This is a genomic window from Lachnoclostridium sp. An14 (assembly GCF_002160755.1).
GTDB lineage: Bacteria > Bacillota > Clostridia > Lachnospirales > Lachnospiraceae > Lachnoclostridium_A.
Map to the genome: position 1 here is coordinate 1 of NZ_NFLE01000007.1, position 115,343 is coordinate 115,343.

98 protein-coding genes, 1 tRNA gene, 1 other RNA gene and 1 other annotated feature (1 of these 101 running past the window's edge) are annotated in these 115,343 nt (G+C 56.5%); of the genes, 84 read left to right on the forward strand and 16 right to left on the reverse strand.

Annotated elements, in window-relative coordinates:
* Positions 1-308: hypothetical protein (locus B5E84_RS05535; protein ID WP_143469183.1), on the reverse strand; the 308-nt coding region annotated here is incomplete at its 3' end.
* Between the two features lie 238 nt (positions 309-546).
* Positions 547-1,329 carry a nucleoside phosphorylase gene (locus tag B5E84_RS05540; protein ID WP_087220703.1) on the reverse strand — a complete coding sequence of 261 codons (783 nt, stop codon included), beginning with the start codon at positions 1,327-1,329 and terminating at the stop codon, positions 547-549.
* Positions 1,330-1,536: 207 nt separating this feature from the next.
* Here B5E84_RS05540 and B5E84_RS05545 point away from each other — a divergent pair, with 207 nt between their 5' ends.
* The 9 genes from B5E84_RS05545 (at position 1,537) to B5E84_RS05585 (ending at position 8,841) form a co-directional block, all read left to right on the forward strand.
* Positions 1,537-2,058, forward strand: a complete 522-nt coding sequence (locus B5E84_RS05545) for a methyltransferase family protein (RefSeq protein ID WP_087220430.1) — start codon at positions 1,537-1,539, stop codon at positions 2,056-2,058.
* 166 nt (positions 2,059-2,224) lie between these two features.
* Positions 2,225-3,457 (forward strand): AfsR/SARP family transcriptional regulator, encoded by a 1,233-nt coding sequence (locus B5E84_RS05550; RefSeq protein WP_087220433.1) that lies wholly within the window; start codon positions 2,225-2,227, stop codon positions 3,455-3,457.
* Positions 3,458-3,569: 112 nt separating this feature from the next.
* A complete protein-coding gene (locus B5E84_RS05555) occupies positions 3,570-4,385 on the forward strand; it encodes an HAD family hydrolase (protein ID WP_162612813.1) in 816 nt (271 codons plus the stop codon).
* Between the two features lie 20 nt (positions 4,386-4,405).
* Positions 4,406-4,879, forward strand: a complete 474-nt coding sequence (ybaK, locus tag B5E84_RS05560) for a Cys-tRNA(Pro) deacylase (protein ID WP_087220706.1) — start codon at positions 4,406-4,408, stop codon at positions 4,877-4,879.
* A 271-nt stretch (positions 4,880-5,150) separates the two neighbouring features.
* Complete coding sequence (locus B5E84_RS05565) at positions 5,151-5,921, forward strand: cell wall hydrolase (protein WP_242963309.1); 771 nt, start codon at positions 5,151-5,153, stop codon at positions 5,919-5,921.
* Positions 5,922-6,075: 154 nt separating this feature from the next.
* Positions 6,076-6,729: an HAD-IA family hydrolase gene (locus B5E84_RS05570; protein ID WP_087220442.1), complete on the forward strand. Its 654-nt coding sequence runs from the start codon at positions 6,076-6,078 to the stop codon at positions 6,727-6,729.
* Between the two features lie 12 nt (positions 6,730-6,741).
* Positions 6,742-7,518 carry a class I SAM-dependent DNA methyltransferase gene (locus tag B5E84_RS05575; protein ID WP_087220445.1) on the forward strand — a complete coding sequence of 259 codons (777 nt, stop codon included), beginning with the start codon at positions 6,742-6,744 and terminating at the stop codon, positions 7,516-7,518.
* Complete coding sequence (hslO, locus tag B5E84_RS05580; RefSeq protein WP_087220448.1) at positions 7,515-8,393, forward strand: Hsp33 family molecular chaperone HslO; 879 nt, start codon at positions 7,515-7,517, stop codon at positions 8,391-8,393. The genes B5E84_RS05575 and hslO overlap by 4 nt, the downstream gene beginning before the upstream one ends.
* 13 nt (positions 8,394-8,406) lie before the next feature.
* Positions 8,407-8,841, forward strand: coding sequence for an acyl-CoA thioesterase (locus tag B5E84_RS05585; RefSeq protein ID WP_087220451.1), 435 nt, complete (start codon positions 8,407-8,409; stop codon positions 8,839-8,841).
* A 331-nt stretch (positions 8,842-9,172) separates the two neighbouring features.
* Here B5E84_RS05585 and B5E84_RS05590 read toward each other — a convergent pair whose 3' ends face one another.
* A complete protein-coding gene (locus B5E84_RS05590) occupies positions 9,173-9,370 on the reverse strand; it encodes a cold shock domain-containing protein (RefSeq protein ID WP_087220454.1) in 198 nt (65 codons plus the stop codon).
* A gap of 84 nt (positions 9,371-9,454) precedes the next feature.
* The gene (locus B5E84_RS05595; RefSeq protein WP_204248547.1) at positions 9,455-10,018 is read right to left on the reverse strand and encodes an AAA family ATPase; all 564 of its coding nucleotides are present in this window, start codon (positions 10,016-10,018) and stop codon (positions 9,455-9,457) included.
* Positions 10,019-10,258: 240 nt separating this feature from the next.
* Between B5E84_RS05595 and B5E84_RS05600 the strand changes: the two genes are divergently transcribed.
* The gene (locus B5E84_RS05600) at positions 10,259-10,807 is read left to right on the forward strand and encodes a DUF5662 family protein (protein ID WP_087220711.1); all 549 of its coding nucleotides are present in this window, start codon (positions 10,259-10,261) and stop codon (positions 10,805-10,807) included.
* Between the two features lie 89 nt (positions 10,808-10,896).
* Here the strand turns inward: B5E84_RS05600 and B5E84_RS05605 are convergent, their stop codons facing one another.
* Positions 10,897-12,006, reverse strand: coding sequence for a ribonuclease H-like domain-containing protein (locus B5E84_RS05605; RefSeq protein ID WP_087220458.1), 1,110 nt, complete (start codon positions 12,004-12,006; stop codon positions 10,897-10,899).
* A 156-nt stretch (positions 12,007-12,162) separates the two neighbouring features.
* On the opposite strand from B5E84_RS05605, the gene ruvA reads away from it, so the two are divergent.
* The 13 genes from ruvA (at position 12,163) to nagE (ending at position 27,311) form a co-directional block, all read left to right on the forward strand.
* On the forward strand, positions 12,163-12,777 hold the full coding sequence (gene ruvA, locus B5E84_RS05610) for a Holliday junction branch migration protein RuvA (protein WP_087220461.1): 615 nt from the start codon (positions 12,163-12,165) through the stop codon (positions 12,775-12,777).
* Positions 12,778-12,807: 30 nt separating this feature from the next.
* Positions 12,808-13,803: a Holliday junction branch migration DNA helicase RuvB gene (gene ruvB / locus B5E84_RS05615; RefSeq protein ID WP_087220463.1), complete on the forward strand. Its 996-nt coding sequence runs from the start codon at positions 12,808-12,810 to the stop codon at positions 13,801-13,803.
* A gap of 280 nt (positions 13,804-14,083) precedes the next feature.
* Positions 14,084-14,431, forward strand: a complete 348-nt coding sequence (locus B5E84_RS05620; RefSeq protein WP_087220466.1) for a cell division protein ZapA — start codon at positions 14,084-14,086, stop codon at positions 14,429-14,431.
* A 312-nt stretch (positions 14,432-14,743) separates the two neighbouring features.
* On the forward strand, positions 14,744-16,957 hold the full coding sequence (locus B5E84_RS05625; protein ID WP_204248548.1) for a peptidase U32 family protein: 2,214 nt from the start codon (positions 14,744-14,746) through the stop codon (positions 16,955-16,957).
* A gap of 36 nt (positions 16,958-16,993) precedes the next feature.
* Positions 16,994-18,313 (forward strand): FtsW/RodA/SpoVE family cell cycle protein, encoded by a 1,320-nt coding sequence (locus B5E84_RS05630; protein WP_204248549.1) that lies wholly within the window; start codon positions 16,994-16,996, stop codon positions 18,311-18,313.
* A complete protein-coding gene (locus B5E84_RS05635) occupies positions 18,300-19,730 on the forward strand; it encodes a peptidoglycan D,D-transpeptidase FtsI family protein (protein ID WP_087220472.1) in 1,431 nt (476 codons plus the stop codon). The genes B5E84_RS05630 and B5E84_RS05635 overlap by 14 nt, the downstream gene beginning before the upstream one ends.
* A 32-nt stretch (positions 19,731-19,762) precedes the next feature.
* Positions 19,763-20,536: an FAD binding domain-containing protein gene (locus B5E84_RS05640; protein WP_087220477.1), complete on the forward strand. Its 774-nt coding sequence runs from the start codon at positions 19,763-19,765 to the stop codon at positions 20,534-20,536.
* A 1-nt stretch (position 20,537) separates the two neighbouring features.
* Entirely contained in the window at positions 20,538-21,014 is a 477-nt protein-coding gene (locus B5E84_RS05645; protein ID WP_087220480.1) for a (2Fe-2S)-binding protein, read from the forward strand.
* Positions 20,998-23,286 carry a xanthine dehydrogenase family protein molybdopterin-binding subunit gene (locus B5E84_RS05650; RefSeq protein ID WP_087220483.1) on the forward strand — a complete coding sequence of 763 codons (2,289 nt, stop codon included), beginning with the start codon at positions 20,998-21,000 and terminating at the stop codon, positions 23,284-23,286. Before B5E84_RS05645 ends, B5E84_RS05650 begins: the two co-directional genes overlap by 17 nt.
* Before the next feature lie 139 nt (positions 23,287-23,425).
* Entirely contained in the window at positions 23,426-23,878 is a 453-nt protein-coding gene (locus B5E84_RS05655; RefSeq protein WP_087220486.1) for an NUDIX hydrolase, read from the forward strand.
* Between the two features lie 525 nt (positions 23,879-24,403).
* A complete protein-coding gene (gene licT, locus B5E84_RS05660; RefSeq protein WP_087220489.1) occupies positions 24,404-25,243 on the forward strand; it encodes a BglG family transcription antiterminator LicT in 840 nt (279 codons plus the stop codon).
* A gap of 26 nt (positions 25,244-25,269) precedes the next feature.
* Positions 25,270-25,755 carry a PTS sugar transporter subunit IIA gene (locus B5E84_RS05665; RefSeq protein WP_087220492.1) on the forward strand — a complete coding sequence of 162 codons (486 nt, stop codon included), beginning with the start codon at positions 25,270-25,272 and terminating at the stop codon, positions 25,753-25,755.
* Between the two features lie 89 nt (positions 25,756-25,844).
* Positions 25,845-27,311: an N-acetylglucosamine-specific PTS transporter subunit IIBC gene (gene nagE / locus B5E84_RS05670; protein ID WP_087220495.1), complete on the forward strand. Its 1,467-nt coding sequence runs from the start codon at positions 25,845-25,847 to the stop codon at positions 27,309-27,311.
* A 188-nt stretch (positions 27,312-27,499) separates the two neighbouring features.
* On the opposite strand, the gene B5E84_RS05675 is transcribed toward nagE, so the two are convergent.
* Positions 27,500-29,422: a sigma 54-interacting transcriptional regulator gene (locus B5E84_RS05675; RefSeq protein ID WP_087220498.1), complete on the reverse strand. Its 1,923-nt coding sequence runs from the start codon at positions 29,420-29,422 to the stop codon at positions 27,500-27,502.
* Between the two features lie 233 nt (positions 29,423-29,655).
* Here B5E84_RS05675 and B5E84_RS05680 point away from each other — a divergent pair, with 233 nt between their 5' ends.
* The 9 genes from B5E84_RS05680 to B5E84_RS05725 all read left to right on the forward strand — a co-directional run bounded on the left by B5E84_RS05680 (position 29,656) and on the right by B5E84_RS05725 (position 40,285).
* Positions 29,656-31,284 (forward strand): ABC transporter substrate-binding protein, encoded by a 1,629-nt coding sequence (locus B5E84_RS05680; protein WP_242963310.1) that lies wholly within the window; start codon positions 29,656-29,658, stop codon positions 31,282-31,284.
* 203 nt (positions 31,285-31,487) lie between these two features.
* The gene (locus B5E84_RS05685) at positions 31,488-32,453 is read left to right on the forward strand and encodes an ABC transporter permease (protein WP_087220501.1); all 966 of its coding nucleotides are present in this window, start codon (positions 31,488-31,490) and stop codon (positions 32,451-32,453) included.
* 52 nt (positions 32,454-32,505) lie between these two features.
* Complete coding sequence (locus B5E84_RS05690; RefSeq protein WP_242963311.1) at positions 32,506-33,366, forward strand: ABC transporter permease; 861 nt, start codon at positions 32,506-32,508, stop codon at positions 33,364-33,366.
* Positions 33,367-33,376: 10 nt separating this feature from the next.
* Positions 33,377-34,378 carry an ABC transporter ATP-binding protein gene (locus tag B5E84_RS05695; protein WP_087220508.1) on the forward strand — a complete coding sequence of 334 codons (1,002 nt, stop codon included), beginning with the start codon at positions 33,377-33,379 and terminating at the stop codon, positions 34,376-34,378.
* Positions 34,378-35,379 carry an ABC transporter ATP-binding protein gene (locus tag B5E84_RS05700; RefSeq protein ID WP_087220511.1) on the forward strand — a complete coding sequence of 334 codons (1,002 nt, stop codon included), beginning with the start codon at positions 34,378-34,380 and terminating at the stop codon, positions 35,377-35,379. The genes B5E84_RS05695 and B5E84_RS05700 overlap by 1 nt, the downstream gene beginning before the upstream one ends.
* 60 nt (positions 35,380-35,439) lie before the next feature.
* Entirely contained in the window at positions 35,440-36,663 is a 1,224-nt protein-coding gene (locus tag B5E84_RS05705) for a M20 family metallopeptidase (protein WP_087220720.1), read from the forward strand.
* Positions 36,664-36,805: 142 nt separating this feature from the next.
* On the forward strand, positions 36,806-37,891 hold the full coding sequence (locus B5E84_RS05710; RefSeq protein ID WP_087220722.1) for a M42 family metallopeptidase: 1,086 nt from the start codon (positions 36,806-36,808) through the stop codon (positions 37,889-37,891).
* A 283-nt stretch (positions 37,892-38,174) separates the two neighbouring features.
* Complete coding sequence (locus B5E84_RS05715; protein WP_087220514.1) at positions 38,175-38,489, forward strand: PTS sugar transporter subunit IIB; 315 nt, start codon at positions 38,175-38,177, stop codon at positions 38,487-38,489.
* A 305-nt stretch (positions 38,490-38,794) separates the two neighbouring features.
* Positions 38,795-40,285, forward strand: a complete 1,491-nt coding sequence (locus tag B5E84_RS05725) for a carboxypeptidase M32 (protein ID WP_087220520.1) — start codon at positions 38,795-38,797, stop codon at positions 40,283-40,285.
* 95 nt (positions 40,286-40,380) lie between these two features.
* Here B5E84_RS05725 and B5E84_RS05730 read toward each other — a convergent pair whose 3' ends face one another.
* Entirely contained in the window at positions 40,381-41,208 is an 828-nt protein-coding gene (locus tag B5E84_RS05730) for a YihY/virulence factor BrkB family protein (RefSeq protein ID WP_087220524.1), read from the reverse strand.
* A 239-nt stretch (positions 41,209-41,447) separates the two neighbouring features.
* On the opposite strand from B5E84_RS05730, the gene B5E84_RS05735 reads away from it, so the two are divergent.
* The 3 genes from B5E84_RS05735 to B5E84_RS05745 are packed head-to-tail and all read left to right on the forward strand — an operon-like array spanning position 41,448 to position 46,387.
* Positions 41,448-43,205 carry an ABC transporter ATP-binding protein gene (locus B5E84_RS05735; protein ID WP_087220527.1) on the forward strand — a complete coding sequence of 586 codons (1,758 nt, stop codon included), beginning with the start codon at positions 41,448-41,450 and terminating at the stop codon, positions 43,203-43,205.
* Position 43,206: 1 nt separating this feature from the next.
* Positions 43,207-44,952 carry an ABC transporter ATP-binding protein gene (locus B5E84_RS05740; RefSeq protein ID WP_087220530.1) on the forward strand — a complete coding sequence of 582 codons (1,746 nt, stop codon included), beginning with the start codon at positions 43,207-43,209 and terminating at the stop codon, positions 44,950-44,952.
* A gap of 46 nt (positions 44,953-44,998) precedes the next feature.
* Positions 44,999-46,387, forward strand: coding sequence for a sodium-dependent transporter (locus tag B5E84_RS05745; RefSeq protein ID WP_087220533.1), 1,389 nt, complete (start codon positions 44,999-45,001; stop codon positions 46,385-46,387).
* A gap of 208 nt (positions 46,388-46,595) precedes the next feature.
* Here B5E84_RS05745 and B5E84_RS05750 read toward each other — a convergent pair whose 3' ends face one another.
* Positions 46,596-47,846, reverse strand: coding sequence for a tRNA(Met) cytidine acetate ligase (locus B5E84_RS05750; protein WP_087220536.1), 1,251 nt, complete (start codon positions 47,844-47,846; stop codon positions 46,596-46,598).
* Positions 47,847-48,003: 157 nt separating this feature from the next.
* On the opposite strand from B5E84_RS05750, the gene B5E84_RS05755 reads away from it, so the two are divergent.
* The 8 genes from B5E84_RS05755 to B5E84_RS05790 all read left to right on the forward strand — a co-directional run bounded on the left by B5E84_RS05755 (position 48,004) and on the right by B5E84_RS05790 (position 56,795).
* Positions 48,004-48,336 carry a cyclic-di-AMP receptor gene (locus B5E84_RS05755; RefSeq protein WP_087220539.1) on the forward strand — a complete coding sequence of 111 codons (333 nt, stop codon included), beginning with the start codon at positions 48,004-48,006 and terminating at the stop codon, positions 48,334-48,336.
* Between the two features lie 131 nt (positions 48,337-48,467).
* Entirely contained in the window at positions 48,468-49,466 is a 999-nt protein-coding gene (pta, locus tag B5E84_RS05760) for a phosphate acetyltransferase (RefSeq protein WP_087220542.1), read from the forward strand.
* 113 nt (positions 49,467-49,579) lie between these two features.
* Positions 49,580-50,773: an acetate/propionate family kinase gene (locus tag B5E84_RS05765; RefSeq protein ID WP_087220545.1), complete on the forward strand. Its 1,194-nt coding sequence runs from the start codon at positions 49,580-49,582 to the stop codon at positions 50,771-50,773.
* Positions 50,774-50,844: 71 nt separating this feature from the next.
* Entirely contained in the window at positions 50,845-51,372 is a 528-nt protein-coding gene (locus B5E84_RS05770; protein WP_087220548.1) for a YceD family protein, read from the forward strand.
* Between the two features lie 3 nt (positions 51,373-51,375).
* Positions 51,376-51,558 carry a 50S ribosomal protein L32 gene (rpmF, locus tag B5E84_RS05775; RefSeq protein WP_087220551.1) on the forward strand — a complete coding sequence of 61 codons (183 nt, stop codon included), beginning with the start codon at positions 51,376-51,378 and terminating at the stop codon, positions 51,556-51,558.
* Between the two features lie 302 nt (positions 51,559-51,860).
* Complete coding sequence (locus tag B5E84_RS20335) at positions 51,861-52,046, forward strand: hypothetical protein (RefSeq protein WP_143469184.1); 186 nt, start codon at positions 51,861-51,863, stop codon at positions 52,044-52,046.
* Positions 52,047-52,062: 16 nt separating this feature from the next.
* Positions 52,063-54,717 carry a cytosine permease gene (locus B5E84_RS05785; RefSeq protein ID WP_087220556.1) on the forward strand — a complete coding sequence of 885 codons (2,655 nt, stop codon included), beginning with the start codon at positions 52,063-52,065 and terminating at the stop codon, positions 54,715-54,717.
* Between the two features lie 269 nt (positions 54,718-54,986).
* A complete protein-coding gene (locus tag B5E84_RS05790; RefSeq protein ID WP_087220559.1) occupies positions 54,987-56,795 on the forward strand; it encodes a sulfatase-like hydrolase/transferase in 1,809 nt (602 codons plus the stop codon).
* A 91-nt stretch (positions 56,796-56,886) separates the two neighbouring features.
* On the opposite strand, the gene proC is transcribed toward B5E84_RS05790, so the two are convergent.
* The gene (gene proC, locus B5E84_RS05795; protein WP_087220562.1) at positions 56,887-57,684 is read right to left on the reverse strand and encodes a pyrroline-5-carboxylate reductase; all 798 of its coding nucleotides are present in this window, start codon (positions 57,682-57,684) and stop codon (positions 56,887-56,889) included.
* Between the two features lie 15 nt (positions 57,685-57,699).
* A complete protein-coding gene (locus tag B5E84_RS05800) occupies positions 57,700-58,173 on the reverse strand; it encodes a YbaK/EbsC family protein (RefSeq protein WP_087220725.1) in 474 nt (157 codons plus the stop codon).
* Between the two features lie 435 nt (positions 58,174-58,608).
* Here B5E84_RS05800 and B5E84_RS21020 point away from each other — a divergent pair, with 435 nt between their 5' ends.
* The 4 genes from B5E84_RS21020 (at position 58,609) to hydF (ending at position 63,937) form a co-directional block, all read left to right on the forward strand.
* The gene (locus B5E84_RS21020; RefSeq protein ID WP_242963312.1) at positions 58,609-60,780 is read left to right on the forward strand and encodes a DNA topoisomerase; all 2,172 of its coding nucleotides are present in this window, start codon (positions 58,609-58,611) and stop codon (positions 60,778-60,780) included.
* Between the two features lie 51 nt (positions 60,781-60,831).
* Positions 60,832-61,503 carry an LbetaH domain-containing protein gene (locus tag B5E84_RS05810; RefSeq protein ID WP_087220565.1) on the forward strand — a complete coding sequence of 224 codons (672 nt, stop codon included), beginning with the start codon at positions 60,832-60,834 and terminating at the stop codon, positions 61,501-61,503.
* 132 nt (positions 61,504-61,635) lie between these two features.
* The gene (hydE, locus tag B5E84_RS05815) at positions 61,636-62,685 is read left to right on the forward strand and encodes a [FeFe] hydrogenase H-cluster radical SAM maturase HydE (protein ID WP_087220568.1); all 1,050 of its coding nucleotides are present in this window, start codon (positions 61,636-61,638) and stop codon (positions 62,683-62,685) included.
* A gap of 19 nt (positions 62,686-62,704) precedes the next feature.
* Entirely contained in the window at positions 62,705-63,937 is a 1,233-nt protein-coding gene (gene hydF / locus B5E84_RS05820) for a [FeFe] hydrogenase H-cluster maturation GTPase HydF (protein WP_087220571.1), read from the forward strand.
* Between the two features lie 452 nt (positions 63,938-64,389).
* Here the strand turns inward: hydF and upp are convergent, their stop codons facing one another.
* Positions 64,390-65,019: a uracil phosphoribosyltransferase gene (gene upp / locus B5E84_RS05825; RefSeq protein ID WP_087220573.1), complete on the reverse strand. Its 630-nt coding sequence runs from the start codon at positions 65,017-65,019 to the stop codon at positions 64,390-64,392.
* A 21-nt stretch (positions 65,020-65,040) separates the two neighbouring features.
* Entirely contained in the window at positions 65,041-65,838 is a 798-nt protein-coding gene (locus tag B5E84_RS05830; protein WP_087220575.1) for a polysaccharide deacetylase family protein, read from the reverse strand.
* A 380-nt stretch (positions 65,839-66,218) separates the two neighbouring features.
* Between B5E84_RS05830 and B5E84_RS05835 the strand changes: the two genes are divergently transcribed.
* From B5E84_RS05835 to feoB, 20 genes are all read left to right on the forward strand, one after another.
* Positions 66,219-67,265, forward strand: coding sequence for a tetratricopeptide repeat protein (locus tag B5E84_RS05835; protein WP_087220577.1), 1,047 nt, complete (start codon positions 66,219-66,221; stop codon positions 67,263-67,265).
* 296 nt (positions 67,266-67,561) lie between these two features.
* Positions 67,562-67,644 (forward strand) — tRNA-Leu (locus B5E84_RS05840).
* Between the two features lie 597 nt (positions 67,645-68,241).
* Positions 68,242-69,786, forward strand: coding sequence for an AbgT family transporter (locus B5E84_RS05850; RefSeq protein WP_087220584.1), 1,545 nt, complete (start codon positions 68,242-68,244; stop codon positions 69,784-69,786).
* 119 nt (positions 69,787-69,905) lie between these two features.
* Positions 69,906-71,099: a M20 metallopeptidase family protein gene (locus B5E84_RS05855; protein ID WP_087220587.1), complete on the forward strand. Its 1,194-nt coding sequence runs from the start codon at positions 69,906-69,908 to the stop codon at positions 71,097-71,099.
* Complete coding sequence (locus tag B5E84_RS05860; RefSeq protein ID WP_087220590.1) at positions 71,096-72,265, forward strand: M20 metallopeptidase family protein; 1,170 nt, start codon at positions 71,096-71,098, stop codon at positions 72,263-72,265. The genes B5E84_RS05855 and B5E84_RS05860 overlap by 4 nt, the downstream gene beginning before the upstream one ends.
* 287 nt (positions 72,266-72,552) lie before the next feature.
* The gene (locus B5E84_RS05865; protein WP_087220593.1) at positions 72,553-72,903 is read left to right on the forward strand and encodes an anti-sigma factor family protein; all 351 of its coding nucleotides are present in this window, start codon (positions 72,553-72,555) and stop codon (positions 72,901-72,903) included.
* A 221-nt stretch (positions 72,904-73,124) separates the two neighbouring features.
* Positions 73,125-75,839, forward strand: coding sequence for a DNA polymerase I (gene polA / locus B5E84_RS05870; protein ID WP_087220596.1), 2,715 nt, complete (start codon positions 73,125-73,127; stop codon positions 75,837-75,839).
* Positions 75,840-75,881: 42 nt separating this feature from the next.
* Complete coding sequence (gene coaE / locus B5E84_RS05875; protein WP_087220599.1) at positions 75,882-76,493, forward strand: dephospho-CoA kinase; 612 nt, start codon at positions 75,882-75,884, stop codon at positions 76,491-76,493.
* Positions 76,490-77,287, forward strand: coding sequence for an MBL fold metallo-hydrolase (locus tag B5E84_RS05880; RefSeq protein WP_087220602.1), 798 nt, complete (start codon positions 76,490-76,492; stop codon positions 77,285-77,287). Before coaE ends, B5E84_RS05880 begins: the two co-directional genes overlap by 4 nt.
* A gap of 30 nt (positions 77,288-77,317) precedes the next feature.
* Positions 77,318-77,590 carry an ACT domain-containing protein gene (locus tag B5E84_RS05885; RefSeq protein ID WP_087220605.1) on the forward strand — a complete coding sequence of 91 codons (273 nt, stop codon included), beginning with the start codon at positions 77,318-77,320 and terminating at the stop codon, positions 77,588-77,590.
* A 24-nt stretch (positions 77,591-77,614) separates the two neighbouring features.
* On the forward strand, positions 77,615-78,979 hold the full coding sequence (locus B5E84_RS05890; RefSeq protein ID WP_087220608.1) for a PFL family protein: 1,365 nt from the start codon (positions 77,615-77,617) through the stop codon (positions 78,977-78,979).
* A 214-nt stretch (positions 78,980-79,193) separates the two neighbouring features.
* Entirely contained in the window at positions 79,194-79,820 is a 627-nt protein-coding gene (locus tag B5E84_RS05895; RefSeq protein WP_087220611.1) for a histidine phosphatase family protein, read from the forward strand.
* 10 nt (positions 79,821-79,830) lie between these two features.
* On the forward strand, positions 79,831-81,060 hold the full coding sequence (locus B5E84_RS05900) for a class I SAM-dependent methyltransferase (RefSeq protein ID WP_087220613.1): 1,230 nt from the start codon (positions 79,831-79,833) through the stop codon (positions 81,058-81,060).
* A gap of 4 nt (positions 81,061-81,064) precedes the next feature.
* A complete protein-coding gene (locus B5E84_RS05905; protein ID WP_087220616.1) occupies positions 81,065-81,961 on the forward strand; it encodes an acetamidase/formamidase family protein in 897 nt (298 codons plus the stop codon).
* A 154-nt stretch (positions 81,962-82,115) separates the two neighbouring features.
* Positions 82,116-82,334: a hypothetical protein gene (locus tag B5E84_RS05910; RefSeq protein ID WP_087220619.1), complete on the forward strand. Its 219-nt coding sequence runs from the start codon at positions 82,116-82,118 to the stop codon at positions 82,332-82,334.
* Between the two features lie 311 nt (positions 82,335-82,645).
* Positions 82,646-82,873: a binding site (T-box leader), on the forward strand.
* Between the two features lie 189 nt (positions 82,874-83,062).
* Complete coding sequence (gene pheS / locus B5E84_RS05915) at positions 83,063-84,082, forward strand: phenylalanine--tRNA ligase subunit alpha (RefSeq protein ID WP_087220622.1); 1,020 nt, start codon at positions 83,063-83,065, stop codon at positions 84,080-84,082.
* A gap of 24 nt (positions 84,083-84,106) precedes the next feature.
* The gene (gene pheT / locus B5E84_RS05920; RefSeq protein WP_087220625.1) at positions 84,107-86,530 is read left to right on the forward strand and encodes a phenylalanine--tRNA ligase subunit beta; all 2,424 of its coding nucleotides are present in this window, start codon (positions 84,107-84,109) and stop codon (positions 86,528-86,530) included.
* A gap of 233 nt (positions 86,531-86,763) precedes the next feature.
* Positions 86,764-86,976 (forward strand): FeoA family protein, encoded by a 213-nt coding sequence (locus B5E84_RS05925; RefSeq protein ID WP_087220628.1) that lies wholly within the window; start codon positions 86,764-86,766, stop codon positions 86,974-86,976.
* A 45-nt stretch (positions 86,977-87,021) separates the two neighbouring features.
* Positions 87,022-87,252, forward strand: coding sequence for a FeoA family protein (locus B5E84_RS05930; RefSeq protein WP_087220631.1), 231 nt, complete (start codon positions 87,022-87,024; stop codon positions 87,250-87,252).
* 30 nt (positions 87,253-87,282) lie between these two features.
* On the forward strand, positions 87,283-89,478 hold the full coding sequence (gene feoB / locus B5E84_RS05935; protein WP_087220632.1) for a ferrous iron transport protein B: 2,196 nt from the start codon (positions 87,283-87,285) through the stop codon (positions 89,476-89,478).
* Positions 89,479-89,655: 177 nt separating this feature from the next.
* On the opposite strand, the gene B5E84_RS05940 is transcribed toward feoB, so the two are convergent.
* Genes B5E84_RS05940 through B5E84_RS05950 form a run of 3 tightly spaced genes read right to left on the reverse strand, consistent with a single transcriptional unit; the run spans position 89,656 to position 93,099 of the window.
* The gene (locus tag B5E84_RS05940) at positions 89,656-90,255 is read right to left on the reverse strand and encodes a metallophosphoesterase family protein (protein ID WP_087220635.1); all 600 of its coding nucleotides are present in this window, start codon (positions 90,253-90,255) and stop codon (positions 89,656-89,658) included.
* Positions 90,252-92,180, reverse strand: coding sequence for a BMP family ABC transporter substrate-binding protein (locus B5E84_RS05945; RefSeq protein WP_087220639.1), 1,929 nt, complete (start codon positions 92,178-92,180; stop codon positions 90,252-90,254). Before B5E84_RS05945 ends, B5E84_RS05940 begins: the two co-directional genes overlap by 4 nt.
* Position 92,181: 1 nt before the next feature.
* The gene (locus B5E84_RS05950; RefSeq protein ID WP_087220642.1) at positions 92,182-93,099 is read right to left on the reverse strand and encodes an AraC family transcriptional regulator; all 918 of its coding nucleotides are present in this window, start codon (positions 93,097-93,099) and stop codon (positions 92,182-92,184) included.
* 172 nt (positions 93,100-93,271) lie between these two features.
* Between B5E84_RS05950 and B5E84_RS05955 the strand changes: the two genes are divergently transcribed.
* The 15 genes from B5E84_RS05955 to ssrA all read left to right on the forward strand — a co-directional run bounded on the left by B5E84_RS05955 (position 93,272) and on the right by ssrA (position 111,064).
* On the forward strand, positions 93,272-94,564 hold the full coding sequence (locus B5E84_RS05955) for an ABC transporter substrate-binding protein (RefSeq protein WP_242963313.1): 1,293 nt from the start codon (positions 93,272-93,274) through the stop codon (positions 94,562-94,564).
* Positions 94,565-94,575: 11 nt separating this feature from the next.
* Positions 94,576-95,472 carry a carbohydrate ABC transporter permease gene (locus tag B5E84_RS05960; protein ID WP_330374183.1) on the forward strand — a complete coding sequence of 299 codons (897 nt, stop codon included), beginning with the start codon at positions 94,576-94,578 and terminating at the stop codon, positions 95,470-95,472.
* 13 nt (positions 95,473-95,485) lie between these two features.
* Positions 95,486-96,322 (forward strand): carbohydrate ABC transporter permease, encoded by an 837-nt coding sequence (locus B5E84_RS05965; protein WP_087220645.1) that lies wholly within the window; start codon positions 95,486-95,488, stop codon positions 96,320-96,322.
* A 24-nt stretch (positions 96,323-96,346) separates the two neighbouring features.
* Positions 96,347-98,542, forward strand: coding sequence for an alpha-galactosidase (locus B5E84_RS05970; protein ID WP_087220648.1), 2,196 nt, complete (start codon positions 96,347-96,349; stop codon positions 98,540-98,542).
* Positions 98,543-98,556: 14 nt separating this feature from the next.
* A complete protein-coding gene (locus B5E84_RS05975; protein WP_087220651.1) occupies positions 98,557-99,024 on the forward strand; it encodes a DUF6106 family protein in 468 nt (155 codons plus the stop codon).
* 1 nt (position 99,025) lies between these two features.
* Positions 99,026-100,858 (forward strand): amylosucrase, encoded by a 1,833-nt coding sequence (locus B5E84_RS05980; RefSeq protein ID WP_087220654.1) that lies wholly within the window; start codon positions 99,026-99,028, stop codon positions 100,856-100,858.
* 56 nt (positions 100,859-100,914) lie between these two features.
* Positions 100,915-102,027 carry an ABC transporter ATP-binding protein gene (locus B5E84_RS05985; protein WP_087220657.1) on the forward strand — a complete coding sequence of 371 codons (1,113 nt, stop codon included), beginning with the start codon at positions 100,915-100,917 and terminating at the stop codon, positions 102,025-102,027.
* An 828-nt stretch (positions 102,028-102,855) separates the two neighbouring features.
* Complete coding sequence (eno, locus tag B5E84_RS05990) at positions 102,856-104,124, forward strand: phosphopyruvate hydratase (RefSeq protein ID WP_087220660.1); 1,269 nt, start codon at positions 102,856-102,858, stop codon at positions 104,122-104,124.
* A gap of 67 nt (positions 104,125-104,191) precedes the next feature.
* The gene (secG, locus tag B5E84_RS05995; protein ID WP_087220663.1) at positions 104,192-104,419 is read left to right on the forward strand and encodes a preprotein translocase subunit SecG; all 228 of its coding nucleotides are present in this window, start codon (positions 104,192-104,194) and stop codon (positions 104,417-104,419) included.
* Between the two features lie 118 nt (positions 104,420-104,537).
* Positions 104,538-106,700 (forward strand): ribonuclease R, encoded by a 2,163-nt coding sequence (gene rnr / locus B5E84_RS06000; protein ID WP_087220732.1) that lies wholly within the window; start codon positions 104,538-104,540, stop codon positions 106,698-106,700.
* 3 nt (positions 106,701-106,703) lie between these two features.
* Entirely contained in the window at positions 106,704-107,168 is a 465-nt protein-coding gene (gene smpB / locus B5E84_RS06005) for an SsrA-binding protein SmpB (protein ID WP_087220666.1), read from the forward strand.
* A 266-nt stretch (positions 107,169-107,434) separates the two neighbouring features.
* On the forward strand, positions 107,435-108,070 hold the full coding sequence (locus B5E84_RS06010) for a hypothetical protein (RefSeq protein ID WP_087220669.1): 636 nt from the start codon (positions 107,435-107,437) through the stop codon (positions 108,068-108,070).
* Between the two features lie 352 nt (positions 108,071-108,422).
* Positions 108,423-110,030 (forward strand): serpin family protein, encoded by a 1,608-nt coding sequence (locus B5E84_RS06015; protein WP_442911393.1) that lies wholly within the window; start codon positions 108,423-108,425, stop codon positions 110,028-110,030.
* Between the two features lie 11 nt (positions 110,031-110,041).
* Positions 110,042-110,653 carry a hypothetical protein gene (locus B5E84_RS06020; protein WP_087220675.1) on the forward strand — a complete coding sequence of 204 codons (612 nt, stop codon included), beginning with the start codon at positions 110,042-110,044 and terminating at the stop codon, positions 110,651-110,653.
* Positions 110,654-110,724: 71 nt separating this feature from the next.
* Positions 110,725-111,064: a transfer-messenger RNA gene (gene ssrA / locus B5E84_RS06025) on the forward strand.
* 692 nt (positions 111,065-111,756) lie between these two features.
* Here the strand turns inward: ssrA and B5E84_RS06035 are convergent.
* Entirely contained in the window at positions 111,757-112,167 is a 411-nt protein-coding gene (locus B5E84_RS06035; protein WP_330374185.1) for a hypothetical protein, read from the reverse strand.
* 134 nt (positions 112,168-112,301) lie between these two features.
* Between B5E84_RS06035 and B5E84_RS06040 the strand changes: the two genes are divergently transcribed.
* Both B5E84_RS06040 and B5E84_RS06045 read left to right on the forward strand, forming a co-directional pair.
* Positions 112,302-114,128, forward strand: a complete 1,827-nt coding sequence (locus B5E84_RS06040) for an LTA synthase family protein (protein WP_242963314.1) — start codon at positions 112,302-112,304, stop codon at positions 114,126-114,128.
* 294 nt (positions 114,129-114,422) lie between these two features.
* Positions 114,423-115,343, forward strand: partial view of an MATE family efflux transporter gene (locus tag B5E84_RS06045; RefSeq protein WP_087220681.1) — the 5' portion only. The gene runs 456 nt beyond the window's last position; 921 of the gene's 1,377 nt are visible here — the first part of the coding sequence; its start codon is at positions 114,423-114,425; its stop codon lies beyond the right edge, outside the window.

The window sequence follows — 115,343 nt, forward strand, 5'->3', positions numbered from 1 at the left end:
ACCCCCACCCCATGACACCCCGCCAAAAACAGCGGCCCAAAGGTGCGCAGCCGGCTTTTCAGCGATATGCCGATCAGGGCATCCGCCAGCTGCAACATCATCATCGCCGCCGTCACCGTCAGCAAAAGGCCGGGGGCGGCGGCGCGGAGGGGGATGGCGGCGAGAAAGGTGAGGGCCAGCCCTCTGGCCAGCAGGTAGAGAGCGTTGGCCCGGCTGTTTCCCCGTTCGCGGAAAACAGCGGCCAGGGCGAACCCGACGCCCAGAAGGGCGCTGATAAAAGTGGTATAGGCAGTAAACCAGTATTCCATAACTCCTCCTTCCGGCAGAATGATCCGCCAAAATACTTTTTCAAAATCATCCGCCTAAATCAAAACATCGGCCAAAATCATCGCATCGGCCAAATCATCGGCCAAAACCGTCTGCCAGAACGGTTTCGCCCGTCGGCCGCCTCAAATAGCCTGCGCCCCCATTTCCACAGAATTTCTCAATCCACCATCCATCATACATTCAGTTCAGATGCGCAATCGCTATCTTTCACTCATTTACTCATTCGTTCCACGCCTCCCGCAGCGCCAGTCCGCATTCAAACCCCAGGGCCATATACTTCTCCGTCTCGGAAACCCCGTACTGGGCCAGATCCCGGATGTCCCAGGTCTGGGTACTCAAATCGTCTGCCCCGTACAGAAACTGGAGAAAGGGAATGCCACGGTAGCGGGCGGCGGCAATCATGGAGGCGCACTCCATCTCCACCGCCAGACAGCCGTCCTCCCGCCGTTCCCGGATGACCGGCACCGTTTCCCGGTAAATCCCGTCGGAGGTCCACGTCTTTCCCTTCACGTAAGGACAGCCGCAGGCGGAAAGCACCCGCTCCAGGACCTGGATCGAGCGGGGATCCATTTCGATTTCCGGGGACGGAGGGGCATAGTGATAGCTGGTGCCCTCGTCCCGGATAGCAGAGACGGGGATGATAATGCGGCCCTTCACCGCCTCATCGTCCAGCACCCCGCAGGAGCCGAACAGCACGAAGGTTTCCGCCCCCATGGCCACCACCTCCTCAAACCCGGAAACGCAGGCGGGAGCCCCCACCCTGGACAGGTAAAAGGCGATGTCTGTCCCGCGATAGCGGAGGCGGTAGACGGGAAGGACGCCGTTGGCGGTGTAAAGCTCTGCGATCTGCCTTGTGCCCTCAAGGGAGGCAAAGGCCTGGATCATGGCCTCCGAAAACGTGGAGACACACAGCTTTGGAAAGCCGTCCACCGGTTTGGTGGTGTCAGAGGGGGAAAATAAAGCCGGTTCAGAAAGCTCTGTCCGTTGAAAAATGGTGCGAATGGTTCGGTTTTGTGCCATTTGTCGTCCTCCTTTCTCATCTGTGTCCCATAATACCACAAAACAGGTGAGAAGTCACGAATCCTCGCGAACGCCGTTCTCCTGCCTAGTTTTCCTGTCCCGCCGGAAACAACGCTGGAAAAAGACGGAAAATTCTGATAAAATGGAGACAAATGAACCGTCAAACGGAAAAAGGGAGGAAAAAAAACCATGAATGGAGGCGTTCTGCTGATTCCGTTTCTGGCTGTGCGGTTTCTGCTGCCGTCGGCCTTTGACTCCGCGGCTTTGAGACGAGCCGCCTATTTTGCGCCCATGCAGGGGTCAGAGAGGCTCGCCTACGGCGTTTATCAAATATCCAATACCGGCATATTCCTATACCTGTTCTTTTTAAAGATTTCTGCTGCCCTGTCTTGGCCCTTTTGCGCGGGGGCAGCCTGCTATGGGATAGGGCTTTGCCTCTTAAGTGCCTCTCTGGTGACCTTTTCCCGTCCGGACCGCGGGAAAATGAAGGAAACCGGGCTTTACCGCCTTTCCCGCAACCCCATGTACGTGGCGTATTTCATCTGCTTTTTGGGGATGGCTCTACTGACCCGGTCAGTTCTGTTTCTTGGGCTGGTGGCTGTGTTTCAGATTTCGGCCCACTGGGTGATTCTGGCGGAGGAGAGATGGTGCCTGGAACAGTTCGGAGAGCGTTACCGGCGGTATATGGGAAAGGTGAGACGCTATATTTGACACGATTGGATGAAAATCACAAGGCATTTCCCTCTAGCTGGTAGAAATTAGGGAAAATATGTAGTATAATGAATAAATCTTGAGAAACTGCAGCGGGGACCGGCCGCCGGCGTAAAGGCGTGCTGCCGGGTGCCCGTTTTTCGGGCGGCTTTCAGGACAGTGGGTGATGAGGAGAGTGGAGACTTTGGCTGTGCTGCGTATCCGGATGCTGGGCAATCTGTCAATGGAATATAATGGAAAAGAAGTGGAGCGGGATTTTTCTGGAAATGGGAAAATTCTCCAGCTCTTTCTGATCTTGGCGTGGGCCGGGGAAAAGGGGATCAGCCGCGGGAAACTGCAGGACTACCTCTACGACGTGCGCACGGCCAATTCCGGAAACGCCCTGCGGGTGACGCTTTCCAGACTGCGGCGTCAGCTGGCGGACAACGGCGTGACGGGGCCGGATGCCATCCAGTACCGCGGCGGGGTCTACGTGTTAAATGACGACGCCCTGGAGCTGGAAGTGGATGCTGTCCTTTTGGAGCGGGCCTGCTCCCGCGCCTTTCAGGACCGGGATCCGGAGAGCCGGCTGGCCCTTTTGGAGCAGGCGGCCGGATATTACAAGGGAGAGTTCCTGCCTGCCATGTCCGGGGATTCCTGGGTGGAGGCCATGCGGGGAAAATACCAGGGCCTTTATGAAAACTGTATTCGGGAGGCCTGCGCGCTCCTGAAAAGCCGGAATGACCAGGAAAAAGTGGCGGCCCTGTGCGCCCAGGCGCTGCAGGTCTGCCCTATGGACGAGTGGAGTGAGTGGCTGATTGAGAGCCTGCTGGCACTGGGGAAATACCGGGAGGCGAAAAAGGCCTACGACGAGGCTGCCAGCCTGTTTTTCGGCCATGAGGGCCAGGAACCGTCCAGAAACCGTATGGAAAAATTCCGGAAGATGGGCAGCAAAATCCAGATGATGGAGCGAAGCAGCCAGGACGTGAAGGACGGCCTTAAGGAGGAAGGGGACATTTCCGGCGCCTACCGGTGCAGCTATCCAGGCTTTCTGGACTGTTTCCATATGTGTGTGCGGATGGCGGAGCGGAAGGATTCCGGCAGCTATCTGATGATCTGCACCGTGGTCAGCCGCAATGGCAGGGAGGTCCAGAGCGAGAGCCGCATGGGCTATTATTCGGAACTGCTCTGTCAGGTGGCAGGGAGCCAGCTGCGGCGGGGAGATGTGTATACCGTATACCGTCCCGGCCAGGTGCTGATTTTGCTCAACTTCCTGAGGAAAAAGAACCTGGAGTCCGTAAAGGAGCGGCTGCGTTCCGGTTTTCGGGAAAAGAGCGCCAGAAAGGCTACCCTGCGGTTTGAGACCATGGACGTGTTTTACTGGCAGAATCAGGAGGAACGGGCGCGGGATCAGGGATGATAGAGGCCGTCCCGGGGATTTGTGAACAATATAACGAAACTTGTCAAAATCTCCCGGATCGGATATGCTGAAAGCAGATATGATCGAAGGCATAAAAAACAGGAGAGACATTATGGGACAGAAGAAATTTTTAGTTTGCATTGATTCAGACGGCTGCGCCATCGACACTATGGACGCGAAACACAAGCTCTGTTTTGCCCCTCTGATGGTGGAAAAATGGCATATGGAGGCGCACCGGGCGGAGGCGGAGGAGATCTGGAATCACATCAGCCTCTATTCCATGGACCGGGGGATCAACCGGTTTAAGGGCCTGGAGATGACCTTGAAGGAGTGTGTGAAACGCGGATTCCTGCAGGAGGATCTGACGGATTTCTCCAGCTGGCTGCGGGAGACGGACGTATTTTCCAACGGCAGTCTGGAAAAGCGGGCGGGGAGGGAAAAAAGCCCCATTCTGGAAAAGGTTCTGGACTGGTCCATCACCAGCAACCAGGCCATTGCCGCCCTGCCGCTCAGCCAGGCCTTCGACGGAGTGAAGGAAACCTTAGCTTTCATGAGCGGACAGGCGGAGCTGGCGGTGGTGTCCTCTGCCAACCGGGAGGCGGTGGAGGCGGAGTGGAACCGCCACGGCCTTCTCCCCTTTGTGAAGGAGGTTATGGCCCAGGATTCCGGCTCCAAGGCAGCCTGCATCGCCAGGCTGATGAAGGAAGGCGGATTTGACGGAGACCACGTCCTCATGATCGGCGACGCGCCGGGGGATCAAAAGGCGGCGGAAAGGAACGGGGCCTTATTTTTCCCGTCCATCATCCGCCGGGAGACAGAGAGCTGGAAACGGCTCCGGGAGGAAGGCTTTGACCGGTTTGTGGCGGGAACCTACCGGGGAGCGTACGCCGATGGGCTGGCGGAGGAGTTTCTGGAGGCCCTTCGATGAGCGCCGGGGAAAAATCCGCTGTGGAAAAGACGAATGTGATGCGCCTTTTGGAGCAGGCGGGCATTTCCTATGAGGCCAGGGAGTACGAGGTGGACGAGAAGGATCTCTCCGGCTCCCACGCCGCGGATGTCATGGGGGAAGACCACGACAGCGTGTTCAAAACCCTGGTGCTGAAGGGGGAGCGGACGGGGTATCTGGTCTGCTGCATTCCCGTGGACGAGGAGCTGGATCTGAAAAAGGCGGCCAAGGCTGCCGGGGATAAAAAGGTGGAGATGCTCCCCATGAAGGATCTCCTTGGCGTTACCGGCTACATCCGGGGCGGCTGTTCCCCTGTGGGGATGAAAAAGAAATTCCCTACTTATATAGAAGAAACGGCGATTTTATTTGACCGGATCGCGGTGAGCGCAGGGATGCGGGGCAAGCAGATTCTGGTGTCTCCGGAGGCGCTGGCCGGATATGTGGACGGGACATTTGTCTCCCTTACAAAGGAATAATCAGTTGACATAAGGCAGAGGAGTCAAAATCTCCCCTGCCTTAAATGTTAAATTATTTAACAAAAATGTAATAATTACAGAAACGGGCTATTCGCAGACTGCATAAAAAAGCCTGTATTATCCGGCTATAATTTAGGAACATGAACCATAAGAACAAAAATGAAATGAAAATTTAAAGAAGATTATGACAAAATTGTGAAATAACGATTGACTTTTGTAACAATCCTCCAATATAATTTTGGGCGTCACCCCGGAACAAGGAGGAATGTGTATGCTGACTTTAACGTGTCATCGTTTTGCGGCAGCCGCGGCAACGGTAGCCGTAACGGCTGTGGTGGCCTTAACCACCGGCAGCATTGAAACTGGCGGCCCCTTAAACGCCATGGCGGAGACCGTATCGGCTCCAGCAGCGGCAGAGACCACTGCCACCAGAACGATATACAGTACAAAAGAAGGCCAAACAGGTCCTGGCCATGTGATCGACGCGAAATTGAATGTGAACATTGCCGACGCAGAGGCCTTAAGGGATGGAAGAATGCTTGCGGGCGGTCTGATTCAGAAGACCGTGCAGGAGCAGCTGGAAAAAGAGGAGCTCCTGAAACAGCAGGCAGAGGAGAATATCAGGCTGCTGGAGGAGCAGGAAAAGCAGGCCGCGCGGGCGGCGATCAACTGCTCCGCCGAAGATTACAATACGCTTTTGCGGATCGTGCAGGCCGAGGCCGGCGTCTGCGATGAGAAAGGAAAGATCCTGGTGGCCAACGTGATCATCAACCGGGTCAAAAGTCCCCGGTTCCCCAACACGGTCACCGGCGTCGTATATCAGAAAAACCAGTTTTCCCCGGTTTCCAACGGCAGTATCAACCGGGTCCGGATCACCCAGGAGACCATCGACTGTGTGGACCGGGCGCTGGCGGGAGAGGACTACTCCCAGGGCGCGCTGTTTTTCATGAACCGGAGCCGTTCCCGGAGAGGGGCGGTGGGCTGGTTTGACAGAAGTTTAACATATTTATTTGCCCACGACGGGCATGAATTTTTCAGATAGGCCGTTTGCGGGAGCGGCCTGGAAGGGTTGACGAATAGAGAGAAATCCTGTAAGATTAGGCATAGCCTGATGGATGAGAGAGGACTGGTCATCATGTGGCCGGTCCTTTTTGTTGTCGTAGGAAACGGTGTTTCCCGCGAATGGGAGAAAGAGGATGAAGGACTATTTACTGTTTGATCTGGATGGAACACTGACGGACCCGGAGGAGGGGATCACCAAGGCCGTGCAGCTGGCGCTGGCCCACTTTGGAATCCAGGTGGAGGACCGGACGCGGCTGCGTCCGTTTATCGGGCCGCCCCTCTGGGATCAGTTCACCGAGTGGGGGCTGACGGGAGAGCAGGCGAATGAGGCCGTGTCCGTGTTCCGGGAATACTATCTGGAAAAGGGCGTTTACGAAAATAAGGAGTACGCCGGCATCCGGGAGATGCTGGGGGCGCTGAAGGGCGCCGGCTACCGCCTGTACGTGGCCACCTCCAAGCCGGAGGGAACGGCAAAGATCGTCACGGACTACTTCGGGCTCACAGAGTTGTTTGACCGGGTGGCCGGAGCCAGCACCGATCAGGAACGGGTGCGGAAGGCGGATGTGATCCGCTACCTGCTGGAGGCGGAGGGCATCACCGACCTGTCCGCGGCGGTGATGATCGGAGACCGGAAACACGACGTGCTGGGAGCAAAAGAGGTGGGGATGGATTCCATCGGCGTGCTCTACGGCTACGGAGACCGGGACGAGCTGGAGACGGCGGGAGCCGGGTATATCGCGGCCACAGTGGAGGAGCTGGAGGAGTATCTTCTGGCCCAGGCGGACTAAAGGGAGGAAAACATGGAGGCTTATTCCGGATTTGCGCAGGTTTACGACCTGTTTATGGACAATGTCCCATACGACGATTGGTGCCGGTATCTCACCGGCCTTTTAAAAGACTGGGGCGTAGAAGACGGACTGGTGCTGGATTTGGGCTGCGGCACAGGAGCCATGACGGAGCGGCTGGCAGCAGCCGGCTACGATATGATCGGGGTGGACAATTCCGAGGAAATGCTGGAAATCGCCATGGAAAAGCGGACGGCCTCCGGGCGGGACATCCTGTATCTGCTCCAGGATATGAGGGAGTTTGAGCTCTACGGCACCGTGAGGGCAGTGGTGTCCGTCTGCGACTCCATGAACTACATTTTGGACCTGGAGGATTTGACCCAGGTGTTCCGCCTGGTGAACAATTATCTGGATCCCGGCGGCATTTTTGTGTTTGATCTGAACACGGAGTACAAGTACCGGCAGATGGGGGATGAGACCATCGCCGAAAACCGGGAGGACGGCAGCTTTATCTGGGACAACTACTATGACGAAGAAGAACGGCTCAACGAGTATGAGCTGGCCGTTTTCGTAAAAGAGGGAGACCAGGGGCTGTACCGGAAATATGAGGAAACCCACTACCAGCGGGCCTACTCCCTGGAGGAGATACGGGCAGCGGGGGAGAGGGCCGGGATGGAATTTCTGGCGGCCTATGACGCCTTCACCAGGGAGGCGCCGAAGGCGGATTCCGAGCGGATTTACCTGGTGTTTCGGGAAAGAGGAAAAGACAGAGAGAGGATGAAGGAACAATGACAGATTATATTGTGAGAGCGACGGCGGCGGAGGGACAGATCCGTGCCTTCGCGTCAACGACGAGGGAGCTGGTGGAGACCGCCAGGGCGGCCCACAACACCAGCCCGGTGGCCACGGCGGCCTTAGGACGGCTGCTGACGGCGGCAGGGATGATGGGCGTGATGATGAAGGGGGAGAAGGACCTGCTCACCATCAAGATCCAGGGCGACGGCCCCATCGGCGGCCTGACGGTGACGGCGGACGCCAAAGGGGACGTAAAGGGCTATGTCTTTAACCCTGGGGTCATGCTCCCGCCAAACGCCAAGGGAAAGCTGGACGTGGGCGGCGCCCTGGGAGTGGGCGTCCTCAGCGTGATCCGGGATGTGGGCTTAAAGGAGCCCTACGTGGGACAGACCATTCTGGTAACCGGTGAGATCGCAGAGGATCTGACCTATTACTACGCTACCTCGGAGCAGACTCCGTCCTCCGTGGCCCTGGGCGTTCTGATGAATACGGACAACACCGTGCGCCAGGCCGGCGGCTTTATGATTCAGCTTATGCCGGGGGCCTCCGACGAGATCGTGACGAAACTGGAGCGGACCCTGGGGGAGATCACCTCCATCACCAGCCTGCTGGATGCTGGGAACAGCCCGGAGATGATCCTGGAGCACATTTTGGGAGAGTTCGGCCTGGAGATCTTGGACCGTCTTCCCACCCGCTTTGTCTGCAACTGCACCAAGGACCGGGTGGAGAAAGCCATCGTCAGCATCGGAAAAAAAGAGATCCAGGAGATGATCGACGACGGAAAGAGCATTGAGGTGAACTGCCATTTCTGCAACAAGCACTACGAGTTTACGGTAGAGGAGCTGCGGGAACTTTTGGAGCAGGCGAAATAGGAGGGGCGGCGCCATGAAGATGGAACCCTATGTGCGGGTGACCCAGTACCATGAGACGGATCAGATGGGTATTATCAACCACATCAACTACATCAAGTGGCTGGAGGAGGCCCGCGTGGATTTTCTGGAAAAGCTGGGCTACGGCTATGAGAAAAGCGTGGAGCAGGGCATTGACTTCGCAGTGCTGGGGATCAGCTGCCGGTATCTGAAAATGACCAGGTTCCGGGAAACGGTGAAGATTTACGTGACAGGCAAGGTGTTAAAGCCCATGCGGATGACTCTGGCCTACCAGGTGGTGGGAGAGGACGGTAGCCTCCGTTTCACCGCGGAGAGCGAACACTGCTACTACTCGTCGGCAAAGGGCCTCCCTGTGGCTTTAAATAAGGAGCTGCCGGAGCTTTACGCCCTGATGGAGAGCTGCATGGAGGCGGAGGACGGGAATTCATAACCGGATGCTCCTTCCATGGCCGGGGAATTTTTCCTGCCATGGGAAACGGCGGTTCCTATGATGGCTGGCTGCGGCACAAAGGCCACCGCCACCGGCGGATGTGCGTTTCCTGTCAAGGAAAATGGCTGCTGCCGCCGCCGCGCTCCGGCGCGAGTGTGCGCTACTGCGATACTTTTTAAAGAAAATAAGACAAAAATGGGAAAGCGCCCATGCCTCCGGAACACCGGCGGCGGGGCGCTTTCCCGCAATCACGTTTCAATCCATAGAACTTCTTTCAAAAAAATAAGATTTATTTAATGAAAAAGGTACATTGGTTGGCCCATTATAAAAATTATAACTTCGTAACGTTGGTTGCCTGAGGTCCTTTCGTGCCGTTTACTACGTCGAACTCAACGGCTGCGCCCTCGTCTAAGGACTTGAAACCTTCCATGTTCAGTCCGGTGTAGTGTACGAATACGTCATTTCCCTGCTCGTCGCAGATGAAACCGTATCCCTTCTGGTTGTTAAACCACTTAACTGTACCCTTCATATGATACCTCCAAAAATAAAATGAAAATGGTGTAGGCCGCGTTTGCCGCGGCTACGTACAGAATAGCATAGTTTCCTGGGAGTGTCAAACGATTTCAGAAGGATTTCCGCGCTTCTCCCGCGGGGAGCCGGGGGCGGAAAAATCCTCGTTTTCCGGCAGGGCGATGATCTCCTCCCCGATCTGTTCCACCGTTTTTCCGGCGGTGTCCACTTTCCAGGTGTTCAGGGCCTCATAGAGGGGAAGGCGGGAGAGGCTTCGCTCCACCACGTCCTCCGTCCGGATTCCGGCGGCCACGTCCCTCATGAGCCGCTCCGTCAGCTCCCGTTCCCCGCACACCAGGGAAATGGCTTTTACGGCACAGTCCGGCCGGCGGACGGAGGAGAGGATGGCATCCAGGATGTCCTGCTGGTGCAGCACCCAGCAGAAGATGACGGTTTCGTAGGCGGAACAGCGGAGAAACTGGTTCAGGAGAAAGCAGATATTTGTAAGGACCATGGCCTTCGTCTCCTCCGTCACCTGAAAGGGATGGGAGTCCCAGCACCAGTCTCCGTCTAAAAATACGCTGCCAGGGAGCCGCCGTTTCAGATGCTGGCACAGGGTGGTTTTTCCCACGCCCATGGGGCCGCCGATAAGATATAGGGTTTTCAAGGGGATTCCTCCTTTTTGGCAAATGATTTCTGAAATCTATTTTACTACATCTGTTTGGGGTGGGAAAGAGGAGAACTCGGGAAATCCCATGAATGGGAATGGACTTTCCCGCCCTGCCATGCTATACTAGGCGGCAGAATGAAAGAAAAAACGGATCCGGATAGGAAACCGCCACAGGAGCGCGGCCGCGGGCACGCTCCTGTTTTCCGGCGTCCGCCCGCGGGAAATGAGGCGCAGACTATGAAACTGAACCATATATGGGGACATTTTAAGACTATCACCACCCACAAATGGCTGGTGATGAAAAATTGCTTTCGCATCGGACTGTACCGCCAGGGCTTGCTCCACGATTTGTCCAAATACGGCTGGACGGAGTTTTCCACTGGGGTGCGGTACTACCAGGGAAACCGCAGCCCCAACGCGGCGGAGCGGGAGGAAAAAGGCTACTCGGCGGCCTGGCTCCACCACAAGGGCAGAAACCGCCATCATCTGGAATACTGGATGGATGTGTCTCCGAAAGGGAAAGAGGCGGGGATGGTGGGAGTGAAAATGCCATTAAACTACGTGATGGAGATGATGATGGACCGGATCGCCGCCTCCAAGGTGTACCGGGGAAAGGACTACACCGACGGCTCCTCCTGGGAATACTTCTGCCGCTCCAAGGAATATCTCCTCATGCACCCGGAGACAAGGGCCTTGGTGGAACGGCTGCTGCTGATGCTGCGGGACGAGGGGGAGGAGAAAACCTTTGCCGAGATCCGGGCGCTGTTGAAGAAAGGGAGTTATTAGAACGGCGGCAGGGAAGGGCCCGGGCGGCTGCGTCTGACCCGGGACGGCGTGCTCCGGCGAGGGCCAGACGCAGCCGCCCGGTTTTCGTGTTACGATTTGACCGGCAGACTGGAGGCCACCAGGCTTTTTACGTAACTGGAGAGACAGGGACAGGCCATGGGATCCTCCGGCAGCTCTCCGTAGGAGCATTTGGAGCGCAGCTCCTTTCGGAAGGCAGGGGTGAGAACCGGCTCCGTCTGGGGAAGAAACAGCCCCCTTCTGCGGGTGTAGCAGGTGGCGGCAGTGGCCTTTTTCCTGGCCGCCTTGTCCACAAATTCTCCTACGCTCTTGTGAATGGCCGTATCCTCATAAATCAGATAGTAATAGTCCTTGTAATCCGGGTAAAAATACTTTAATTCCCCGTCAAAGAGGGGGATGGTAAGCTCCAGCCGGTCGTCCTCCGCAGAAAAATGGACCCCGTCCAGGGCGGGATGGTCCCAGGCCACCGGCGTGGGGAGGGAGAGGGCGCCGCGGCAGGACAGCTGGAGAAAGAATTCCTTCGTTCCAAAGAGATCCTCCTCCGTCCGGATCGCCCCTTCTTCTGGCAGAAAATCCCCCGCCAGGAAGTCGGGATAGGATAAAATTGGCAGGATCCGGGGCATTCCCATGAGATCCTCCTCGTTGTGCAGCATCAGCATCCGGTAGAGGGCGTCCTCTCCGGTGGTGAGATAGTCCTGGTATACCTGGATGAGCTGTCCTCCGGTGTAGGGATCCTCCCGGTAAATGCCCAGAAACCGTTCCACAGCCTTTAATTTCAGGCTGTCCAGGCCCAAAAGCTTTTTGAAGGGCCTTATTTTTTTGTAAATATCCCAGCTCTCAAAGGCGGAGAGAGGGCAGAGGATCCCCAGGCTCTGGCATCGCTTTTCCAGGTAGGGAAGATCAAAGGTATCCCCGTTAAAGTGCACCAGGGTGGAGAAGGGGGTCAGAAAGTCAAAAAAGGCCCGCAGCACCTCCTCCTCCGCTCCCGGCCGGTCTACAAACCACTGGATCAGGTTCCACACGCCGTCTTTGACATAGACGGCGCCGATCAGGTACAGGCTGGACGTGGCCCCGGAAAAGCCGGTGGTCTCAATATCAAAAAATAAAAGCTCCTCCGGCCGCCCGATCCGCTCCAAAGGATAGGAATCGCCGGGGGAGAATGTCTTTTCTACAACAATCATAGGAGTTCCTCCCGAAAAAACCGTTCTGATTCCCTCATTATAGCCGCAAAAAAAGCGGCCGTCAATGCGAAACAGAATATTTGTTCGATTTCCGGTTGCATTGGGGGGCGTGATATGTTATGATGTAGGGACAACGAATGAAGGAGAGAGGACAGATTGATTTCCTATATAAGAGGCATTTTAAGCGAGGCATCTGAGGATGGGATTGTGGTGGAGACCGGAGGGATCGGCTATGAGATCCGGGTGCCGGTGACGGTTTTAGAGCGGCTTCCGGCCCTGGGGAGTGAGATCAAGGTGCACACCTATCTGCAGGTGCGGGAGGACGGCATTGGCCTGTTCGGTTTTCTGGGAAAAGGAGAACTGGCCGTATTCCGCCAGCTTCTGGGGGTGGGCGGCATCGGCCCCAAGGGAGCGCTCGGAGTGCTGTCCGCTCTGCGGCCGGACGATCTGCGTCTGGCGGTTATTTCCGGAGATGCCAAGGCCATCGCCAAGGCGCCGGGAATCGGTATCAAGACGGCTCAGAGAATCATTCTGGATTTGAAGGATAAGGTATCTATGGACGACATTCTGCCGGCGGAGGCCTTTGGAGACGGAGAGAAGGCAGCCGCGGCCGCGCCGGGAGTCAGCCAGGCGGGGCGGGAGGCCATCGAAGCCCTCACGGCTCTGGGCTATTCTCCCATGGAGGCGGCGAAGGCTGTGGGCCGGGTGGAGATTTCCGGGGACATGACGGCGGAGGACGTGTTAAAGCAGTCCTTAAAGTTCCTGATCTGACAGTAGAGAGACGGAAAGCAGGTTGAGACTATGGAGCGGAGAATCATCACGACGGATGTCGTGACGGAGGAAGAAAAAAAGATCGAGGGGACGCTGCGCCCCCAGTATCTCAATGAATATATCGGGCAGAGCCGGACGAAATCCATCTTAAAGGTGTTCATCGACGCGGCCAAATCCAGGGGGGAGTCTCTGGATCACGTGCTCTTTTACGGCCCGCCCGGCCTGGGAAAGACCACTCTCTGCGGCATCATTGCCAATGAGATGGGGGTAAATATGAAGGTGACCAGCGGCCCGGCCATTGAAAAGCCGGGAGAGATGGCAGCCATTTTAAATAACCTCCAGGAGGGGGACGTGCTGTTTGTGGATGAGATCCACCGGTTAAACCGGCAGGTGGAGGAGGTGCTCTACCCGGCCATGGAGGATTTTGCCATCGACATCATGCTGGGAAAGGAGTCCTCCGCCCGTTCCATCCGGCTGGAGCTGCCCCGCTTTACCCTGGTGGGAGCTACCACCAGAGCGGGCCTTCTGACGGCCCCCCTGCGGGACCGGTTCGGCGTGGTGCAGAAACTGGATTTCTACACTCCGGAGGAGCTGGAGGAGATCATTGTCCGCTCAGCCAAGGTGCTGAACGTGGAGATTGACCGGGACGGAGCCGGTGAGATCGCCAAGCGTTCCAGGGGAACGCCCCGTCTGGCAAACCGTCTGCTCAAACGGGTGCGGGACTTCGCCCAGGTGAAGTACGACGGGGTGATCACCAAGGAGGTGGCGGATTTTGCCCTGGACATCCTGGAAGTGGACCGCCTGGGCCTGGACAATAACGACAGGAGCATTCTGCTCACCATCATTCAGAAGTTTTCCGGAGGCCCGGTGGGCCTGGATACTTTGGCGGCGGCCCTGGGAGAGGACGCGGGGACGCTGGAGGACGTGTACGAGCCGTATCTGATCATGAATGGCCTGTTAAACCGCACGCCCAGAGGGCGGATGGCCACGGAGCTGGCCTACCATCATCTGGGGCTTGCCCGGTAAACATCCGTACCATACAGGAACGCTGCCGGGCCGTCAGCCGTTTCCACTGTGAGAAACGCGATCCGCCAGAGGCCTTTGCGCCGCAGGAAATCCGCGGGGAGTGCAGGTTGCGGTTCATGGGTTGCTTTGTCAAGAAAGCCCTAATGAGTGCAGGCTCCTGAGACACAAGATATTGAAAAATCACTGGAATAATAGAACATGATATGGTATACTTTCACTAGCCCCGCAGAGCGCGGGAGAGGAACGGTGCATAAAAACCGCCACGATAGGAGATAAAGGGATGGAATCCAAGAATTACGCAGAAGTGCTGATAGACGGTGAAATTTACACCTTAGAGGGGGAGGAGGAGGAAGGATACCTCCAGCGGGTAGCCAGCTATATCAATGAAAAGATCTCCCTCATGAAGAAACAGAAGGGCTACACGAAACAGAGCCGGGATTACCAGGTCACCATGGTGGAGTTGAACATCGCCGACGACTATTTTAAGAGCCAGGAGCGAGTGCGGCAGCTGGAGGAGCAGAATCACAGCCTGGAGAAGGAGGCTTACAGCCTGAAACACGAGCTTGTGACCACGCAGATGAAACTGGAAAAAGCGCTGCGGGATCTGGATGAGGCGAAGAAGAAATGATGACTGGATGGGGGTGCCGCTGGGCTGCATCTCCATTTTCGTGTTTAAATAGGAGACGCAGGGGCTGCATAGCAGAAATCCCCGTCAGAGAAATGTTTCCTGTAAAAACGTATGGGCAGTAGCGCTCACTCGCGCCGGAGCGCGGCTGCGGGCTATCCCCTGTTTGAAGGAAAGGCTGCGCTCTGTGAAAACGGGGACTGAATCCCCTAGGGGCGTGGCCGGGAGAAGAAAGGCTGGGTTTAAAGGTAAAGGTTCGGCGGGACACTGAATGCCCGCGGAATCAGACATGAGAGAGAAGAAGGAGGAACTGGATTGGATAAGAGACAGGTGGAGCTTTTGGCGCCGGCCGGCTCCTATGAGAGTATGACCGCCGCTGTCTGCGCCGGAGCGGACGCGGTGTACATCGGCGGTTCCCGTTTCGGGGCCAGGGCTTATGCCAATAATCTGGACGAGGAGGCCATGCTGCGGGCCATCGACTACGTGCATCTGCACGGACGCCGTCTGTACATGACGGTGAATACCCTGATGAAGGAGCGGGAGTTAGAAGGCCTGTTTGACTATTTAAATCCTTACTATATGCAGGGGCTGGACGCGGCCATCGTCCAGGATCTGGGAGTGTTTTCCTACTTAAAGGAGCATTTTCCGGGGCTGCACCTCCACGCCAGTACCCAGATGACCATCACCGGCGCCTACGGCGCCAGGCTCTTAAAGGAGCTGGGAGCCAGCCGGGTGGTGACCGCTAGGGAGCTGTCCTTAGAGGAGATCCGGGAGATCAAAGAGCAGGCGGACGTGGAGATTGAAAGCTTTGTCCACGGGGCCCTCTGCTACTGTTATTCCGGCCAATGCCTGATGAGCAGCCTGATCGGCGGACGCAGCGGCAACCGGGGCCGGTGCGCCCAGACCTGCCGCCTGCCCTATGAAGTAAAACAGGGCGGAAAGACGTTAAATAAGAAGGACGAGAAATACGTACTGAGCTTAAAAGACCTCTGCACCCTGGATCTGATTCCCGATATGCTGGAGGCGGGGATCTATTCCTTAAAGATCGAGGGTCGGATGAAAAGCCCCAGATACACCGCCGGAGTGGTGAGCGTTTACCGCAAATACGTGGACCGCTACCTGGAGTACGGCCGGGAGGGCTACCGGGTGGAGGAGGCGGACAAGCGCCTGCTTTTGGACCTGTTCGACCGGGGCGGTTTCTCCGACGGATATTATCAAAACCACAATGGCCGCCATATGGTGGCGTTAAAAGAAAAGCCGGCGTTCCGGGAAGGAAACCAGAGTTTATTTGACTACCTGGACAAAACCTATGTGGAAGGGGAGCGCCAGGAGCCTGTAAAGGGGCTGGTGTCCCTGCGGGAGGGAGAGCCGGCGGCCCTTTCCCTGGCAGTTTCCGGCCTGGGAAAAGAGGAGCCGGAGCGGGAAATCCGCGTCGCCGTGACGGGACAAGAGGCTCAGACCGCTTTAAATCAGCCCATTACAAAGGAAAAGCTCCTTAAGCAGATGGGAAAGACCGGAGGAACCCCCTTCGTATTTGAAACCCTGGAGGCGGAGATGAGCGGAAGTCCCTTCCTGCCGGTTCAGGCCCTCAATGAGCTGCGCCGTCAGGGGCTTAAGGCCTTGGAGGACGCGGTGCTGGGACAGTACCGCCGGGAGAGTGGGACGGCAGAGCCGGAAAAGATCGGTTCCGAAAAACGGCAACGGGAAACCGGGCAGCCCTGCCGCCTCACCGCCCAGACAGAGCGGGAGGACGTGGCGCGGGAGCTTTTGACCATTCCGGAGATTTCCCGGATCTATCTAGATTCCTGCGGAATCGGGGCGGAGCGGTGGGAGGAGTTGGCGGCCGCCTGCAAAGCGGTGGGGAAAGAGTGCTATCTCAGCCTGCCCCAGATCTTCCGGAAAGAGGCGCGGGAGTATTTTCGCCGGGAGAGGGAGTCCTTCCTGGCGGCCGGCTTTGACGGCTGCCTGATCCGCTCGGCGGAGGAGCTGCTGTTTTTGCGGGAGGAGTATTCCTGGAATGGAAAGCTGATCTTTGACAGCAGCCTCTATACCTTCAACCGGAAGGCGCAGGAGACCATGATCCGCCTGGGAGCGGACGAGCTGACCTATCCTCTGGAGCTTAACAGCGGAGAGCTGGGCGCCCTGGACGGCCTGGGAGAGGAGCTGGTGGTCTACGGAAATCTCCCGGTAATGGTGTCTGCCCAGTGCATCCGCCGCACCGTGTCCGGCTGCGATCACCGGCCGGAGGTGGTGCGGTTAAAGGACCGGCTGGGGAAAGAATTTCCCGTGAGAAACTGCTGCCGGTTCTGCTGTAATATCATTTACAACACCAGCCCGCTGTCCCTTCTGGGGCAGGAGCGGCAGGTGGAGCGCCTGGGGCCCGCCGGGCTGCGCCTTCAGTTTACCCTGGAGGAGCCGCGGGAGGCGGGACAGATCGCCAGGGCCTTTGCGGACAGTTTCCTCCACGGCCGGGCCGTTTCCCTGCCCGGATCCTTTACCAGGGGCCATTTCAAGCGTGGCGTGGAGTAAGGACAATGGGAAAATAAGGTTAAAAAAGGTGACAGTTTGACGACACTGATATTAGAAGGTTCCAAATACCTGATGACGTTCCTGATGATTTTTTACGCCTACCTGAATTTCCGGTTTTTCGGAGAGCGGTACGACATCAGGAAATTAAAGCTGTGCAGAAGGCAGAATGTGGTGATGTTTCTGATCCACTTTCTGGGCTACCTCTCCCTGTATATCAGCCGGGGGGAGGACCGGATCCTGGTGTTTTACGGGGCGCAGGTGCTGTTTTTCGGCCTGTATCTGGTCTTGTCCAGGGTGTTTTACCGGAATATTTCCCGCCTTCTGCTCAACAATATGTGCCTGCTGCTAAGCGTGGGCTTTCTCATGCTCTCCAGGCTGAATATGGAGCGGGCGGTGCGCCAGTTTGCCATTGTGGCGGTGGCGGCGGTGCTCACCTGGATCATTCCCTTCATCATAGACCGGGTGTGGCAGCTTTCCAGGATCCCCTGGGTCTACGGCGGGATCGGCCTCATCCTCCTTGTGGCGGTGTGCGTGGCGGGAACGACCAGCTACGGGGCGAAAATGTCCCTGGAATTTCAGGGGATCAGCCTGCAGCCGGCAGAATTTGTGAAGATCAGCTACGTGTTTTTTGTGGCTACCATGTTTTACCGGGCTACGAATTTTAAGGCGGTGGCGGCCACTACGGCCATGGCGGCGGCCCACGTGCTGGTGCTGGTGTTTTCCAAAGACCTGGGAAATGCCCTGATCTTTTTCCTGACCTACCTGTTCATGCTGTTTGTGGCTACGAACAACTGGTTTTACCTGTCTGCCGGCCTGGCAGCCGGCTGCGGCGCGGCGGCTATGGCCTATCAGCTGTTTCCCCACGTGCAGAACCGGGTGGCGGCCTGGCTGGATCCCTGGTCGGACGTGGCGGACAAGGGCTATCAGATCGCCCAGTCCCTCTTTGCCATCGGCACCGGCGGCTGGATGGGCATGGGGCTGGACCGGGGCCTTCCGGGAAAGATTCCCGTGGTGGAAAAGGACTTTATCATTTCCGCCATCGCCGAGGAGCTGGGAGGGCTTTTTGCCATCTGCCTGATCCTCATCTGCCTGGGCTGCTTTTTACAGTTTATGATGATCGCCACCAGGATGCAGGCCATGTTTTACAAGCTCATCGCCTTCGGGCTGGGCTGCGAATACATCGTGCAGGTATTTCTGACGGTGGGCGGGGCTTTTAAGTTCATCCCTCTCACCGGTATGACCCTGCCGTTAGTGAGCTACGGAGGCAGCTCCGTGGTGGGGACGTTTATCGTGTTTGCCGTCATTCAGGGCCTCTATATCTTAAAGAGAAATGAGGAAGAAGATGAAAAAGAGTAATCCGAATCCAAACGCGAACCGGAATATTCTCCGTCTGGCGTACGTGGTCGCCGGGGTGTTTGTGTGTATGCTGCTGTATCTGGGGTATTTCCTCCAGTTTGAGAGCGGCTCCGTGATCAACAACGCCTACAACCCCAGGGTGGACCTTTTAGCGGAGCGGGTGGTGCGGGGCGAGCTGCTAAGCTCCGACGGCCAGGTTCTTGCCAGGACGGTGACGGCGGAGGACGGCTCGGAGCGGCGGGAGTACCCCTTCGGCTCCCTCTTTGCCCACGTGGTGGGCTACACAGGAAATGGGAAAACGGGGATCGAGTCCCTGACGAATTTTTACCTGCTTACCTCCCACGTGAACCTGGTGGAGCAGGTGTTCAATGAGTTTTCCGGTGTGAAAAACCTGGGGGATAACGTGGTAACCACCCTGGATGTCCGCCTGCAGCAGACAGCCTACGACCTGCTGGGGGACCGGCGGGGGGCGGTGGTGGTGATGGAGCCGGACACGGGAAAGATCCTGGCCATGGTCTCCAAACCAGACTACGACCCCAATGCCATCGCCGAAAACTGGGAGGCCCTGACGGCGGACGAGGCCGGGGAGGCCAGGCTGTTAAACCGGGCGGCGCAGGGGCTTTACGCCCCCGGATCCACCTTTAAGATCCTGACCCTTCTGGAATATTTGCGGGAGCACCCGGAGGACTACGGGGAGTTCCGGTTTGACTGCGACGGGACGTATGAGAACGGGGAGTACACCATCCGCTGCTATCACGGAGAGGCCCACGGCAGCCAGGATCTCACCCAGGCCTTTGCCAATTCCTGCAACGGGGCCTTCGCCCAGATCGGCCTTGGCCTGGATAAAGCGGGCTTTGGGGAGCTGGCGGAGCAGCTTTTGTACAACAGGCAGCTGCCCCTGTCCCTGCCCTACAGCGAGAGCTCCTTTGCCATGACGGCGGAGGCGGACACCTGGGAGACGCTCCAGACCGCCATCGGCCAGGGAAGGACCCAGGTCACCCCCGTTCATCAGACCATGATCACCGCGGCCATCGCCAACGGCGGCACGCTGATGAAACCGTATCTCATCGACCGCGTTGAGAGTGCCGGCGGCCAGGAGGGAAAGAAATTTATGCCCTCCGCCTGGGGCGAGCTGATGACGGCGAAGGAGGCGGCGGACCTCACGGAGTTTATGAGAAATGTGGTGGCTACAGGCACCGGTTCCGCCCTGCGCACCGACGCCTATACGGTGGCGGGAAAGACCGGCTCCGCCGAGTTTGAGACGGGGCGGGAGACCCATGCCTGGTTTACCGGCTTTGCCCCGGCGGAGTCGCCCAAGATCGCGGTGACGGTGATTGTGGAGGAGGGCGGCTCTGGAGGAAGGGCCGCGGCTCCCATTGCGAGAGGGATTTTCGACGCCTATTTTTCCGGAAATTAGGCGGCGTGACAGATACAAGAGGAGGTTAGGAAATGTTCAGTGCGAGAGAGTATGTGAAGGCGAAAAGCCTGGAGGAGGCCTGGGAGCTGAATCAAAAGCGGTCCAGCGTGATTGTGGGCGGCATGATGTGGCTGAAAATGGGAAACAGCCAGAAGGGGACGGTCATAGATCTGTCCGGCCTGGGCCTGAACACCATTGAGGACAGGGGAGAGGAAATTTCCATCGGGGCCATGTGCACCCTGCGGCAGCTGGAGACGGACGAAGGGCTGGAGCGGGCCTTTAACGGCGTGTTCCGGGAATGTGTGCGCCACATCGTAGGCGTCCAGTTTAGGAACGGGGCCACCGTAGGCGGCAGCGTGTACGGGAGATACGGATTTTCTGACGTACTCACCTGCCTGCTGGCCCTGGACAGCTATGTGGAGCTGTACCGCGGCGGCGTGGTTTCCCTGGAGGAGTTCGCGAAGATGCCCTATGACCGCGACGTGCTGGTGCGGATCATCGTAAAAAAGGACGGCCGGAAGGCGGCTTACGTCACTCAGCGAAACACGAAAACGGATTTTCCTGTCATCGCCTGCGCCGTTTCCAGGAAAGGGGACGACTGGTGGGTGTCTGTGGGCGCCCGGCCGAAGAAAGCGGAGCGAATCCAGATAAGCGGGGCCGGAAAGACGGCGGCCCAGCTGGCCGGCGAGGCCGCGGGACAGTTTTCCTACGGCAGCAACCTGAGGGGAAGTGCAGAGTACCGGGCCCACCTGGCGGAGGTCTATGTAAAACGTCTGATGGAGACATTGGAAAAGGAGGAGGCGTAGAATGGAGATCACAGTCACATTAAACGGAAAGCGGCTGAAAGCGGAAATTGATCCGGGAGAGTTGCTGTTGGATTTTGTGCGGAGACAGGGCTGCTACAGCGTAAAACGGGGGTGTGAGACCTCCAACTGCGGCCTGTGCACCGTCTGGCTGGACGGTACTCCCGTTTTGAGCTGCTCCACCCTGGCGGCGAGGGCGGACGGCAGAGAGGTGACGACCCTGGAAGGGGTGGAAAAGGAGGCTGCGGCCTTCGGCCGGTATCTGGCGGGAGAGGGCGCTGAGCAGTGCGGATTCTGCAGCCCCGGCCTGATCATGAATGTGCTGGCCATGGAGCGGGAGCTGTCCCGGCCCACGGAGGAAGAAATCAAGGAATATCTGGCGGGAAATCTGTGCCGCTGTACGGGATACATGGGCCAGCTGCGGGCCATTGAACGGTATTTAAACGAAAGAGGGGGAGAGACGGATGGAGAGAACGGCTAAAGTAGTAGGCAGCCCGGTGATGAAAAAGGACGCCATGGCCCTGGTTACGGGAAAACCGGTGTACACCGACGACATCGCGCCGAAGGACTGCCTGGTGGTAAAGGTGTTGCGCAGCCCTCACGCCCACGCCCTCATTGAGGAGATCCGGACGGAGGGAGCGAAGAAGGTGCCGGGAATCGTCACGGTTCTCACCTGGGAGGATGTGCCGGACAAGCGGTTTACCATGGCCGGACAGAGCTACCCGGAGCCAAGCCCCTATGACCGGCTGATCTTAGACAAGCGGGTGCGTTTCGTGGGAGACGCGGTGGCCATTGTAGCCGGGGAGACAGAGGCGGCAGTGGATCGCGCGCTAAAATTAATTAAGGTGAAATACCAGGTGCTGGAGCCGGTGTTAGACTTCCGCACGGCGAAGGACAACCCCATTTTAGTCCATCCGGAGGAGAACTGGCGCAGCCTCTGTCCGGTAGGGGCGGACAATCAGAGGAATTTATGCGCCTCCGGCTGTGAGAAGGACGGAGACGTGGAGGAGGTGCTGAAACGGTGTGACTACGTGATCGAGCGCACCTACCACACCAAGGCCAACCAGCAGGCCATGATGGAGACCTTCCGGGCCTTCACCACCATGGACACCTACGGCAGGCTGGTGGTCACCGCCTCCACCCAGGTGCCCTTCCACGTGCGCCGCATCATCGCCCACGCCCTGGACATCCCCAAGGCAAAGGTGCGGGTGTTAAAGCCCAGGATCGGCGGCGGGTTCGGGGCCAAGCAGACGGTGGTGGCGGAGGTGTATCCCGCCATTGTCACCTGGCTTACGGGACGGCCGGCGAAGATCGTCTACAGCCGGTACGAGTCTCAGATTGCCTCCTCTCCCCGCCATGAAATGGAGATGAAGGTGCGCCTGGGAGCGGACAAGGACGGAATCGTAAAGGCCATTGACCTTTACACCCTGTCCAACACCGGCGCCTTCGGCGAGCACGGGCCTACCACCGTAGGCCTGTCCGGCCACAAGTCCATTCCCCTTTACGCGAAGGCGGAGGCCTTCCGGTTTACCTACGATGTAGTGTATACCAATCGGATGTCCGCCGGGGCATACCGCGGCTACGGCGCCACCCAGGGACTGTTTGCGGTGGAGTCGGCGGTGAATGAGCTGGCGGACCTCCTTCACATGGACCCGGTGGCTCTCCGGGAGAAAAACATGGTGAAGGAAGGCGACTATATGCCCGCCTACTACGGGGAGACGGCGGCCAGCTGCGCTCTGGACCGCTGTATGGCCCGTGTGAAGGAGATGTTTGGCTGGGAGGAAAAATACCCGGTGAGAGATATGGGGAATGGAAAGGTGCGGGCCGCCGGCGTGGCCATGTCCATGCAGGGTTCTGCCATTTCCGGCCTGGACGTGGGCTCCGTCACCATCAAGCTCAACGACGATGGTTTCTACAGCCTGATGATCGGCGCCGCTGACATGGGAACGGGCTGTGACACTACCCTGGCCCAGGTGGCCGCCGACTGCCTCTGCTGCGACCTGGACAACATCATCGTCCACGGAGTGGACACGGACATTTCCCCCTATGATTCCGGTTCCTACGCCTCCAGCACCGCCTACCTCACCGGCGGAGCGGTGGTAAAGACCTGTGACACCCTGATCGGGCGGATCCTGGAGAAGGGAGCGGAGTACCTGGGCGTTTCCGCGGATCAGGTGGAGTTTGACGGAAAGCGGGTGTACCGTCTGGACGGCTCCGGGGAGATCAGCTTGAAAGACATCGGAAACAGGGCCATGTGCAGCAACGGGTATGCCCTGGAGGCCACCGAGTCCAACACCTCCCCTGTGTCTCCGCCTCCCTTTATGGTAGGCATGGCCGAGGTGGAAGTGGATCTGGAGACCGGGGCGGTGGAGCTTTTGGACTACGCCGCCGTGGTGGACTGCGGCACCCCCTTAAACCCCAATCTCACCAGGATCCAGACAGAAGGTGGCCTGGCCCAGGGAATCGGCATGGCTCTCTACGAGGACGTGACCTATTCTCCCAAGGGACAGGTGTACGAAAACTCCCTGATGCAGTATAAAATCCCCACCAGACAGGACGTGGGCACCATCCGGGTGGAGTTTGAGAGCAGCTATGAGAAAACAGGCCCCTTCGGGGCAAAATCCATCGGCGAGGTGGTGATCAACACCCCGTCCCCGGCCATCGCCAGCGCCGTGGCCCACGCCACCGGCGTTTACGTCAGGGAGCTTCCCATCACGGCGGAGAAAATCTACCGCGGCATGACCTCCCGCTGATTGGCGGAGAGCTTTGGAGCCCTTCGGAGAAGGGGGACGGACCGTCCTGCCATTCCGCGCACACTTTTCCATCTTGAAACCTGACGGCAAATGCGGTATACTAAAACCAGTTTGAATACACCCATCAGGAGGATTGCATATGATTGAAGCAACGAGCTGTGGCGGTGTGGTGATTTTTCGAGGTAAGATTCTGGTTTTGTATAAGAATTATAAAAACAAATATGAAGGATGGGTTTTGCCGAAGGGAACTGTAGAGGAGGGTGAGGATTTTAAGGAGACGGCCCTGAGAGAGGTAAAAGAGGAGACGGGAGTTTCCGCGTCCATCATCAAGTACATCGGCAAGAGCCAGTACTCATTTGCCACTCCCCACGATATGGTGGAGAAGGATGTGCACTGGTATCTGATGATGGCTGACAGCTACTACAGCAAACCACAGCGGGAAGAATATTTCGTGGACTCCGGCTATTACAAATTTTACGAGGCCTACCATCTGCTGAAGTTTTCCAACGAAAAGCAGATCCTGGAGAAGGCCTACAGCGAATATCTGGATTTGAAAAAAAGCAATCTGTGGGGGTCCAAGAAGTATTTTTGACAGAAGAAAAGGGCATCCCGGCGGCGGCCGGGGTGCCTTTCCATTGATGCGCGGACGAAATTCCGCGCAGGCGAGGAGGCCAGCCGTAAACATCGAAACGGAAATGAGAAAGAAAGGCCAACAAGTTTTCATCCTCTCTGAACCCTGCCGTTTCCCGCAATTTCTAAAAATAAAATAAACAATATAAACAAAAAATTAAAAATCTCATGAAAAACTATTGACGAATCCATCAGATTCTGATATGATGACATCATCAATTAAATCCATTTGGGTTGTTACTGTAAGGCAGGCAAAACCAGATTTATAAGAGAGCGAGGTGTTCCTTTGCGCAGTTCTTATAAATGCTGGTTTTTTTGTTTTCTTTAACAGGAAACAGCGTTTCCTGTTAAGGAAGAATGCTCCGCAGGGAGGCACACTCCGCGGGGAGGAATATGGCTGCAGACGCAGCCGCGTTCCGGCGGGAGAGTGCGCCAAGCGCACACTTTTTTCAGAAAAAAGATAAGGCCAGGGGAGGCTTTTCCGGAAATGATAATTGATAAGGTGATTAACAACAACATCATATCTGCCTACGACAGCGAAGGCCGGGAGGTGGTGGTCATGGGCCGGGGACTGGGCTTTGGGGCCAAACCCGGCAAACGGGTGGCGGAGGCCAAGGTGGAAAAGGTATTCCGCATTGAGAGCCGCAGCCTGGCAGAGAAATTTAAGGATCTGCTGGCCGGGATGCCTATTGAGCACGTGGCCCTTTCCGGGGACATCATTTCCTACGCGAAGGAGAAACTGAGCCTGGAGCTAAATCAGAGCATCTATGTGACCCTGACGGACCACATTGATTTCGCCATCACCCGCTACCGGCAGGGGATCAAGCCCCGCAACGCCCTGCTGTGGGAAATCAAGCGCTTTTACTCCAGAGAATACCAGATCGGGGAGTACGCCCTGCGGATGATCCGGGAACGGCTGCGGGTGGATCTGCCGGAGGATGAGGCCGGTTTCATCGCCCTTCACTTCGTAAACGCGGAGTACGGCACAGACATCCGGGACGCGGCCCGTTTTCCCAACCTGGTGGGGGACATCCTGGACATCGCCCAGGGAGAGCTGGGGATCCGGTTTGATGAAAATTCCCTCCACTATGAGCGGTTTGTCACCCACGTAAAGTTTCTGATCCAGCGGATTTACCGCAAGGAGCTGCTGACGGACCAGGACAGCGAGCTGGCGGAGATGATGAGACAGAAGTACAAACGGGAATATGACTGCAGCCGCCGCATCGCGGCCTACATTGGTCAGGAGACGGGAAATCCCATTTCCGAGGAGGAAGTCATGTATCTGGCGATCCATATCCGCCGCGTGACGGCGACGGACGATGAATAGAAGAAAAAAAGAGGGAGGAAACGAGAATGTTTGGACTGTTTAAGAAAAAAGACAAGAACCATGTGCTGGGATCTGTGGCAAAGGGAAAGGCGGTAGCTCTCAGCCAGGTGAGTGACCCCACCTTCGGCCAGGGGATTTTGGGCGATGGCGTGGCGGTGATCCCGTCTGAGGGAAAGATTTATTCCCCGGTGGACGGCAAGGTGGAAATGGTATTTGACACCCTTCACGCGGTGAGTATCACAGCGGATTTCGGCGCCGAGGTGCTGGTCCATGTGGGACTGGACACGGTGCAGATGAAGGGCGACGGCTTTGAGGGCCATGTGAAGGCCGGAGACCAGGTGAAGAAAGGCGATCTGCTGCTGACGGTGGATCTGGACAAGGTAAAGGCCGCCGGCTACGACACTATCATTCCGGTTATCATCTGCAACACGGCGGATTACGCCAAGGTAGAGGGGATCTCCGGAAAGGATGTGGCCCCCGGGGATGACATTCTCACCGTCACGGAGAAATGACGGAACGCAAAGAGTTTGGTATTTAAGCGGGGATGTTCCCTGCTGAAAGATACAGAAAGGGATTTATCATCATTTTAAGGAGGTATAGTATGAAATATTTACAGAGACTAGGTAAAGCGTTGATGCTTCCCGTAGCCTGCCTGCCCATCTGTGGTATCCTTATGGGAATCGGCTACTGGCTCTGCCCGGAATCCATGCAGGGCGGAGACATTACCGGAACCCTTCCGGTGATCGGATTCTTCCTGGTAAAAGCCGGCGGAGCTCTGATTGACAATATGTCCTGGCTGTTTGCCGTAGGCGTGGCCGTGGGCCTTTCCAATGACAACGACGGTACCGCCGGACTGGCCGGACTGGTATCCTGGCTGATGATCACAAAGCTGTTGAACCCCTCCGTGGTAGCCACCCTGACCGGCGTCGCAGTGGAGGCAGTGGATATGTCCTTCAGCAAGATCGAGACCCAGTTCATCGGCATTCTGGCTGGTGTGATCGGCTCCATCTGCTACAACAAGTTTAAAAACACGAAACTGCCGGATTGGCTGTCCTTCTTCTCCGGAAAGCGCTGCGTGGCCATTGTCACCGCGGTGGTATCCATCATCGTGGCAGCGATCCTGTTCTTCGTATGGCCCGTTGTATTCGGCGCCCTGGTAGCCCTGGGCGAGGCCATCATGGGTCTGGACGCGGTGGGAGCCGGCATTTACGCCTTCCTGAACCGTCTGCTGATCCCCTTCGGCCTGCACCACGCGTTAAACAACGTGTTCTGGTTCGACACCATCGGCATCGGCGATCTGAGCCACTTCTGGGCTGGTGACGTGATGGGTCAGAACGGCGTTACCTGGAGCCTTGGTATGTACATGGCAGGTTTCTTCCCCTGCATGATGTTCGGTATCCCCGGCGCCGCCCTGGCGATCGTGCAGTGCGCGAAAAAGGAAAAGAGAGCCATTGCCTTCGGTCTGGTGGGTTCCGCGGCCATCGCAGCCTTTGTCTGCGGCGTGACCGAGCCCTTTGAGTTTGCGTTCATGTTCCTGGCTCCGGGCCTGTACCTGGTATACGCCCTGCTGTACGGCGTGTTCACCACTGTGACCGTAGCCCTTGGGTTCCGCGCAGGATTCTCCTTCTCTGCCGGACTGACCGACCTGGTATTCTCCGCAAGCCTTCCAGCGGCGGCCAACACCATTTTAATCATTCCTCTCGGCATCGCGGCTTTCATCGTATTCTACCTGGTATTCCGTTTCATGATCAGCGCCTTCAATTTCAAGACGCCGGGACGTGAGGACGAGGATCTGGACGAGGAGAAGGCCACCCTTGCCAATGATGACTATACGGAGATCGCCCGCATCATCCTGGAAGGCGTGGGCGGTTCCGGAAACGTGACCACCATCGACAACTGCATTACCCGTCTCCGTCTGGAGGTAAAGGATCAGGCCCTCGTAAATGAGAAGAAGATCAAATCCGCAGGCGTGGCCGGAGTAATCCGTCCCAGCAAGACCGCAGTTCAGGTCATTGTGGGAACGAAGGTGCAGTTTGTGGCTGACGAGTTTAAGAAACTCTGCAAGTAAGCGGAAAGCTGCTGTTTAAATCCCTTTCAGAACCAGAGAAAGTGGGATGGAGCGAAAGGCTCTGTCCCGCTTTTTCTATTTAACAGGAAGCTGTGTTTCCTGTTAAATAAAAATGCTCCGCAAGGAGGCACACTTTTTTAGATGTCCGTTTTAAGGGATTTCAGTTTGCGGATTATCTGACTGAGATCTCAGACCGGTAGTTCCAGTATGGAAGAACGCGCAATCTGCCCGTATTCCGTTGCCTCGCATCCGCCGCGCGTGCGGTGGACGCGGATATATTTAAGAGCAGCTAAATGTGACAGCACATTGCGGATGGCTCCTTCGGAAAGATGGATGTCCTCTGATTCCAGAAACTTTTGGATTTTGTTTCGGCCGATTTTCGGGTTGTCGCATATGAGAATCAATATTTGTTTCTCCGATACAGTCAGCTGCGGCTGGGTTTTGCGCAGCTGGCTTAAGATATAATCAGGCAGAGCGTTTAACGTAAGCGGCTTTTGACTATAGAGGCAGGAAAAATAGCGGCACAGATTTTGAAACTCCTGAATATTCCCAGGCCATTCATATCTCATTAAAAAGTCAGAAAGACTCTCTGTAAAGGACAATTCCTCAGAACATAAAAATCGTTTCGCTAAGTTAGGAATATCCTCCCTGCGGCTGCGCAGAGGGATCATGTTCAGCGAGGCGTGATTCAGTAAAAAGAACAATTCCCCCAAAAATAAGCCTTTGCACACGAGATCATATAAGTCAACCGTGGAAAGGGTGATCACCCGGAGGTTAAGCGGATGAAAGGAAGGGGAAACCATCGGGCCGCGGCTCCCCTGTTTTAGCAGCTGGCAGAGGGTGAGCTGAACGTCCATGCTGCTGTGCTCTAAACCGCTTAGAACCAGCGTCCCTCCCTTTGCGGCTGAGAAAATACCTTGTTCGCCTCCAGCGCCAAGAAACCTGGCCTCTAAAGAATCCGCCGTCATGGCTGAAATATTTAAGGTGACAAACGGTCCGTTGCGGCGTTTGGAGTTCCGGTGAATGGACTGGGCGAGCTGCTCTTTCTGTGTGCCGGTTTCTCCTTGTATCACAATCGGAAAATCGTGGAGAGAGAACCGTTTGGCTTTTTCAAGCATCTGAAGGTGCAGCGGATTTACGGAGGAGAAATGGCTAAAGTCAAACCAGTTCATATCCTCATTGATTTCTGTGATTTCCGGCGGCTGGGAGGATGCGGTGTGTATCAAATAGATTTTTTCACCGTGAGCGCTGCCAAAATGCTGCACCCACAGGTGAAGGGAGGCGGGAAGGGGGACATCCATGGCCGAGGGAGAGGCGGCCAGTTCCCTCAAAAATGCCTTCACATCCGAAACGGTCAGCTGCGTTTCCAGATATTCATTCACTCGGCGAAATTCCGTATTGACCAGAAAGATCGTTCCAGATTCATTTAAAAGGCAAAGTCCCTCAGAACTGTTTTCGATCATCATGGAAACGATCATTTTTAAGTCAAGAATACGGGTTTCCTGGCGATTGGTCAGCTGGTGCATCTGAACAATGTGGTTTAAGTAGTTTTTTGTGATTTCATCGGCTAGACTGATGGGAAAACCGAAACAGGTGATGATCTCGTTTATGGTGGACAGATCCACAATTCTGTTTCGGATGTCGATTACTTTATGGATGAAATCAGGGGTCAGATGGGCTTCGCCGGGAGTTACAGCATAGCGGATTTCCTCATTGGAAGAGGGGCAGCCGGGCCACCACGGGAAAAAATGGTATTGGGAAAACCCGTATTCGATCAGCTGTGCGATTACTTCGCGGGCGGTCCGCTCCGTGTCATTGACCAGGTACACAGAGGAATTGGGTGGAATTTCCAGTATTTCTTGGAGATAATTGTGATTCAGCGTTCGCTTGCAGACCAGCTGGACGATGCTCTCTGGAACTGGGAATGGCAGATTTTTTTGAACTTCGCAGGATGAATAAAGGATGCAATACACGCCGGACAAATCTTCAGGGGTAATTTGGGTAATCCGTGCGGAAGAAATTTCCAGGCAGTTTTTAAAAATGGATGAGATATAAGAGACAATGCCGATTTTAGCAGCAAGATTATTTGTTAGGACCAATAATTTCTTCATAAGCTGTGAACCTCCTATTAGGCTAATTATATAGATTATATAAAAATTAATCAACCTAAATTGACAAAAGGGGAAAATTTTAGATGAAAAAGCCGCGTAATTTTTAAGAAATCTGTTGACTTTTTTATAAAAAGTGCAAAAATTTTATCAGAGCAAAGGTGCTTCCATAATATAAGGAGAGGATGCGCCTTTGCTTTTTTAGCAGAGGGAATAAATGAAAGAGGAGGAGAAGTATGATGAAAAAGAAAATTTGTCTGCTGATGGCAGCGATTATGGCGGTTTCCGGATGTCTTGCAGGCTGCGGCGGTTCCCAAACCCCGTCTACATCTGGGGAGAGCACATCCGTTTCAGAGGGAACGGCAGAGGCTGGAGGAGCGGAAGGAAACGACAGTCTGGTCATTGCCCTGTCATCCGATATTCTGTCTATGGACCCATACCGCTACGATGAGGGACCTACCAATCAGGTCATGCTTCATATGTATGAAGGACTGGTTTCCCAGGCGCCGGATATGTCCTTCGAGCCGTGTCTGGCAGAAAGCTGGGAGCAGTCAGAGGATGCGCTGACCTGGACCTTCCATTTAAGAGATGGGGTTAAATTCCACGACGGCGAGGTGCTGGATTCCGCAGATGTGCTGGCTTCCATTGAAACAGCCTCTAACCCTGATTCTCCGTCAGCCTACAGCGGCTACACAAGCACGTTTTCCTCCGTAGAGGCACCGGATGAAAAGACGGTTGTGATTAAGACAGAGAAACCCAATCCGCTGATGCTGTTTAATGTAGCTCAGATTTATATTTTAAAGAAGGAAAATGTAGAGGGCAAGACAGAAGAGGAAATTGCGGCCAACGTGGTAGGCACCGGGCGCTATAAGTTTGTGGAGCAGGTGAAGGAGGATCACATTGATATGGTGGCAAATGAGGATTACTGGGGAGAGGTACCGGCAATCAAGAATGTCCGTTTCCGCCCCATTACCAATGAAGCTACCAGAACCGCCACCATGCTGACCGGAGAGGTTGACTTCACCATCGACATTTCCGTAAGAGATATTGACCGTCTGGAAAGCACGGATGGAATCAGCGTGCTGAAACAGAAGGGACTTCGTGAAATCTATTTGAATTTAGACAGCCGTGAAGATTCTCCCCTGTTTCCAGGCCAGAAAAATCCCATGTCGGATGCTAGAGTCCGCGAGGCAATGTATCTTGCCATTGATGAAGCTACGATCATTAAGAATATTATGAACGGCTGCGCTTTTGAAATGAACTCGATTGTTCCGGAGAACTATGTGGGATATCAGGAAGTGGAGCGAAAGGCCTATGACCCGGAGCGAGCCAAAGAGCTGTTGGCGGAAGCCGGATATCCGGATGGCTTTGAAGTGACCTTAGACGCGCCCAATGACCGTTATATGAACGACGATCAGATCGCGCAGGCAGTTGCCGGATATTTTGAGAAAGTCGGAATTAAGGTAAACCTGAATCTGATGCCGAAATCAAATTTCTTCAGCTATATCAAACCCGCAGAGAACAATTCCATGCTCTTAATGACTGGATGGTCCGATGCCTCCGGCGACGGTCTGTCCCTGCTGCATGATATGCTGTATACATTTGATCGTGAGACAGGCGTTGGAACTGTCAACAGAGGACATTATTCTAACGCGGAAGTTGACGCGCTGATTGATCAGGCATACATGGAACCGGATGAAGGCAAGCGGGCAGAAATCATCGCTTCGGCAGATCAGATTGCAAGAGATGATTTCGCGTATATTCCACTGCATTTTGAGCAGGACACATACGCGATTAAGGATACCCTGGATTATACTCCACGAATGAATAAGTATGTATTTGCGTGGGAGTTTTCTTATCGGTAGAAACGTTTGAACGTGTTTGCAGAGGGAGCCGCAGAATGTATGTGCGGCTCCCATTTTCATTTAACAGGAAACGGCGTTTCCTGTTAAATGAAAATGCTCCGCAAGGAGGCGCACGCGCGCCAAGGGAACTGGCTGCTGGCGCAGCCGCGCTCCGGTGCGAGTGTGCGCCAAGCGCACACTTTTTAATTAAGAGGTGAGAGATAGTGATTAAATATGTGATAAAACGGTTTGCACAGATGATGGCGGTGCTGCTGATAGTGTCCGTTCTGGTGTTTCTTATGACGAATTTTATAGGGGATCCAGTGGATATGCTGGTTCCGGAAGATGCAACCCTGGAAGAAATCGAAGCCGCAAGAATCCGTTTGGGCCTGAACAAGCCCCTCTATGTGCAGTATGCTATTTTTTTGAAATCTGTCCTTCACGGTGATTTCGGCAAGTCCTATACATATGGACTGCCGGCAATGGGGCTGATTGTAGAGCGGATGCCGGCCACGTTAGAGCTGGTTGCGGTGGCGGCAGCGCTGGTGCTTTTGATTGCGATTCCCCTCGGCGTTTACGCGGGCGCTTATCCGAAACGCGCCCTCAGCAAATTCATCATGTCCGGTTCCATTCTGGGTATTTCCCTTCCCTCTTTCTGGATGGGAATGATGATGATTTACATTTTTGCCGTTATATTCCGCTGTCTGCCGGCATCCGGAAGAGGGGATACGATTCCGGTGCTGGGGGTGCAGCTTAGCATTTTCGCGCCTGGCGGAATCCGGTATATTATCCTTCCGGCTGTAACCCTGGCTTTGACCAATACAGCCACCATGATACGCCTGACCCGGTCGGGAATATTGGAAAATATGCGCCAGGATTACATTAAGTACGCAAGGGCTAAGGGCGTTCCCGCTAAGGCGCTTTTGTTTGGCCATGCGTTAAAAAACGCTTTGGTTCCCGTGATCACGGTATTTGGACTGGATTTGGGAAATATGGTTGCGTTTACCACTATTACGGAAACTATTTTTGCCTGGCCCGGTATGGGAAAGCTGTTAATTGACGCAATCAACAAGTCGGACAGGCCCATTATCGTAGCGTATTTGATGGCTGCGGCCTGTATGTTTGTGGTACTGAATTTTATTGTGGACATCTTATATACGCTGATTGATCCGAGAATTGAATTGAGGTGACGGTATGGAACGTAAAGAGAAACATGAAAAAAACAGCGGCTGGGAGCAATTTTTGAAATCAGAATTTTTTTACCACTATAAAAAGAATGTACCGGCGATCATCGGTAGCATCTTAGTAGCAATCGCCATATTTATCGTGGTATTCGGCCGCTTTTTTGCCCCTCAAAATCCCTATGATCTTACGCAGATTGATTTGGCGGATTCTTATCTTCCGCCGATCTGGCAGGACGGAGGAAAGGCTGGATTTTTGCTTGGAACCGACGCCCAGGGACGTGACATTTTCAGCGCCATTATTTATGGAAGTGCCAGTTCCATGATGATCGGCCTTGTGGGGGCAATGGCCTCTTGCCTGATCGGAACCACATTGGGCTTGATCGCCGGGTATTATGGGGGAAAGGTGGATGCGTTCATCATGAGAGTGGCGGACGTGCAGCTTTCGTTTCCCTCTATGCTGATCGCCCTGTTTATCATGTCGGTCTTCGGAAGGGGCGTTGGGAAACTTTTGGTTGCGCTGACCATGGTGGGCTGGGTGACTTACGCAAGAACCGTTCGGGGCGAAACTCTTTCTGTCAAGAAGATGGAGTATGTGGAGGCCGCCAGAATCATCGGGTTGCCGAATCAGAAGATTATTTTAAAACATATCCTTCCAAATGTGATAAATTCCGTTATCGTGCTGGCTACGATTCAGGTGGGTAGCTTTATATTGACAGAGGCCACTTTAAGTTTCCTGGGCGTGGGAGTCCCCATTACCAAGCCTTCCCTTGGGCTTTTGGTAAAAACCGGCTTTGACGTGCTGTTTTCCGGCCTGTGGTGGGCGGCGGTATTTCCGGGCCTTTATATCATGCTGATTGTATTTGGAATCAATCTGTTAGGCGATTTCCTAAGAGATGAACTGAATCCCAATTTGAAGTAGGAGGCGCTTTATGTCTGAGAAAAATTTATTAGAGGTAAAAGGCCTGAAAACATATTTTCACACCTTTAAAGGCGTGGTGAAGGCGGTAGACGACGTCAGTTTCGAAATTAAGCCGGGAGAGATTCTGGGAATTGTAGGGGAATCCGGAAGTGGAAAATCCGTAACCAGCTTTTCCCTGTTGAAATTGGTGGAACCGCCGGGGGTAGTGGAGGCGGAGCAAATTCTTTTTGACGGCAAGGATTTGACAAGAGCTGGGGAAAAGGAGATGACAAAGATACGGGGAAAGGATATTTCCATGGTATTCCAAGACCCTATGACCTCTTTAAATCCCTTATATACCATTCAGAAACAGATGGAGGAGGTGCTGATTCTCCATGAACCAGGGATGAGCAAGGCCCAGCGGAAAGAGCGGTGTATCGAGCTGCTGTCCGCGGTAGGCATCCCCAATCCCAAGGAACGGCTGAGGGAGTATCCCAACCAGTTTTCCGGCGGTATGCGCCAGAGGGTTATCATCGCCATTGCCCTGGCTACCAATCCAAAGCTGTTAATTGCGGACGAGCCAACCACGGCGCTGGACGTTACCATTCAGGAACAGATTTTAAAGCTGATGAAAAAGCTGGTGCGGGAGAATCATACGGCGCTGATCTTAATTACCCATGATTTAGCGGTGGTATCCCGTATGGTGGATAAGATCAACGTGATGTACTGCGGCAAGCTGGTGGAAACGGGAACAACGGAGGATGTAATTAAGAGAAACGCTCACCCCTATACGGAGGGGCTGTTAAATTCAATCCCTAAGCTGTATGAGGACAGGGAGCGCCTGGACTTTATTCCGGGCATGGTTCCCAATATGTTCGATCTGCCTGCCGGATGTTATTTTGCGCCAAGATGCAAATACTGCCAGGAGATCTGCAGGAGCCAACAGCCGCAGATGAGAGAGATCGCGCCGGGGCATAAGGCTGCTTGTCATTTTCCATTGATCAGGGAAAAGGCGGAAGGAGAGGTGGAATAATGGGAGAGGAAAAATTAATTGAGGTAAAAGGGCTGTGTCAGGAATTTCACCTTACCAAAGGGTTTCTCCAGTCGCTGCGGATTGAAAATGGAAAGCTGGTGAAAGCGGATAAGGTGGTTCACGCCGTCAATTCCGTTGATTTTGAGATTAAAAAAGGAGAGGTATTCAGCCTTGTGGGAGAGAGCGGCTGCGGAAAATCCACTACGGCCAGGACGGTGATCCGCCTTTTGGAACCCACAAAGGGGCAGATATTTTATAAAGGAAAGGATATCAGCCATTTAAGCGGCCGTGAGCTGCTGCCTTACCGGAAAAGTATGCAGATGATTTTCCAGGACCCCTATGCGTCCCTGAACCCAAGGCAGCGGGTGGAGGAGATTATCATGGAACCGATGCTGTTTCACGGCATTGTAAAGACCAAGGAAGATGCCAGAAAACGCTGTCATGAGCTGATGGAACGGGTCGGACTCAGACCGGAGCAGGCAGGCCGTTATCCCCACCAGTTTTCAGGAGGGCAGAGGCAGCGCATCGGCATCGCCAGGGCTTTGGCAGTGAATCCGGAGTTTATTATTGCCGATGAACCGGTTTCGGCGCTGGATGTTTCCATTCAGGCGCAGATTTTGAACCTGCTGATGGATTTAAAGGATGAGTTCGGTTTCTCCTATCTGTTTATCGCCCATGACCTCTCGGTCGTGCGGCATATCAGCGACCGGCTGGGAGTGATGTATTTGGGCGGAATTGTGGAGATGGGAGACCGGCACGCTGTCTTTGGAAATCCTCTCCATCCCTATACGAAGGTGTTGTTTTCCGCAGTGCCTACGGTGGGAGAGAAGCCCCTTGTGGAGGAGATCGAGGCAGAGGGAGAAATCCCAAGCCCTCTGGAGTTTCCAAAGGGCTGCAGTTTCAGTGATCGCTGCCCCTACCGGACGGAACGCTGCGGCAGAGAAAAACCACAGCTGAAAGAAATTGAGCCAGGGCATTTCGCAGCGTGTCATTTGCTGTAGCAGTTTGGCCATGGCCGAAGGTTTACCATGATTTTCAGAAATGAGGAGAGGAAGATCAGTATGGCAGCAGAAAAAGAAACGGTAAAGAAGGAAATTGAAACAGCGGTGGATCAGGCAAGGGAGGACCTGATACAGCTCTCCCACTCCATCCATGACAATCCGGAATTGGGCTTTCAGGAACACAAGGCAGTGGAGTTTATCAGTAGCTTTCTGGGAAAATATGGGATACAGACAGAAAGCGGATACTGTGGCATTCCAACTGCGCTGAAAGCGGAACGGAAGATCGGAACAGGGGGGCCGGTCATCGCGTTCCTGGCCGAATACGACGCCCTTCCAGGCATTGGTCACGGCTGCGGACATAATGTGATCGCTGCCTGTGGGGCAGGAGCGTTTTTGGGCTTGTTAAAAGTAATGGAGCAAAACCAGATTGCCGGCGAAGTAAAACTGATCGGTACCCCAGCGGAAGAAGGCGGGGCTGGAAAGGCGATCCTGTTAGAACGGGGCGGGTTTGAGGGCGTAGATTTTGCCCTGATGATGCACCCCACAGGGGGCGGCGAAAAATACAATTATATCAACAGGGGAGGAAGGGCCAGCAGCTCTTTGGAGGTGAGTTTTACGGGGAAGGCAGCCCATTCCTCGGTGCCGGCGCTTGGCATCAACGCATTGAACGCGGTAATCAGTGTATTTAACCAGATTGATATGTTGCGCCCTGTTTTTGAGGTTCAGGATAATGTAAATGGAGTTATTTTAGAAGGCGGAGTGGCTGCAAATATTATTCCGGAACTTGCCAGGGCGGAGTTCTGCGTGAGAGCGGAAACGAAAAAACGCTTGCTGGAGCTGGTGGAGCTGATCAAAGGCTGCATCAGACGGGCGGAGAGCCTGACCGGTGCCAAGGCCAGTATAAAGGAAAGGCCGGTTTACGCGGAGCGTTATCCATGCCTTCCAGTCTGCATGGCCTTTCAGGGCAACATGGAAAGGCTTGGAATCAAGATGTGCTTGCCGGAGCCGGGGAAATTATTTGGTTCCTCGGATATTGGCAATGTTTCCATCAAGATCCCGGCGATTCACGATTATCTTTCCATCACGGATGATGAGAGTATCCGCGCCCATTCTGCTCAGTATGCGGCAGCGGCGGTTCTTCCCCAGGCAGATGAAATCTGTGTGAAAGGAGCCAAGGGGTTAGCGATGACGGGCCTGGATTTGTTATTGGATGAACGTTTAAGGCAAGATGCAAAAGCCTATCACCAGAGTGTGATTCCGGATTATTATAAGGCCGGCTGCTGATCCGTGAGAGGTTTAGATCGAAGATGATATTACGGAAGGCAACTGGCCAGCCATGGGCCGGATATGGAATTGGATACGGTGCTGGCGAAAGAGGAGATTCGGATGGAAGGTGTGATTCTTTTGAAAAGAGGGACATATGAGCATGATTGATATCGAATTGCTGAGAGAGTTGACCAACGCTTTCGGACCAAGCGGATTTGAGGAAGAGGTTGTCAGGGTAATCAGGAAATACTGTGGCGGTATGGACGTATCCTGGGACGGGATGAACAACGTGTATGTAAAGCATAAGAGCGATGTGGAGTTTAAACGGCCTGTAGTGATGCTGGATGCCCATACGGATGAATGTGGGTTCATGGTTCAGGGAATCATGGACAACGGCCTTTTGAATATGATTATGCTGGGAGGAATGGATCTCTCCAGCCTTCCGGCCCACACCCTTTTGATCCGCACCAGAAACGGGAATAAGGTACGGGGAATTATTACGTCCCGTCCGGTGCATTTTATGACAGAAAAGGAAAAAAGCAGCCCCTTAGATATACAGGAGATGTATATTGATGTGGGGGTTTCCAGCAGAAAAGAGGTGGAGGAACTGGGAATCCACATAGGCGACCCGGCGGCCCCGGAGGTCTCCTTTGATTACGATGAGAAAAGAGGGCTTTGCTTTGGGAAAGCCTTTGATAACCGGATGGGCTGCGCCTGCGTGATTCAGACGTTAAAGGCATTGCAGGAGTCAGCCGGCGATCTGGCAGTGGAGGTAGTTGGCGCCTTTGCCGCCCAGGAGGAAGTGGGGACAAGAGGGGCGCAGGTGACAGCTGCCCGCGTGCAGCCGGATCTGGCGATTGTGTTTGAAGGCTCTCCTGCGGATGACTTTTACTATGGGAGAGAAAAATCTCAGGGAGCCATGGGAAAGGGGACGCAAATCCGCTGCATGGACAGAAGCTATATTACCAATCCCGCCTTTCTGGAATACGCCCATGAATTGGGCGACGGCAAGAAAATCCCATATCAGGACACCGTAAGAAGAGGCGGCAGCACCAATGCGGGGAAAATCAGTTTATCGGGGAAAGCGGTTCCTACACTGGTACTTGGAATCCCCTGCCGTTATGTACACAGCCACTATAACTTTTGTTTGAAGGACGATATCGAACAGACTGTCAGGATGGCAGTGGAGGTTCTGCGGGGGCTGGATGAGGAGAGGATTTTGCACTTGAGGAGGCAGGATATCTGATTCATTCCTTCCCCGTCTCTGACAAAATTACCGCCGTATGCACCTGTCACAAAAATGTGGAGAAAACTCTGTCTATGCTCCGTTTCATAGAACTGATAAAAGAAATGGTTTAAAAGAAAATAATTTTCTTTTTTTGTGAAAATCGTAGAAATTTTCAAAACCGCAGAAAAATCGTTGACGAACCCCTTCCTCTTTGATATATAAGAAAGTGAGAAATGACACCGATGAATATACCGGAGAAGAAATAGAAATTTGATGGAAAAGAAGAAGGAGGAAATGACAGATGTTTGATATGTTTAAGAAGAACGACGCTGAGGAGAAGGAGCCGGTTGTGAGCCCGGCTGTGGCCGAGGATGATTACGCAGGGATTGCCAGCCTGGTGCTGGAGGGCGTAGGCGGCAAGGAGAACGTGACGAGCGCCGATCACTGCATTACCCGTCTCCGCCTGGAAGTGAAGGATCAGAACGCTGTGGACGAGGCAAAGCTGAAAGCCGCAGGCGCCACCGGCGTTGTCCGCTCCGGAAAGACCTCTCTGCAGGTTGTGATGGGACTGAAGATGAAGTTCGTGGCAGACGAGTTTATGAAGATCTGCAAGTAAGACAGCCATATGGAAAGCGGCCTGGAAACGGGCAGCTTTTGGAACGTGGAAAATCCGGGATCTTCCGCCGGGAAAGAAGGCGGGAGATGGCCGGATTTTTGCTTATTTAACAGGAAACTGCGTCTCCCGTTAAATAAGAATGCTCCAAAAGGCGGCGCACTCCGCGGGGAGGAATATGGCTGCTGGCGCAGCCGCGCTCCGCCGCCAGTGTGCGCCAAGCGCACACGTTTTATCCGCCCCAAAAGGAATAAAACCGCCAAAAGGAAGGATACTGAACTGCAGAAACAGGAAAGAGAGGACGAGACATGAGCAAAACATGGGAAGAATTGAAGGAACGCCTGGCAGAGGCCAGGGCATTGGAGGAGGCCATGATCCTCTTTGAGTGGGACAATGAGACCCTTGCGCCTCCCGCGGCCATGGACCAGACGGCCCGCACCGTGGAGCGGCTGTCCGGCACCTATTTTAAGCTGATGACGGATAAACGGCTGGGAGAGCTTTTGGACGCCTGCGAATCCCAGTCTTTGGACGAGGACCAGCAGGCCATCCTGCGGGCAGCAAAAAAGAAACGGGAGGAGCTGGTAAAGCTGCCGAAGGAGGAGTACGAAACCTATACCGGCCTCACCGCCAGAGCCTCCTCCGTCTGGGCGAAGGCCAGGGAGGCAGAGGACTTTTCCCAGTTTGCCCCGGTGCTGGAGGAGATCCTTTCCTACAAAAAGAAGTTTGCCGCCTGCAAGGCAAAGGAGGGCCAGGAGCTCTACGACGTGATGCTGGACGACTTTGAGGAAGGGTTTTCCATGGAAAAGCTGGACCGGTTCTTCGATCTTCTGAAACAGGAGCTGGTGCCCCTGTTGCGAAAGATCCGGGAGACGGGAGAGAGGATTCCCGCCGGCTTTTTAAAGGGAGACTATCCGGAGGAAAAGCAGGAGGAGCTGGCCCGTTTCCTGGCGGAGTATGTGGGCTTTGACTTTGATCGGGGAGTGATGGCGGTGAGCGCCCATCCCTTTACCACCGCCCTTCACAATCATGATGTGCGGCTGACCACCCACTACGACTCCTGGGTGGACCACTCCCTGTTTTCCGTGATCCATGAGAGCGGCCACGGGATCTACGAGCAGGGCATTTCCGACAGCCTGTCCCAGACGGCGGCGGGAGAGGGGACGTCCATGGGGATGCACGAGTCCCAGTCCCGGTTTTTTGAAAATATGATCGGCCGGAACCGGGCGTTCTGGGAGCCGGTTTATCCGAAACTCCAGGAGCTGTTTCCCAGCCAGCTAAAGGACGTGAGCCTGGAGGACTTCTACCGGGCCATCAACCGGGTGGAGCCGGGCCCCATCCGCATTGAGGCGGACGAGCTGACCTACAGCCTTCACATCATGGTGCGCTACGAGCTGGAGAAGGTCCTGGTGGCCGGGGAGATTTCCGTACAGGAGCTGCCGGAGCGCTGGGCAGAAAAGTACGAGGAATATCTGGGGATCCGCCCGGAAACCGTTTCCCAGGGGGTGCTGCAGGACATCCACTGGTCTCAGGGCTCCATCGGCTATTTCCCCTCCTACGCCCTGGGCAGCGCCTTCGCGGCTCAGATTTACGCCCACATGGAGACAGAGATGGATATGGAGGGGCTGATGCGGGCCGGACGGCTGGAGGTGATCCGGGATTATCTGCGGGAGCGCATCCACCGCTACGGAAAGGGAAAGGACAGCCGGACGCTGTTAAAGGAGATGACGGGAAAGGAGTTTGAGCCCGCCTGCTACGTGGAATATCTGAAAAAGAAATTCGGAAGGATTTACGGGGTGTGAGGAGTTCCTCTCACCCCTTCTTCGGTATGGGGGGAAACCTGCGGTATGGGAAAAACCTGCGGTGTCAGGGAAACCTGGCTGACGGTACAGCCGGGCTACAGCACCCCGATTTTCATCAGGTGAACATTGATCTCCGCCCCCAGAAACAGGATGCAGATGCAGAGGTAAATCCACAGCATGAGAAGGATCACCGCCGTCAGGCTCCCGTACATATAGGAGAAACGGCTGAAATGGTTAAAATAGATGGAGAAACCGAAGGAGGACACCAGCCATCCCGCCGTGGCGAATACCGCTCCCGGCAGCTGGCTGCGGGGGGAGAGTTTCCGGTGGGGCAGGTAGGTGTAAATGCCGGTGAAACATCCGGTGAGAATCACCACCGCAAGGAGGGTGCGGAAGTGAAGAATGTTTCTGGTGATGTCCGCCACAATGGGGAAGGTGCTGTCCAGGAAACTCTGGATGGCGTTTCCAAACACGATCAGCAGCAGGGACAGAATGCAGGAGAGGAGAAACACCAGGGTATAGCCCATACACACCAGATGGCTCATCAGGTAGCTGCGGTGGATCTGACACTCGTTGACCCGGTTTAGGCCCCGCTCCATGCCCAACATTCCCTTGGAGGCGGACCACAGGGCCACGATGATGGTGATGGAGAGCACCGTTCCCGGAGAATTGGTATACAGGTCGCTCACCGCCTGCTGAACCAGGGGGGCGATGGCCCTCACGTCCGGCACCAGGGCTAAGAGGGTGGCGCCCACGTCCTGGGCATCCAGGTTGGGGATGAGCTGCACCACAGTCATAAGCATCATCACAAAGGGAAAGGCGGACAGCACGATGAAAAATGACGCCTGGGCGGCGTAAACCGTCATCTCATCCCTGGTGAATTTGTTGGCGATCTGCCTGCACTGGATATAGAAAGAAATCATAACAGCACTCCTGAAAGACGGGCCTGGCCCGTTGATAATATAAAACGCGCGGGGCGCGGGGCAATCCGGTATCCGGGAGCCAGACCGCGCTCTGCGCCCTTCCTCGCTGCGGGACACCGAACTTCCCATGATATAAGATACTACCACCCGAAAGAAAAAATGGCAAGGATCTTGTGATGTGATGAAAAATTTGGTAGAATAAGCCCATATGTGCAAAAATGCGAAGGGAAGAAGACGATATGAGAGAATTGCTGAAATATCTGAAGGAATACCGGAGAGAGAGCATTCTGGCCCCCCTGTTTAAAATGCTGGAGGCCACCTTTGAGCTGTTCATCCCTCTGGTGGTAAAGCAGATCATTGACGTGGGCATCGGGAGAGGGGACAGCGGCTACATCCTGCGCATGGGCGGGCTTTTGGTCCTTCTCGGCGTGGTGGGCCTGGCGGCGTCCCTCACGGCCCAGTATTTCGCGGCCAAGGCGGCGGTGGGATTTTCCACCTCCCTGCGAAACGATCTGTTCGCCCACATCAACCGCTTATCCTACGCGGAGATCGACCGGGTGGGCACCTCCACCCTGATCACCAGGATGACCAGCGACGTGAACCAGGTGCAGACCGGTTTGAACTTATTCCTGCGCCTGTTTCTGCGCTCCCCGTTCATCGTGTTCGGAGCCATGATCATGGCCTTTACCGTGGACGTGAAATCCGCCCTGATCTTTGTGGTAGTGATCCCCCTGCTGTCTGTGGTGGTGTTCGGCATCATGCTCATCACCATGCCCCTTTATAAAAAGGTGCAGAGGCAGCTGGACCGGGTGCTCCTGACTACGAAGGAAAACTTAGAGGGCGTCCGGGTCATCCGGGCCTTCAACCGCCAGGAAGACGAGATGGAGCGGTTTGACCGGGAAAACAGCGAGCTGGTGGGAATGCAGGTGTTCGTGGGAAAGATTTCCGCCCTCATGAACCCGGTGACCTACGTGATTATCAACGGCGGCATCATTTTCCTCGTCTGGACGGCGGGAAAACAGGTGGATATGGGCATCATCACCCAGGGCGCCGTGGTGGCCCTGGTCAACTATATGTCTCAGATCCTGGTGGAACTGATCAAGCTGGCAAACCTGATCATCAATATCTCCAAGGCCCTGGCCTGCGCCGGCCGGGTGCAGAAGGTGTTTGAGGAAAAGACCAGCATCGGGGAAAAGGACGGAGCCAGAGTTCCGGAAACGGTCTCCGCCGCGGCTGGTTCCGGGGAGACGGTCCCCTATAAGGTGGAGTTCCGGGACGTGGACTTCTGCTACAGCGGTTCCAAGGAGCCGTCCTTAAGCGCCGTTTCCTTAAAAATCCGCCCTGGCCAGACCGTGGGCGTGATCGGCGGCACCGGCTCGGGAAAGACCACCCTGGTAAACTTAATCCCCCGGTTTTACGACGCCTTCCGGGGCGCCGTGCTGGTGGATGGCCAGGACGTGAGAGAGTGGCCGGTGAAGGCGCTCAGGGCCCGCATCGGCGTAGTGCCCCAGCGGGCCGTGCTCTTTGCGGGAACCCTGAGGGAAAATATGAAATGGGGCCGGAAGGATGCCACGGATGAGGAAATCTACCGCGCCCTGGACATCGCCCAGGCCAGAGAGTTTGTGGATGGGAAAGGCGAGGGCCTGGATTTATTCATCACCCAGGAGGGCAAAAATCTCTCCGGCGGCCAGCGGCAGCGCCTGACCATCGCCAGGGCCCTGGTGCGCCGTCCGGAGATCCTGATCATGGACGACAGCGCCTCCGCCCTGGACTTTGCCACCGACGCCAGGCTGCGCCGGGCCATCAAGGAGGAGACCGGGGATATGACCGTATTTTTAGTATCCCAGCGGGCGGCTACGGTGCGAAATTCCGATGTGATCGTGGTGCTGGACGACGGCCAGGTGGCAGGCGTGGGAACCCACAGGGAGCTTTTGGACTCCTGCGAGGTTTACCGGGAGATCTGCCTGTCCCAGCTTTCCCCAGAGGAGGTGCAGTGAGATGAAAGAAAAACAGATTGCCACAATCAAACGGATTTTAAGCTATATCAGCCAGTATAAGTTCTGGGTGGCCGCCTCCCTCTGCCTGGCGGTGGTCACCGTGGCCACCACCCTGTATGCCCCCATTCTGGTGGGCGAAGGCGTGGACCTGATCGTAGACCAGGGGCTGGTGGACTTTCCGGGGCTGCTTGCCATTTTGCGGAAGGTGGCCATTGTGATCTGCGTCACCGGCCTTTCCCAGTGGCTCATGAACCATATCAACAACCGGATCACCTACCGGGTGGTGAAGGACATCCGCACAAAGGCCTTTGACCGCCTGGAGCTCCTTCCTTTAAAATATGTGGATTCCCATCAGCACGGGGACATTATCAGCCGCATTATCGCGGACATTGACCAGTTTTCCGAGGGACTGCTCATGGGCTTTACCCAGCTGTTTACGGGAGTGATGACCATTCTCGGTACTCTGGGCTTTATGCTGTCGGTAAACCCCTTTATCACCGTGGTGGTGGTGCTTTTGACCCCCATCTCCCTGTTTGTGGCGGGCTTTATCGCCAAACGGACCTTTTCCATGTTCAGCCTCCAGTCCAGGACCAGGGGAGAACTCACCTCCCTGGTGGACGAGATGCTGGGCAACCAGAAGGTGGTGCAGGCCTTCGGCCAGGAGACGGAGGCCCAGGTCCGGTTTGAGGAGATCAATGAGAGGCTGAGAGGCTGCAGCCTGAAGGCCATTTTCTTCTCCTCCATCACCAACCCGGCCACCCGGTTTGTAAACGGCCTGGTGTACGCCGCCGTGGGTGTGGCTGGGGCCTTCGCGGCGGTGAACGGCGCCCTTTCCGTGGGACAGCTCTCCGTGTTCCTCACCTACGCCAACCAGTACACGAAACCGTTCAACGAGATTTCCGGCGTGGTGACGGAGCTGCAGAACGCCATCGCCTCCGCGGCCAGGGTGTTCGAGCTCATCGACGAGGAGGCCATCCCGGCAGACAAGACGGACGCCAGGGAGCTCACCCACGCGGAGGGGCAGGTAGAGCTGCAAAATGTGAATTTCTCCTACGATCCGGAGGTGTCCCTCATTGAGGATTTGAACCTCTCTGTGAAACCGGGCCAGCGGATCGCCATTGTAGGCCCCACCGGCTGCGGAAAGAGCACGGTGATCAACCTGCTCATGCGGTTTTACGACGTGGATTCCGGCTCCATCCAGGTGGACGGCACGGACATCCGTTCCATCACCAGAAAGAGCCTGCGGAAAAGCTACGGCATGGTGCTCCAGGAGACCTGGTTAAAATCCGGCACCATCCGGGAAAATATCGCCTACGGAAGGCCGGAGGCCACGGAGGAGGAGATCATCGCCGCGGCGAAGAAATCCCATGCCCACAGCTTTATTAAGAGGATGCCCCAGGGCTACGACACCGTCATTTCCGAGGACGGCGGCAACTTATCCCAGGGACAGAAACAGCTCCTCTGCATTACCAGAGTGATGCTCTGCCTGCCGCCCATGCTAATCTTAGACGAGGCCACCTCCTCCATCGACACCAGGACGGAGGTAAAAATCCAGCAGGCCTTTGCCAGCATGATGGAAGGCCGCACCAGCTTTATTGTGGCCCACAGACTCTCTACGATCAAGGAGGCGGACCGGATCCTGGTGATGCGGGACGGCCACATCATCGAACAGGGCACCCACGAGGAGCTCCTGGAAAAAGGCGGCTTTTACGCCGGCCTCTACAACAGCCAGTTCGCGCCGGCTTAGGCGTTCTGGAATATGGAATATAGAAAGAAAAAGGGGAATGAGTGACATGGAAAAGAAACGAGAAACCTTCGCGTCCCGTGTGGGATTTATTCTGATCTCCGCGGGCTGCGCCATTGGACTGGGAAACGTATGGCGGTTCCCGTACATCGTGGGACAGTACGGAGGCGCCGCCTTTGTGCTGGTGTATCTGGCCTTTCTGGTGCTGTTTGGGCTGCCCATCATGGTGATGGAGTTTGCCAACGGCCGGGCCTCCAAAAAGTCTGTAGCCTTATCCTATGACGTGCTGGAGCCCAAGGGCACAAAATGGCACTGGGCCAAGTGGTTCCACATGGCGGGAGACTACATCCTGATGATGTTTTACACCACCATCGCCGGGTGGCTGGTTCAATATTTCGTGAAGTTTTTAAGAGGCGATTTCTACGCCGGAATGACGGCGGAGCAGGTCGGCGGGGAGTTTGACAAGCTGATGGCCGATCCCTCCCTCATGGCCATCTATATGCTGGTGGTGGTCATCGTCTGCTTTTACGTCTGCGGCCACGGCCTGCAAAACGGCGTAGAAAATGTGTCCAAGAAAATGATGATCTGCCTCATGCTGCTGATGGTGGTGATGGCGGTGAATTCCTGCATGATTCCGGAGGGGAGAGAGGGACTGAAATTCTATCTCCTTCCCGACTTTTCCAGAATGCAGGAGGCCGGTGTGTTCAACGCCCTCTACGCGGCCATGGGTCAGGCCTTCTTTACCTTGAGCATCGGCATCGGCGCCCTGGCCATTTTCGGCTCCTACATCGGGGACGAGCGCCGTCTCACGGGAGAGGGCTTAAACGTGATGATCCTGGATACCTTCGTGGCCTTCACCGCCGGGCTGATCATCTTCCCGGCCTGCTTTGCCTACAACGGCGGCCAGACGGGCCAGGGCCCGTCCCTGGTGTTCGTGACGCTGCCCAATGTGTTCAACCACATGGCTCTGGGTCGGCTGTGGGGCGCCATGTTCTTCCTGTTTATGAGTTTCGCGGCCCTGACCACCATCATCGCCGTGTTCCAGAACATCATCTCCTTCGCCACGGATCTGACGGGCTGTTCCGTCAAGCGGGCAGTGGGAGTCAACGGCGTGGTCATCGCCGTCCTGTCCTTCCCGGCCCTCTTGGGCTACAACCTGCTCTCCGGCATCCAGCCCCTGGGCGCCGGTTCCACCATCCTGGATCTGGAGGACTTTATCGTCAGCAACAACATTCTGCCCATCGGCTCCATGATCTACCTGTTTTTCTGTACGAGGAAATGCGGCTGGGGCTGGAAGAATTTCATCCACGAGGCCGACAAGGGCGAGGGCTTAAAATTCCCCGGCGGAAAGGCCGTCCAGTTCTACATCAGCTGGGTGGTGCCCCTGCTGGTGCTGTTTATTTTGGTGATGGGGTATAAGGATAAGTTTTTTGCGTAATAGATATGAGGCGTCCGGCGGGATGGCACTCTGCGCAAAAGAAAATAGCTGCTGGCGTAGCCCCGCTTTGGAGCGGGTGTGCATGGCTGCGCATAATCTTGACGTTCAATAATGAAAAATGCCTGACCGGATAATGAAAAACGGGAAAGACGGCTTGGGGATCCTCCCAGAGCTGTCTTTCCCGTTTTTTTGATGGCATAAAACTGTTTCACATCACCACAATCTGCCGCTGATACTCATGAACCGCCGTCCCGCCATACTTTCCCGCCTCCACGGCCCCGCGGACATGGGCGGCAGTGACGCCTGTTTCAAACATGGAAAAGGCCTCCGGGGACAGCAGCCGTCCGGCGTCCGCCGGTTTGGAGATCAGAGGGATGGCGCTGTGGGCCTTGATGGCGGAGAGAAGGGGGATGGCGCTCCGCTTAAACCCCAGGATGCGGGCGTAGGGGGCGGACATTCCGCCGTCCCGCCACCGGGAAAGCTCCTCCGCCCGCACATCCAGCACCAGGCTTAAAAGGGCGCGGCTGATGCGGGCGTAGGTGTAGTTTTTCGTTTTTAGCTGAAGGACCCGGTCCTGCCAGGAGCCGGTTTCCAGGGCGCGGGCAGCCAGCCGTCCGGCAAGCTCCCTGGAAAAGCCGGCATACTGAAGGAACCCGTCTCGTTCCTTTGTAAGGATGGCATAGTCCAAAATCCGTGAGAAGTCCTCCGGAAACAGGAACCGGCCCTCCATCAGAAGGGGGAGGCAGTCCTCCGGCACCTGTCCGGTCAGGGAGGAAAGCCCGTGTTTCCCGTCCTCCCGCAGCACCCGCCGCAGGGCAGTGGCCGACGCGAACACCCCGTCCCGAACTCCGGTCTCGTGGTAGCCGTCCCCCTCCCGCCGGATGGTGACCGGCCGGATGGAGCTTTTCAGCCGCAGCAGCGCCCGCAGGTATTCCACCCCTAAAATATTGTTGGGAGAGGAAAGGAGGGCATCCGCCGTTTCCTTTGGGCTGTTTTCCGCTGCCTGCCCGGAACCTTTTAAGGCCGCCTGTCTCGCCGCCGCGAAGGACATTCCGCGGCTTAAGGCGTCTTTTAAGGCCGTCTGATATTCTTCCGGTTCCTGGGAGAGCAGTTTCGCAGCGGCCATAAGGGCCTGTGCATCTCCCGCCTCGCTGCCGAAGGAGAGGGCGTTCACCACTCCCAGCTGGTCCAGCAGGCTCACTCCGCAGGAGGCAAAGTCCTCGGCGGAGGAACAGCAGAAGGGAAAGGGCAGCTCCAGCACCAGATCCGCCCCGGCAAGGAGCGCCATGCGGGTCCGGAGATATTTGTCCGCCACAGCTGCCTCCCCCCGCTGCACGTAGTCCCCGCTCATCACGGCGATGAGGTAGTCCGCCCCCGTCCGTTCCCGGGAAAGGGTGAGATGGTGGCGGTGGCCGCAGTGAAGCGGATTGTATTCCGCGATAATTCCCGTTACGTTCATAAAGATCCCTGTGCCTCCTTTGCATGGCCTTTATTCTATCATTAGAAATAAGAAAAGTCACGGATATTCTTAATAAAATTTTATGTAATTTTTACAAGCAAAAACCGAAATTTTAGTGTATAATATAGGTTAATGCTAATAATAAGGAGGATATGCTATGAAATTGGTATATGCAATCGTTAGAAAAGACAATGAAGATGAGGTTATGAATGAGCTGACCGTTCACAGATTCTCCGTTACAAAGCTGGCGACCACCGGCGGATTCTTAAGAAAAGGGAACTCCACCCTGATGATCGGCGTGGATGACGATAAGGTGCAGGACGTGATCGACATTATCAAGCACGAGTGCGGCGAGAGACAGAAAATCACCGTCAATATGCCCTATGTTTCCGGCCCCGCCATGGTCAATTATTCCACCATGCCCATGACCGTTGAGGTGGGCGGCGCTACCATTTTCGTGGTGGACGTGGAGCGGTTTGAGAAGATCTGATTGGCAGGCCGTTTTCCAGTTTATGGTATGGAAAAAAGTACAAGAAAATTGGAGAAAGTATCTTGTATACAATAAACTTATAGTATATAATGAGCATAGATGCTTCAAAGATAATGAAAGGGGATTATGTCATGGGATTTATTGATGTAATTAAGGAGAAAGCAAAAGCTGACAAGAAAACCATCGTGCTGCCGGAGTCCATGGACAGGAGAACGTTCGTGGCTGCGGAGAAGATCCTGAAGGAGGGGCTTGCGAATCTGATTATCATCGGAACTCCGGAGGAGGTTGCGGCAAACAGCGAGGGCCTGGATATTTCCGGCGCCACCATCGTAAACCCGTTTACCTACGAGAAGACGGAGGAGTACGTGAACCTGTTCGTAGAGCTGAGAAAGTCCAAGGGAATGACCCCGGAGCAGGCCAGAGAGACCATGCTCAAGGACTACGCTTACTACGGCTGCCTGATGATTAAGAACGGCGACGCCGACGGAATGGTTTCCGGCGCCTGCCACTCCACCGCCAACACCCTGCGTCCCTGCCTGCAGATCATCAAGACGAAACCGGGCACGAAGCTGGTTTCCGCCTTCTTCCTGATGGAAGTTCCGGACTGCGAGTTCGGCGAGAACGGCACCTTTGTATTTGCAGACTGTGGCCTGAATCAGAATCCGAATCCGGAGGAGCTTGCGGCCATCGCCGTTTCCTCCGCGGAGAGCTTTAAGATGTTAGTGGGCGCGGAGCCGAAGGTTGCCATGCTCAGCCATTCTTCCATGGGAAGCGCAAAGCACGACGACGTGACCAAGGTGGTAGAGGCCACGAAGATCGCCAAGGAGACCGCTCCCGAGCTGGCTCTGGACGGAGAGCTGCAGCTGGATGCGGCTATCGTTCCCGAGATCGGCGCCTCCAAGGCACCGAACAGCAAGGTAGCCGGCCATGCCAACGTACTGGTATTCCCGGATCTGGATGCCGGAAACATCGGCTACAAGCTGGTTCAGAGACTGGCAAAGGCAGAGGCTTACGGCCCCATGTGCCAGGGCATCGCAAAGCCGGTAAACGACCTGTCCAGAGGCTGCTCCGCTGACGACATCGTGGGCGTAGTTGCCATCACCGCCGTACAGGCTCAGAACGAAAATTAACCGTCCGCACCGCAGGCCGCCTGCATCCAGGCGGCCCGGAAAATCGGGCGGGGGAATGCCGGGACAGGCCGTGTTCCGGCATTCGTGTGAATAAATATAAAGGAGAAGTCAATATGAAAATTTTAGTGATCAACTGCGGCAGCTCATCCTTAAAGTATCAGCTCATTGATATGGACAACGAGGGCGTACTGGCAAAGGGCCTTTGCGAGAGAATCGGAATCGCCGGTTCCATGCTGACCCACAAGCCCACCGGCAAGGATAAATTCGTTGTGGAGAAGGATATGCCGGACCACAAGGTAGCCGTTCAGATGGTAATGGACGCCCTGGTAGATCCGGAGCACGGCGTGATCGCCAGCACCGACGAGATCTCCGCAGTGGGACACAGAGTGCTTCACGGCGGCCAGTACTACAGCGATTCCATCATTGTAAACGAGGATGTGAAGAAAGTGATCCGCGACTGCTTTGAGTTAGGACCGCTGCACAATCCGGCAAACCTGATCGGCATCGAGGCCTGCGAGGCCGCTATGCCCGGCGTTCCCAACGTAGCCGTATTCGATACCGCTTTCGGCCAGAGTATGCCGAAGAAGGCGTACCTCTACGCCATCCCCTACGAGTACTATGAGAAGTACAGCATCAGAAGATACGGTTTCCACGGCACCAGCCACCGTTTCGTTTCCGGCGAGGTCTTAAAGTTTGCCGGCCTGGATCCGGAGAAGGGCAAAGTGATCGTATGCCACTTAGGAAACGGCGCCAGCATTTCCGCATCCATCGGCGGAAAGTGTGTGGATACCAGCATGGGCCTGACCCCTCTTGAGGGCCTTGTAATGGGTACCAGAAGCGGAGACGTGGATCCGGCTGTCCTTCAGTTCATCTGCAACAAGGAGAACAAGACGGTCAACGAGATGCTTGACATCTTAAATAAGAAGTCCGGCCTTTTAGGCATTTCCGGAATCTCCAGCGACTGCCGCGACGTGCAGAACGCTCAGAGCGAGGGCAACGAGAGAGCTGACATGGCGATCCGCAGCTTTGAGTACCGCATTATCAAGTACATCGGCGCATATGCGGCTGCCATGAACGGTGTAGATGCCATCGCCTTTACCGCCGGAATCGGTGAGAACGACGCTGTGATCCGTAAGGACGTATGCGACAGCCTGGCATACCTGGGAGTAACCATCGACGAGGAGGCCAACAAGGTGAGAGGCGAAAAGAGAATGATCTCCACCCCGGATTCCAAGGTGAAGGTTATGATCATGCCCACCGACGAGGAGCTGGCCATCGCCCGCGAGACTCTGGAGCTTGTAAAATAATAGCAGAAAAGTGGTTGACAAACCAAAGTCACCTATGTATAATAGCATAAGTGCGTATTAGGAGAAGTAATATGCAGGTAAACTTATCAGAGCTGTTTTCCAGTGATGGAAAAGAGAGAACCTACACTCAGGATATTGAGATGGAGCAGTTTCAGGCGCCGGACGGTGTCTATGAGATTGTGAAGAAGGAGCCGGTTCGGCTGACGATTCGTCATACGGGCGAGAGAAAGCTGGAGGCCAGCGGAGAGATCCGCTTGTCCTTGGAGATCCCCTGTGACCGCTGTCTGACGCCGGTAAAGGTAGACTTTGATCTCGATGTGAATTTTTCCGCTGATTTGAATCAGACAGAAGAAGACCGGGCGAAGGAGCTTGATGAGCAGCCCTATATAAGTGGGAATTATCTGGATGTAGACCAACTGGTCCGCAATGAGCTATTGCTGAACTTACCTATGAAGGTCCTGTGCAGAGAAGATTGCAAAGGAATTTGCAATAGATGTGGCGCAAATCTCAATTTTGAGAGCTGTGAGTGCGACAGAAGCACCTCAGACCCAAGGATGTCAGTAATCCAGGATATTTTTAAACAGTTTAAGGAGGTGTAAACCATGTCTATCTGTCCTAAGAATAAAACTTCTAAAGCTAGAAGGGACAAGCGCAGAGCGAACTGGAAGATGAGCGCTCCGAACTTAGTAAAGTGCAGTAAGTGCGGCGCTTTAATGCTTCCTCATAGAGTATGCAAGGCTTGCGGCAGCTACAATAAGAGAGAGATCGTTAAGGTGGAGGACTAATTCCTTCCAGTGAGATTGAGAAATTCAGGGTGCTTTCCGGGATGACCGGCGGGCACCCTTTTTTCATTTAACAGGAAACTGCGTTTCCTATGACAGGAAAGCCTCCGGCGGGAGGCACACTCCGCGCAAAGGAAAATGGCTGCCGGCGCAGCCGCGCTCCGGCGCGAGTGTGCGTAAGCGCGGGGAAACGGCCATTTGCCTGGACAGCGGTGCTTTCAGGTAGTTTCGGCGGAGAAACTAAATTTTCCATGGCTGCCGCAGGCTCCCGCGGGCAAATGGAGAAAAACAGGAGAGAAAAACCAATGAGACAATCAAATGAAACAGAAAGAGATCCATTCTTTGATCAGGAGCTGGAACAGCGGATCCGGAGGCTGGAGGATCCAGGATTTCAGGGGGTCCCGCCTATGAGGGGGCGGGATTACCGGACGGCGGCGGGACTGGCCCTCGCCTGTCTGGCGGCGCTCATTGCCGGGGCTTGGATTCGCTGACGGGAGGAGATGGAACATGGAAAAGGAAAGACGACAGCTGGAGCAGGAGACGGCTCTTGGGATCCTGCCGGTGATGCCGGAGGAGCGGAGATACGGGTTTTGGGATGCGGCCCTGATCCTGTCCGGTTACTGCATTGCCACCTGGAGCTACACCCAGGGGGCGTACCTGGCCACTTTGGTGGGGTTCCGTCAGCTTTTGGTGGGGGCGTTTGCCGGGGCCATATTTATACTGCTCCTCTATCAGCTGCCGGTGGTGCTCTCGGCGCGGTACGGCATTGACATCTGGATCTGGCTGCGGGCAGTGTTTGGAGACCGGGGAGTGAAGGGGATGACCCTTCTCATCATCGCCGTCAATTTTCCCTGGTACGCGGTGTGCGGGGAGCTGTTTGCCTCGTCCATGGGAAATCTGGCGGGGATGGCGGGAATCCCGGTTTCGGATGCCGGCCATAAGCTCCTGGGGCTGCTCTGCGTGGGAGGAGGGAGCCTGATCGCCTTAAAAGGCCTTGGCCCCATCACCTGGTCCACCAGGCTTTTAGTGCCGGCTCTGCTGGCGGCGGGAGGGATCGCGGCGGCGGTAGCGGTGACCCAGGTGCCTGCCTCCGTGATCTGGGATTATGTGCCAACACATCCCCGGTACAGGGATCCCCTGATGGCCTATGCGGCGTCGGTGGAGGCTAATTTTGCCTTTGTGATCACTCTGGTGGGCGGAATGGCCCAGGTGCCGCGGCTGGCCCGAACGGAGCGGGGCGGATACCTGGCGGGAGTGGTGGGCCAGGGGATTTCCGGCTCCTGTTTCGTGGTGCTGGGGGCGGTGATGGCCATCGCCACAGAGTACGCCACCGGAACCATGTCGGAGGACCCCACAGTGATGATGGCGGTGTTGCAGGTGCCGGTTTTGGCCTGGACCTCCCTGATGCTGGTGGCCTTTGCCAACGTGGGAACCCAGGCGGTGGGATCTTACCTGTACGGGGTGATGTTACAATCCACCTTCCGGCGGGCGGGTTACGGCAAGATTGTGGCGGTGCTGGGATTTTACGCGGGAGCGCTGTGCCTGTGGGGCGGGATTCAGGAGCATTTCGGGGCGTTTCTGACCCTTGGGTCCTGCGTGTACGGGCCTTTGGCCGGTCTGCTCTTTGCCGATTTTTTCCTGGTGCGAAACGGGCGGCTGGCCTTTCGCAGCGCCTACGGGATGAAGGGGCATGAGGCCTACCGCTACACCGGCGGATTTCAGCTGGTGGGATGTTTCTGCCTGGCAGCGGGGATGGCTGCCTCCCTCCTGGTCTACGATCCGGTGGGAGGGGTGATTCACCACCGGTTTCTGTTTCTGCTGACGCCCACGGGGCTTTCCTTTCTGACCTCCGGGCTGCTGTACTGCTTTTTGTGCAGCTTGCCGCCGGTGCGGCGGTATGTGAGGAAGGACCTGGAGGAGCGGCCGGATCCGAAGGCCTTTGACCGCTTTCGGGAGCCGCCCAGGCAGAATCTGTTTGCCATGCCCTTTTTGTGGCTGGGCTGCTGGCTGATGACGCGGCGGGCGGGGCTGGCGATACGGAAAACAGGGATGAAAGGGGTAAAACCGCCTTTTCTGGTGCTGGGAACCCATCACTCCTTTACGGATTTTTATGTCACGCCCCTGGCTCTCTTTCCCCGCCGGGCCAACTACGTGTCGGAGCTGGAAGGGTTTGAGGCCTTCGGGGAGTGGTATTACCGGCAGGCGGGATGTCTGGGCACCAGGAAATTCGTGGATGATTTCGCTCTGATTCAAAATATCCGCCGGGTGATGAAACGGCGGGGAATCCTGGTTTTGTACCCGGAGGCCCGGTACGCCAATGTGGGAACCAGCTCCCGTCTGCCGGAGGCGGTGGCAAAGCTGGTGAAGGTTTTGAAGGTTCCCGTGGTCACATTAAATATGAAGGGAAACTATCTCCAGTCCCCCATTTGGAATACCAGGCCGCGGCGGGAGGTGCGTCTGGAGGCGGAGCTCTCCCTGACGGTTTCCGGGGCGGAGGCGCAGAGCTTGAGCGCGGAGGAGATCTGGAACAGGCTCTCGGAGGCGCTTTCCTACGACGAGTACCGGTGGCAGAGGGAGAAGAAAATGGCTGTTACGGTGCCCTGGCGGGCGGAGGGCCTCCATATGCCCTTATACCAGTGCCGGCGCTGCGGGACGCCGTTTCAGATGGGTTCCCGGGGAGACCGTCTTTTTTGCCGACACTGCGGTGCCTCCTGGGTCATGGATGAGTATGGGACGCTGACGGCGGAAGGGGACGGAGAGCGGATGGAGATTCCGGACTGGTATGAATGGGAGAGGGAGACCGTGATCCGGGAGATCTGGGAAGGACGGTACGGCCTGGACTGCGCCGTGGAGGTGGAGGCCCTGCCGAACGCGGTGAATTTTATCTCCTGCGGAAGGGGCAGGCTGGTACACGGGAAAACGGGCTTTGACCTGACCTTTTCCCATTACCAGGATGGGAAGGAGCGGACGGTCCATTTTCCGGCCATCTCCATGACCTCCATCCACACGGAATACAACTACCGGGGCAAGGGACAGTGCGTGGTGCTGTCCGTGCTGGATGACAGCTACTTCCTGTTTCCCCTTGAGGAGGATGGGTTTAACGCCACCAGGATTCAGTTTGCTGTGGAGGAGCTTTATGAGCGGGCGAAGGAGAGACGCTGATGGGAGTATTGAGTATTTGCCGGCAGCCTGAAACCTGGAGACTGGAGCCTGCGGCCTGGGGCGGATAAGCCGGCCTGGGGGATTCCCTGAGGATTTTCAGGGATTTGCAGGAGATCTGCAGAGATTTTCAGGTGGCGGCTGTTTGCCGGAGCCGCAGGTTTCCGCGGTCCCGCGGGGATTGTGGGAATTTTTGGTTTCCTTTGACATTTCTGCGGTTTTAAGATAGAATAAGAAATCGTTTGAAAGGATAAGACAGGGGAGATTGATTCATGGAACATCATCATATGGCCCGCCGTCTTGGGATGGCGGGCTTTTTGGTTGCGGTGCCGTTTACGGCGTTTTATGGGATGCAGCTGGTATTTGGCGGGCTGCCGTGGGAGACCTCTTTTTCCGCGGCCCTGGGAAATGCCCTCTGCATCGGGGCGGTGTACTACCTGCTCTGCGCTCTGACGGGGCGGGCCCTGCTCTCGGCAGCGGCGGTCCACCTCCTTTTTGGGCTGTGGGGAGCGGCGAATTTTTTTGTGGCGGAATTTCGGGGAAATCCGGTGCTGCCATGGGATTTTACGGCCCTGGGAACGGCGGCCGCCGTGTCCGGCACCTACCGCCTGCATCTGACCTGGCAGATGGAGGCCGTGCTGGTTCTCCTTGCTGGGTTTGCGGTTTGGGGCATCGTGTTTCGGAAGAAGGGCTGGCTGCGGCTGAAGGGCTGGAGCCGGGCGGCCGTCCTCGTTCTGGGGCTTTTGTGCCTGGCGCCGGTGTGGAAACCGGAGAATCTGAAACGGTTCGGAATCGAGGCGGACGTGTGGGATCAGGCGAAGGCCTACCGGGAGAGCGGCGCCGTGGGAGCCTTTCTCTGCAACCTGGAATTTTTAAATGTGGAGGTGCCGGAAGGGTATTCCCCGGAGCGGGCGAGAGAGCTTTTGGTGGAGGCGGCCGCTGCGGCGGACGGCGGGAGCGGAACCCAGCTGGCCGCGGCGAAGGAGCCGGTCCCGGTGGAGGTTAAGGAGTCTGAGCGGCCTCACATCATCGCCATTATGAACGAGTCCTGGGCTGACTTTGAGGAGGCGGGGAATCTGGAGCTGACCCACGAGGTGATGGGCTATATCCGCTCCATGGACGCCGTTTTCGGCCACGCCTACACCTCCGTGTTCGGGGCGGGCACCAGCGCCAGCGAGTTTGAGTTCCTCACGGGAAACACTATGGCCTTTCTGCCGCCGGGGAGCATCCCCTATCAGCAGTACATTCTGGGGCCGTCCCGTTCCATGGCGTCCATATTAAAGGAGAACGGCTACCGCTGTCTGGCCTTCCATCCAGGGGAGAGAACCTCCTGGCAGAGGAACCAGGCCTATCCCCTTCTGGGCTTTGACGAATTTCTCAGCGGGGAGGATATGGATGTGGAAATGGAGGAGCTCCACGGCTATGTGAGCGACCGGGCCGATTTTGCCCAGGTGATTCGGGAGTTTGAGGAGCGGGAGCCGGGAGAACGGCTGTTTCTGTTTAATGTGACCATCCAGAATCACGGCAGCTACACCGATCCGGACTACGAGACGGTGGTGCAGGTGGCGGACGAGCCGGGGGCCTATCCTATGGCGGAGCAGTACCTCACCCTGGAGCGGGAGACGGATCTGGCGGTGGAGGAGCTGATCCGGTATTTCTCCGCTCAGGAGGAGCCGGTGCTCATCGTCATGTTCGGGGATCATCAGCCGTCGGTGGAACAGGAATTCCTGGACAAGGCTTACGGCGTAAAGCAGAAGGATATGACCATGGCGGAGTACATGGGGAAATTCCGGGTGCCCTACTTTATCTGGTCCAACTACGGGCTGGAGGCGGAGGCGCCGGAGATCACCAGCTTAAATTTCTTGGGAAATTACGTCCTGGAGTGCGCCGGTGTGGACGCGGGGGAATACGGGGATTTTCTGGGGCAGTTCCAGAAGGAAATCCCGGCCCTCACCTTCTCCGGATACTTTGACGGGGACGGAAAGGCCCACAGCCACCTGGAGACCAATGGATTTGACGAGCGGATCGGGGAATACCAGATCGTGCAGTATTATAAGCTGTTTGGGGAATCAGCGAGATAGAACAACCGGCGGCACGCTGTCTGCCCGGAGCCTGGGAAAGGCCCGGAGCAGGGGCGTGCCGCCGGTTTCTATTATACATAAACAAGTGTTTTTATGACCGCCGGCTCTCGATGGCGTCAATGGCGCCGATCACCGCGCCTCGGAACCCTTTTTCCTCCAGGGCGGAGACGCCCACGATGGTGGTGCCGCCGGGAGAGCAGACGGCGTCCTTCATGGCGCCAGGATGGGCGCCGGTGGCCAGCTGGAGCTTTCCTGTGCCGGCCACCATCTGGCTGGCCAGGCGGTAAGCGGCGGCTCTGGTCAGTCCGTGGCGGACGGCGCCGTCTGCCAGAGCCTCAATAAACATGGCCGCGAAGGCGGGGCCGCAGCCGCTTAAGGTGCCGGCCACGGAGAGCTGGGAGGTCTCCACCGGCTGAATCACGGCGATGGGGGAGAACAGTGCCTCAAAGGCCTCGTATTCCTCCTCGCTTAAGGAGTGACGGCTCTCACAGACGATGATGCCCTCGCCCACGGAGACGGGGGTGTTGGGGATGGTGCTGATGTGGTGGGTGCCGGAGGGCAGGATGGCCTGGTATTTCTCAAAGTTCCAGCCGGCGGCCACGGAGACCACCACTTTTCCCGGCAGAAGATCCCGGATGGAGGCAGTTACCTCCTCGATCAGGTACGGCTTTACGGCGAGAACGATCAAATCCGCCCTCTGCGCCACCTCCGTTGCCGTGCGGCAGGGGTGAATGTTTCTGGCCGCGGCCGCGGCCTCCAGCTTGTCCCAGTGCTTGGCGCAGGCGCAGAGCTGTTCCGGCTTTGCCGCCCCCTTTAAGAGCAGCCCGTCCGCCAGGGCCTGTGCCATATTTCCAAATCCGATAAATCCGATGGTCATTTCCCGTTTCATAACCGTTCTCCTCCCTTACATGGTTTTGCAGACGTCCACCCACTGGCTGGCGTGGGAGTAGGCGGTCAATTCGTCGCAGGTGAGTTCGATGGCGGAGTTGGCGCTGCCCGCCGCGGGGAATACGGTCTCAAACCGTTTCATGGAATCGTCTAAGTAGACGGCCACGTGGTCCGGGTTGGCGAAGGGGCAGACGCCGCCGATGGCGTGGCCCGTCAGCCGCTCCACGTCCTCGCCGGAGAGCATTTTCGCCTTGAAACCGAAGAAATGCTTGAACTTGCTGTTGTCGATCTTGGTGTCCCCGGCGGTGATCACCAGGATGCAGCCGTCACTGTCCTTGTCGTAGAAGGAAAGGGTCTTGGCGATCCGGGCCGGTTCCGTTCCCACGGCCTTAGCCGCCAGCTCCACGGTGGCGCTGGAAACGGGAAATTCCAGGATGTCCTGCTCCCTGCCGTACTGTTTAAAATATTCTCTTACTTTGTCGATAGCCATATGGAAAACCTCTTTTCTGTAAAAATTTCCGTAAAATGCGCGCCGCGGCCGGGTGGTTTTGCTGTCCGGAGGAAACGGCGTTTCCAGCCGCAAAAGCCTCCGGCGGGAAACGCAACCCGCGCAGAGAAAACCATCTGCTGGCGCAGCCGCGCTCCGACGGGAAACGCCTCCGTCTGCGCAGGGAAAACCGTCTGCTGGCGCAGCCGCGCCCCGTCGCACGCGTTACTGCGCACACTTTTTTATGTCATAGGAAACTGCGTCCCCTATGACACAAAAGCCTCCGGCGGGAGGCGCACTCCGCGCAAAGGAAAATGGCTGCTGGCGCAGCCGCGCTCCGGCGCGAGTGTGCATTGCAGTGCACACTTTTTTATTGTATCATTGATATTCCCAAATGTAAATGTTATAGTATAACGTGAACACTCAGAGAGGTATCTTATGTCAAAATCGTTATACATCACAGAAAAACCCAGCGTCGCCCAGGAATTCGCCAACGCCCTGCGGGTAAACGGCCGCCGCTCAGACGGCTATATCGAGTCCGGCGACGCCATTATCACCTGGTGTGTGGGCCACCTGGTTACCATGAGCTATCCGGAGGCCTATGACCCGAAGTACAAGCGGTGGAGCCTGGAAACTCTGCCCTTCCTGCCCCGGGAATTTAAATATGAAATTATCCCCTCCGTGGCCAAGCAGTTCCGTATCGTCAGCGGCTTATTAAACCGCCCCGATGTGGACACCATATACATATGCACCGACTCCGGGCGGGAGGGAGAATACATTTACCGCCTGGTGGACCAGATGGCCGGGGTGCACGGCAAGAGGCGGAAACGGGTCTGGATTGATTCCCAGACGGAGGAGGAGATTCTGCGGGGCATCCGGGAGGCCAAGGACTGGACGGAGTACGACAACCTGTCCGCCTCCGCTTACCTCCGTGCCAAAGAGGACTATCTCATGGGCATCAATTTCTCCCGCCTGCTCACTTTAAAATACGGCCCCTCCATTTCCAGCTATCTGCGCACCGACCGCACCGTGCTGTCCGTGGGCCGGGTCATGACCTGCGTGCTGGGCATGGTGGTGCGCAGGGAGAGGGAGATCCGCGGCTTTGTGAAAACACCCTTTTACCGGGTTTTGGGCACCTTCGGGGAGCTGCCGGCGGGGCTGGAGGGAGAGTGGCGGGCTGTGCCCGGCTCCCGGTACTACCAGTCGCCCTATCTGTATAAGGAAAACGGATTTAAGGAGCGGAAACGGGCGGAGGAGCTGATCGCCTTTCTGCGGGCCGCCGGCCCCGGCACGGGGACTCTGACGGCTGTGGAGCGAAAAAAGGAGACGAAAAACCCGCCCCTGCTCTACAACCTGGCAGAGCTGCAGAACGACTGCTCAAAAATGTTTAAAATCAGCCCCGACGAGACCTTAAAAATTGTCCAGGAGCTGTACGAGAAGAAACTGGTGACCTACCCCAGAACCGACGCCAGGGTGCTGTCCACGGCGGTGGCGAAAGAGATCACCAGGAACTTATCGGGGTTAAAAGCCTGCGGGGCTCTTGGGGCCTTCGCGGCGGAAATCCTGGAGAACGGTTCCTTCCGCGGCCTGGAAAAGACCAGGTATGTAAATGACAAGCAGATCACGGACCACTACGCCATCATCCCCACCGGCCAGGGCCTGGGGGCCTTAAGGGGGCTAAAGGGGCTGTCAGGGGCGGTGTACGAGGTGATCGTCCGCCGGTTCCTCAGCATCTTTTACCCGCCGGCGGTGTATCAGAAGGTGTCCCTGGAGGTGACGGTGCCCACCGGAGGAGACGGCGGGAGCCGGACAGCCGCCGCGGCGGCGGAAACGGCCGGGAATGGAGCGGGAAACTCCCCGGCTCCAGAGTCCCGGCCCCAAGCCCCGGCGTCCCGTTCCCCGGGAGAACCCGCAGCCCCGCCGGCAGAGCATTTCTTTGCCAGCTACCGCCTTCTGGTGGATCCCGGCTACTTAAAGGTGGCCACCCCGCCGGGCCGGAAAAAACCAGGGGAGAAGGCGGAGAGAGACGGCTCTGGCGAGGGAAGTGAAAACGGGGAGAAACCGTCGCCCCAGACAGAGGATCCCGCGTTCCGGGCGTGGCTTGGCTCTTTGAAAAAAGGAGCTGTGCTGCCCCTTTCCGCGCTGGCCATCAAGGAGGGAGAGACCTCCCCGCCCAAGCGCTACACCTCCGGTTCCATGATTCTGGCCATGGAAAACGCCGGCCAGCTCATCGAGGACGAGGAGCTGCGGGCCCAGATCAAGGGCAGCGGTATCGGAACCAGCGCCACTCGGGCGGAAATCCTGAAAAAGCTGGTAAATATCAAATATCTGGCCTTAAACGGAAAGACCCAGGTCATCACCCCCACCCTTTTAGGGGAGATCGTGTTTGACACGGTGGACGCCTCCATCCGGCAGCTTTTGAACCCGGAGCTGACAGCCAGCTGGGAGAAAGGGCTGACCTATGTGGCGGAGGGAAGCATCACCTCCGAGGAATATATGGAAAAATTAGAAAAATTTGTAGCCGGAAGGACCCTAAGTGTGTTAAAATTGAGAAATCAGTATGATCTGCGCACCGCCTTCGACGCGGCAGCGGTCAACTATAAAAAGTAACACGGACCGGCGGGACTGCCGCCGTCCGCAGGAAGTGAGGAGAGAACAACAATGAAGAAACAGGACATGACGATTCAAGCGCTTTACGATCTGACAAATACAATCAGCCGCAAATGGCTGGAGAAATACACCTACCCGTGGGAGGTACTGCCCCATATCGGAGAGATCATCGAGGAGATCGCCAAAATCCTTCCCGCCGGGGAGTACCAGCTCATCGGCAAAAATATGTATGTGCACAAGACGGTAAAGCTGCCGCCGACGGCTGCCATCAAGGGGCCGTTACTCATCTGCCCTGACGTGGAGGTGAGAAACGGCGCGTTCCTCCGTGGAAACGTGATCGTTGGCGGAGGCTGCGTGATCGGAAACTCTGTGGAGATCAAGAACTCCATTCTGTTTGACCGGGTGCAGGTGCCCCATTTTAACTACATTGGCGATTCCATCCTGGGCACCAAGGCCCACTTCGGCGCCGGCTCCCTCACTTCCAACGTGAAGTCGGACAAGAGCCTGGTGAAGGTGCACGCGGAGGACGGAGACATTGAGACCGGCCTGAAGAAATTCGGCGCCATGGTAGGGGACGGGGCAGAGATCGGCTGCAATTCCGTACTGAATCCCGGAACCATCATCGGAAAGAATTCCAACGTGTATCCTCTGTCCAGCGTAAGAGGCTGTGTGGATGCCAGCTCCATTTACAAAAAACAGGGTGAGATCGTAGAGAAGCAGTAAGAGAACAGTGTGCAGCCCTCCGCTTGCCGGCGGAGGGCTGCGCGGCGTTTTAGGGGTTTCCCGGCGGCATCCGGGGAGAGAAAGGATGAGAGGCATGAAGGTTGTCACCATGGCCTGCCTGGAGGCGGGAAGATGAGCCGCGCTCTGAGCCTGGCGGAGACGCTGGCGAAGGAGGGAAATCTGCCGGATCAGAACCTTTTGGAGCTGATCCGGGACCGGGATCCGGAGACGGCCGGTTTTTTAAAGGAGCAGGCGGCCGCGCGGCGGGATGAGATATATGGCCGTCACGTCTATATCCGCGGCCTGATTGAATTTACAAACTACTGCAAAAATAACTGCTACTACTGCGGAATCCGCAGAGGAAACGGCCGGGCGGAGCGCTACCGCCTCACGAAGGAGGAAATTTTAGAGTGCTGCCGGGAGGGCTACGGCCTGGGATTTCGCACCTTTGTGCTCCAGGGCGGAGAGGATCCCTGGTATGACGATGACCGCCTGGAGGAGGTGGTGAGGGCCATCCGGGAGAGGTACCCTGACTGCGCCATCACGCTGTCGGTGGGAGAGCGGCCCAGGGAGAGCTACGAGCGGCTGTTTGCGGCGGGGGCCGACCGGTATCTGCTCCGCCATGAAACCGCCTCAGAGTCCCATTACGGGATGCTCCACCCGCGGGAGATGAGCTTTTCCCAACGCATGGAGTGCCTGAACACGCTGCGGGACATCGGTTACCAGACGGGCTGCGGCATGATGGTGGGAACTCCCGGCCAGACCTGGGAGGATCTGGTGGCGGACCTGCGGTTTATGAAGGAATTCCGCCCTCATATGGTGGGAATGGGGCCTTTTTTATCCCATAAAGACACCCCTTTTCGCGGGGAAAAGAGCGGAACGGCGGAACTCACCCTCTATCTGCTCGCCATAGTCCGGCTGATGCTGCCGGAAACCCTGATCCCGGCCACCACGGCCCTGGGCACGGCGGAGGAAGGCGGGCGGAGACAGGGAATCTTATGGGGGGCCAACGTGGTGATGCCAAACCTGTCCCCCAAAGCGGTCCGCAGCAAGTATATGCTGTACGATAACAAGCTTTCCAGCGGCTCCGAGGCGGCGGAAAGCCTGTATCTGTTAAAGCAGGAGATGGAGAGCATTGGGTTTGAGATAACGGTTGCCCGCGGGGACAGCCGGATGGTGTGAACAAAGGAGGCGAAACGGGATGGGAATGAATGAGACTCCGTCGGCCGAGCGGGCCCATATCGGCTTTTTCGGCCGCAGAAACGCGGGAAAATCCAGCTTGGTGAACGCGGTTACCGGCCAGGAGCTTTCTGTGGTTTCCCCGGTGAAGGGGACGACCACCGACCCGGTCTATAAATCCATGGAGCTGCTGCCCTTGGGGCCGGTGGTTATCATGGACACTCCCGGGCTGGACGACGAGGGAGAGCTGGGAAAACTGCGGGTGCAGAAGGCGGAGCAGGTTTTGGGAAAAACGGACTGCGCCGTCCTGGTGGTAGATGGAAAAGAAGGAATAACGCCACAGGAGGAGGAGCTGATCCGTCTGTGTAAGAAACGGCAGGTGCCGCTTATGATAGCGTGGAACAAGGCAGACCTGCCGGAGCAGCAGGCGGTGCCGGCAGAGCTGGAGGCTCAGGCGCCGGCAGTGGTTGTGAGCGCCCTGTCGGGAGAGGGCGTTTCGGAGCTAAAGGAGCGGATCGCCTCTTTGGTGCTGGCGGACCGGAGGGAGAGGGGAGAGAGACGGCTGTTTGACGGCCTGCTCTCCGCCGGGGACCAGGTGGTTTTAGTGATCCCCATCGACGAGTCAGCCCCCAAGGGACGGCTCATCCTGCCCCAGCAGCAGGCGATCCGGGACATTTTGGAGTGGGGAGCTTTTGCCACCGCCGTGCGGGATCAGGAGCTGGAAGGGCTGATGGCCTCCATGAGGGAAAGGGACGCTCTGCCCCAGCTGGTGGTCACGGACAGCCAGGCCTTTGGCCGGGTGAAAGACCTGGTGCCAAGGGAGGTGCCTCTTACCTCCTTTTCCATCCTGATGGCCAGGTACAAAGGCTTTCTCCGCGACGCCCTGGAGGGGGCCGCGGCCATCCGGAGTCTGGAGGACGGGGACCGGGTACTGATCTCCGAGGGCTGTACCCATCACCGCCAGTGCAACGACATCGGCACAGTGAAAATTCCCGCTTTGCTGAAAAAGACCACGGGGAAACGGCTGGAGCTGGCCACATCCTCCGGCAGGGAGTTTCCGGAAGATCTTAAAAAATACCGGCTGGTGATCCACTGCGGCGGCTGTATGTTAAATGAGCGGGAGGTGGCCTTCCGCCGGGACCGGGCCAGAGCCCAGGGGGTGCCCTTTACCAATTATGGGATTGCCCTGGCCTACATGAACGGGATTTTGGAGCGGAGTATTGAGATGTTTCCGGAGCTTCAGGGGATCCTGTGACGGCAGGAAACCCTGCCCCGCTGGAAAGAGAGGTTTTCGGGAAGGAGACGGCAAAAGGTGAGAGTCTTCGCCGGAGACGTTTATGTCCAGGAGACGCACTCCACGGGGAGGAATATGGCTGCTGACGCAGCCGCGCTCCGGCGCGAGGGCGCGCCCATCCATATCGCCCCCATCCGGGGCTTTCACAGTAAACGGACATGACCGCTAACGCGGTCATAGCGAATTATGAAAGCCAGATGGCTCCACGCCTGCGGCGTTCCCGCCATCTGCCGGCGGCATTCGAAATCCGGGCTACCGCCCTACTTTCTCATACCGTCTTGCCCGTCTGATGCCGATATATCTGTGCGCGCGAGCGCGCCCATCTATATCGCCCCCATCCGGGGCTTTCAAAATAAAATCCCGGAGGGAAGGCGGGGAAAATGCCGCCTGTCTCTCCGGGAATGCAGTCCGATTTATTTTGTTCCGAAAATGCGGTCGCCGGCATCGCCCAGACCGGGGCAGATGTAAGCGTCGCCGTTTAAGCAGCGGTCCACGTGTCCCACGTAGATCTGGATGTCCGGATGAGCCTTGTGAAGGCGCTCCAGTCCTTCCGGAGCGGCGATGATGGACATGAATTTAATTTTTTTGCCGCCGTGCTCCTTGATGAAATTTACCGCGGCCACGGCGGAGCCGCCGGTAGCCAGCATGGGATCGGTCACCACGATGGTTCTGAGCTCGATAGGGTTCGGGAGCTTGCAGTAGTATTCGTGAGGCTCATGGGTGGTCTCATCCCGGTAAAGGCCGATGTGCCCCACCTTGGCGGAGGGGACTAAGGCCAGGATGCCGTTTACCATTCCCAGGCCGGCCCGGAGGATGGGAACCACCGCCAGCTTTTTGCCGGCGATCATGGGAGTCATGCAGGTTTCAATGGGGGTCTCCACCTTCACATCCTGAAGGGGCAGATCCCGAAGGGCCTCGTAGCCCATGAGCATGGCGATCTCCTCGATGAGGGCCCGGAACTCATTGGTACCGGTGTTTTTGTCCCGAAGGATGGAAATTTTGTGCTGGATCAGCGGATGATCAAAAACGGTTACATTTTCCATAACAGGTTTCCTTTCTGTGTTCTATTTGGTCTCCGGAGTAAATTCCACGATGGCGTAGTCGCCAAGGGCGTGAGGCACAGGGATGGAGAAATAGATCGCTCCCTTGTCCTCATAGCTGAAACTTTCCGGGAATGAGGTTCCTTTTAAAGGAAAATCGGCTTTCTGAAACAGCTTGGTGTAAGAGTCAATGGTCTGAGTGGCCTTGTACTCCTTTACCGCCTGCTCCGTCTCAGCGTCCAGCCCGGTAAACTCACAGGCGTCGGACATGACGTAGCCCGCCATGGTGTGAGGATCGGCGTAGGTGGAAAAACCGATGTCAGCGGCCTTGCCCATGTCCACCGTATTGGTGTAGAAAATGGAGACGGGATGGGCGGCCCCGCCGGCGGAAAGCTCGCCTTTGTAGACGGCAGTCAGCCGGTTTCTGTCGGCGGAGAGGATCTCACACTGGATTTCCAGGCGGTCGGAGGTTTCGTCCAGTCCCTGGGCTTTGATGATGGAGATGGCATTGCTCTTTAAAAGAGCGTTGACGGCGTCCTCGGTCTCGCTATTGTTTAAATTTGCCACCACCGGGTACTGGATGGAAATGTCCCCAGAGGAATAGGTCTCCACGGAAGTGGAAAGTCCGGAGGCAGGGCGGCTGCTGTCCGCGGCCGGTTCCGTTTCCTCCACGGTGGGCGGCGCTGCCTCTGTGGTTTCTGCCATGGTCTCCGCCGCCGTCGTGTGGGAGGAGGAGAGGTCCACTTTGTTTTTGGAGCCGCAGCCGGCTGCCAGGCACAGGCCGGCCGCCAGCAGGGCCGGGATTGTAAGAGAATGCTTCATAAGCTGGGTCTCCTTTCTTTTGTCTGATATGGGGCCTCGACGAAAGAGCTGCCCGCCCCTTATTTGATTCAATGACATTATATAACAGAACCAAAACTTTATCTACTATTTTCCGTTCCGGGGGATTATTTTAAAGAGAAAGACAGAAAAAGCACGAAAGATTTCATAATTTGCAAGAAAAAATTCAGAAATATAAGGGAATAATTTGTAAAACGTCAGGTTTCCGTAATAGAAACGTACAAAAACCGTAAAGTTTAGCGGGATAGGCCATAGTATAATGAAATTATCTTGCCAGCGTGGGCCAAACCGATGAAACGCGCCCGCCGGCGGACGGGGAGAAAGGAGACGGAAACCGCAGAAAAAGAACAGGAGGAAAAAGAATGGGTAGCAAATGTCTTGGGGCAGAGGAGAGACAGATTTTAGACTGGATTGGCTGGAAAGATGCGGTGAGCGGCAGCGCGGTAATCCGCTATCTGAAACGGCTGCAGAAAGAATGGATGGGCGATGAGGCCGTTCCGGGGATCGGCGCGGCGGCGGATTCGGAGCTGGCGCTGTGGATGGCGAGAGGCTGTCTGGCGCTGGGGGATTATGAGCACTGCCATATGGCGGTCCGCTGGCTGGAGCGGGCCGGGGCAGTGGGAGTGGACCGGGGAGAGTGGAATCTGCTCATGGCCCGCGGAACGCTGTACTGCGGCCGGCCGGAGGCAGCTCTGAGATATGTGGAGGAGGGGTTGAAAGACATTCCGGAGGACCGGGATGGCTGGTATCTGGCGGCGGAGCTGTACAGCAGCCTGGGAGATCAGGAAAAGGCTCTGGAGGCGGCGAGACAGGGACGGGCCCTGGGAGCCGGTTTGGCGGAATTTGAGCGCCTGGAGGAGGCGGTTTGCGCAGGGGAATCTCTGGAGGAGTTAGAGAAGGCCAGGATTATGGCCGGAGCTGCCCGCTGCGGGGAGACCGGCACGGCGGCGGAGAGCCGCCGCCTGGAGGCTGTGGCCGGAATTCGCAAGGATGAGGAAGGCTTAAAGGCGGTAAAAGAGGTGTTAAAGCCGGAGATCTGGGACGCGGATGAGCCGTACTGCGCCTTCTGTTTCTGGCCGGAGGGCCGGGAGCTGGCCGGAGCCTTCTGTATGAATGAGGCGGCAGTGTCCAAGTGGGATCCGAAGGCCCTGAAAGAGGTGGTAAAGGAGCTGCCCCGTCTGGAGCGGGAAGGCCGGACTGCCCTGGCGGCAGAGGGAGAGCTGTGCCTGCTGGAGTTTTACCCGGACGGGACCATGGGACTGATCTTTGAGACGGAGAACGGGGAGAAGAAGGCTGTGATCTCAAAGGAGCTGACGGTGAGCGCCGGGCCGGATGAGGAAGACGAGGGCGATCTGGGCCGGGCGGCGGAGGAAAAGCTGGCCCGGGCCATGGAGGCCTGCGGGAAATAAGGCACGCCGCAAACATCCGGCAGCCGTTTCCCTGGAATGGTGGGGAACGGAGCGAGGAACGGAACACAAACAGCCCGCTGCTTTGGCTTTCACAATCGGAAAGGAATCGTTTCAGGAGTTTCTGGGAATGTATCTGTGGAAACCAGAAGGATGTGTCGGGAGAACATTCTGGGAAGTTTCTGCTAGAAAGTCTAGAAAGCTTCTAGAAAGTCTAGAAAGTTTCTGAAGAAAAAAATGGAAAAACACTTGCTTTTTTCGTTGATTTCTGATAATATAACATTCGCTGATTGTGCAGCGCCGGCTTGTCGGAATGGCAGACGAGGTGGACTCAAAATCCATTGGTGGCGACACCGTGCGGGTTCAAGTCCCGCAGCCGGCACTCCTTGGCAGGGGCAGAGACCGTGATACCTGGATTTCCGGGTATGGCGGTCTTTTCTTTTTGTGTCATGGGAGACTGCGTTCCCTGTGGCGCAAAAGCCTCTGGAGGGAGGCACACTCCGCGCAAAGGAAACTGGCTGCTGGCGCAGCCGTGCTCCGGCGCGTGCGCTACTGCGTACACTTTTGTGCCATGGGAGACCGCATTCCCTGTGTCACAGAAAGCTCCAGCGGGAGGCGAGCGCACTCCGCGCAAAAGAAACTGGCTGCTGGCGCAGCCGTGCTTTGGCGGATACGCATTTCACACGGAAGAAGATTGCTGCCGACGCGGCGACCAATACCGCCCCTGCCCAGGCTGCCTTGTTTTTCTTATTTCTCTTATAGAGGGTTCCACCCGCATTTCCGTCCATATTTCCTTTTTTAACACCTTTTTCACATCTTCCACATTTTTACTTGCAAAAATATCCAAAACCCCGTATAATAAATTTTATGTTTTGCTTTGTTACTAAGATAAAGTGTGAAACAGAGGTCAAAATCAGGCGCTGCTGGGAATGGGACGCAGGTTTTGGCTGGACGCAGAGAAAAAGAAAGGGGAATGCGTATGAGTGAAACAACAAAGAAAAAACGGCTGGACCGGATCCTGGACTCCATTGAGAGAGTGGGAAACAAACTTCCGGCCCCCATCACACTGTTCCTGATGCTGTCGGGAATCGTGATTGTGCTTTCCGCGATTTTAAGCGCCATCGGCGTTTCCGTGGTAAACCCGGCAAACGGAGAGACCGTAAAGCCGGTGAACCTGCTTTCCGTGTACGGAATTCAGTACCTGTGGAACAATGTCATCTCCAACTTCGCGGGATTCGCGCCTCTGAGCATGGTGCTGGTGGCCGTGATCGGCTCCTCCGTGGCGGAGAAAAGCGGATTTTTGATTGCCCTGATGCACCGGTTCCTGGGCGGGGCGAAAAACTGGATTGTGACCATGGTGGTCATTTTCCTGGGAATTAACTTGAATATCGCGGGAGACGCCGGCTTTATCGTGCTGCCGCCTCTGGCCGCGGTGCTGTTTATGACCGTGGGTCGGCATCCGCTTTTGGGCCTGTACACGGCCTTTGCCTCTGTGGCAGCCGGATTCTGCGCCAACATGGTCCTGGGCCTCTCCGATGCCCTGGCCTACAGCTACACCGAGGTGGCGGCTCGGATGATCGACCCCAACTATTCCGCCTCCATCGCCATTAACTGGTACTTCCTCATGGTTTCCTGCGTTGTTCTGACCATTGCGGGAACCATCCTGGTGGAGAAGGTGCTGGCCCGCCGGTTCGTCATCACCAAGGAGGAACTGAAGTCCTATAATTTTGACACAGAAAATACCAGCCTGACGCCGGTACAGAAAAAGGGCCTGGTGGCTGCCGGAGTGGCGGAGCTGGTGTTCTTCATCATCATGCTGCTGCTGTCCCTTCCCGTATTTGGGGATCGGGCGATTTTGGCAGACGAGACCGGTTCCATCACCAACTCCGCGGCTCCCTTCACCAAGGGAATCGTGTTCACCGTAAGCCTGGCTCTGATGGTGCCCGGCGTGGCCTACGGCATTGCCATCGGCAAGTACAAGAACGATAAAGACCTGTGGGCGGACATCAGCCTGGGCTTTTCCGAGATGGGAACCTACGTGTTTATGTGTTTCTTCATCTCCATTTTCACCAACTTCTTCTCGGTGTCCAACATCGGAACCATCGTGGCCATCGCCGGTGCGGACGGCCTGGCTTCCGTGGGATTTACGGGAATTCCGCTGATGATCGGCCTGATCATCGTAGCCAGCATGGTAAACCTGTTTATCGGTTCCGCTTCCGCGAAGTGGGCCATTCTGGCCCCGGTGTACGTGCCCATGATGATGCTTCTGGGCTACGACCCGGCCATCACCCAGGCGGTATACCGGATCGGCGACTCCATCACCAACCCGCTGTCGCCGCTGTTTAGCTATATGCCGATTATCATTGGATTCGCCCAGAAATATAAAAAGGACGTGGGAATCGGAACGATTATCGCCAATATGCTGCCCTTCTCCGTGACTTTTGCCATTGTGTGGATCATCCAGGTGATCATCTGGGTGGCTCTCAACCTGCCTTTAGGCCCGGGAGGCGCAGTTTACTGGTAAGAAAAAGGAATGAATAAAGGGGTACGGCGTGGGAAACATCCGCGCCGCGCGCTTACGCCCAGCCTTCGGCCCGGATGCGGTCCGGGGCTGGGTATTTTTAAATAAAAAAGGAGTTGCGTATGGATTTTTTGAAAAAGGCAAAAGAGATGGAACAGGAGATTGTGGAAAACCGCCACTATCTCCACCGTCACGCGGAGCTCTCCTATGAGGAGCGGGAAACCACGGCGTTTCTCGTGTCGGAGCTGGAAAAAATGGGGATCCCCGTGGTGACCTTTGAGGACTACACCGGCTGCATCGCCGTGATTGAGGGGGCAAAGCCGGGAAAGACCCTGCTGCTGCGGGCGGATATTGACGCCCTTCCCATTGAGGAGAAAAGCGGGGTGGAGTTTTCCAGCGTTCATCCGGGAGTGATGCACGCCTGCGGCCACGACTGCCACGCGGCCATGCTTTTGGGAGCGGCCAGGCTGCTGTGGGAAAGCCGGGAAACCCTGGCCGGCCGGGTGAAACTGCTGTTTCAGGCGGCGGAGGAAGTGTTTGTGGGCAGCCACTATTACGTGGACAAAGGGTATCTGGAGGACGTGGACGCAGCCATGGGAGTCCATGTGTGGCCTACGGCGGAGCAGGGAACGGCAGTGGTGTTAGACGGCCCCGTCATGGCCAGCTGCGACAACTTTGTGCTGACGGTCAAGGGCGTGTCGGCCCACGGCTCCACCCCCAATGAGGGAAAGGACGCCATCGTGGCCGCCAGCGCCATCATCTGCGCCCTGCAGACCGTGGTGAGCCGGGAGAACAGCCCCATTGCCCCCCTGGCGGTGACGGTGGGAAAGGTCCGCTCCGGCACCCAGTTCAACATCGTGGCGGACACGGCGGTGCTGGAGGGAACGGTGCGTACCTACAGCGGCCAGACGAGAGACCTGGCGGAGGAATCCATCCGCAGGATTGTCCAGGGGACGGCCATGGCCATGGGCTGCGAGGCGGATCTGGAGTACAAGCGCCTGGAGCCGCCGGTGTGCAACAACGATCCCCATTTAAACCGCATCGCCAGGGAGGCGGCCAGGACCGTATTTGGGGAAAACGGGCTGGCAAAGGGGTCTCCGGCTACGGGAAGCGAGGACTTCAGCTATATTATGGAATACATTCCCTCCTCCATTTTCGTGCTCTTGGGCATCCGGGACGAGGAGAGCGGATGTACCTGCCCCGTTCACAACGAAGGGTTCCGGGTCAACGATAAGGCCCTGGCAGGAGGAGCCGCGTTTTACGCCCAGTTTGCCGCTATGTATTTAAACGGCGGGGAGGAAGGAGAGGACAGATGAATATGCAGCAGCTTGCGAAAGAACAGGAATCTTATATCATCCAGGCCAGACATCATCTCCATGCCCATCCGGAGCTGAGCTGCAAGGAGACGGAGACCACCCGTTTTATCTGCGGGGAGCTGGAGAAAATGGGAATCGCAGTGGAGACCTTTGAGGGGATCACCGGCTGTGTGGGAACCATAGAAGGGGCCCATCCGGGAAAGACGGTGATGCTGCGGGCGGACATCGACGCCCTGCCCATCCAGGAGACGCCGGGAAAGAGCTATTGCAGCCAGAACGCCGGGGTGATGCACGCCTGCGGCCATGACTGCCACACGGCCATGCTTCTGGGGGCGGCCAGGATTTTAAGCAGCCACCGGGAGGAGATCCACGGCACCGTAAAGCTCATTTTCCAGATGGGCGAGGAAGTGGGAAGAAAATCCGAGGAGTACGTGACGCGGGGAGCCTTAGAAGGGGTGGACGCCATTTTTGGAATGCACGTGTGGGCGAATCTGGACGCGGGAACCGCCAACTTTGAGGTGGGAGAGCGGATGGCCTGCAGCGACCGGTTTACCATCCGGGTCCGGGGGGAGAAGGCCCACGGCAGCGCCCCTCACGAGGGGAAGGACGCCATTTTAGCGGCGGCGGCTGTGGTGATGGCCCTTCAGTCCATTCCCAGCCGGGAGATCAGCCCCTTAGACAGCCTGGTCGTCACCGTGGGAATGATGAACGGGGGCACAAAGGAAAATATCCTGGCGGACGAGACGGAGTTAGTGGGCACTGTCCGGGTGTTTGACCGGGAATTCCGCAATTCCATGCCGGAGCGAATCCGGCGGGTGGCCTCCCAGGTGGCGGGAGGCTACGGGTGTACCGTGGACTGCGACTACTATTTTGGCCCCAGCCCGCTGATCAACGACCACGAGGAGCTCTGCCGCCTGGCGGAGGAGGCCGCGAAGGCGGAACTGGGGGAGGACTGCCTGCGGGCTCTGCCGAAGATGACGGGGGCGGAGGATTTCAGCGTGTACATGGAGCACGTTCCGGGAGTGTTCGGCTACCTGGGCGTGAGAAACCGGGAGAAGGGGATCGTGTGTACCCATCACCATCCGTCCTTTGACGTGGACGAGGACACTCTGTATCATGGCGCCGGGATCTATGCCCGCTTTGCCCTGGATTTCCTGGGGAAATAGGGCGGCGGCCGGAAGGTTGTTCTGGCGGCGGATGTGGGATGTCCCGCGCCGGCGGTCAGACGGACATTGAGCCGGAGACCAGACCACAGGAAAAGACGAAAAGAGAAATTCAGGATTCAGCCAGCAGGGGTATTCTGCTGGCTGTTTTGCTTTGGCGCCGCCGCGGAGAAAATTCTGACTGGCCTGTCCCGCCTTCTCCCGCCGTCTCTCCAAACCCGGAGGTTGAAAACAGGCATAATCTGTTGTATGATAGGAAAAGATGAAATCAGGAGGGAGGCGGACGGACCATGACTTGCCGGGAAACGGAACAGATGATCATACCCTATATCAACGGCCAGCTGGAGGACGAGGAGCTGGAGGCCTTCCTGACCCATGTGAGGGACTGCGCCGAGTGCCGGGAGGAGCTGGAGATCTATTTTACGGTGGATTACGGCATCCGGCAGCTGGACGACGACATCGGGGTGTACGACATTCCGGGGGCCCTGGAGCGGACTCTGGAACAGTCCTGGGAGCGGATCCGCCACGTTCACACCCTGACGGTACTGCGGTACGTATTCGCCACCTTAAGCTCCCTCTGGCTGGCGGTCACCTTCCTTCTCCAGATGCGGATCTGGTGGCAGGCGGGAATGTTTTTATAGATACCAGGGTCAAAAGGTCGGAAATCCGATGCGAGCTTGCTTGCAAGAGGATTTTTGACCTTGGGACCCGCCAAAAACATGAATAAGCAGCCATTTTTCGTAGAAAAATGAGCGGATTATGAATGTTTTGGAGGATTGCGGGAGCACGTAGTGCGAAGCAATCCGGTATCAAAGGGGTCAAAATACCTTTTGACCCCAACATCTTTTATAAGGAGAATGGAATGGAAAAATTAGTATTGATAGACGGACACAGCATTTTAAACCGGGCCTTTTACGGAGTGCCGGATCTGACCAACTCCGAGGGGCTCCACACCAACGCGGTGTACGGGTTTTTAAACATCATGTTTAAAATCCTGGAGGAGGAGCAGTGCGACCACCTGGCGGTGGCTTTTGACCGGAAAGAGCCCACCTTCCGCCACAATATGTATGCAGAATACAAAGGGACGAGAAAGCCCATGCCGGAAGAATTGAGAGAGCAGGTGCCGTTAATGAAGGAGGTGCTGGCCTCCATGGACATCCCCATTCTCACCCTGGCGGGATATGAGGCGGACGACATCCTGGGCACGGTGGCAAAGCGGATGGCGGGAGCGGGGGTGGAGGTCTCCATCGTTTCCGGGGACCGGGACCTTCTGCAGCTGGCGGACGAGCGGATCAAAATCCGCATTCCCAGAACCAGCCGCGGCGTCACGGAGGTGAAGGACTACTATCCGGAGGACGTGAAACGGGAATACCAGGTGACGCCTGCGGAGTTTATCGACGTGAAGGCCCTTATGGGAGACAGCTCCGACAACATCCCCGGCGTCCCCTCCATCGGGGAAAAGACGGCCACGGCCATCATTTCCGCCTACGGCAGCATTGAGAACGCCTACGCCCACTTGGAGGAGATCAAGCCCCCCAGGGCGAAAAAGGCTCTGGAGGAGCACTACGACATGGCCCAGATGAGCAAGGTGTTGGCCACCATCTGCATCGAGAGCCCGGTGGAATTTTCCTACGAGGACGCGGCGGTGGGGAACCTCTACACGCCGGAGGCCTATCAATATATGAAACGGCTGGAGTTTAAATCCATTCTCACCCGGTTCGGAGAGGAGGCCAGAGGCCAGGTTTCCGTGGAGACCCATTTCCGGACGGTGACGAAGATGGCGGAGGCGGAGGCCGCGGTGGAGAAGGCGATGCAGGCGGAGCGCGCCGGTGTGCAGCTGATCGCCGGAGAAAAGGAACAGAAGGAGGAAGGGCAGATGTCCTTCTTTACGGGGGCGGACGGCTCCCTGGAGATCGGGAAAAAGGCTGCAGGCCCCAAAAAGGAGGCGGTGGCCCTGGCTCTCTGTTTCGGAGCGGAGGACATTTACTGCCTGAAGGCGGGGGAGGAGATTTCCTCCCAGTGGCTGGCGGAGAGCGCAGAGAAGATCTGCCGTTCCGGGGAAACCTGGACCCTGGATTTAAAATCTCAGCTCCCCTATATGAATCTGGAGGAGAACGGCCAGGTGCGGGACGGCGCCGTGGCTGGGTATCTGTTAAACCCCTTAAAAGACACCTACGGCTATGACGACCTGGCCAGGGATTACCTGGGGATGACGGTGCCCTCCCAGGCGGACCTGCTGGGGAAAACGGCCCTCGGCACCGCTTTGGAGGAAGGACAGGAAAAGGCTGGGGCCTGCGCCTGCTACATGGCCTACGTGGCCTTCCAGGCGGCGGTTCCCCTGGCGGAGCAGTTAAAGGAAACGGGGATGGACGCCCTGTTTGAAACCATAGAGATGCCGTTAATCTACAGCTTGTACCACATGGAGGCCGCGGGAATCCATGTGGAGCAGCGGGAGCTAAAGGAGTACGGCGACCGGCTGAAGGTGCGGATCGAAAAGCTGGAAAAGGAGATCTACCAGGAGGTGGGAGAGGAGTTTAACATCAACTCGCCCAAGCAGCTGGGGGAGATCCTGTTTGAGAAAATGAAACTGAAGGGCGGAAAAAAGACAAAGACCGGCTACTCCACCGCGGCGGACGTGCTGGAAAAGCTGGCCCCGGAGTGCCCGGCCATCCAGATGATCCTGGACTACCGGCAGCTGACGAAATTAAATTCCACCTATGCGGAGGGACTGGCGTCCTACATCGGGGCGGACGGCCGGATCCACGGGAAATTCAACCAGACCATCACTGCCACCGGGCGCATCAGCAGCACGGAGCCGAATTTGCAGAACATCCCGGTGCGCATGGAGCTGGGACGGGAGATCCGCAAGGTGTTCGTGGCAAAAGAGGGCTGTGTGCTGGTGGACGCGGACTATTCCCAGATCGAGCTGCGCATCCTGGCCCATATGTCGGGGGATAAGCGGCTCATTGAGGCCTACCGGGAGGCCCAGGACATCCACGCCATCACCGCCTCCCAAGTGTTCCACATCCCCCTGGAGGAGGTGACGCCTCTCCAGCGGCGGAACGCCAAGGCGGTGAACTTCGGAATCGTCTACGGCATCAGCGCCTTTGGACTGAGCGAGGGCCTAAGCATTTCCAGAAAAGAGGCCCTGGAGTATATCAACAAGTATTTTGAGACTTATCCCGGCGTAAAGACCTTCCTGGACGGCCTGGTGGAACAGGCGAAGGAACAGGGCTACGTCTCCACCCTCTTTGGGCGGCGCCGGCCCATCCCGGAGTTAAACTCCCCCAGGACGAAGGCCTTCGGGGAGCGGGTGGCCATGAATTCCCCCATCCAGGGCACGGCGGCGGACATTATGAAGATCGCCATGGTAAACGTGGACCGGGAGCTCAGGAAACGGGGGCTGGCGTCCCGCCTGGTGCTCCAGGTTCACGACGAGCTGCTCATCGAGGCCAGAGAGGACGAGGTGGACGAAGTGGTCTCCATTTTAGAGGATAAGATGAAACACGCCGCCGATTTGCAGGTGGCCCTGGAGGTGGAGGCCAAGACGGGGCGGTCCTGGTTTGAGGCGAAGTAACGGCTGCGGGACACCGGCCGGAGGACAGGAGAGGAAAGGAAAATGGGACATCATCCCTTTGTAATCGGAGTGACGGGAGGCGTAGGCTCCGGAAAGAGCGTGGTGCTGCGGATGCTGGAGGAGCAGTACGGGGCCAGACTCCTCATGGCGGACGACCTGGCCCACCAGCTTATGGAGCCGGGGAAACCGGCCTATGAGGCGTTAATCAAAGCCCTGGGGACGGGATTTCTGGGGGAGGACGGGGCCATTGACCGGAAGGCCCTGGCGGCCCTCATTTTCTCCGACGAAACGGCCAGGGAGACGGTGGACGGGATCGTCCATCCCCTGGTCTGGGCGGAGGTCCGCCGGCAGATTTTCCAGGCGGAGGAGGACGGTGTTTCCCTGGTGGCGGTGGAGGCGGCCCTTCCCGATGAAAAAGTCCATGACATTTACGACGAAATGTGGTATGTTTATACTTCAAGAGAGAACCGGATCCGGCGGCTCATGGAAGGGCGGGGCTACACCAGGGAGAAATGCGAGAGCATTATGGAAAGCCAGCTCTCCGATGAGGAGTTTAGGCGGATGTGCCGGTTTGAGATTGACAATAACGGCTGCCCCGCCCAGGCGGAGAGGCAGATCGAGCAGAGATTGAGAGATAAAGGACTGACGACATGAGATTTGTGAGCATAGCCAGCGGCAGCAGCGGCAACTGCATTTATGTGGGGACGGAGCAGGCGAACCTTTTGGTGGACGCCGGCATCAGCAACAAGCGGATCGAGCAGGGGTTAAACGAGATCGGCGTGAAAGGGAGCGAGCTGACGGGCATTGTGATCACCCACGAGCACTCCGACCACGTGCGGGGCCTGGGGGTGTTGGCCAGAAAGCACGGCGTTCCCATTTACGGGACGGCGGAGACCTTGGAGGAGATCAAAGGGATGAGCTCCCTGGGGAAAATGCCGGCGGAGCTGTTTCACCCCATATTGCCGGAGGTGGAATTTTCCATCGGGGACATGACCATTCTCCCCTTTTCCATCGACCACGACGCCGCCAACCCGGTGGCATACCGCATTTCCCAGGGGAGAAAGCAGGTGGCGGTGGCCACGGACATGGGCCATTTTGACCAGCACATCATCGACCATCTCCAGGGGCTGGACGCCCTGCTTTTGGAGTCCAACCACGATTTGAGAATGCTGGAGACCGGCCCTTATCCCTATTATCTGAAACGGAGAATCATGGGAGACCACGGCCACTTATCCAACGAGACGGCGGGGCGGCTGTTGAACTTCATTCTTCACGACCGTTTAAAGGCCGTGCTCCTGGGCCATCTGAGCAAGGAGAACAACTACCCGGAGCTGGCGCTGGAGAGCGTCCGCTGCGAGATCACCCAGGGGGACACGCCCTACAAAGGGACGGATTTCTGTATCGAGGTGGCTAAACGGGACGCCATGTCGGAGATCATCACCCTGTGACAATTACATAGAAAAAGGAGAGCGAGTATTATGAGCAAGGCAATCATCACCGTAGTGGGCAAGGATACTGTGGGCATTATCGCCAGGGTATGTACGTACCTGGCGGACAATCAGATCAACATTCTGGACATCTCCCAGACCATTGTGCAGGGATATTTCAACATGATGATGATCGTGGACATCACCGGCGCGCAGGAGCGGTTCGGCGACCTGGTGGAGGGTATTGAGAAATTGGGCGGCGAGATCGGCGTGCGGATCAAATGCCAGAAGGAAGAAATTTTCACCAGTATGCACCGAATCTAAGGCGACGGAAGGACGGGTACGGCTATGTTAAATATGTTTGAAGTGATCGAGACCAACAATATGATCGAGCAGGAAAAGCTGGACGTGAGGACCATCACCCTGGGAATCAGCCTGCTGGACTGCTGCGACAGCGACTTAGACGCGGTGAATGAGAAGATTTATAAGCGGATCACCACTGTGGCCAGGGATCTGGTGTCCACCGGAGCGGCCATTGAGCGGGAATTCGGGATCCCCATTGTCAACAAGCGGATCTCCGTGACTCCCATCGCCTTAGTGGGCGGGGCGGCCTGCAAAACGCCGGAGGACTTTGTCACCATCGCGAAGACCCTGGACCGGGCGGCCAAGGAAGTGGGCGTCAATTTCATCGGCGGCTACTCCGCCCTGGTGTGCAAGGGCATGACGAAGGCGGAGGAGAATTTGATCCGCTCCATTCCCCAGGCCCTGGCCTGCACGGAGCGGGTGTGCAGTTCCGTAAATGTGGGTTCCACCAAGACGGGCATCAATATGGATGCCGTAAACCTTATGGGAACCATCGTGAAGGAGACGGCGGAGGCCACGAAGGAGGTAGACTCCTTAGGCTGCGCCAAGTTGGTGGTATTCTGCAACGCCCCCGATGACAACCCCTTTATGGCGGGGGCCTTCCACGGGGTAACGGAGGCGGACGCTGTGATCAATGTGGGCGTCAGCGGCCCCGGCGTGGTGAAGGTGGCCCTGGAGAAGGCCAGAGGGCAGAATTTTGAGGTGCTCTGCGAGACCATCAAAAAGACGGCCTTTAAGATCACGAGAGTGGGCCAGCTGGTGGCCCAGGAGGCGTCCAAGCGCCTTGGGGTGCCTTTTGGCATTATTGACCTGTCTCTGGCTCCCACCCCGGCGGTGGGGGACAGCGTGGCGGAGATCCTAGAGGAGATCGGCCTGGAGCGGGTAGGCGCGCCGGGAACTACGGCTGCCCTTGCCATGCTGAACGACCAGGTGAAGAAGGGCGGCGTTATGGCGTCCTCCTACGTAGGCGGCTTAAGCGGCGCCTTCATCCCGGTGAGCGAGGATCAGGGGATGATCGACGCGGTGACCCTGGGTGCCCTGACCATTGAGAAACTGGAGGCCATGACCTGCGTCTGCTCTGTGGGCCTGGACATGATCGCCATTCCCGGGGACACGGCGGCCACCACCATCGCCGGAATCATTGCTGACGAGGCGGCTATCGGCATGGTGAACCAGAAGACCACGGCGGTGCGCATCATTCCGGTGATCGGAAAGGGCGTGGGAGATACGGTGGAGTTTGGCGGCCTCTTGGGCTACGCGCCGGTGATGCCGGTGAATCCCTACTCCTGCGAGAAGTTTGTCACCAGAGGCGGAAGGATCCCGGCGCCGATCCACAGCTTTAAGAACTAAAACAGGCGGATAAGAGGGCTGTGCGGAAAATGACCGGCGGGAGACCGGGCGGCGTTTTCCGGGCGGCCCTTTCGTTTGTCATGGCGAAACCGCGTTTCCCATGACAAAAGCCTCCGGAGCGGGTGTGCGCTGCCGCGCACCCCTGCTGTTTTGCGGATACAGGAGATATTTGCCCGATAAAAGGGCGGAAGAAGGAAAGCGAGAGGAAACGAATATGAGAATCTATATGATCCGCCACGGCAGGCAGTGCAGCAAGCTCTGCAACGTGAACGTGGAGTTGGACGCCGTGGGGCGGCGGCAGGCCGGACTGGCGGGAGAGCGGCTGCGAAACGCCGCCATAGAGCAGGTGTACGCCAGCGATCTGCTCCGGGCGAGGGAGACGGCAGAGATCGCCAACCGGTGCTGGAGCGCTCCCGTCAAAGTGCGTCCGGGGATCCGGGAGATCTCCTTTGGGGAGATGGAGGGCTGCTCCGACGAGGAGATCGCCCTGCGGTTTGCGGACTTTCGCCGGGAGTTTCAGAAAATGGAGCGGGATCTGCCCTATCCCGGCGGGGAGTGCGCTGGGGACGTGGTAAAGCGGGCCCTGCCCGTGTTCCAGGAAATCCTGGAGAGCGGGCTTTCGTCGGTGGCGGTGGTCACCCACGGCGGGGTGATCCGCTGTATGACGGCCTGGTTTCTGGGGATGGATCTGGCAAAGTGGAGAACCCTTGGGAAGGATCTGGAAAATTGCAGCATCACGGAGCTGGCGTACCGCCCGGAGACGGGTCAGGTGACGGTGGAGCGATTTAACGACTACGCCCACTTAGAGCCCTATCCGGAGCTGCTGCGGAAAAACTGGTAGGAGAGAGACGATGGAAGAACGAGATAGAACGGCCTTGCGGGAGGCGTTGGAACCATTTTTAAATGAGGAGCTGGCCCAGCTCACCCTCAGCAGCCCGGTGAAGAAGGAGAGTCTGGGAAAGGTGCGGATGCGCCCCATTCTGCTGCGGGGGAACCTGATCTTTCAGGCGGAGGAGCAGCGGGGGGCTCAGGCCTTTCACCGGAATTTCACGAAGGAGGAGGCGGCGGCCTATGTGACGGATTTGCTGGACGGAGTGATGAAACAGATGGAGCTCACCTCCAGTAGAGGCTCCGTCCACGCCCTGGTGAGCAAAAAGGGCAAGGTGACGGTGAAGGTGAAACGGAAGGAGACGGCGGAGAAGATCCGGGCGGGGGCGGAGAGCCTTTCCCACAACCGCCGCAAGCGCTACGTGCTGGAGGAAGGCCGACCGGTGCCCTTTCTGGTGGATCTGGGGGTGATGACGGAGACGGGGCAGATCGTCCGTTCCCGGTATGACAAGTTCCGGCAGATCAACCGGTTTCTGGAGTTTATCGAGGACATTCTTCCCCGGCTGGACAAGAGCCGGGAGAGCACCATCCTGGACTTTGGCTGCGGAAAATCCTACCTCACCTTCGCCATGTACTACTATCTGAAGGAGCTGAAGGGATACCCGGTGCGGATCATCGGCCTGGATTTAAAACGGGACGTGATCGCCCGCTGCAACGCCCTGGCGAAACAGTACGGCTTTGACCATCTGGCCTTTTACCCCGGGGATATTGCCTCTTATGAGGGGGTGGATCAGGTGGACATGGTGGTCACCCTTCACGCCTGCGACACGGCCACGGATTTTGCCCTCTACAAGGCGGTGAAATGGGGGGCGCGGGTCATTCTCTCCGTGCCCTGCTGCCAGCATGAGCTAAACGGCCAGATTCACAGCGAAGTGCTGGAGCCGGCCCTGGGCTACGGGGTCATCAAGGAGCGGATGGCGGCCCTGTTTACCGATGCCATCCGGGCCCAGCTTTTGGAGGGGCAGGGCTACCGCACCCAGATCCTGGAGTTTATCGACATGGAGCACACCCCGAAAAATCTGCTGATTCGGGCGGTGAAACAGGGCGGCCCCAGGGACAACGGGGAGAAGATTCAGGAGCTTTTGGATTTCCTCCACGGGGAGCCGACGCTGTACCGGCTGTTCCGGGACGGGGAGGAAACGGGGGAGAACGAAGGTTCCGGCTGTGGGGAACCTGCGAAAAAGGAGGAATGAGTGGATGAAACGGATCGAACGGACAACGGTTCACTACGCCTTCGACCGGGCGCAGCCCCCGGTTCTGACGGCGGCCAACGGGGAGACGGTGGTGTTTGACTGCATCGACTGCTACGGCGGGGAGCTGCGGGAGGCCGGGGAACAGGCCCGCCGCCGGGTGTACGCAAACCCCGCCACCGGCCCCCTGTATGTGGAGGGGGCGGAGCCGGGAGACGTGCTGCAGGTGGAGATTCTGGACATTTCCCTGGATGGGGAAGGCTATATGCGGGTGGGCGAGGGCCTGGGAATCTATGAAAACCAGGGCCGCCACGTGGGCCGCTACCCGGTAAAGCAGGGAGAAATCCTCTTTGAAAACGGCATCCGCATTCCCGCCCGCCCCATGATCGGCGTCATTGGCGTGGCTCCGGCGGAAGGGCCTATTTCCACGGACGAGCCGGGAGAGCACGGCGGAAACTTAGACATACGGGATTTGGGGGCCGGTTCTGTCCTGTATCTGCCGGTGAACGCGCCGGGGGCCCTGCTGTCCATGGGCGATCTCCACGCCGTCCAGGGGGACGGGGAGACGGCCATCTGCGCCCTGGAGACCGGCGGCGCCGTGACGGTGCGGGTGACGGTATTAAAAGGGCGGGAGGATATTCCCACCCCGTTTCTGGTGACGGAAACCGCCTATCTCACCACGGCGGCCCACGAATCCCTGGACCAGTGCAGCGTGGCGGCGGCCAGGAAAATGCACCGGTTCCTGACGGATCACTCCCCCCTTGACGGCCTGCAGGCCGCGGCGGCCTTAAGCCTTATGGGAAACCTGCGGATCAGCCAGGTGGTGAACCCGAAAAAAGGCTGCGTCATGGAATTTCCCAGGAATGTGGCGGGGGAGCGGTGGAATGTGGAGGAAAAGAAGTAAGGAGATCCGATGCTTTTCATCTATTTATAACCAGAAGGATTTTTTTCTTGAAAAGATCATGTCAGTATGGTAAATTTTAGATCAGGAAAGTACCCATGACAGGAGTGGCTGCCTCTTTTCTATGACCCGCAGGGGAATACATAGGAAGGGGGTGATGCAGATGACGGCTTATGAGACGGTAATGGTTGTCTTAGGGATATTGGGCTTGCTCATGTCCTTTGGCGGTTTGATCATCGCATTTATTTCCTTTCTGGATAAGAAAGAGAAGAAAAAGTGTGCGCAACAGCGCACACTTGCGCCGGAGCGCGGCTGCGTCAGCAGCCATTTTCCTTTGCGCGGAGTGTGCATCCCGCCGGAGGCTTTTGTGTCATAGGGAACGCAGTTTCCTATGACACAAAAAAATGCCCACCCTGTCTGACACACAGGATGGGCGGCGCTCGTTGGAGCGCTAGAGCATCAAAGTGGCATCCGCTTTTGGAGTGGGTGCTTTCTTTATGTTTTTATTATAATCATGAATTTATGGATTTTCAAGGGGTTTAGGAAAATTCTATTGTAACATAGTTTTATGCAGCCGTTGCTGTGTTTTATTATGAAAATAGCTTGGAAATGTCGTGGGAACGACCTGGAAAACGCTTGACTTTTCCGCCCATACTGGTTACAATAGGACACAGGTTTTCAAATAAAACAAAGGCTGTGAAGGCACAACAGTAAGGACTTATGTCTTTCAGAGAGAGGGGATCACCGGCTGCAAGTCCCCTTAAGCTCCGTAAGTATCCCGAATTTCCCGCCGGAGCCGCGTGGCTGAACGGAAAGTAGGCTGCGCCGTGCATACGCGTTAAGTAGAACGAGTGCCTGCCCCCCAGTGTATACGGGCAGGAATTAGGGTGGTACCGCGATGACCTCGTCCCTTCGTAGGAAGGGATGAGGTCTTTTTTATTTAACAGGAAGCTGGGTTTCCTGTTAAATAAAAATGCTCCGCAAGGAGGTGTACTCCGCGCAGAGGAAACAGGCTGTTTGCGCAGCCGCGCTCCGGCGTGACTGTCTCCGGCAGAACAAGCACCGCGGCCATCCGGGACCTATTTTACCGAAAAGGAGATTGTTATGAGAGAGCAGTTGGAGAGAATCAAAGAGGAAGCCTTACGGCAGATCGAGGACTCTCAGGCCCTGGAGGGCTTAAACGAGATCCGCGTGGCCTATTTAGGCAAAAAAGGCGAGCTGACCAGCGTGTTAAAGAGCATGAAGGACGTAGCTGCGGAGGACCGCCCGAAGGTGGGCCAGATGGTAAACGACGCCAGAGCCCTGATTGAGGCAAAGCTGGAGGAGAAAAAGACGGCCCTGGCGAAAAAGGCCAGAGAGGAGCAGCTGGCAAAGGAGGTCATCGACGTGACCCTTCCCGCCAAGAAACAGAGCATCGGCCACAGCCATCCCAACACCGTAGCCTTAGAGGAGGTGGAGCGCATCTTCATCGGCATGGGCTACGAGGTCGTGGAGGGACCGGAGGTGGAGTACGATCTGTACAACTTTGAAAAGCTCAACATTCCCAAGGGCCATCCCGCCAGAGACGAGCAGGACACCTTCTACATCAACGACAGCATCGTTCTGCGCAGCCAGACCTCTCCGGTGCAGGTGCGCACCATGGAAAAGGGCAAGCTGCCTGTGCGCATCATCGCTCCCGGACGGGTGTTCCGTTCCGACGCGGTGGACGCCACCCATTCTCCCTCCTTCCACCAGATCGAGGGCCTGGTGATCGACAAAAACATCACCTTTGCCGACTTAAAGGGAACCCTGGCGGAGTTCGCCAGAGAGCTGTTCGGGCCGGAGACGAAGGTCAAATTCCGTCCCCATCACTTCCCGTTTACAGAGCCCAGCGCCGAGGTGGACGTTACCTGCTTCAAGTGCGGCGGCAAGGGCTGCCGGTTCTGTAAAGGCTCCGGCTGGATTGAGATTTTAGGCTGCGGTATGGTTCATCCCCACGTGCTGGAGATGTGCGGCATTGACCCGGAGGAGTATTCCGGCTTTGCTTTCGGCGTGGGCCTGGAGCGGATTGCCCTGTTAAAGTATGAGATTGATGATATGCGCCTGCTTTACGAGAATGACATCCGTTTCTTAAAGCAGTTCTAAGGAATAGGAAAAGGAGATCGAATCATGAATACAGCATTATCTTGGATTAAAGCATACGTTCCGGAGTTGGACTGCACGGCCCAGGAGTACACCGACGCCATGACCCTTACCGGAACGAAGGTGGAAGGCTACGAGCGCCTGGACAAGAACCTGGAGAAGATCGTGGTAGGCCAGATTTTAAAAATTGAAAAGCATCCGGACGCTGACAAGCTCATCGTCTGCCAGGTGGACATCGGCGGGGAGACCATCCAGATCGTCACCGGCGCTCCCAACGTGAAAGAGGGAGACAAGGTTCCGGTGGTGTTAGACGGAGGAAAGGTGGCCGGCGGCCATGACGGCGGCCCGCTGCCGGAGGATGGAATCCGCATTAAAAAGGGCAAGTTAAGAGGAGTGGAGTCCTGCGGCATGATGTGCTCCATCGAGGAGCTGGGCTCTGACCGGAATATGTACCCGAATGCCCCGGAGAGCGGCATTTACATTCTCCCGGAGGACACGGAAGTGGGAGCGGACGCCGTGGCGGTGCTGGGCCTGCGGGACGTGGTGTTTGAGTACGAGATCACCTCCAACCGGGTGGACTGCTACAGCGTCATCGGCATTGCCAGGGAGGCGGCTGCCACCTTCCGCAAGCCATTCTGCCCGCCCCAGGTGAAGGAGACGGGAAACGATGAGGACATCAACGACTACCTGCAGGTAGAGGTGAAGAATCCGGAGCTCTGCCCCAGATACTGCGCCAGAATGGTAAAGAACATCAAGCTGGGGCCGTCCCCGGAGTGGATGCAGAGACGGTTGGCCGCCAGCGGCATCCGTCCCATCAACAACCTGGTGGACATCACCAACTACGTGATGGAGGAGTACGGCCAGCCCATGCACGCCTTCGATTACGACCAGCTGGCCGGCCACAAGATCGTGGTAAAATGCGCCCAGGACGGAGATACCTTCCAGACCCTGGACGGCCAGATGAGAAACTTAGACAGCCAGGTGCTCATGATCTGCGACGGAGAGAAGGAAGTGGGCATCGCCGGAATCATGGGCGGTGAGAATTCCAAGATCACCGACGACGTAAAGACCATGGTATTTGAGGGCGCCTGCTTTGACGGCACCAACATCCGCCTTTCCGCCAAACGCCTGGGCCTGCGCACCGACGCCTCCGGAAAGTATGAGAAGGGCCTGGATCCCAACAACGCCAAGGCGGCCATCGACCGGGCCTGCCAGCTGGTGGAGGAGCTGGGCGCCGGAGAAGTGGTGGGCGGCACCATTGACGTGTACGCCGAGCCCCGCACGGAGAAACGCATTCCCTTTGAGCTGGAGAAGATGAACCGCCTTCTGGGCACGGAGATCCCGGCGGAGGATATGTTGAAATATTTTGAGACCATCGAGCTGCGCTACGACGAGGCGGCAAATGAGGTGATCATCCCCACCTTCCGCCAGGACCTTCTGCGTATGGCGGATCTGGCGGAGGAAGTGGCCAGATTCTTCGGCTACGACAACATCCCCACCACCCTGCCAAGCGGGGAGGCGACCACCGGAAAGCTGTCGGAAAAGCTGCGGGTGGAGGAGATTGCCAGGGAGATCGCCGAGTTCTGCGGGTTCAGCCAGAGCATGACCTACTCCTTCGAGAGCCCGAAGGTATTTGACAAGCTGCTCATTCCGGCGGAGGACGAACTGCGCCGCACGGTGACCATTTCCAATCCTTTGGGAGAGGATTTCAGCATCATGCGCACCCTGCCCTTAAACGGAATGTTAAATTCCCTGTCCACCAACTACAACCGCAGAAACAAGGATGTGCGCCTCTACGAGCTGGCAAACGTCTATCTGCCCAAGTCCCTGCCCCTCACGGAGCTGCCGGAGGAGCGGATGCAGCTGGTATTTGGAATGTACGGGGCAGGCGCCGATTTCCTCACCATGAAGGGTGTGGCGGAGGAGCTGTTTGAGAAACTGGGCATGGGCGGAAAGCCCCATTACAACCCGGACTGCGGCCACCCCTACCTCCATCCCGGCAGAAAGGCGGAAATCGTCTATAACGGCCAGGTGCTGGGCTACTTAGGAGAGCTCCATCCCGACGTGGCGGACAATTACCGCATCGGCGAGAGAACCTATGTGGCAGTGCTGGATATGCCGAAGGTAGAGGCCTGCGTAAACTTCGACCGGAAGTACGAGGGAATCGCCAAGTACCCGGCAGTGACCAGGGACATCAGCATGGTTGTGCCCAAGGAGATCATGGTGGGCCAGATCGAGGCCGTCATTGAGCAGAGAGGCGGAAAGATCCTGGAGAGTTACCAGCTCTTTGACATCTACGAGGGATCCCAGATCCAGGAGGGCTTTAAGTCCGTGGCCTACTCCATCACCTTCCGGGCGAAGGACCGCACCCTGGAGGACAAGGAAGTGGGCGCTGTGATGGAGAAGATCCTTCACGGCCTGCGGGAGATGAAGATTGAGCTGAGAGCGTAATCGCGGCAGAACATCACTCTTAATTCGGGGGTGTTGCAAAATCATCTGTTCAGATGATTTTGCAACACCCCCTTTTTGACGTTTTATACCCCCAAATGTATAAAAATTTTATAGAAAATAAAGAAAATGGAAATCTTTCTCAAAATCTATTGACATCATCAAGCAGTTAGCTTATACTTATCAAAGGTAAAAAAACAAATGATATTCATTATCATAAAAGAAGGGTGGATGAAATGATGCCGTTAGCATTTATGAAACCGGGAGATTCCGGCGTGGTAAAGCGCGTCGGAGGAACGGATGATGTAAAAAGATTCCTTGCGAATCTGGGTTTCGTAGACGGGAGCCAGGTCACTGTGATTTCTGAGATTCACGGGGATCTGATTGTGAACGTGAAGGATTCCAGAGTGGCCATAGGCAGGGAAATGGCTAGCCGTATCATGGTCTAGCCCGCAGGCGGTGACAGCAGCCTGAAAAGAAAGGAGCAATGGGTTATGCAGAAGGCATTACGCGATGTAGCTGTTGGAAAGACAGTAACAGTGGCAAAACTGACTGGCGAGGGAGCGTTTAAGCGCCGCATTATGGACATGGGGATCACCAAAGGCAGTGAGATCTATGTGAGAAAAGTGGCGCCTCTTGGGGATCCGGTGGAGATCACCATCCGCGGATATGAGCTTTCCCTGAGGAAAGCCGATGCGGAAAGCATCCTGGTAGAGGAAAAGTAAGCTTGATAGAATAAAGGGAGGAAATGCTCTATGGCAATCAGAATTGCGTTAGTCGGAAACCCTAACTGTGGGAAGACGACCATGTTCAATGCTCTCACCGGAGCGAACCAGTACGTGGGAAACTGGCCCGGCGTTACGGTGGAGAAAAAGGAAGGTAAATTAAAGGATTCCAAATCCGGCGAGGAGATCATCATCACCGACTTGCCGGGAATCTATTCTCTTTCCCCGTACACCTTAGAGGAAGTGGTGAGCCGGGACTACCTGTTAAAGGAGCGGCCCGACGCCGTCATCAACCTGGTGGACGCCACCAATATTGAGAGAAACTTATACCTGACCACTCAGGTGCTGGAAGTGGGAATCCCGGTGGTCATCGCCCTGAACATGAGCGACCTGTTAAAGAAAACGGGAGATAAGATCGATACGAAAAAGCTGGGGGCGTCCCTGGGCTGTGAGATCGTGGAGACCTCTGCCCTGAAAAAGACCGGCCTGAAGGAAGTGGTGGAGAAAGCGGTCCATCTGGCAAAATCCAAGGCCCAGACCCATCCCGGGAAGATGTTTGCCGGCGATGTGGAGGAGGCGATCTCCCAGGTGGAGGCCATGGTTCCCGCCGGTGTTTCCGACGTGCAGAAAAGATGGTACGCCATCAAGCTGTTAGAGAGAGATAAAAAGGTGGAGGCGGAGATTTCCCTGCCGGCCAGCGACAGGAGCGCGGTGGAGGAGAGAGTCAAAGCCCTGGAGGCAGCTCACGACGACGACACAGAGAGCATTATCACCAATGAGCGGTATTTATACATAACCAAGCTGATCAGCCACACGGTGAAGAAGGCGGGACGGAAGATGTCCACGTCTGACAAGATTGACCAGATCGTCACCAACCGGATTTTGGGACTTCCCATTTTCGCCCTGGTGATGTGGCTGGTGTACTACGTTTCCGTGTCCACCGTGGGTACCATGGGAACGGATTGGGCCAACGACAGCTTTGTGGCAGGCATCCAGGAGATGGTTTCCGCGGCCCTTGCAAGCGCCGGAGCCGGTGACCTGGTGAGCGGCCTGGTGGTGGACGGCATCATCGGCGGCCTGGGCGCGGTGTTCGGTTTCCTGCCCCAGATGGCCATTCTGTTCATCTTCTTATCCATCCTGGAGGACTGCGGCTACATGGTGCGTATCGCCTTCGTGATGGACCGGGTGTTCCGTCATTTCGGACTGTCCGGAAAATCCTTCATCCCGCTGCTGATTTCATCCGGCTGCGGAATTCCTGGAATCATGGCATCCAGGACCATTGAGAACGACAACGACAGAAGGCTGACCATCATGACGGCCACCTTCGTTCCCTGCGGAGCCAAGCTGCCGGTGATCGCCCTCATGGGCGGCCTGATCACCGGCTGGGCGACGGGAGATTACTCCGACGCCGGTTCCTGGGCATTTATCATGTATGTTGTGGGCGTTGCGGCTGTGCTCGTATCCGCCATTATGCTGAAAAAGACGAAACCCTTCTCCGGCGACGCCGCACCCTTCGTTATGGAGCTGCCGGCCTACCACGTTCCGTCCATCAAGACGGTGGCCATCCATGTGTGGGAGAGACTGTGGAGCTTTATTAAGAAGGCGGGGACCATTCTGTTCCTGGCCTGCGTGGTGATGTGGGTTCTGTCCACCTTCGGCTTTACCGCGGACGGTTTTGGCATGGTAGAGGATAGCGCCGACAGCCTGATGGGTGTGGTAGGCGGCGCCATTGCTCCCCTGTTCCATCCCTTAGGCTGGGGCGTGGGCGAGTACGGATTTGCTCCTGTGGCCGCGTCTATCTCCGGTTTCAGCGCGAAGGAGAACATCGTTACCACCATCGGCATCCTGGCCGGCGTGGCAGAGGAAGCTGCGGAGGACGCCCCCACCGTTGCAGGCGCCATCAAGGCATGGTTCCCCAGCACGGCGGCGGCCATCTCCTTCCTGGTGTTTAATATGTTAAACTCCCCCTGTCTGGCGGCCATCGCCACCATGGCACAGCAGATGCAGTCCAGAAAGTGGTTCTGGTTCGCGATCCTGTTCCAGAACGCCTTCGCCTACTGCGTGAGCCTGATCATCTACCAGTTAGGTACGGTGATGATGGGTGGAGCCTTTGGGGCAGGTACCGTTGTGGCAGTGGTTCTGCTGGCGGGAATGCTCTATATGCTGTTCCGTCCTGACCCCTACAAGAACGCGAAGATCGCGGCCAAACGGTCTGTGACCGCGTAAAGGGAACCTGCGGGAAATTTCCGCGGAGCCTGAAAAGGCAATAGAAATAGATTCATCAAATAGAAACAGCCAGCCGCTCCGGCGGGAACCGGGTCCTTAAAGGGCCGGTTCCCCGGGGCGGCTGGCTGTCTTTTTGTAATATGGGAAACGATGTTTTCTGTGGCGCGAAACTGCCGTTCACGGCTGTTTCAGATCAAATTCGTACTTCTCATAGGCATTGATGATGGTGGTCTGGCCGTAGCGGCTGACCCGTTTGGCCAGAGGATTGTAGGAGAGGTGAATGTGGCCGTGGACGAAAAAGGCGGGGCGGTAGGTCTCCATCAGGGTGCGGAAGACCTGGAAACCGGTGTGGGTGAGGCTGGTCCCGTCCCCCAGCCGGTAGGCGGGAGCGTGGGTCACCAATACGTCAAAGCCCCGGTGGCGTTTCAGCTGAAACCACAGCCTGGCGGCCCGCATCCGCATTCCCAGCTCCGTGTACTGAAAGGGCCCCGGCTTATAGCGCATGGAGCCGCCCAGTCCCAGGAACCGGACGCCCTCGTACTCATAGATCCGGTCCTCGATGGAAATGCAGCCCTCCGGCGGGATGCGCTCGTAGCAGCCGTCGTGGTTTCCGTGGACATAGAGCACCGGCCCGGAGAAAAAGGTGGCCAGAAAGGAGAGGTAGCGGGGGTCCAAATCCCCGCAGGAGACGATGACGTCCACATCCTTTAACCGTTCCGGCTGGAAGTAGTCCCACAGGGCCGGGGATTCCTGGTCGGCGATGGCTAGGATTCTCATAACAGGCCGTCCTTTCCCGGAAAGATCCCCTGGGTCTCCATCATCTGGGCCGCTTCCGTATCCAGCTCCTCCGGGGATGGGAGGCGTCCCATCACGTTGGAGGCCAGCCAGTCCATGTGGATGATCTGGGCGGGGGAGAGCTCGGCGGCGCCGGGAGAGCGCAGGATCCCTTCCTGATCATAGAGGGCTCCGGAAAAGATCTGGAAACTGCCGTTTACGATCTGATCCTTCACCAGCTCCATGAGCCGGCGGGAGCGGGCGGGGATGGATTTGGAGCAGATCACGTCGATGATGCCGGAGGAAATGCCCCACCAGTAGTTGATGGAATCCCCGTCGGAGACGGGCAGAGAGCGGCTCCAGCGTCCGTTTACAATGGTCTGGAGGATGCGGTGGTAAAATTTCCCCCAGTGCCAGATGGAGGAGGCCAGGCTGATGCCTCCCGGTTCCCCGGTGCGGTACAGGCCGTAGGGGCTGGGGGCATGGGCGGGAGCCAGCAGGTCAGGGCCGGAGATGAGGGATACGCCGGCGTCCTTTAAAGTCTGTTCCCCGCCTCCACCTTTTAAGGAAGACCAGGAGAGATAGACCTTTGCCTCCGGATCCACCATCTGGACGCCCAGGGCAAAGGCATTGATGGAGGCGGCAGTCCCGAAGATGGGGAAATCCGCCATGTAGCCGATGCGGCCGCTGCCGGAGAGAATGCCCGCCAGCATTCCCACCAGGAATTTCGCCTCGTACAGCCGTCCGTAGTAGGTGCGCAGATGGCCGCTGTAGGTGTTCAGGGAGCAGTTTAAGATCTTTACCTCCGGGTAGCGGATGCTGGCCCGGATGCTGGAGTTTAAAAACCGGGGGGAGGTGGTGAAGATTACCTGACAGCCCTCAGACACCGCCTGTTCAATGGCGGCCATGCTCCCGTCCCCCGTCCGGATGCCGTCGTAAACCTTCGTGGTAAGGGTGGTTCCCATCTGATCCTCCAGATAGAGCCGTCCCAGGTCGTGGGCATAGGTCCAGTCAGAGGTCAGGGCGGTGCCGTAATGGACAAAGCCCACCTTTAACCGTCCCGGCCGGGCAGGAGGAATGAGCTTTTGAATCAGGGAGGTTTTTTCCGGGGCGGCGGGCTGCATCACCAGGCGCACCGTGCCGCCGGAGCCCATGGCCTCCAGATCCGGCCAGAGGAGGGCGATTTCCCGCCGCAGCTGATCCATGGATTTCTGCAAAAGGCCGTCCCAGCCGTAGACGCCAAGGTAGAGGAGAAATCCGTCTCCCGCGGTGATGGAAAGCTTTCCGCCCCCCTTTTCCCGGTAGATTTCCCCAAAACGCAGGAAGGCGGAGGAGAAGGCCTGACGCTCCTCCCGGCTCCAGTTTTCCTGGGGATCCTTTCCCAGAAGGCGGCAGAGCTTTGGAAAGCTGCCTTCCTTGGAAAAATAGATGGTGTTGATGCCGGAGACCCGGTAAAAGTCCATGTATTCGTAATAGATTTTTAAGTCCGGGCTGTCTCCGGGGGCGGGGATGATTCTGGTCACGTATCCGGGAATGCTGACGGCGTCGGAGAATTTCATCACGCTCACCCGCTTATTTCCTTCTATAATATAGTAGTTGTTCATGAATTCGCAGGCGATGACCGGCTCTCTGATACCCTCTGACAGGTGGGACTGATAGAGGGAGGACCATTTGTCGGCAAACTCGGAGGTCTCCGGCAGCAGAGGCATGAAGTTTCCGGCGAAGGCTTTGGTGCGGCCGGAGGTCTTGGTGCCGGCGATGCGGGAGATGGGGATTTCCACCAGGCCCAGGTCTGCCTCCCCCACCGTGTCCGTGAAGGGGAGGATTTCATCCAGCACCTGGAGATAAGGGTTTTTCCTGTCCTCCAAGTCCTGGCGGTAGGCTTTTAAGGCCAGTTTCCTGGCTTTTGCGTATTCTGGTACTGCCATGTTAGCGACTCCTTTCTGGCCCCGGCTCCGGGGCGGTGCCGTCCTCTGTTTCCCGGCGGTTCAGCTTGGGAAGGGGGCGGTTTTGTTCCCTCCAGTGGTTGGGGGAAACGCCGAAGATGGTTTTGTAGGCCCGGGAGAAGTGGAGCTGGTTGGGATAGCCGCACATTTTTCCCACTTCGCTGACGCTCATGTCGGAAAATTTTAAAAGCTCCGCGGCCCGGTTCATGCGGTAGTACATGAGGAAATGCTGCAAAGTCTGGTTGGTGCCCTCCCGGAACAGCTTTCCTAAATAGTTGCGGTTTAAATTGCAGAAGGCGGCCACGTCCTCTACGGTGATGGGGCGGCTGTAGTTCTGTTCGATGAAGGAGATGGCCTCCTTGATGTAGAAATCCTTCAGCTTGCCCGCCGGCACCGGTTTGGCGGAGGCGGAGCAGCGGATCAGGCAGTCGATGAACAGGTACAGGTGGCCGATCTGGTAAATGGGAGAGTGGGCCGGGTTGTCCACGATGGCCATAAGCTCGTCCCGGATCAGGGCGGCGTGCTCCCGCTTTTTAGGCCGGTACACGGGAGAGTCGAAGCTTAAGCCGGCCATTTCCATGTACTCCAGCGCCTTTACCCCGTCAAATTCCACCCAGGCGTACTCCCAGGGGAGGTGCTCGTCGGCGTAGTAGGTATTTACCTGGCCGGGGCAGATGAGAAAGCCCTGGCAGGCCTCCAGACGGTGCAGGTGGGTGGTCCCGGAGGAATCGTTGGAGCTTAAATATCCCTTTCCGGAGAAGATAAAGTGAAACAGGTAGTGGTTCCGCTTGGCCGGGCCGTAGGAATGCAGGGGGGCGCACTCCTCCCAGCCGTACTGAAAAATGGACAGGTCAATATTTTTGTCGTTTTGAAAAACCCCGAATTTAAAGTTCTTTTCCATGATGTCCTCCTATATACCAAAATGATAGCACATTGTACAAAAATTGTATAGATCTTACATTTTGGTATATAAATGCTTTTCCTGTTCATATCAGGGGATTTGTGGAATTGATATAATTCAAATACAAACTAATATTAGTTTATGTCCTAAATACACAAAAGGAGGGAAAAGTGTGAAGAAACGAAAAACAGCGATTTCGCTGCTGGCGGCCTGCGGGGCCGCGGTGATCCTCGGCGGATGTAGCACTGGCACGTCCGACGGAAAGACCCATCTCACGTTTCAGATCTGGGACATCGCCCAGAGGGACGGAATGCAGGCGATCTGCGACGCCTATACGGCGAAACACCCGGACGTGGTGATCGAGGTGCAGGTAACCAGCTGGAGCGAGTACTGGACGAAACTGGAGGCGGCAGCCATCTCCAACCAGATGCCGGACATCTTCTGGATGCACACCAACGAGATCCTGAAGTATGCCGACTACGGCAAGATCGCGGATCTCACCGATCTGTACGATGGGGAAGACCCGGACTACTTTAAGGACCATTTCTCCGAGGTGTCCTTAAAGAACGTCCAGGGAAGCGACGGGCGCTATTACGGCGTGCCCAAGGACAAGGACACGGTGGGCCTTGTCTACAATAAGGAAATGTTCGATGCGGCAGGAGTGGCCTACCCGGACGAGACCTGGACCTGGGATGACCTGTGCGACGCCTCCCAGAAGATCTATGACGCCACCGGAAAGTACGGCTATATGGCCTACGGCGACGATCAGCTGGGCTACTGGAACTTCGTGTACCAGAACGGAGGCTACATCCTGGCGGAGGACAACATCACCGGCGGCTTTGACAACCAGGCCACGAAGGACGCCATGAAATTCTACATCGACCTGCAGAAGGAGGACTGGTGCCCGGATCAGAACTATTTCGCGGAGACGTCTCCCGGAACGGCCTTTTTCTCTGAGCAGGGGGCCATGTTCCTGGAGGGCAACTGGAACATTTTAAGCGAGATGAACAACTACCCCAATATGCAGGGAAAATGGGACGTAGCTGTGCTGCCCATGTGCCCGAACCCGGCGTCCGGAGACGGCAGAGCCACCATTTCCAACGGTCTGTGCTACGCCACCTCCCCCGCCAATAAGAATTTGGAGCTGGTAAAGGATGTGCTCCGTTTCTTCGGCTCCGAGGAGGGCCAGCGGCTGCAGGGAGAATCCGGCGCGGCCATCCCGGCTTACGAGGGTCTGGAGCAGACCTGGATCGACGTGTTCGACCAGTTTGACTACCGGCTGAACGTGGAGTGTTTCGTGGATATGTTCGAGTACAGCGTGCAGTCCGTCAACAACAAGTACCGTTCCGTCTGGAAACCGGATGTGACGGAGAACCTGCTGAAGATCTATTCCGGACAGATCAGCTTTGAGGACGGAATGGCGGCCATGCAGGAGGCGTTGAAAAAGGCTGCCGAGGACGATTAAGGAGGGGGATTATGGCAAATATGACGGCGAAGGCCAGCAGGCACGCGAAGTCCGAGAGCCGGTGGGGATACCTGATGGTAGCGCCCACGGTGATCGGCCTGCTGGTGTTAAATATCTATCCGTTCCTGGATACCATCAAGTTAAGCTTTTCCAAGACCAGGCCCTTTGGCCTCTACGAGCTCAGAGGACTGGAAAACTACATAGAAATGTTCGCCAGCCCGGAGTTCTGGAGAGCGAATTTAAACACCATTTACTTCTGTATCCTGACGGTTCCCCTGGGAATTTTCTTAGCCCTGGTGGTGGCGGTTATGTTAAACGCCAAGATCAAGGGAAGGACGTTTTTCCGGGCCGTGTTCTTCCTTCCCATGGTTGTGGCCCCGGCGGCAGTGGCCATGGTGTGGAAATGGATGTTCAACACGGAGTACGGAATCATCAACACCCTGCTGGCCCACAAAATCAACTGGATCACCGATCCCAATATCGTCATGGTGGCCTGCGCCATTGTGGCAGTGTGGTCCGCCATCGGATATGACGCGGTGCTGTTGCTTTCCGGCCTGCAGAATATTTCAAAATCCTATTACGAGGCGGCCAGCCTGGACGGAGCCACCAAGCTCCAGCAATTTTTCCACATTACCCTGCCCATGGTTTCCCCCACCCTGTTTGTGGTGCTGATCATGAGGCTGATGTCTTCCATTAAGGTATACGATCTGATCTATATGCTGGTGGAGGAATCGAACCCGGCCCTAAACAACGCCCAGTCCCTGATGTACCTGTTCTACCGGGAATCCTTCGTCACCGGAAACAGGGGCCTTGGCTCCTCAGTGGTGATCTGGACGGTGGCTCTCATCGGCCTGGTGACGGTGGTGCAGTTCTGGGGCCAGAAGAAATGGGTCAATTACGAGGTGTAGAAAGGAGCTGCGTATGAATTCATCATTAGAGAGATCCAGACGGATCCGGACAATCGGAATCTATGCCTTTTTCGCCATCGGCTGCATTGTCATGGTGTTCCCCTTCGTGTGGATGTTCCTGACCAGCTTTAAGACGGTGGAGGAGAGCATGATCGTGCCGCCCACCATCCTTCCGGCGGAGTGGCAGACCAAAAACTTTACGGATGCCATGGCGTCCCTTCCCTTTTTCGCCCTGTACAAGAATACCATCCTGATGGTGTTCTGGAGAGTGGTGTGCGCGGTGCTGTTTTCCTCCATGGCGGGCTACGCCTTCGCGAAACTGCGCTTTAAGGGAAAAAACCTTCTGTTTTCTCTGGTTCTGATGCAGATGATGCTTCCGTCCCAGATTTTCATCACTCCTCAGTACCAGATGTTAGCGAAACTGGGCCTGACCAACACCATATTTGCCCTGGTGTTCCCCGGACTGGTGAGCGCCTTCGGCACCTTCTTTTTGAGGCAGGCGTACCTGGGGATTCCCGATGAGATCGCGGAGGCGGCCTATCTGGACGGCTGCAACCAGTGGCAGACCTTTGTGAAAGTGATGGCGCCTCTTACCAAGGCATCCATGGCGGCTCTGGCGGTGTTCACCGCGGTGTTTGCCTACGGAGACCTGATGTGGCCCCTCATTGTCAATACAGATTTGAACATGATGACGCTGTCCTCCGGACTGGCGACCCTAAGAGGCCAGTTCAGCACCAATTTCCCGGTGATGATGGCCGGCTCCCTGCTGGCGATGATCCCCATGGTGGTGCTGTACCTGTTCTTCCAGAAACAGTTCATCGAGGGCGTGGCCATGACCGGCGGAAAATAACAAATACAGACAGGATGATGATTTATGGCAGTAAGATATAATGCGGACACGAAAACATTCATATTGGAAACGGCGAACAGCTCTTACCTGATGGAAGTCAGCAGGTACGGAAACCTGCTGCATATGTACTACGGGGCCAGGATTCCCGACGAGGATCTGGACTACCTCCTCACCTTCCAGGACCGGGGATTTTCCCCCAATCCCAACGAGGTGGGAAATGACAGAACCTTTTCCCTGGATGCCCTGCCCCAGGAATTCTCCAGCGACCGCAGCGGAGACTACAGAAATCCCAGTGTGGAGCTGGTGTGGGGAGAGGGAGGCACCGCGTTTTCCGGAAAGGTGGCGGGGTATGAGATCAGCCCCGGAGCCTGTGTGATCAAGGGAATGCCCGGACTCTCCGGGGGCCCGAAGGAGAACGTGGACACCCTGGTAATCCGCCTGGAGGACCCGGTGAGCCGGGTGGAGGTGCGGCTGGCCTACACCGTCTTTGAGGAGAAGGATGTGATCGCCCGCTCCGTGATCCTGGCCAACTACGGCACCAAGCCCCTGCGTCTGGAGAAACTGATGTCTGCCACCCTGGATTTTCGGGATTCCGATTACGACCTGATCTATTTCACAGGCCGGCATATGATGGAGCGGGAGATGCGGCGGATTCCCATAAGGGACGGGGTTCATTCCGTCGGCAGCAGCCGGGGAACGTCCTCCCATCAGTACAATCCGTTCGCCATTTTGTGCGAGCCGGACTGCGGAGAGGATCATGGACAGTGCTGGGGCCTTTCTCTGGTCTACAGCGGAAATTTCCTGATTGAGGCGGAACGGGATCAGTACCGTCAGCTCCGCGTAAACGCGGGGATTCATCCCAAGGGCTTTTCCTTCCTTCTGGAGCCGGGGGAGGAGTTTCAGGCCCCCCAGCTGATCTTAGCCTGGTCGGGACAGGGACTTACGAGGCTCAGCCATATTTACCATCGGATTTTCCGGGAGAACTTATGCCGTTCTCCTTACCGGAAAAAGCTAAGACCCATCCTTTTAAACAGCTGGGAAGCGGCCTACTTCGATTTTGACGATGAAAAGATTTTGTCGATCGCGGAAGCGGCGGCAGACATGGGCGTGGAAATGTTTGTGCTGGACGACGGATGGTTCGGAAAGCGGGACGATGACTGCTCCGGCCTGGGAGACTGGACGGTGAACCGGAAGAAACTGAACATGGGACTTTCGGAGCTTTCCCGCCGGATCCACGGGATGGGCCTGAAATTTGGAATCTGGGTGGAGCCGGAGATGGTATCTGAGGACAGCGATCTGTACCGCCAGCATCCGGACTGGTGCCTGCGGGAGCCGGGACGGCCGGCGGTCCGGGGGCGGTATCAGCTGGTGCTGGATCTGTCCCGGAAGGATGTGTGTGACTATCTGATCGAATCCATGAACCGTCTTTTAAAGGAGATGGACGTGGAGTATGTGAAATGGGATATGAACCGCAGCTTGGCGGAGGCCTGGTCCGGACTGCTGGGCAGGGAGCGGCAGGGAGAGGTGTTCCACCGCTACATCTTAGGACTTTACTACGTGATGGACCACGTGATTTTGAGCCATCCGGAGATCCTGTTCTGCGGATGCAGCGGCGGCGGCGGCCGGTACGACCCGGCTATGCTCTACTACCAGCCCCAGATCTGGTGCAGTGACAATACCGACGCCGTGAACCGGCTGAAAATCCAGTACGGCACTTCCTTTGCTTACCCCATAAGCAGCCTGGAGTCCCACGTATCCGTCTGCCCCAACCATCAGACGGGCCGCACCGTTCCCCTGGCCACCAGGGGCGTGACGGCCATGGACGGGGTATTTGGATACGAGCTGGATCCCACGAAGATGAGCGCGGGGGAGAAGGAGGTCTGCAGAGAGCAGATCCGGTTCTACAAGCGTTACGGGAAGGTGATCATGGACGGCGATTACTACCGGCTGACAAATCCTTACGAAAACCGGTACTTCACCGCCTGGCAGCACGTTTCCCAGGATAAAAAGAAGTCCCTGGTAGGCCTGGTCATCACGGACAAGGAAGGAAATGAGGCCCAGAGGTATCTGAAATTAAAGGGGCTGGAGCCGGATGCCTTCTACCGGATCGAGGGACGGAAGGGAAAGTTTTCCGGACGCCTCCTTATGAGCGCCGGCATTCCGGTGCCGAACGGCCTGGGAGAGTATGACGGTTTGCAGATTGGACTGAAAATGATATAAGGAGCGGGAGCAGGATGAGAGATGTTGTATTTGAGTGGTATGTGCCGTATGTCATAAACGGAAGGCAGAGGCTTTTGAAGGCGGTGATGGTGTCGGCCGCGCTGGTGTTTTTTGTGGACGCGGTATTCTTCGCGGCGTTTATGCTGTTTCCGGCTTTGATTCTGGCGGTGACGGGATTTTTCCTGTTCCGGAGCTGGCGGTATGAGTATGAGTACGTGTATGTAAACGGCGATTTCACCATATCAAAGATCATCCGCAAGGAAAAACGCAAGGACGTTTACCACGCGTCCCGCACCGAATTTGAGGAGTTTCTCTCCGGGCGGGCGGCTCCAGGGGGACGGACGGTGAGAGATTTCACCTCCGGCCGGCCGGGAGCGCCGGTTTACACGGTGAAGGCCAGGGGAGAGCTGATTTACATGGAAGGCGGGGAGGAATTCCTCGGAGAAATGAAGAAATATTACCCCATACAGGCAGGTGAGTGAGATGGAGAGAGAGACGGTTTTTAAACGGAGGCTGGGCAGGCATTACGATGAGCTGAAATGGCTCTACTGCGAGCTTTACGAGGGCGGAATCGGCAAATTTGAGGAGCTGTGTACCAGAATGGAGAAACGGAGCCGGGAGCGGAGCGCCGGATTAAAACGGCTGGATAAGCGCCGGGAGGAGCGTCCGGACTGGTACAAGGGCAACGATATGGTGGGAATGATGATGTACACCGACGCCTTTGCCGGCACTCTGAAGGGAGTAAAGGAGCGGCTGGACTACGTGGAGGAGTGCGGCGTGCGCTGCCTGCACCTGATGCCTCTTTTGGATTCCCCGAAGGTGAACAACGACGGCGGCTATGCCGTGTCGGACTTTACGAAGGTAAAGGAAAACCTGGGAACCATGGAGGATCTGCGGGATCTGGCGGAGGAGTGCCACAGGCGGAAGATCAGCCTGTGCCTGGACTTCGTGATGAACCACACCTCCGAGGAGCACGAGTGGGCCAGACGGGCCAGGGCCGGGGAGAAGGAATATCAGGACCGGTACTTCTTCTTTGACAATTTTGACATTCCCGCCCAGTACGAGGCCACCTGCCCTCAGGTGTTCCCCACCACGGCCCCCGGCAATTTTACATGGCTGGAGGACGCGAAGAAATTTGTGATGACCACCTTTTACCCCTACCAGTGGGATTTGAATTACCGGAACCCGGATGTGTTCAACACCATGGTGGATTACCTGCTGAACCTGGCAAACCACGGGGTGGATGTGGTCCGCATTGACGCGGTTCCCTACATCTGGAAGGAGCTGGGAACCAGCTGCCGGAACCTGCCTCAGGTCCACACCATCGTGCGGATGATGCGGATGATCTGCGAGGTGGTCTGCCCGGCGGTCCTCCTGCTGGGGGAGGTGGTGATGGAGCCGGCGAAGGTGGTTCCCTATTTCGGGACGGTGGAAAAGCCGGAGTGCCATATGCTCTACAACGTGACCACCATGGCCTCCATCTGGCACACCGTGGCCACAGGGAAGGTGTCCCTGTTAAAACACCAGATGGATGTGATCAACGGGCTCCCGCGGGAGTACGTGTTCTTAAACTACCTCCGCTGCCACGACGACATCGGCTGGGGCCTGGAGTACGCCTGGCTCAGGAAAGAGGAGATGGAGGAGGTTCCCCACAAGCGGTTTTTGAGCGACTACTTCACGGGGAAATGGCCGGATTCCATGGCCAGGGGAGAGCTTTACAATGACGATCCCACCTCCGGAGACGCCAGGCTCTGCGGAACCACAGCCTCCCTCTGCGGCCTGGAGGCTGCCATGGCAGAGGGAAACGAGGAGGAGATCCGGCGGGCGGTGGACTGTGACCTGATGCTTCACGCCTGCATGATGACCCTGTCCGGCATTCCCATGCTCTACAGCGGGGACGAGATCGGGCAGCTCAACGACTACAGCTACCGGCAGGATCCGGCCAAGGCGGCGGATTCCCGCTACGTGCACCGGGGGGCCTTCCGCTGGGAAGACGCGGAGCTTAGAAAGAACCCGGAGACGGCCCAGAGCCGGCTCTTTGCCGGAATCGGCCGCCTGCAGGAGCTGAGAAAGAAGAAACCGGTATTTTCCGGCGGAGCGTCCGTGCGCACGGCGGAGACCTGGGACCCGTCCATCCTGTGCTTAGTGCGGGAGTACGGCGGGAAAAAACTGGTGGCCCTCTTTAACTTTTCCGGAAAGCCCGGCACGGCCTGGATCGACGAGCCGGGGACGTATGAGGACCTGCTTTCCGGCGAGCGCATAGAGGGAAAGAACGTGGCTATGCCGCCTTACGGGGCGCGGTGGATGCTGCGGTAATGAGAACGGACCCGTTTTGGGAATGAGAGATAGACGATCAATATTAGGAGGAAATTATGGCGAGTGTTCAGCTGAAAAATGTATGTAAAAAATATCCCAACGGATATGAGGCGGTAAAGGATTTTAACCTGGACATCCAGGACAAGGAGTTTATTATTTTTGTAGGGCCCTCCGGCTGCGGAAAGTCCACCACCCTGCGGATGGTGGCGGGCCTGGAGGACATCAGCTCCGGAGAGCTCATCATCGACGGAAAGCTTATGAACGACGTGGAGCCCAAGGACAGGGACATCGCCATGGTGTTCCAGAGCTACGCCCTGTATCCCCACATGACGGTGTATGACAATATGGCCTTTTCCTTAAAGTTAAAGAAGACGCCGAAGGAGGAGATCGACAAGGCAGTGCGGGAGGCGGCCCGGATCCTGGATCTGGAAAAGCTCCTGGACAGAAAGCCCAGAGCCCTCTCCGGCGGCCAGAGACAGCGTGTGGCCATGGGCCGCGCCATCGTCCGCAACCCCAAGGTATTCCTCATGGATGAGCCGCTGTCCAACCTGGATGCCAAGCTCCGCGGCCAGATGCGTGTGGAGATTTCCAAGCTCCATCAGCGCCTGGGCAGCACCATCATCTACGTGACTCACGATCAGACGGAGGCCATGACCCTGGGAACCAGAATCGTGGTGATGAAGGACGGCGTGGTGCAGCAGATCGACACCCCTCAGAATCTGTATGATCACCCCTGCAACAAGTTTGTGGCCGGTTTCATCGGTTCTCCCCAGATGAACATGATCACCGCCGACGCGGTGGAGGAGAACGGAGAGGTAACTTTAAAGTTCGCGGGCCACAGCATCGTGTTAAACGAGAAACGGGCCGAGGCTCTGAAAAAGGGCGGCTACGTAGGCGGCAAAGTGGTGATGGGTATTCGTCCCTCCGACATTCACGGGGACGAGGAGAGCCTGAAGAAATTCAGCAAATCCTGCTTTGAGACGGAGGTCCGGGTGTACGAGATGCTGGGAGCCGAGGCCCTGGTATACTTTGACATCAACGAGGCCGGCTGGGTTGCTTCCTTAAATGCCAGCACAAAGGTGGCTGTGGGCGATCACATCCGCCTAGCCATGGATACGGATAAGATCCATATTTTCGATTACAACACAGAGAAAACCATTGTAGACTGATAGAACGTGCGCTCCAGGCGCACACTCCCTTCGGGGCCGGCTGCGCACTTTGCATCCTCCTTCGCGCATACGGCCCATCCTCCGGAGGGAGGGGTGAGAGAGCGGCGCCGGTGACGGCGCCGTTTTCAGCATTTTTCAATTTGCAGTTGCAAAACTTCCGCGGATGACATATAATATCCTTACCAAGGGAGCCGGAAGGTGAGCGCACATCACCCGACCCGGCGAATGGATTCAGCAATTAGAGATAGCCGTCTACTTTTGTCAGGAGCAGGACGGCTATTTCTTATGCGTATAATTGAGAATAGTGACGATCAACAAGGCTACGCTTATGATCAGGCTGAATTCTTCATATGTACTCATAATAATCACCACCTTCCGTAAGGTCTCGGATTGGGTGAGAGCACGTCCCCCGGCTCCCTGGGTAAAGATATGATATTGTCACGGTTCTGGATTTTCCGGCGGAAGATTTCGACAGAGATAAATCGATCTTTGTAGGAGAAACGGGTTCATGCAAATGATATTTTATAAAGTAAACAGAGAAATGCAACTGGCATAGAAAAGCAAGCAGCCGGTAGCAGACGGATTTGTTTGTGGTATCCACTATAAAACAAATTTTGTGAAATAGCAATGAAATTTAGAAAAATAATAGAAATAAAGCGGGAAGTTGAGAATTGATCGGGCAGTACCTTCTCATATGCCCGTTTCAAAAACAGAAAATAGAAAAACCTCTTTCAATCTCCCGGCACAGAGCAAAACTCCCTGCATAAAGAACTGGAAAACCGGCCATCTTATCCCATAGAATGAAGATGAAGATAAGGAGGCTGTCATATGAATTGCGGATTTGATATTGCGGCGGTGAGAGGAAGGGAGATCCTGGATTCCAGGGGAAATCCCACAGTGGAGGCGGAGGTCACCCTGGAAAACGGGGCGGTGGGCCGGGCCTCCGTGCCCTCCGGCGCATCCACAGGAAAATTTGAGGCGGTGGAGCTGCGGGATGAGGATCACCGCTACGGCGGAAAAGGCGTGAAACGGGCGGTGGAGAATGTGAACACCGTGCTGGCGGAGGCGGTGATGTTTGAGGACGCCAGGGACCAGCGGCGGCTGGACCGGCTCCTGCGGGAGGCGGACGGCACGGAGAACAAGGAGCGGCTGGGGGCAAACGCCATTTTGGGAGTATCCCTGGCCGCGGCCCGGGCGGCGGCAGCCGGCCTTGGCGTGCCTCTGTACCGCTATCTGGGCGGGGTGAACGCCTGCCAGCTCCCCACCCCCATGATGAATATTTTAAACGGCGGCGTCCACGCTAAAAACACCGTGGATTTCCAGGAGTTCATGATCATGCCTGTGGGGGCGAAAGCCTTTTCCGAGGGCCTGAAAATGTGCGCGGAGGTCTACCACACCCTGAAAAAGCTCCTGGACATCGGCGGCTACTCCACGGCGGTGGGAGACGAGGGCGGTTTCGCTCCGGATCTGAAAAACGCGGAAGAAGTGCTCACCTACCTGACGGAGGCGGTGAAAATGAGCGGCTACCAGCCGGGGAAAGACATCAAGATCGCCATGGACGCCGCCTCCAGCGAGCTGTATGACGAAAACACCGGCACTTACTTTTTCCCGGGAGAGAGTAAGATGGCCGGCCATGAGGTGCACCGCACGTCGGAGGAAATGATCCTGTACTACAAAAAACTTCTGGAGGCCTTTCCCATCTGCTCCATTGAGGACGGCTTAAACGAGGAAGACTGGGACGGTTGGATCCAGCTCACAAAGGCCCTGGGCAGCCAGGTACAGCTGGTGGGAGACGATCTCTTTGTCACCAACACCGGCCGTCTGAGCCGGGGCATTCTCTCCCAGGCCGCCAACGCCATCCTGATCAAGGTCAACCAGATCGGCACCCTGACGGAAAGCCTGGAGGCCATCGAGATGGCGAAACGGGCGGGCTACCGCACGGTGATTTCCCACCGCTCCGGGGAGACCGAGGATCCCTTTATCGCCGACCTGGCGGTGGCGGTAAACGCCGGCCAGATCAAAACGGGAGCGCCCTGCCGGTCAGAGCGCACCGCCAAATACAACCAGCTTCTGCGCATCGAGGAGGAAATAATTTAGTTTAGGCTTGTATTTGCCTGGGATTTATGATATGATTACCAGTGTTTGACTATAGGAGGTGCGGAAGTTGTTAAAGATCGTGTTGTCTGTAATATTTGTGCTCGTAGCGATCGCTCTGACCGTGATCGTACTGCTCCAGGAAGGAAAATCCCAGGGCCTGGGTTCCATCGCCGGTATGGCGGACACCTACTGGGGACGGAATAAAGGACGTTCCATGGAGGGCGCATTGGAGAAGTTCACGAAGTTCGCGGCGATTATGGTTGTCGTGCTGGCAGTCGTGTTGAATTTATTGTAATAGGTAGGCAACGGATGACACTCTTGGGAACAAGGGTGTTTTCTTTTATGTCATAGGAAATGGCCGGGAGGCCGAAGGAATGGGCGCTCCCGGACACACAGAAGGCTTGAGACAGAACATGAAACAGGAATTATTAGAAGAAAGAAAAAAACGGATGGCAGAGCTTTTGGCGGATCCCGCCTATGTGCCCATGAAACTGAAGGAGCTTGCCATCCTCCTTGGGATCCCGAAGGAACAGCGGGACGAATTAAAAGAAGTGATGGACGCCCTGGTGGCGGAGGGAAAGGCGGGGATTTCCAAAAAAGGAAAATACGGCCGGCCGGAATCCTTTTCCCTCACCGGCGTGTTCAGCGGAACTTCCAAAGGGTTCGGCTTTGTGGCCATAGAAGGCTGGGCAGAGGATGTATTCATCCCGCCGGACAAGACGGGAGGGGCCTTAAACGGCGACACGGTGCGGATCGTGACGGAGAACGGCAAAAAAGGCCGCCGGACGGAGGGAACGGTGATCCGTGTGCTGGAGCGGGCCAATGAAAAGCTGGTGGGCTACTACCAGAAAAGCAAAAATTTCGGCTTTGTGGTGCCGGACAACCAGAAAATCGGCTGCGACGTGTTCATTCCCCAGGGAAAGGACATGGGCGCGGTGACGGGCCACAAGGTGGTGGTGAACATCACCGATTTTAAGGACGGGAAACAGAACCCGGAGGGAAAAATCGTGGAGATCCTGGGCCATATCAACGATCCGGGAGTGGACATTCTCTCCATTGTGAGGGCCTACGAGTTGCCGGAGGAATTTCCGGACGAAGTGATGGCCCAGGTGGAAGGGCAGATCCCGGACGCGGTGCCGGAAAAGGACAAGGCGGGGCGGCTGGACCTGCGGGATGTGCCCATGGTCACCATCGACGGGGAGGACGCCAAGGACTTAGACGACGCGGTGAGCCTTTCCAAGGAGACGGGCGGAGGGCGGACGGTGTACCGCCTGGGGGTGCATATCGCCGACGTGAGCCACTACGTGACGGAAAACAGTCCCTTAGATAAGGAGGCCCTACGCCGGGGCACCAGCGTTTACCTGGTGGACCGGGTGATCCCCATGCTGCCCCACCGCCTTTCCAACGGCATCTGCTCCTTAAACGCCGGGGAGGACCGTCTGGCCCTGTCCTGTCTGATGGAGTTTGACGGGGCCGGGCGGATGGTGTCCCACCGGATCGCGGAGACGGTGATCCGGGTGGACCGGCGGATGAGCTACACGGACGTGAATCAGATCATCACCTATGAGGATCAGGAGACTATGGAACGCTATGAGGAGCTGGTTCCCATGTTTTTCCTCATGAAGGAGCTGGCGGACCTGCTGCGTGCCAACCGGATGAAACGGGGAGCCATCGACTTTGACTTCCCGGAGAGCAAAATCCTTCTGGACGAGAAGGGAAAACCGTTGGAAATCCGTCCCTACGAGCGAAACGCCGCCACCCGCCTCATCGAGGACTTTATGCTGGCGGCCAACGAGACGGTGGCGGAGGATTATTTCTGGCAGGAGGTGCCCTTTTTATACCGCACTCACGATGTGCCGGACCCGGAGAAAATGAAAAGCCTGGCGGTGTTTATCAACAATTTCGGCTACACCGTCCGCTCCCAGAAGGGGGAAATCCACCCGGGAGAGCTGCAGAAACTCCTGGGGAAGATCGAGGGGACCCCGGAGGAGGCCCTGCTTTCCCGGCTGGTGCTCCGCTCCATGAAACAGGCGAAGTACACGGTGATCAACTCCGGCCATTTCGGCCTGGCCGCCAAGTATTACACCCATTTTACCTCCCCCATCCGCCGCTACCCCGACCTGCAGATCCACCGGATCATCAAGGAGAACCTGCGGGGCGGCTTATCCGGAAAACGGATGGGCCACTACGAGCGGCTCCTGCCGGAGGTGGCGGTAAAGACCTCCGCCCTGGAGCGCCGGGCGGACGAGGCGGAGCGGGAGACGGACAAGCTGAAGAAATGCGAGTATATGAGCCGGTTTGTGGGCGAGGAGTTTGACGGCGTGATTTCCGGCGTCACCTCCTGGGGCTTTTATGTGGAGCTGCCCAACACGGTGGAAGGGCTGGTGCGGGTAAACGACCTGACCGGCGACTATTATCTGTTTGATGAACATTCCCTGGAGCTTAAGGGAGAGATGACCCGCCGGACGTTCAAGCTGGGACAGAAGGTGCGGGTGCGGGTGACGGGAACAGACAAATTTTCCCGCACCGTCGATTTTGCCTGGGTGGGAGACTGCCCGGCGAAACAGGAGGAATAAGACATGGGCAAAGATGCGTTCAAGTTGGTGGCCAACAACAAAAAGGCCTACCACGACTATTTTATCGAGGACAAATACGAGGCGGGGATTGAGCTGTTCGGCACGGAGGTGAAGTCCATCCGCATGGGCAAGTGCAGCATCAAGGAGTCCTTTATCCGCATTGAGCGGGGACAGGTTTACATCTACGGGATGCACATCAGCCCCTACGAGAAGGGCAACATTTTCAACAAGGATCCGCTGCGGGTGCGCCGCCTGCTGATGCACAAGACGGAAATCCGCCGCCTGGACTCCAAGCTGGCGGAAAAAGGCCTGACTCTGGTGCCGTTGCAGGTGTATTTTAAAGGCAGCCTGGTAAAGGTGGAAATTGGCCTGGCCCGAGGCAAAAAGCTCTACGACAAGCGCCAGGATACGGCCAAAAAGGATATGAAACGGGAAGTGGAGCGGGATTATAAGCTGAAACTGCGGTAATGGAATCAGGATGAGAGAAACGGTGTTTCTGTGCTCGGATGGGTGAGGACAGGGATGCCGTTTTTTGTGTAGTAGGAAACTGCGTTCCCTATGACACAAAAGTTTCCGGCGGGAGGCGCACACTTTTTGCTAAAATATCGTAAGAAAATCGTGCACAGATATTAAAACATTCCATCCCCCCAACTGCTATAATAAAATCAGAACAAGAAAACGGCGTTTTCTGACGCCTGAAGGAAACCGGAAATGAAACAGTGGAGGTGTGGAGAATGAAAAGGAGAAACGGAATCGCGGCAGCGGCCGTCCTGGCTGCGGTATGGGGACTGACGGCGGGAATCTCCGGCTGTGAGACGGCGGCGGGAGAACCGGCCATGTACATAGAACCGGCCGAGCTGACCCAGGAGGAGGAAAGCATGGCGAAACTGGTGGGGGCAGAGGCGGAAAAACGGATCTACGATTTTTCCGCCACCCCGGCCCTTCAGAGCATTTATCTGAAAACCTACCGCCTGGAACAGGGAAAATGGGTCCCGGAGTCGGACGGCGGACAGGCCTACGGGGAGACGGAGGGACGGCTGGCCCTGAACTTTGATTCCCTGGCAAAGGGGATGGGCGCGTCCCTTCAGGGAAAAGAGGAATTTGGTTCCTCCTCCTACGAAAAAGACCTGGAGGAAGAATTCGCGGAAGTCTCCCGGGTCACCACGGTTTTGGAGGAGCGCAGGCCGTTTTCCTATGAGGAGGAGATTCCTCTGGTGATCCAGGTGATGAGCTCCGGGGACCTGAACTCCGGGGACCGGGTGGAGTCCTGGCCGGTGGAGGCGTTTTCGCGCCCGGAGGAATACAGGAGTCCGGAGGGCGGGGCGGTGTACGCCGTCACCGTACAGTTCAGCAGGGATCCGTTGGATTAAAGGAAAGCAGAAGGGAGGAGTGCGTATGAGACGAAAGGGGAAACATTCCGCCGTAGCCGGTATGCTGGCAGCAGTGTTGGCGTTCATGTCCCTGGCTGGCTGCGGGGGCCAGGTTCCGGGAGGAAACGCTCCAGACGGGCCGGAGACAGATCAGGCGGCGGATGTGTCCGCGTTGGACGGACATAAGCTGGCGGAGGCCGTCTACCCGGAGCGGGAGCCCTATCCGGATGAAATGGATTTTGTGGATGAAAAGACAGGGGAGTTTGACGACGAGGGCTTTTCCGCCGCTTACGACCGGTGGTGGACGCAGAGGCGGGCAGTCTGGGATGTGCCGGATGCGGACGGGAAATGCCTGGAATCCTTTTCCCGCAGGGCGTCCCGCCAGTTTCTCTCCGGGGCGGATGGGAAAAACAGGACCGTTTCCCCGGTCAATCTGTACCTGGCCCTGGCGATGCTGGCGGAAATCACGGAGGGGGAGAGCCGGGAGCAGATTTTGGAGCTGCTGGACGCGGAGACGGCGGAAGAAGTGCGGACTCACGCTGCCAACCTCTGGAACCTGTGCTACAGCAATGACGGGGCGGTGACCACCATCCTGGCCAATTCCCTGTGGCTGCAGGACGGAATGGAGTACCGCCAGGAGACGCTGGACCGGTTGGCAAAAGACTATTTTGCCTCCTCCTACAGCGGCATCATGGGCTCAGAGGAGTATAATCAGGCCCTCCAGGCCTGGCTGAACCAGCAGACCGGCGGACTTTTGAAGGAACAGGCGGCGGGCATCCGCCTGAGTCCGGAGACGGTTCTGGCCCTGGCCAGCACCCTTTACTACCGGGCAAAATGGCAGAACGAATTTTCGGAGTCGGCCACGGCGCAGGCCGTATTTCACGGGAGCGGCGGGGAGGAACCCTGGGATTTCCTGAACAGCAGCAGCTATGGCGGTTACTACTGGGGAGAGAAGTTTGGGGCCACGGCCTTAAGTTTAAACGAGAGCGGTTCCATGTGGCTCATTCTTCCTGATGAAGGGGTCACGGTGGAGGAGCTTTTGGCGGATGAGGAAACCTTTGACCTGGTCCAGTCCCGGGGCACCTGGGAAAACCATAAATATTTGAAGATAAATCTCTCCCTTCCCAAATTTGACGTGGTCTCCGATTTGGATCTGATGGAGGGCCTGAAGGCTATGGGGGTGGAGGACGTGTTCGACAGCGGACGGTCCGATTTTTCCCCTCTGATGGACGAGGACGGCCTGTTTTTGTCAGAGGCGAAACACGCATCCAGGGTGAAGATCGACGAGAAGGGCGTGGAGGCGGCGGCTTACACGGTGATGGCTGTGGCGGGAGCCGCGATGCCGCCGGAGGAGGAAATGGATCTGGTGTTTGACCGCCCGTTCCTCTTTGCACTCACCTCCAAAACCGGCCTGCCCCTGTTTGTGGGCGTGGTAAATACCATGGGAGAAGGGAATCCTGAGGAAACGATGTCGGAGAACGGGGCGGAGGATGAAAAAGGAGCCCCGTATGCTGCCGGTGAGGCGGTAACAATGGAGAGCTCTGAGGAAAACGCCCCGTCCGGTGAAAGGGGAGAATGGGAAACCTGGGCGTATATAAGAAATCTGGAAGGGGATCGGCTCCGGATGGATCCGGTGGAATACATCCAGGAGGGCGACCGGGAACGAATCGGGGAGCTGGGGCTTACAGAGGCGGACCTGGCCGGCGGATTTTGTATTTACAACCCGGATCCGTCGGAGGAGGAGCTTTTGCTGACCCCGGAAACCGAGTACACCTTCATCGACTGGGGCCGGGATTTTGTGGATTCCGATGATCCGGAGGAGCTGCGGATCACCGGGGCCAGCCGGGAGCAGTTTGAAACCTATCTGAACACCTACGAAAACAGCCGTCCGGGAATGCCGTTTTTCTTCCGGATCCGGGACGGGGCGGTGGTGTCGGTGACGGAAGAACCGATGGCGTAGGAGGGGCAGAAATGAAAAGATGGAATGTGACCTGCGGGCTGGCGTCCCTGGCCTTCGCGGCAGTCCTCACCGCCTGCCGGGGCGCAAAACCCGCAACGGGAACAGAATCGGAAACGAGGACGGAGGTGGAGGCCGCTGAAGACATCTCTGCCTCCGCCGCCGATGCCGGAGGAGAAGTCCAGGCGGAACGGGAAAACCATTCCACCCGGCGTTCCTGCGTGACGGTGGTCTCCGGGGAGGAGACGGTGATTCCGGTGGAGTACTTTAATTTCAGCCAGAGCACGGAGGCGGACGGAGAGGGAAAGGAGCAATTTGTCAGCGAGTGCGGTCGGTATTATAAGGTAGAGGATGTGGGAGAGCTGCCTACCGTTTCCTATTCTCCGGAACTGTCTGTCCAAACGTCCGAAACGGTTGAAACCGTGGCCTGCCGTCTTTACAACCGGTCGGGAACGGCTCTGGGAGAATGGACGGATTACCAGACTATCGAAGAAATCCGCCTGCCGGAGTTTCAGGAGGACTATGTGGTGGAGCTGCGGATGACTCTTGCCTGGGAATCCGGTATCAGCGGTTATCAGGAGTTTTTCGCCGTCGCCGCCGCACCGCCGGGAACCGCTGGAAACTGACCATCCCGGCCCTTGACAGCCCCGCCCTTTCGTGCTATCCTAATAAAGCCTGCAAACGCAGGCGCCAGTGAGGGGCAGTACTGGTTTCGACAGGGGCCATGCAGCTGGTGAAGCTATCCGTATGCAATGCGTCAAATGGCAAACCTAAATATAAACGCTGAAGATAATTTAGCAATCGCTGCTTAATTGCGGCTGTCAGCCTTAGAGCACTCACACTTTAAGATCCTGGCATCGACTATGTGAGAAACGACGTATGCAAAGCTTTGCGCATATGGGCGTAGGATGAAGCTACTGAACCCGTCAGGATGTCTGTTTCCGGGCGGCAGAGGGAATGAAAAAGAACAGACTATGATAGTAGAAGAACAGGGAATTGGTTTTTGGACACGGGTTCAACTCCCGTCTGCTCCACTTCAGAAAAAACCTTGTAAATGCGGGATTTTTCCTGTATTTACAAGGTTTTTTGCCGATTTGACGAGAAAGAAAAGGAAATATTGTTCCGGTAAAAACATCCTCATTTCCGGCTAAAATTCACACGAAAATCACACGGATTTTATGGAGCGGAAATGATCGCTAATTTTCTTTGTCCGCCGTTTTTTCCAGGTCGATGACAGTTCTGTACGGTTCCTGTTGGCGCACTTGGCGCAAGGGCCAATTCTTGTAGTTTGACAAATCCTCTGGTTTGACGTATAATATGCTTAACAAGACAGCCAGTAAGGGAGGTCAAGGCTCCCCGCTCTGGTGAATAAGGTTTAAGCTAAGAAATAGCCGCCTATCCGGCCAAGGAGCAGGGCGGCTATTTCTTATGCGTCAGGTTCAGAATTGCAACAATCAACATGGCTATACCTAAGATGATTTGAAATTCCTCATATGTACTCATAAGCATCCCCTCCTGTACAAGACTCAGGACGGGGAACCACAGCCGCTCTACTGGCTGCCTGGGTAAGGATATTAGATTGTCAAAGTTGTGGGGACTCTGTTGGCGCAGGGGCCGGCTTTCCCGTTAGGTTCCGTTTGCTGACGCGCGTCCCTCTGCTATATGGACGTGTATCGGTTCCAGGGGAGCGCCTTCGTTTGGCCAGAAATAGACAGTATAAGCTCCGATCCTAAAAATTTGAGGCATTTAAAATTCCCCCTTCTTGAGAAAATTCTAAAATCAGATGCGCGTTATTGTGAAGCAAACGATTAAAATAATCCATTTTTTCCGCAGAGTAGCCGGAAACGTTTTCCCACCTGTAGCTGGGAAGATAGCAAGTGGCATTGAAAAATCCCCCATTGTCGTCTGGAGTCTCGATATATACTTTTACCTGCCCATCTGGTTTCATTTCAGAATGAGTAATTTCAGTATCATCGTTGAGTGTCATGAATGGATACATCATGGTCCCACACCTCCTTTTAAACAAAACTTTAAGATAAGTATAAATTATGGCTAAAAAAAAATCAACAATTCCCCCCTTTCCATCATCTGGCCGGACAGACCGCAAATCATTGCCGAAACGTCTGGAAATCTCTCCCATCCGCCCCATCCCACCCATTTCCAAAACTATGAACTTTTTGTGAAACGCCCCCGAATCCTGTCATTTCCTGTTGTTTCAATGTTAAATCCATGTTAAAATGACGGAATCAAAAACAGAACGGAGAAACAAACGATATGGAAAAAACGTGGTGGAAACGGCTGAGACTGGGCCTGGGGATTGCCGGTCTGGTTTTCATGCCCGCGGTGTCCTACGCTCTGTTTGAGTGGGTGACGGGAAACCTGGGAAAAATCGACACAGCCTGTGCCCTGGTGAATGTGGCTCTCATGGCGGGGCTCTATCTGGCCGTGTTTGCCGTGAGCGGACGGAGCCGGATCGCCGTGCCGGTAGTATCCCTGGGACTGTTTGTCCTCTCCGCGGCGGAGGCCTTTGTGGTGGCCTTTCGCGGACGGCCCATTATGCCGGCGGATTTTGTGGCTTTCCGGACGGCCATGTCTGTGGCGGGCAATTACGGCTATACTGTGAGCCGGGAAATGATCCTCTCATTTCTCTGCCTGGTGGGATTAAATGTGGGGCTGTTTTTCTGTCCGGTGCGCCTGCCCTGGTGGAAAATTCACGCTGGCTTTGCCGCCGGGACAGCGGCGGTGCTGGCGGGGAGCTTTACCTGGTTTATCCATGGGCCGGTGGCCTCCGGGCGGTTCGGCATCAATATGTGGGATCTTCAGTCCTCTTACGAGACGGAGGGCTACCTGCTCTCCACCGTCATCGCCGGCACCTATCTGGTAAAGGAGAAACCGGCGGGCTACGGAGATGCCGCTCTGGAAATGCTTTACGGGCAGTGGAAGAATGGGGAGTCTGGGGAAACGGAGTCCATCGCAGAGCCCATCACGCCCACCAATATCATCTGCATCATGAATGAGAGCTTTTCCGACCTGGAGCAGGCAGGGAATTTTGAGACCAATGAGGAGGTCATGCCCTTTTTCCACAGCCTGGAGGAAAACGCGGTGAAGGGCAGCCTCTACGTGCCGGTGTTTGGGGCAGGCACCAGCAATACGGAGTTTGAATTCCTGGTGGGGGATTCCATGGCCTTCATGGCCCCCGGCACCACCGCCTACCAGTTTAACGTGCGGCCGGGAGAGGGCAGCCTGGTGAGCACCTTAAAGGAACAGGGATACACGGCGGTGGCCCTTCATCCCTACCCGAAGGAGAACTGGAACCGGGAAACCTGTTATCAAAATATGGGCTTTGACCAGTTTCTGGCCTGGGATTATTTTGAGGATTGTCCCCTGACCCGATGCTACGTGGGGGACCGGGAAAATTATGAGAAAATGGTTCGTCTGCTGGAAAACAAAGCAAATCCTTCAGACAAGCTGTTTCTGTTCAACGTGACCATGCAGAACCACGGCGGCTACGATGAAATTTATGACAACTATGAGCAGCGGATCCACCTTACGGGAGAACTGGAGGGAAAATATCCCATGGCGGATCAGTTCCTCTCCCTGATGCGCACCTCTGACGACGCCCTGCAGTGGCTTTTGGAATACCTGGAAGGGGTGGAGGAACCGACCATGGTGGTGCTGTTCGGCGACCATCAGCCCAGCGTGGAGGACGAGTTTTTCTACGAGGTCAGCGATCTGGAGCGAAAGACGGTCACGAACCAGGAGTCCTTAATCTGGTATGAGACGCCTTACCTCATCTGGACCAATTACCCCATGGAGACAGAGGAAACGGGGGATATGAGCGCCTTCTACCTGGCTCCGGAGCTGCTGCGGATGGCAGGGCTGGAGACCACTCCCTACCAGAATTTCCTCCTGGGATTAAAAGAACAGCTCCCCGTCATCCACGGCCGCGGCTGCTATGACGCTGAGGGGACGTATTACGATCTGGAGGACGCTAAAAAGGACGGAAAACTGGGACCGTGGCTCGCGGATTATGATACCCTGATCTACAACCACAGCTACGATGGCCCCATGCAGAAACTGTTTCACCTGACGGGAAACTGACCGGCCGGGGGAAACACCGGGACAGAAACGCCGGCAGTCCAAAGGCCGTCTGCCCGCAAAAAATCATATACAGAGAGAAGGAAACTGGTGTATAATAATGCTGTTGCGGCTGCATACACCGGTTTTCTTTCGCTGTGAGGCGAATGCCCGCGGCAAAAGAGAGATTTCACGGGAAGGAAACGGCCCGGCCGTCTGCCCGTTCTGTGTGCTGGAGTGCGCAGGGCGAGGGACAGCCTCATTTTGACCGGAACGGCAGCCAAAACAATACAAACGAACAATCAGGGGGGATAGATTATGACAGTGACAACGACGCAGAACGATTTTTCCAAAGGGAGCGTTGTCCGCAACATTATCAATCTGGCTGTGCCCATGACGCTGGCGCAGCTCATCAACGTACTCTACAACGTCGTGGACCGTATATATATAGGAAGGATTCCCGGCTCCGGCAGCCTGCCCCTCACCGGCGTAGGCCTCTGCCTGCCCATCATTTCCATGGTGATCGCCTTTGCCAACTTATTCGGCATGGGCGGGGCACCCCTTTGCTCCATCGAGAGAGGCCGAGGAAATGTGGACGAGGCGGAGCGGATCATGGGAAATTCCTTCGCCATGATGATTATTTTCGGCGTCGGCCTGACGGTGCTGGGGCTGGCGCTTAAGCGGCCCATGCTCTACCTGTTTGGGGCCAGCGACAATACATACCCTTACGCCAGCCAGTATGTGACCATTTATCTGCTCGGCAGCCTGTTTGTGATGACCGGCTTGGGGATGAACAGCTTTATCAACTCCCAGGGCTTTGGCCGCATCGGCATGATGACCGTGCTGCTGGGGGCGGTGGCAAACATTATCCTGGATCCTGTGTTTATCTTCGTATTTGATATGGGGGTGCGGGGAGCGGCCCTGGCCACCATCATCTCCCAGGGGCTTTCCGCCGCCTGGATCCTGCGGTTTCTCACCGGCAGGAAAACCATTCTGAAGCTGAAAGCCAGCGCCATGAAACTGGAGAAAAAGCGGGTGCTCTCCATCATGGGCCTGGGAATGTCCGGTTTTACCATGTCCATCACCAACTCCCTGGTGCAGATCGTCTGCAACGCCACCCTGCGGGATTTCGGCGGCGATCTGTACGTGGGGGCCATGACGGTGATCAACTCCATCCGGGAAGTGGTGCAGCTCCCGGTGCAGGGCTTAACCAACAGCTCCCAGCCGGTCATGGGCTTT

What these genes read in the sequence shown, in the direction of transcription:
- B5E84_RS05545 (WP_087220430.1), top strand. Translation starts at nt 1,537, where the DNA reads ATGAATGGAGGCGTTCTGCTGATTCCGTTTCTGGCTGTGCGGTTTCTG.
- B5E84_RS05550 (WP_087220433.1), top strand. Translation starts at nt 2,225, where the DNA reads ATGAGGAGAGTGGAGACTTTGGCTGTGCTGCGTATCCGGATGCTGGGC.
- B5E84_RS05555 (WP_162612813.1), top strand. Translation starts at nt 3,570, where the DNA reads ATGGGACAGAAGAAATTTTTAGTTTGCATTGATTCAGACGGCTGCGCC.
- B5E84_RS05565 (WP_242963309.1), top strand. Translation starts at nt 5,151, where the DNA reads ATGCTGACTTTAACGTGTCATCGTTTTGCGGCAGCCGCGGCAACGGTA.
- B5E84_RS05570 (WP_087220442.1), top strand. Translation starts at nt 6,076, where the DNA reads ATGAAGGACTATTTACTGTTTGATCTGGATGGAACACTGACGGACCCG.
- B5E84_RS05575 (WP_087220445.1), top strand. Translation starts at nt 6,742, where the DNA reads ATGGAGGCTTATTCCGGATTTGCGCAGGTTTACGACCTGTTTATGGAC.
- hslO (WP_087220448.1), top strand. Translation starts at nt 7,515, where the DNA reads ATGACAGATTATATTGTGAGAGCGACGGCGGCGGAGGGACAGATCCGT.
- B5E84_RS05585 (WP_087220451.1), top strand. Translation starts at nt 8,407, where the DNA reads ATGAAGATGGAACCCTATGTGCGGGTGACCCAGTACCATGAGACGGAT.
- B5E84_RS05590 (WP_087220454.1), bottom strand. Translation starts at nt 9,370, where the DNA reads ATGAAGGGTACAGTTAAGTGGTTTAACAACCAGAAGGGATACGGTTTC.
- B5E84_RS05600 (WP_087220711.1), top strand. Translation starts at nt 10,259, where the DNA reads ATGAAACTGAACCATATATGGGGACATTTTAAGACTATCACCACCCAC.
- B5E84_RS05605 (WP_087220458.1), bottom strand. Translation starts at nt 12,006, where the DNA reads ATGATTGTTGTAGAAAAGACATTCTCCCCCGGCGATTCCTATCCTTTG.
- ruvB (WP_087220463.1), top strand. Translation starts at nt 12,808, where the DNA reads ATGGAGCGGAGAATCATCACGACGGATGTCGTGACGGAGGAAGAAAAA.
- B5E84_RS05620 (WP_087220466.1), top strand. Translation starts at nt 14,084, where the DNA reads ATGGAATCCAAGAATTACGCAGAAGTGCTGATAGACGGTGAAATTTAC.
- B5E84_RS05635 (WP_087220472.1), top strand. Translation starts at nt 18,300, where the DNA reads ATGAAAAAGAGTAATCCGAATCCAAACGCGAACCGGAATATTCTCCGT.
- B5E84_RS05640 (WP_087220477.1), top strand. Translation starts at nt 19,763, where the DNA reads ATGTTCAGTGCGAGAGAGTATGTGAAGGCGAAAAGCCTGGAGGAGGCC.
- B5E84_RS05645 (WP_087220480.1), top strand. Translation starts at nt 20,538, where the DNA reads ATGGAGATCACAGTCACATTAAACGGAAAGCGGCTGAAAGCGGAAATT.
- B5E84_RS05650 (WP_087220483.1), top strand. Translation starts at nt 20,998, where the DNA reads ATGGAGAGAACGGCTAAAGTAGTAGGCAGCCCGGTGATGAAAAAGGAC.
- B5E84_RS05655 (WP_087220486.1), top strand. Translation starts at nt 23,426, where the DNA reads ATGATTGAAGCAACGAGCTGTGGCGGTGTGGTGATTTTTCGAGGTAAG.
- licT (WP_087220489.1), top strand. Translation starts at nt 24,404, where the DNA reads ATGATAATTGATAAGGTGATTAACAACAACATCATATCTGCCTACGAC.
- B5E84_RS05665 (WP_087220492.1), top strand. Translation starts at nt 25,270, where the DNA reads ATGTTTGGACTGTTTAAGAAAAAAGACAAGAACCATGTGCTGGGATCT.
- nagE (WP_087220495.1), top strand. Translation starts at nt 25,845, where the DNA reads ATGAAATATTTACAGAGACTAGGTAAAGCGTTGATGCTTCCCGTAGCC.
- B5E84_RS05675 (WP_087220498.1), bottom strand. Translation starts at nt 29,422, where the DNA reads ATGAAGAAATTATTGGTCCTAACAAATAATCTTGCTGCTAAAATCGGC.
- B5E84_RS05680 (WP_242963310.1), top strand. Translation starts at nt 29,656, where the DNA reads ATGATGAAAAAGAAAATTTGTCTGCTGATGGCAGCGATTATGGCGGTT.
- B5E84_RS05695 (WP_087220508.1), top strand. Translation starts at nt 33,377, where the DNA reads ATGTCTGAGAAAAATTTATTAGAGGTAAAAGGCCTGAAAACATATTTT.
- B5E84_RS05700 (WP_087220511.1), top strand. Translation starts at nt 34,378, where the DNA reads ATGGGAGAGGAAAAATTAATTGAGGTAAAAGGGCTGTGTCAGGAATTT.
- B5E84_RS05705 (WP_087220720.1), top strand. Translation starts at nt 35,440, where the DNA reads ATGGCAGCAGAAAAAGAAACGGTAAAGAAGGAAATTGAAACAGCGGTG.
- B5E84_RS05710 (WP_087220722.1), top strand. Translation starts at nt 36,806, where the DNA reads ATGATTGATATCGAATTGCTGAGAGAGTTGACCAACGCTTTCGGACCA.
- B5E84_RS05715 (WP_087220514.1), top strand. Translation starts at nt 38,175, where the DNA reads ATGTTTGATATGTTTAAGAAGAACGACGCTGAGGAGAAGGAGCCGGTT.
- B5E84_RS05725 (WP_087220520.1), top strand. Translation starts at nt 38,795, where the DNA reads ATGAGCAAAACATGGGAAGAATTGAAGGAACGCCTGGCAGAGGCCAGG.
- B5E84_RS05730 (WP_087220524.1), bottom strand. Translation starts at nt 41,208, where the DNA reads ATGATTTCTTTCTATATCCAGTGCAGGCAGATCGCCAACAAATTCACC.
- B5E84_RS05735 (WP_087220527.1), top strand. Translation starts at nt 41,448, where the DNA reads ATGAGAGAATTGCTGAAATATCTGAAGGAATACCGGAGAGAGAGCATT.
- B5E84_RS05740 (WP_087220530.1), top strand. Translation starts at nt 43,207, where the DNA reads ATGAAAGAAAAACAGATTGCCACAATCAAACGGATTTTAAGCTATATC.
- B5E84_RS05745 (WP_087220533.1), top strand. Translation starts at nt 44,999, where the DNA reads ATGGAAAAGAAACGAGAAACCTTCGCGTCCCGTGTGGGATTTATTCTG.
- B5E84_RS05750 (WP_087220536.1), bottom strand. Translation starts at nt 47,846, where the DNA reads ATGAACGTAACGGGAATTATCGCGGAATACAATCCGCTTCACTGCGGC.
- B5E84_RS05755 (WP_087220539.1), top strand. Translation starts at nt 48,004, where the DNA reads ATGAAATTGGTATATGCAATCGTTAGAAAAGACAATGAAGATGAGGTT.
- pta (WP_087220542.1), top strand. Translation starts at nt 48,468, where the DNA reads ATGGGATTTATTGATGTAATTAAGGAGAAAGCAAAAGCTGACAAGAAA.
- B5E84_RS05765 (WP_087220545.1), top strand. Translation starts at nt 49,580, where the DNA reads ATGAAAATTTTAGTGATCAACTGCGGCAGCTCATCCTTAAAGTATCAG.
- B5E84_RS05770 (WP_087220548.1), top strand. Translation starts at nt 50,845, where the DNA reads ATGCAGGTAAACTTATCAGAGCTGTTTTCCAGTGATGGAAAAGAGAGA.
- rpmF (WP_087220551.1), top strand. Translation starts at nt 51,376, where the DNA reads ATGTCTATCTGTCCTAAGAATAAAACTTCTAAAGCTAGAAGGGACAAG.
- B5E84_RS20335 (WP_143469184.1), top strand. Translation starts at nt 51,861, where the DNA reads ATGAGACAATCAAATGAAACAGAAAGAGATCCATTCTTTGATCAGGAG.
- B5E84_RS05785 (WP_087220556.1), top strand. Translation starts at nt 52,063, where the DNA reads ATGGAAAAGGAAAGACGACAGCTGGAGCAGGAGACGGCTCTTGGGATC.
- B5E84_RS05790 (WP_087220559.1), top strand. Translation starts at nt 54,987, where the DNA reads ATGGAACATCATCATATGGCCCGCCGTCTTGGGATGGCGGGCTTTTTG.
- proC (WP_087220562.1), bottom strand. Translation starts at nt 57,684, where the DNA reads ATGAAACGGGAAATGACCATCGGATTTATCGGATTTGGAAATATGGCA.
- B5E84_RS05800 (WP_087220725.1), bottom strand. Translation starts at nt 58,173, where the DNA reads ATGGCTATCGACAAAGTAAGAGAATATTTTAAACAGTACGGCAGGGAG.
- B5E84_RS21020 (WP_242963312.1), top strand. Translation starts at nt 58,609, where the DNA reads ATGTCAAAATCGTTATACATCACAGAAAAACCCAGCGTCGCCCAGGAA.
- B5E84_RS05810 (WP_087220565.1), top strand. Translation starts at nt 60,832, where the DNA reads ATGAAGAAACAGGACATGACGATTCAAGCGCTTTACGATCTGACAAAT.
- hydE (WP_087220568.1), top strand. Translation starts at nt 61,636, where the DNA reads ATGAGCCGCGCTCTGAGCCTGGCGGAGACGCTGGCGAAGGAGGGAAAT.
- hydF (WP_087220571.1), top strand. Translation starts at nt 62,705, where the DNA reads ATGGGAATGAATGAGACTCCGTCGGCCGAGCGGGCCCATATCGGCTTT.
- upp (WP_087220573.1), bottom strand. Translation starts at nt 65,019, where the DNA reads ATGGAAAATGTAACCGTTTTTGATCATCCGCTGATCCAGCACAAAATT.
- B5E84_RS05830 (WP_087220575.1), bottom strand. Translation starts at nt 65,838, where the DNA reads ATGAAGCATTCTCTTACAATCCCGGCCCTGCTGGCGGCCGGCCTGTGC.
- B5E84_RS05835 (WP_087220577.1), top strand. Translation starts at nt 66,219, where the DNA reads ATGGGTAGCAAATGTCTTGGGGCAGAGGAGAGACAGATTTTAGACTGG.
- B5E84_RS05850 (WP_087220584.1), top strand. Translation starts at nt 68,242, where the DNA reads ATGAGTGAAACAACAAAGAAAAAACGGCTGGACCGGATCCTGGACTCC.
- B5E84_RS05855 (WP_087220587.1), top strand. Translation starts at nt 69,906, where the DNA reads ATGGATTTTTTGAAAAAGGCAAAAGAGATGGAACAGGAGATTGTGGAA.
- B5E84_RS05860 (WP_087220590.1), top strand. Translation starts at nt 71,096, where the DNA reads ATGAATATGCAGCAGCTTGCGAAAGAACAGGAATCTTATATCATCCAG.
- B5E84_RS05865 (WP_087220593.1), top strand. Translation starts at nt 72,553, where the DNA reads ATGACTTGCCGGGAAACGGAACAGATGATCATACCCTATATCAACGGC.
- polA (WP_087220596.1), top strand. Translation starts at nt 73,125, where the DNA reads ATGGAAAAATTAGTATTGATAGACGGACACAGCATTTTAAACCGGGCC.
- coaE (WP_087220599.1), top strand. Translation starts at nt 75,882, where the DNA reads ATGGGACATCATCCCTTTGTAATCGGAGTGACGGGAGGCGTAGGCTCC.
- B5E84_RS05880 (WP_087220602.1), top strand. Translation starts at nt 76,490, where the DNA reads ATGAGATTTGTGAGCATAGCCAGCGGCAGCAGCGGCAACTGCATTTAT.
- B5E84_RS05885 (WP_087220605.1), top strand. Translation starts at nt 77,318, where the DNA reads ATGAGCAAGGCAATCATCACCGTAGTGGGCAAGGATACTGTGGGCATT.
- B5E84_RS05890 (WP_087220608.1), top strand. Translation starts at nt 77,615, where the DNA reads ATGTTAAATATGTTTGAAGTGATCGAGACCAACAATATGATCGAGCAG.
- B5E84_RS05895 (WP_087220611.1), top strand. Translation starts at nt 79,194, where the DNA reads ATGAGAATCTATATGATCCGCCACGGCAGGCAGTGCAGCAAGCTCTGC.
- B5E84_RS05900 (WP_087220613.1), top strand. Translation starts at nt 79,831, where the DNA reads ATGGAAGAACGAGATAGAACGGCCTTGCGGGAGGCGTTGGAACCATTT.
- B5E84_RS05905 (WP_087220616.1), top strand. Translation starts at nt 81,065, where the DNA reads ATGAAACGGATCGAACGGACAACGGTTCACTACGCCTTCGACCGGGCG.
- B5E84_RS05910 (WP_087220619.1), top strand. Translation starts at nt 82,116, where the DNA reads ATGCAGATGACGGCTTATGAGACGGTAATGGTTGTCTTAGGGATATTG.
- pheS (WP_087220622.1), top strand. Translation starts at nt 83,063, where the DNA reads ATGAGAGAGCAGTTGGAGAGAATCAAAGAGGAAGCCTTACGGCAGATC.
- pheT (WP_087220625.1), top strand. Translation starts at nt 84,107, where the DNA reads ATGAATACAGCATTATCTTGGATTAAAGCATACGTTCCGGAGTTGGAC.
- B5E84_RS05925 (WP_087220628.1), top strand. Translation starts at nt 86,764, where the DNA reads ATGATGCCGTTAGCATTTATGAAACCGGGAGATTCCGGCGTGGTAAAG.
- B5E84_RS05930 (WP_087220631.1), top strand. Translation starts at nt 87,022, where the DNA reads ATGCAGAAGGCATTACGCGATGTAGCTGTTGGAAAGACAGTAACAGTG.
- feoB (WP_087220632.1), top strand. Translation starts at nt 87,283, where the DNA reads ATGGCAATCAGAATTGCGTTAGTCGGAAACCCTAACTGTGGGAAGACG.
- B5E84_RS05940 (WP_087220635.1), bottom strand. Translation starts at nt 90,255, where the DNA reads ATGAGAATCCTAGCCATCGCCGACCAGGAATCCCCGGCCCTGTGGGAC.
- B5E84_RS05945 (WP_087220639.1), bottom strand. Translation starts at nt 92,180, where the DNA reads ATGGCAGTACCAGAATACGCAAAAGCCAGGAAACTGGCCTTAAAAGCC.
- B5E84_RS05950 (WP_087220642.1), bottom strand. Translation starts at nt 93,099, where the DNA reads ATGGAAAAGAACTTTAAATTCGGGGTTTTTCAAAACGACAAAAATATT.
- B5E84_RS05960 (WP_330374183.1), top strand. Translation starts at nt 94,576, where the DNA reads ATGGCAAATATGACGGCGAAGGCCAGCAGGCACGCGAAGTCCGAGAGC.
- B5E84_RS05965 (WP_087220645.1), top strand. Translation starts at nt 95,486, where the DNA reads ATGAATTCATCATTAGAGAGATCCAGACGGATCCGGACAATCGGAATC.
- B5E84_RS05970 (WP_087220648.1), top strand. Translation starts at nt 96,347, where the DNA reads ATGGCAGTAAGATATAATGCGGACACGAAAACATTCATATTGGAAACG.
- B5E84_RS05975 (WP_087220651.1), top strand. Translation starts at nt 98,557, where the DNA reads ATGAGAGATGTTGTATTTGAGTGGTATGTGCCGTATGTCATAAACGGA.
- B5E84_RS05980 (WP_087220654.1), top strand. Translation starts at nt 99,026, where the DNA reads ATGGAGAGAGAGACGGTTTTTAAACGGAGGCTGGGCAGGCATTACGAT.
- B5E84_RS05985 (WP_087220657.1), top strand. Translation starts at nt 100,915, where the DNA reads ATGGCGAGTGTTCAGCTGAAAAATGTATGTAAAAAATATCCCAACGGA.
- eno (WP_087220660.1), top strand. Translation starts at nt 102,856, where the DNA reads ATGAATTGCGGATTTGATATTGCGGCGGTGAGAGGAAGGGAGATCCTG.
- rnr (WP_087220732.1), top strand. Translation starts at nt 104,538, where the DNA reads ATGAAACAGGAATTATTAGAAGAAAGAAAAAAACGGATGGCAGAGCTT.
- smpB (WP_087220666.1), top strand. Translation starts at nt 106,704, where the DNA reads ATGGGCAAAGATGCGTTCAAGTTGGTGGCCAACAACAAAAAGGCCTAC.
- B5E84_RS06010 (WP_087220669.1), top strand. Translation starts at nt 107,435, where the DNA reads ATGAAAAGGAGAAACGGAATCGCGGCAGCGGCCGTCCTGGCTGCGGTA.
- B5E84_RS06020 (WP_087220675.1), top strand. Translation starts at nt 110,042, where the DNA reads ATGAAAAGATGGAATGTGACCTGCGGGCTGGCGTCCCTGGCCTTCGCG.
- B5E84_RS06035 (WP_330374185.1), bottom strand. Translation starts at nt 112,167, where the DNA reads ATGGGAGAGATTTCCAGACGTTTCGGCAATGATTTGCGGTCTGTCCGG.
- B5E84_RS06040 (WP_242963314.1), top strand. Translation starts at nt 112,302, where the DNA reads ATGGAAAAAACGTGGTGGAAACGGCTGAGACTGGGCCTGGGGATTGCC.